Genomic DNA, 84,885 nt, shown 5'->3' on the forward strand with positions numbered 1-84,885 from the left:
AATGTAGATGAAAGAGAAACAAAGATGAACCGTTGGAATGTCGAATTCAATCACAAGCAAACTCCTGATTATTTTCAAAGCTTCGGATTAGGATTTTACGAATATTTCCAGCTTTCTGAAGATATTGGAGCAGAACCTTTGCCAATTTTAAGCTGTGGAATGGCTTGTCAATATAACACAGGAGAATTAGCTTCTATGGATGAATTGGATCCATACATTCAAGACGCTTTAGATTTGATCGAATTTGCTAATGGTGCTGTTACGACAACTTGGGGAAAAATCCGCTCGGCTATGGGACATCCTAAACCATTTAATTTAAAATATATTGGAGTTGGAAACGAACAGTGGGGAGCAGACTATATTGAAAGATACAAGGTTTTTGAAAAAGCAATCAAAGCAAAATATCCAAATATCATCATAGTTTCTGGAAGTGGGCCTTCGCCAAAAGGAGAACATTTTGATTATGCTATGGCTGAACTTAAAAAGTTGAATGCAGAATTGGTTGACGAACATTATTATGAAAGTCCGAAATGGTTTAGAGAAAATGCCGGTCGTTACGATAATTATGATAGAAAAGGGCCAAAAATATTTGCTGGAGAATATGCGGCGCAAAGTGTTTCAGGAGCGAATCCTAATAATAGAAACAATTGGGAATGTGCATTTTCTGAAGCCGCTTTTATGACAGGATTAGAAAGAAATGCAGAAGTAGTTCAATTATCGTCTTACGCTCCTTTAATGGCTCATGAAGATGCTTGGCAATGGACACCAGATATGATTTGGTTTAATAATTTAGAATCTTACGGTTCAGCTAATTATTATGTACAGCAATTATTTTCAACCAACAAAGGAACAGATTTGTTGAAGATTACAAAAGATGGAAAAGCGTTAATTGGTCAAAATGATTTATATGCGTCAGCTGTAAAAGATGTTAACAGCAAAGAGATTATTGTGAAATTGGTTAATACAGCTTCAGAAAGTCAAGAAATTAGCATAGATTTAAAAGGAGCAAAATTAGGTTCAAAAGGTTCGATTATAAGATTGTCAAGTCCAAATACGCAAGACGAAAATACTTTTGCTGAACCGAAAAAAATTACTCCAAAACAAAGCGAATATAAAATCACAAAAGGAAATCAGCAATTGAGTCTTCCTGCGTATTCTGTTACTGTTTTGAAATTGAAAATCAATTAATTGTGAATTATTAATTAAGATACCATGCTCCATCATTTTTCAAAAAAGTTTTTTCTATTTATATCTGTAATTACTGGGTTTTTGGGATATGCACAGGATTTAAAACTGCAATACAATCAACCAGCTGTGGAATGGACAGAAGCGCTGCCAATTGGAAATGGTACTTTGGGCGCAATGGTTTTTGGAAGAGTAGATTCAGAATTAATTCAGCTGAATGAAGCTACTTTATGGAGTGGAGGACCAGTGCAGAAAAACATAAATCCAGAAGCTTTTAAGAACCTTGCTTTAATTAGAGAAGCGCTTAGAAATGAAGATTTCGAGAAGGCGAATGTTTTAACTAAAAACATGCAGGGAGCTTATAGCGAAAGTTTTATGCCTTTGGGAGATCTTATTTTAAATCAGAATTTTAATGGACAAAAAACAGATTCTTATAACAGGAGTCTTGATATTGAAACAGGATTAGCAGTTACAAATTTTAAAATTGACGGCGTAAATTATAAAAGAGAAATCTTTGCTTCGGCACCTGCAAAATGTGTTGTAATAAAGCTTTCGGCAGATCAATTAAAAAAACTTTCTATTACAATTGATGCTTCAAGCCTTTTAAGAAATCAAAAATCAATACAAAATCAATCGTTGATTTTAAAAGGAAAAGCGCCTTCGCATTCAGATCCAAATTATATTGATTACAATAAAGAGCCAGTTGTTTATGAAGATGTATCAGGTTGTCGAGGAATGCGTTTTGAATTGATTATAAAACCAGTTGTAAAAGATGGCGAAATAACTTCTGAAGGAAATAAATTAGTGATTAAAAACGCTAGTGAAATTTTACTTTTTGTTTCGGCTGCAACAAGTTTCAACGGTTTTGATAAATGTCCAGACAGTGAAGGAAAAGACGAACATCAATTTGCAGAAACGCCAATAAAAAAATCTTCTGCAAAAAAATATGATGCTTTATTAAAAGAACATATTGCTGATTTTCAAAAATTCTTTAATAGAGTTTCTTTAAAATTAAATGAAAAAGAAAATAATAAATCTAATCTGCCAACAGATGTAAGATTGGAACAATATTCAAAAGGAGAAAAAGATGGTGGATTGGAAGCTTTATTTTTTCAGTTTGGACGTTATTTATTGATTTCTTCTTCACGTACAAACAATACTCCTGCCAACTTGCAAGGAATTTGGAATAATAAACTTCGAGCGCCTTGGAGCAGTAATTACACCACAAATATTAATTTACAGATGAACTATTGGCCAGTAGAATCTGGGAATTTGTCTGAATTGTTTTTTCCGCTTGACGAATTCATTAAAAATGTTTCAATAACTGGAGCAGAAACTGCCAAAAGTTATTATCATGCTAATGGTTGGGTTTTGCATCATAACTCTGATATCTGGGCGATGACGAATCCTGTTGGAGATTTTGGAAAAGGAGACCCGATGTGGGCAAACTGGTATATGGGCGCCAATTGGTTAAGCAGACATTTATGGGAACATTATCAATATACGGGCGATGTGGCGTATCTTAAAAAAGTATATCCAATTATAAAAGGAGCAGCAGAATTTAGTTTAGACTGGCTTCAAAAAAATAAAGATGGTTATTTGGTAACAATGCCTTCGACTTCGCCAGAAAATATATTTTATTATGATGGCAAAAAACAAGGAACTGTAACCACAGCTTCTACAATGGATATCGGAATCATAAAAGATTTGTTCGAAAATACAGTCGAAGCTTCAAAGGTTTTAAATATCGATTCAGAATTCAGACAAAAAGTAAGCAAAGCAGGAAGTGAATTACTGCCTTTTCAAATTGGAAGCAAAGGACAATTGTTAGAATGGTATAAAGATTTTGAAGAAGAAGATCCGCATCACAGACATACTTCTCATTTGTATGCTTTGCATCCTGCCAATTTAATTTCGCCGCTAAATACACCAGAGTTGGCTTCGGCGGCAAAGAAAACATTAGAATTGCGCGGTGATGACGGAACTGGCTGGAGTTTGGCTTGGAAAGTAAATATGTGGGCAAGACTTTTAGACGGAAATCATGCTTATACCTTATTTAAAAATCAATTGAGATTGACAAAAGATAATGATCCTAAATATAGCAGACACGGAGGTTGTTATCCGAATTTGTTTGATGCGCATCCACCTTTCCAGATTGATGGAAATTTTGCAGGAACAGCAGGAGTTATAGAAATGCTATTGCAAAGCCAGAACAAAGAAATTCATTTGCTTCCAGCTTTACCAGACGCTTGGACTGACGGCGAAATAAAAGGTATTAAAGCTAAAGGTAATTTTACTGTAGATATAAAATGGAATAATGGTAAAATGAGTCAAGCAAAAATTTTGTCTAATAATGGAAGTACTTGCGTAATAAGATCTGCAGAACCTTTTATTATTGAAAAACTGAATATAAAAAGCGAGAAATCGTCTATTGGTTACACAGCGACATTTAATACCAAAAAAGGAACGAATTACAATATTCGACCTTTATAAAACAGCATTTATTTTAAATTTTTGGCCACTCTCTTTTTTGAGAGTGGTTTTTATTTTATGAGTTTAAAGAAAAATCTCCCAGTTTTATCAATTAGAAACTGATAGATAATCAAAAATTAAATACACATCTTTTAAAACGAATATCTTAAGATAAACTGACCTTTTAATCTTGTAGCTAATCGATCTAGAATACAAGGTGAAGTTTTATTCTTTTTATGAGCCTTCAGTGTAAGGTTCATTCCATAAAGAATTAGGTTTTAGGTAGACTTTGTTTTCTTGAAAATCTAAAATGGTATTAAATCTTTTTAAAACTTCATTGCCAAGAATATGAGTTTTAAATCGAGATGGATTGTCTTTCGTTAGTAATTGTACAGGAACATCATTAAGGCATAAATTTCCTAAATAAAGTTTTTCATTTCTTACCGTTATAACTGGAATTTCTTCTCCTTTTCCGTTCTTTAAAATTACTTTTTTAATAACAGGTAAACTTTCTTTCGGGTATTGCTGTTCCTGCACTATCTGCTGATCAAGCATTACAGTGCGCTGATAGCCATTATCAAAAAGGAAACGCCCTTTATAAACCGTGTTTTTTATTTGAAGCTGTCCTTGAACGCAAAACAAAGTATGTGTAAATTCCATATCAAGTTTTGCATAATCTTTGTTTCGTTTTGGCAGTTTAGAATGAACTATAAAAAGCTTTTTATCATAATCGATTTCTACAATTTTGCCATCAAATATATTCCAGCCAAATCGTCCCACAGTTCCTTGTCCCGATAACTCTACAGGATAAATTTCCTGATCTTTCCAAATTTGATTTCCAAGTTGAAAGCTATGTCCTTTTAAATCATTTAATTTTAGCTGGTTTAGCATATCATTCGTTAAAAGAAAATCAGTTGTTCCTGAATCAAATTTTAAATCCAGGGTTTCTTTGTCGTCTAATTTAACCTTAAAAATGATGTTGTTATACTCTGAAAGTACAAAAGGAATTGTATCGTGTATTTCAGGTTTGAGTTTTGAAAAATTTTTTAAAGGCGGACATTCAACGCGAGTATAACAGCTGTCGGTATTATTTAAAAGAACTGTAAAATCAAACTTTTTTCCAGGTTTTAATTTTATAATGATAGAATCTTCATTAGTATAAAAAGCAACAGTTTTCTCTTTCGAGCTTTTATTTGTTACATATAAATCGGGTTTTGCTTTTGGATCTAAATGCCATTTTGTTTTTTCTTCATTATCTTCTTTTATATAGCAGATTTTTGAAGAAGCTTTGATTTCAGTTTTTTTTGTTTGAGCCTGACAAACCGTTACAGCAGCAAACATAAAAATAAGAGGTATCTTCATTATTTATAATTTCGATTTTTTGGATTAAAGCTGTGGCGGAAGCAAATTGTCTAAATCTGAAAGTTTATAGAATTTAAGATCATTCAGTTTCATGTATTTACATATAAATTCTAAAGTTTCAATTTTCACCTGATAATTTTCAGTGATTTCTTTCACAGGTTTATGACCGCAAAGAAGTAGAATTTTATTATTCTTTTTAGCGTAATCTAATAATTCAAGCAAATACGGAATACTGAAATGAATGTGGCTATTGTCAATATCAAATGCAAATACGATTTTAGAATTATTAAAATAGCTGTCTTGCTTTTCTGGGATTTCACCTCCAAATGCTCTTCCTCTAATAATTTTAAACAAAGGCGATAATGCTTGGTCTAGTGAATCTGATCTTTCGCCATAAGGATAAGCAAACGAAGTAACGTTGAAAGACTTTTTTTTCATAGAAATAATCATCGGATCGATTTCCTGTTTTAGATATTCTTTGACGCTATGCTTTTGAGTGAACTTAACAGCATTGTAATGATGATAACCATGTCCCGCAATCTCATGTCCGTATTTTTGCATTTCGAGCAGTTTTTTAATTTCAGGAGCTCCGATCGAATCTATTCTGCAAACATTAAAAGTCGCTTTCCAAGAATATTTTCGCAAAACTTGATCAGCTTCCGACCATTCATCGACATAAGCATCATCAAAAGATAAAATAACACCAGCTTTGTAGGCAGGTTTTGTGACTGGTTTTGGTTTTTTATTTTCGCAAGAAAATAAGGTTAAGAAAAGTAAAAGCAATACCGTTTTTGTAAAAAGTATTTTCATAGATTTTTGCTTTCTAGTGAATATGAATTTAACATATAATAATCAAATATAAAGAATATTCTGAATAACAGCTTCTGTAATAAGTATTTGATAAATGGAAGATTAATTAGTTTTTTATAATAACCCTCTTTTCAAATCGCCCATGATGACTAATTGAAATATCTTGAAGCATATTCGAAGAAATTTTCAAATACGGAATACCGTTTTCATCTTTTACAATTTCTTTATTTTCAACTTCAATTATGTTATTAATATTTTCAAAATCGGTTACAGCAATTGTATGAATGCTTTCTAACGACAAAATAGTTTTAGTGTGATAAATATTTTTATTGCAAACTACTTTTCCAGATGAATTATTTATATCTAAAAAGTCTATAAAACAAACGAGTTTTTTCGGACTGAATTCGCGAATTTTGTTTTGGCGATTATAGATTTTATACGCAGCCTCTTTCATGCTCCACAAAAGCCAAACCATTACTTCTGGGGCATTATAATTTCTTATAAGTTGTTGTTCATCAACTGTGAAAAGCTTTTCGACAAAACCTTTCCGTTTCCAATTGCTTTCTTTTCGTGACTGTGCGAGATCTATAACATCATTGCCAATCATTTTGCGGCGAGTTTGGTTTCGATGATTTCTAAAGCAGTTTTAACATCAAGCATTCGCTCCATATCGGCATTGTCAATTACAATGTCGAATTCTTCTTCAATATCAAGTACGATATCCACCAAATTAGCCGAGTTTATATTTAGATCTTTTATGAAATCAGTTTCTTCAGTTAAATTGTCATAAGCTTCTGTATTGGTTGCAAAAGGCTTTATAATTACTTTTAATCTTTCGGTAAGTTCTTGTCTGTCCATTTTAATTTTCGAATTTTTTAAATATTACGCACGCGTTTACATCGCCAAAACCAAAACTGGCTTTTGCAATTATTTTGGGGTTAGTTTTAATAGTTTCTAAAAGCACTTTTGAGGGGGCAATTAGTGAAGCAATTTCAGGATGAAGATCAGAGCAGTTTTTATTTCCGAATAAAAAACCTTCATGAAGCTGTAATATTGTGGCAACACATTCAATACTTCCAGAAGCACTCAAACAATGTCCAGTTAAGCTTTTCAGCGAATTAATATATGGAAAATCAGAACCGCTTCGTTCCAAGGCTTTTGTCCAGTTTTCAATTTCCAAACTATCTTTTGTAGTAGCTGTTAAATGCCCGTTTATGGCATCAATTTCATTTGAATTTATTCCAGCATTTTCTACTGCACTTTTAATGCATCTTTGAACGGCTATACTGTTTGGAGCGGTCATACTTCCGCCGTCGCGCTGTCCGCCAGAATTGACATTTCCGCCTAATATTTCGGCATAAATAGTAGCATTGCGTTCTAAAGCGCTTTCCAAATCTTCAATAACAAAAGCACCAGCACCGCTTCCTGGAACAAATCCTGCAGCAGAAGCACTCATTGGTCTGGAACCTTCTTCGGGATTGTCATTATACTTAGAAGAACAGACACGAAGTGCGTCAAATCCTCCCCAAATATATGGACCGCTGTCAGAAGTGCTTCCCGCTAATATTCTTTTTGCTTGTCCAGATTGTATTCGGTCGTAAGCCATTAATATGGATTCAGTTCCCGTAGTACACGCAGATGAATTGGTTGTTACCTGATTTCCCAATCCAATTTTACCGCCAAGATAAGCACTAACGCCACTATTCATGGTTTGGGCGACAACGGTGCTTCCTAATCTTCGGACTTGCAGTTCATCAATTTTATAAATGCTTTCGCGAAATTTATCAATTCCAGAAGTTCCAGCTCCAAAGATTGCACCGCTATCCCAATCTGGATTTTCATTTATTGGCAATCCTGCGTTGTTCCAAGCTTCCATACCCGCAATAACGCCGTATAAAATCCCTGTGCTGTTAAATCCGCGAAGTTCGAGTTCTGTAAAATATTGCGCTTTCAACTCTTCTGATATTTGAGGCTGACCCACAATCTGACAAGAAAACTGCAATTCTTCCAGTTGAGAATCATGACGAATACCAGAAATACCATTTTGCAGCGCATCAGTAAACGCAGAAATTCCAACACCATTTGGCGCTGCAACTCCAAGCCCCGTTATAACGACTCGTTTTTTCATAATCTTTTTGTTATCATTCCTGCTAAAACACCACGGCAGACTTCTTGTCCAGCTTCGTTTTTCATTACGGCATTACATTTTAATTTTCCAAAACGAAAGAACAATTTCTCCGAAGTTACCGTTACTTTTTCATTTGGATAAACGGGTTTCAAAAATTCCATTTCAGCTGAAGTAAATGCAATCACGGTATTTTCTCCCAATTCATTTCCTAATAGAAATATTCCTAAGCAAACCATTCCAATCTGCGCCATTGTTTCTGTTAAAATAACGCCTGGAGTAACAGGATTGTCTTTGAAATGGCCTTTGTAAAAGTCAAGATTTTCTTTGAAGGTATACGTTCCAGTTACGCCATTTTCATCCGCGTGAAGCAATTCATCTACAAACAAAAAAGGTTCGCTGTAGGGTAGCTGTTTTATAATATCTGTTAATTCCATAAGCTTTCAAATTACCATTGCAATAAAACTCTTTGTGCCGAAAATCCCGGACCAAAACTCAGCATTAAACCTTTTTCTCCTTTTTTCGGATTTCGGTTCATAATGTTTTCTAAAACATATAAAACCGTTGCGCTCGACATGTTGCCGTATTGTTTGAGAATTTCTTTAGTGTCGTCAATATTTTTTTCTAATCCGCCAAAAAGAGATTCAACAGTTGTCACGATTTTTTTTCCGCCGGGATGAAAAATCATGTGGTCAATATCTTTAATTTCCAAATTATTCTGCTTTAAAAAAGGATGAATGATGTCGCCAAAATGAGAAGCAATTGTGTCTGGGACTTCAATATCGAGAACCATTTGCAGTCCGCCATTGGTTAATTTGAAGCCCATCATATGTTCTGCATCATAAAAATGATACATCTGTTCATCGAGAATTTCAGGACCAGTATCTTCTTCTTTTGAAGACAATAAACAACAGGCCGCTCCATCTCCAAAAATAGCAGCGCTTACAATATTTGGCATTGAGAAATCATCGAGCTGAAAAGTCGCAGTTGGCGATTCTACAGCTATGACCGCAGCACGTTTTCCAGGATTAGATTTTAGAAAATTCTTGGCATAAATAATCCCCGAAATTCCTGCTGCACAGCCCATTTCGGTTACAGGAAGACGAACAATATCTTGTCTTAATTTCATTTTATTAATCAGATAAGCGTCAAGCGAAGGAATCATAATTCCCGTGCAGCTTACTGTAATAATATAATCTAAACTTTCTGGATGCCATTCTGTTTTTTCTAATGCTTTTTCGAGAACTTGATGCCCTAAAACAATCATTTCACGACTATAAATATCATTTTTTTCTTCGAATGAAGTAGCGGTAAAAACTTCCGAAGGCTCCATAATAGAATACCGTTTATCTACAGAAGCACCTTCAAATATTTTCTTTACTTTTTTGATAAATCGTTCTTCCTGACCTTCAAGCCACACGTCTATAAACGGAAGTATTTCTTCGGTCGTTCGAGAATATTGCGGAAGCTGTTTAACAGCCGTGATTATCTTTACACTCATATTTTAGTAATTATCCACTGGTAGCGAAAAGCCCATTTCCAGTTTATGGAATAGTTTTTTAGATTTAATTTTTTGGAGAAATGTTCCAATTCGTTTTTTTTGAATCCCTTTAAAATAGAAATCAAACCATCGTTGCGCGACATTTTATTGAGATTGAAAACAACACTTATAAGCTCAAATAATCTATAAGCAATTTTGCTTCTATGAAGATCATTTACGACAATTCCAATCGAAGCATTTTTGTTTAAAATATCCATTACTTCAGCAATTTGACTTGTCGTAAAATGATGCAGCGTCAACGTGCACAAAACAATATCATATTTTATTCGATTGAAATCTTCGCTAAAAATATCCATACAGAGATATTCAATATTTGGAAAATCTTTTGAAAGTTTCTTAGCATAATCAATTGTAAAAGCGTTGGCATCGATACCAATTAATTTGAATTCGAGATTTTGTTTTTTTCCATATTTGGCAAGCATTCGCAACATATCGCCATTTCCGCATCCAATATCGGCAATGGTAATTATTTGGGAAGAATCAGTCTTTTTTAAAAGCTCTCTTATGCCGTGAAGCGTCAGTTTATTTCCGCCAAGCAATTGATTTATTGAAGCAATTTGATCTAACGCGCCAATAAGCTCTTCGCTTTGAAGCGAAAAATCATCCATTATTTCTATTTCTTCTGTTCTATATTTGGTGTTTACGCTCATTTATTCAATTGTTATTGGACGTCCGTGTGTTTGTTTTATAATGAAAGAAAGTAGAGTAGGAATTGATGCTGCAACGGTCGTCATTATATGAGTCAGATTTTTATGTGTCAGCGCTTTGGCTAAAATTCTACCAAAGAATAATCTTCTGCTAAAATGCTTTTTCCATTCTTTACTATATTTTTTTTCGAATTCATTTCTAGATTCTATTTTTCCATAGTAAAAATCAAGAACTAGTTCAGAAGCTATTTTAGCGCTATGAATTGCCATTGCCATTCCGTTGCCGCACATTGGATGAATTAATCCTGCGGTATCTCCAATCATTAAAATGTGATTTTCTACAGGTTCTTTTTTATCGAATGAAATCTGACTGATCGTTAAAGGTTTTTCGAATAGGGAAGTGCTGTTTTCAAAAATAGATTTCAATTTTTTATTTTTATAAAGTACCGATTTTTGGTAGTCTTCAATGTTTTTGTATTTTTTAAAAGTTTCAAAATCGGCTAAATAGCATATGTTTATAACGTCGTTTTCGACTTTTGAAACGCCACAATAACCGCCTTGAAAATTGTACAAAGCAACAAGACTTTCGTCAAAATTTCCTTTATAATGTGCTTTTACTGCTAACCACGGTGATTTTTTAGAAATAAAATCTCTTGACAAAACTTGATCTATATTCGATCTTTTGCCGTAAGCGCCCAAAACTATTTTCGCAGAAAAAATTTCTTCAGAAGTAGTTACCGTGAAAATGTCATTTTCAAAGGAAATATTGATGACATTTTCTGTTATAATGGTACAGCCATTTTCAATTGCTTTTTCAAACAAAAAATTATCCAGTTCATAACGGCTAATTCCGAAACCGCCTAATGGAAGTTTTGTTTTTGCTGTTTTTCCGTTTTGCGCTGTAAATTCAAAGTTTGAAATACTTGTTGGGTGAAGTTCCCTAACGTCTAAATCCAACCAAAATAAATAAGGCAGGATTTCATTGGAGATGTATTCTCCGCAAACTTTATGTTTTGGAAATGTATTTTTTTCGATAAGAATTACCTTCAATCCTTTTTTGGATAAGTGTAAAGCACTTGCTAGACCAGCAAGACCGCCTCCAATAATAAGTACATCGGGATTTGTTCTCATACAACCAATTTAATCATAAAAACTTAAATGTTCTTACTTAATTCTATAATAAATTAACAAAATTTCAACTTTTATTTTAAAAGATTAAAATGCGTTTTTATTAGAAAAAAATGATTTAAAAGATAATTTTTACTTTTGCCATAAATAGCACATTAAATAAATGACAATACAAGATTTATTAGGAACTTATTCTATTTCTGGAAGCAATCAGGACGAAAGTAATGAGATAACATACCAAGGTGTTTTGAAGCTGACTTTAGATCAAAACAACCGCATAAAGGCAGATTGGATTATCAATTCGCATAAACAAAAAGGAACTGGTTTCTTTAAAGATAATATTTTGGTAATTAATTTTAGTTACAAAGGCGAAGACAATAAAACCTATAAAGGAGTTGCGGTTTATAGATGCATTACTAAAGATGTTTTAGACGGATTTTGGTCTGAAAAACACGGAGATCCATTGTATTTAGGAAGTGAACATTGTTTGAGAATGGAAACTACAGAACGATTAAATTAGAATCTTTTTACTGGAAATATTTTTTTTAAACACATAGAAACTTAGATTTTTGTTTGTGAATAAAAGAAATTAGAAAGAAACTAGTTTCTAACACATAGAGCTATGTGAATGTATACAAGTGAAACGCCTTTTTTAAGTTTCCAATAAACTATGGTTCTATGTGTTAAAATAAAAAACAAAAACTGCGTAAAGCTCAAAGCATTTGCGCAGTTTTTTTATATAAACTATTTAAAACTTATTGATTAAGCTGGGTTTGCTACAGTTTTATATTTTCTGTTGTAAAGAATAATAAAACCAACCCATATTACTAATAAAACTGCAATTAAAGTAAGTTCTGTTTCATGCAAACCATTACGGAAGAAATTGTTTAGCGAATGTACGCCCGCAACTGCTAATAATGATCCTGTAGAAGTATATACTTTTCCGATTCCCCAAGTTCCAAAGAAAATGATTCCGAAGAAAATCATATTGCTAGGAGTTGTTTCGAAGTTCAAATGCCATGCAAACCAAAGTACCGCAATAATCAAGATTGAAGTAAATTTAGGAAGCGATTTCAGTTGTTCTTGTAAAAATCCACGCCATCCAATTTCTTCTAAAAGTCCGTAAACTAAAACTGTAAACATGAGTAAAATTGGGAATTTACCGATTGTAAAGTAATAAACACCTGCAATTAAAACAGCTGGAAGAATCCAATAAACTGCAAATGGAACAATTGCATTTTTGTAGATTCCCTTTAACGACATTGGATTGTGAAGAGAGAATATTTTTATTGCAGCCAAAGCTCCTAAAGCTGGTCCGACACCGCGAAGCAAAATTACTAAATACGGATTTTCTATTCCAGATAATAAATTAGTTTTAGTAGCTGCATATCTGCAGATTACAGCAATTACGTAATAAACTATAATAGCGCCAAAGTTGATTTTATTTTTCATCGTTTTAAATTTGTTTGGTTTAGTGAAGCAAACTTAGCGAGTGAAAATGAAAATAAAATTGACTTTGGGTAAGAAATCATTTTTCCATAACTCTTTTTCGAATTCGGCTTAAACTTTCAGCTGTTAATCCCAAATAAGAAGCGATGATTTTTAGGGGTGTTCTTTGAAAAATTTCTGGACGACCTTCTATCAGTTTTAAATAACGTTCTTGTGGTGAAAGTGTCAACAGGTTAATTTGCTCTTGCTGTTTTCGCACATAAAGTATTTCAGAAATGGCTTTTCCAATTCGTAAGCCTGTTTCAGATCTTTGGTACAATTCATTTAAATCTTGAAGTGAAATGGACCAAAGCGTTAAATCTTCTAAAGCTTCTGTTTTAATAACAGATGGCTGCTGATTTAGAAAAGACATATAATCGCTTATAAAACTCTTTTCGTAAAGAAGATTGATGCAAATATCTCTCTTTCCATCCCAAACAAATAATCCAGCCGATCCTTTAATGATAATATTGAGATATTTTTCGACACCATGATAATCTTTTATGATTTCAGATTTGTCAAATTCACGGACTTTAATCTTCTCCGAAAATCCTGTCCAGATATTCATATCGGCAGTAAAATAATTTTCGAAAATTCTCTTTACATCTTCTGGAGAAGGACTTTGTGGCATTTTATTAAATTATGAATTTGGAATGCCAATATAGGTTTTATCTTTCAAAATAAAAACAGCTTTGTTGTCCTGTTATTTATATTTTTTTGTGAAGAGTTAGGACAACTTTGTCAAAATTTTGAACTTTGACAAAGTTTAAATTTTATTTTCTGCTATTAATAATACCCAAAGAAAAACTGTAAATGTTATTGTGATAAAAAAATCAAATCTATCAAGTGTTTCAAAAGAGTTAAAAATGAATTTAACGCCAATGATGCCAGTACACATTAGCACAAGTCGAAATAATCTCTTGGCAATCAAATGTAAAGCAGCTTTTCTGTTATTGACATTTTGCTCTTTTGTTGAATCGTTCATTTCACAACTAAGTTTATTAAGCCAAAATACAAAAGTAAATGCAGATTTTTGAAATTATTTCAAACAAGGCAATTGTAAAACATTCGCATTCAGCGGTTGTTCAACTTTTCTCTCAAGTTTTTCGCTATTCACAGTGATATAAATTTCCATAGAACCCGTTCCAACTTTCAATCCGAGAATATGACCGCCGTAAGCATCAAATTTATCATTGGTTGCAACTCCGTGCATGTGTATAGATGGTTTGTCGCCGCTCCAAGCGATCGATCCTGTAATGCTTCCCATTTCTACTTTATTGAAAGTTTTAGGATGGAATTTCTTTTCGTTAAAATCATAAAATCCAAAAGTGGCATCTTGCGCAAAACCAATTCCAGTAAAATTTGCTGACGGAATATTTTGCTCTTTGGCTAATTTTTCAATTAGTTCCAAAACATTATCGCCTTCGCGAAGAACCATTAGGTAACCTTGAGGAGTTTTGGTATAACGGCATTTTTCAGTATCTTTTTGTTGGGCATTAGCAAAATTAAGAGACATTAAAAGCATTAATGCCATACCGATTTTAAGGGGTTGCATATTCATATAGTATTTAAATTAGAGAATTGGGTTGTAATTCATTATCATATTTTTCAGGATCAGAAGCCGCGTATTCGTTTTCAGGTTCTGGAATAACGTGAATTTTAGAATCGCTTATCGAAATTACGGCAGAACAGACATAGATTCCGACTTTTCCTTCGTTATATTTAAAATCTAATAAAGTTAGTTTTACAATGTCATTAATCGAAAGTTCATAATAATTTCCGTAGCGGATAATTTTAAAATTAATCTGTTTTTCTTCACTAATTTCAAATTGATTGGTTTGGATATTTTCAAAAATAAAATTGTTTTTGACATCTTTTTCATTAAATCCCCACGCTCTGAATTGCACGAAACCATTCATAAAATCAATTGAAATATAGTATCCCGTTCCTTCTTTATCACATTCAATTACAAAACCTGTTTTTCCCATTCCTTCCACCGCAAGCGTTCCTTCCCAAACAAAATCGTTTGATGGTTTTTCGAAGCCATAAATTTCATAACCGCTTCGGCATCCAAAACGCCATTTGTTTTCATTTTCCAAAACAAATTCGGCTGTTGGATTTCCCAAAATAGGCAAAGGAAGAGGGAGGTCTTTTTGAAGTATGGTTTTTTGATACAGTTTTTCCCAATAGTAATAGCTTTTCAGTAAAAGTCTTCCGCTTTTATCTACGTCTAATTCTTTGGGAGGTGGAATTACACGATGTGTATTGACATTTCCGTCGGCAAAGTAGAAATTGTAAACTAGATAGTGTTTCCCTTCTTTTACAACTCTTGCAGCATAATTTCCTTGAGGCATTAAAACATTATTATGAAAAGCACAATATTCGCCTCTAAATTCTGGTGCAGACCAATAGCGAACTTTAATATCTTCTCTAATTGACCCTAAAAGATAATGCGTTCCTTTAATTTCAAATACGCACGGACATTCGACATCATCATACACATACGGAATATGAAGCGGTTTTTGCAGTACATAACCTTCTTTTTCTCTTTTTGCAACACCAATGCAGCCTCTTCGGTAGGTTGGTCCAGAAGCACTTCTAGCGCATATTAACAAATAATCTTCTCCTTTGTATTGGTATTTAAATGGGTCACGAAAGCTTATCCATTGTCGCGGATTGTTATTTTTGCCTTCATAATGTGGAGCTTCACTTTTAAACGGAAGTCCGTAGAGATTTTCCTTTTTCCAAGTAAGCAAATCTGTAGAAATTGCTCTTCCTACTTTTTGTTCGATTCCCTTATCTTGACGTTTGAGACCCGTATAATACATTTCATAACCTTCTCCATCCGATTTTTTACTGACATGCATTGTCCATAACATATCGTCGTCCCATTCTCCCGGATCGCCAACAAATATTGCGTTTTTTACTCGTTTCCACGAAAGACCGTCTTTTGAAATCGCATGTGCAATATAATCGTGATTAGGAATAATTAAATGAAATAAATGATGAACTCCTTTTTCATCTATAAATACATCAACATCTCCAATTTCCCAATTGCTAAATCCTGAACCTGAATACATTTTATTATTTATTTTAAACTGTTAGTATATTTTTAATTTTTTAAACACATAGAAACATAGCTTTTGTTTGAGCAAAAAAAGGCGTTTCACTTAGTTAAAGTAAACAGAGATCTTTAAACGTTAAACTTTGTCAAAGTTCAAAACTTTGACAAAGTTGATCTCAAAGCAGACATAAAGCTATGTTTTAGAAACTAGTTTCTTTAAATCACCTTTTCCAAGAAAGAAAAATCTATGTTTATATGTGGTTAAATAATTCATCTTCAATGAATTAATTATTTTATGACTTTATAATGTTTTAAACCTTCCAAAATTCCCTCTGAAGCTGAATTTTTAGCAACATAAATACTTTTAGATGTTTCATAATCGGCAAGTTCTGCGCTTCGATTTCCAACAATAATTCCTTTTACAGGTCCTCTAAACATATCAACATCATTTCCAGAATCTCCCGCAGCAATCACATTCGCTAACGTAATAGACCATTTTCGGCATAAAAACTTAATCGCATTTCCTTTTGAAGCTCTTTTGGGAATAAAATCTAAAAACTGCCCGTGACTTGGAATAATATTAACTTTGTACCATCCTGCTCCTAAAACAGCAATTAATTCATCATGATCGTATTGTTCTTTTTCATAGTAATAAGAGATTTTAAAAGGGTTTTGCGCTTCTTCTTCCTGCAATTTAATCCATTTTATACCTTTCAGTTTATTGACAATATCTTCTCTTTTCCATCTACCAGAGAGAAATTTGGCCCAACCTTTATCCAAAATATAATCTTTTCCGTTGGTGTAATAGATTTCAGTTCCAACAGAACAAATAATGAAGTCGGGTAGAGGAAATTCTTCTTCGTCAATTACTTTTTTTACTAGTGCTAAATTTCGCCCAGAAGCCATTGCAAAAGCCATTTTATCGGTACGATTGGTTAAATGTGCTTTTAATTCTTTCAAACCTGGATTCGCTAGTTTTGGTTCAATTAGAGTTCCGTCTATATCTGAAACTAATAAGTGATCAATTTTTCTTTTTAATCGGCTGACGTTGATATTAGGGTAATGCTGTTTTTTGATTCCAGTTGAAGAAACCGATAAATTTTCATTGATTAAATCGACGTAATGGTTAACGTGGCTAACCCAACTGTAATACTTCTGAATATTAATCGCGCCATTATTGGAATAATATTTCCATTGATTTTCATCAGTTAAAATATTGCGGAGCGCTTTTTTAATCTGAGTTTCTTCTTGCGGATTTACCAATTCTCCGTTCTGACAAACAGGAATAATTTCTGAAGGTCCGCCGTTTTTTGTCACCACAACAGGAAGCCCAGAACTAGCCGATTCGATAACGGTCAAGCCGAAGTTTTCATGCAAAGCTAAATTCACAAAAACGCCTCTTTTTTCAGCTGCATAACGATAGATAATCGAAACTTCATTTTCGACATCATGCTTCTTTGGAATTGCCATTTTTCCGTACAAATCGTATTTATCCATCAAAAGAAGTAAATCGGTTAAAACGTTCTTTTCAGATTCGGGCATTTTAGCGATGTCTTTTCGAATACCAGCAAAAATGACCAGATTGGCCATGCTTTGCAGTTCTTTGTCTTTTCCGTAAACTTCAATTAAAGTGTTCAAGTTTTTATGACGGTCAGGTCTTGAAAGTGCCAGAATAATAGGCTTGTGCGGATTAGTTAAAAATTTAGAAATACTTTCGGCAACCCAATATTTTCGTTGTGTTTCTTCCATATGTTTATCCGAATCATTTTCCTGATAATAATAAGGAACAAATTTTCTAGTGTCAATTCCAGGAGAAATGGCGTGGTATTTTCCTAATTCGAAGTTTTTGTATGCTTTGTAAGTTTCAATTTCCTGTTCGGTAGAAGTAACGATAAATTCTGCTAGTTCTAAGGTTTTTTCTTCAGCAGAAATTCTGGCTTTAAACTTGAACTTTTTTTCAAGTTCTTCTTCCGTTTCTCCGCTTTCGATTAATTTCTTTTTTTTGTAAAATCCTAAAGAATGTCCTGTGTGAGCAAAAGGAATATTTAAAACTGCTGATAATTCGGCTGCAGCGTAACCTGCGTCAGCATAATGGGAGTGAATCCAATCTGGGAAGATGTTGTGCTGTTTGATGTGTTGCATCGCGCCATTCACAAAAGTATCTAGACCTTCCCAAAGCTGTTCTTTTGATCGGTACTTTTTTCCCAGAAACGGAATTCGCCTTATATCCAATTTATCATTGATAATTTCTACAGGCACTGCATATTCTGGCGAAAGAGCGGGATCATCTATTAATCTTGTAAAAATATGTACGTGTTCTACATCTTCATGTTGCGATAAAAATTCTGCTAATTCGTATATATATTTGGTCTGACCTCCGTTGTCGGCATCTCGACCTATTTCGAGACCAGAACCTTTCAAAAGTCCGTGTATATTGATAAGTGAAATTCGTAGTTTTTTCATCATTTCTTCCTTAATTATTTTAAAAATGCAATTTACAGCGCTTGTATTGATTAGGAAGAAATAATTACATTTTAAATTTACATATTTCCCATGTTTAAGAGGAAAATAGAATGTTTTATCTATAAAAAAAGCCTGATTTTAAATATCAGGCTTTTTCTTCTTTTTAATTTTTATTAATTAAATTCTCAATATCAAATATTGAAATTTCAGGATTTCCTCCTGCCGATCCAGCAACCAAAGCTCCCGTTGCACATGCAAAATTTAAAGATGCTTGCGGTTCTTTTCCGCTTAAAAGAGAAGTAATTAAAGCACCTAAAAAGGAATCTCCAGCACCTACCGTATCTTCAACTTTTACCGTATAACCTTCATTTTCATAAAGATGCTTATCCCATAAAAGCAAAGCTCCATCTTTTCCTCTCGTAACACAAATTGCTGTGGCATTGGTTAAAGAACAGATAAAGTTCATATTTTCTTCTAAAGTATTGTAAGGAGAATCTAAAGCAGCACTGATTTCCATTAGTTCATCATCATTAAATTTGATAAAATTAGCCGATTGCATTAAGTGCTGTAAAAGTTCGTAATCATAATGTGGTTTTCGAAGATTAACATCAAAAACTTTATAAGTGTGTGTCTTGAGCAATTCGTCCAAAGCTTCTCTAGAAACATTATCTCTACAGACCAAGCTTCCATAAATTAAAACATCTGAGTGTACGACTAATTCTCTTGCTTCTTCGTTTAGAATAATTTTATCCCAAGCAGAAGGATAAAGAATTTCATAAGTTGCAGATTTACTTTCGTCTAATGTTACGTTTACTAAACCCGTTGGGAAATCATTAGATTTTAAAATGGTATTTGTTTCTAAACCCAGTTTATTGACTTCATTTATAATTGCTTCTCCATCTGCATCATTTCCTACACAGCTAATCATATTAGAATCAACGCCAAGGGCTTTCATACGAAGTGCTACATTTAAGGGCGCTCCGCCAATTTTTTTTTGATTATCAAAAATATCCCAAAGTACTTCTCCGAAAGCTACAGCTTTTAGTTTTTTGTCGTTACTCATTTTAATTTTCTCTTATTTTTAAAATATTAAATCGGATGATTAGAGTTTCATCAGATTCCATAAAAATAAAAAAGAATAACGGTTTTTGCAACCTGTTTTATTTTCTAAAAATGTTGATTTACTTATAAATAACTGAAAACTAGTAAGAAAAATGTTTGAAAAATATATTTTAGATTTCTTTAAAGTAGGTTTTTTTAATCAAACAGTAAATGCGTTTTTAGCTTTATTCTCTACTGATTTTTATAGAAATCGTTTTTCGGAATTTACTTTTAATTATTTTTTAAGAAAGTTTTAATCTTTTGCTAAGAAGTCAGATCTCGTTTATATATTTGTATCCAGTCTAAATAAAGATAAATCGCAAATTTTATATGAAAACAATTTTTAAAACACTTAAAGACAATATTTTATGTCAAGTGTTTACTGCCTTTTTGATTCTTTTCTTCTGTTCAGGAACGGCTTTTTCTCAGTCAACTTTAGGTTCAATTTCTGGTAAAGCTTTGGTTAAAGACGGAAATTATTTACAAGGCGCAACCGTTAAAATTTCAGAATTAAATAAAAATACTACTACGGATTCTGATGGTACTTATCAATTAAAAAATATCCCTTTCGGAACTTATTTGGTTGAAATAAAATTAAATGGTTACGAATCTTCTCCAGCTTCAGTTATCGTTGATCAGAACAATACAGAAGTTATTCTTGATTTTGAAATGACTTATACTTCACAAAAATTAGAAGAAGTAATTGTAAGTTCTGGAGGAAACCGATTTGCAAGAAAAGAAAGTGAAGAGGTTTCTAAAATGAAACTGAAAAACATGGAAAATCCACAGGTTTACACTATTGTAAGCAAGGAATTAATGAAAGAGCAAGTAATTACAGATTATAACAGCGCTTTTAAAAATGTTCCAGGAGCAGGTATTGCAGAAGTAAGAAATCAGGGAAGAACAACTAATATTTCTAGAGGATTTGCAACGCCACAGTTAGTAAGAAATGGAGTTGGAAGTTTTACGTATAACTCAATAGATCCGTCTAACTTAGAGCGTATTGAAGTCATAAAAGGACCATCGGCAACTTTGTTTGGAAGCACAATTTCTTCTTTTGGAGGATTGTTTAACCGAGTTACCAAAAAGCCTTTTAATTTTTTTAAAGGAGAAATATCTTATTCTGCAGGTGATTGGGATTTGAATCGTTTTACGGCTGATATTAACACGCCTCTTAACGAAGATAAAACGGCTCTTTTTAGAATTAACACAGCTTTACATAGCGAAAGAAGTTTTCAGGATGCAGGTTTCAACAAAAGCTTTTTCATCGCGCCAAGTTTTTCTTATGAAGTAAACGAAAGATTGACTTTGTTGATTGATGCAGAATTCAGCGCCTCAAAAGGAACATCTCCAACAAGATTAGCGCCTTATACAAAAGCAGATGCTACGGCTCATAGCATTGAAGAATTAGGAATTCCGTACAATCTTTCTTTTGCCAATAATACAGTAAATTACACAGGGCAACAGTACAATATTTTTGCACAGTTGAAATATAAAATTTCAGACGAATGGACTTCTCAGACAATCGTTTCGCGTACAAGATCATCATCTGAAGGATATGTTGTGGCTTTGACTATGTTGAGCAACGAAACTCTTAGACAGCAAGTTACGAATCAAGATTATCCTTATTATGGTACTGATATTCAGCAGAATTTCAACGGCGATTTTAAAATAGGAAAATTGCGTAATAGAGTAGTGGCAGGTTTAGATTTTTACAGCCTTCGCGCGACGCGTAATGATGCAACAGTAAATATGCCAGCGCTTAATTTTAAAAAACCTGGCGATGCTTATAACAATTTTACAATCAATAAAATAGAGCCTTTATTTGAAACAGCAACCTATACAAATATGGTATCAAATAACGAAAGAACTTATAGTGCTTATGTTTCAGATGTATTGAATGTTACCGACAAATTATTGGTAATGGCAGGTGTTAGAGCCGATCGCTACATTAATAAAGGAGTGTATTATCCAAGCCGTGATTCTATTGCTGGAAATTACAATCAGACTGCATTTTCTCCTAGATTTGGTGCTGTTTACCAAGTGATTAAAGACAAAGTTTCTGTCTTCGGAAATTACATGAACGGATTTAATAATGTTGGCGGATCTGATTTTAATGGAAATACTTTTAAGCCAAATCAAGCGAATCAATTAGAAGGTGGAGTTAAATTTGATTTTAATAAAATCAGTGCGACTTTTAGTTATTATGACATAAAAGTTACAAATGTGACGCGCGACGATCCAGATCACGCAAATTTCCAAATTCAAGATGGTACGCAATTGAGTAAAGGTTTTGAAGCAGAATTTATCGCCAATCCTATTAAAGGTTTGAATATTGTGGCTGGTTATACGTACAATGACAGTGAATATACAAAAGCAAATCCAAGTATTAACGGCTTAAGACCTACTACTGCGGGTTCGCCTACAACTGCCAATTTGTGGGCAAGTTATCGCTTGACAGAAGGAGCTGCATCTGGTCTTGGATTTGGTTTTGGTGGAATTTACGGAAGTGAATATTATCAAACCAATACAACTACTTTTAAATTTACTATTCCGTCTTATACCGTTTTGGATGCTTCGGTATTTTATGACAGACCTAAATTTAGATTAGGTTTAAAAGTAGATAATCTTACTAATGAAAAATATTGGTCATATCGTTTAGCAGCTCAAAACCCAACGAGAGTTACAGGAAATATTACCTTTAAATTCTAAGGATTTCAATTCGTCATTTCAAATGATATTATCTACATTTGGACTTTATTGCAAATTATGACCAAAGGTTTTAAAAATACCATTAGACAAATACATTTGTGGCTCGGTTTAGCATCGGGCCTCATTGTTTTTATAGTGAGCATCACTGGATTTCTTTATGTTTTTGAAGAAGAAATTCGTGATTTTTCACTGAAAGAATATCTTCATGTTCCCGTTCAAGAAAAACCATTTATAGGTTTAAAAACTATAATTGAAAATTATGAACATCTGGAACCTAAACAGAAAATTACAGCTTTAAAAATTGATAAAGCAGAACCTAATGCTGCTGTTCAAATTTCGACCAAAAAGAAAAAGACATATTATTTCAATCCGTACGATGGGACTTTAATAAATCAGCAAGGTTCAGACTGGCTAAATACTGTACTAGAAATACATCGTACTTTATTATTAGGGAAGTTTGGCGAATTCATTCAAGGCTGGTCGGTTGTGATTTTCATCATTATGCTGATTACGGGACTGATTTTATGGTTTCCAAGCCAAACGCGTTTAATCAAACAATCTCTAAAAATAAAATGGAGTGGTTCTTTTAAAAGAATCAATTTTGATTTGCATCAAGTCCTCGGATTTTACGCTTCTATTTTTTTGCTTTTAATTGCTTTTTCAGGAACTTATTTTAAATATGAAACGGTAAAAAAAGGAGTCAGTTTAGTTACAGGAGTTAAATTAAGAAAAGGAAATGAAATAATTTCTAACGAAAAAATAGATTCGACAACAATTCCTGTTCGTTATAATAATATTTACGAAAGTGCTAATGCAAAATATCCAGGAGCAACTTCAGTTTCATTTTCGATAAGAAAAACGGGAGAATTGCGATTAAGAATGACTTATCCAAATGATTGGGCAAGAAATCAAAATACTATTTTTTTTGATGGAAAAACAGGGCAGATGCTTCGAACAAAATTATACAAAGACAATAATGCTGCAGATGTTTACGAAGCTAGTAATCACGATTTGCATACGGGAGTTTTCTTTGGACTTACAGGAAAAATAATTTGGAGTTTGGTTAGTTTGACCGGAGCTTCTTTGCCAATAACTGGATTTATTATTTGGTGGAAGAAAGGGAAGAAGTCTAAGAAGAAAAAGATTAAGGCATAGATTATTTCTATTCAAATAAAAAAGCGCAAAATCAGATACATTTTGCGCTTTTTTTATTTGAAATAATTTGTTTCCTTTTTTACGAAAAACCTAAATTATTTAACCATGTGCTTCAACTGAAACATCGTTCCATTTTTCCCAGCTTTCCAATCTCTGATCGTAGCTTTGTTTAACGAATGGAAATGCCACTTTTCCAAGCAATAATCGCAAAGGTGGATTTTCGTTTTCTACTAATTTTACCACTATTGGAGCAGTCGCCTCAACTTTTCCAAAAATGTTTTCTCTTTCAGCAAGAGCTTTTTTGATTTCGTCATAATAAGGTAAACTTTCGCTTGTGATTCCTGTATGCCAAATATTAGAGGCGTATCCGTTTGGTTCTAATAAAGTAACGTTGATCCCGAATTGTTTTACTTCAGAAGCTAAAGTTTCGCTTAAACCTTCAATAGCAAATTTAGAAGCGCTGTAAAGCCCCATTGCTGTTGGTAAAGTAGCCAATCCTAATATAGAAGAGACCTGAATAATATGACCGCTTTTTTGTTCTCTCATAATTGGAAGAACGGCTTGCGTTAGCCACAATGTTCCAAAGAAATTAGTCTCAAATTGTTCTCTCGCTTCTTGTTCGCTGGCTTCTTCAACTGCACCTGTAAGCGCATAACCCGCATTGTTGATCAAAACATCGATTGTTCCAAAATGTTTTTTTACTTTCTGAATCACTTCAAGAGATTCTTCACGATTATTAACATCCAATTTTAAAGGTAAAATTGCGCTTCCGTACTTTTCTTTTAAATCGTTTAATGTTTCTAGATTTCTAGCTGTTGCGGCTACATTATATCCTTTTGCTAAAAATGCTTCTGTCCAAGCTCTTCCAAAACCTTTTGAAGCTCCTGTAATTAAAATTGTTTTTGACATGGTATTTGTTTTTTAGAATTAATATTTAAATATGACTGATCGGTCATTTTTATAGTAAAAAAAATTATATCTTTTTTTCGGATATATTTTTTTTAAGTGTTTCTACTATTGTTTTCATGTTATTATTGTTTCCAGACATTCTTGACATTAAATGTCCTCCTTCTAACATAGCAAAAAGTACAGTTGAGAATTCTGCTGCATTCCAGTTTGGATCAAATTCATTATCAGCTATTCCTTTTTCTATAATAGAAGTTAAAAGCATTTGTCCGCGTTTGATAGCGACGTTTACTTTTTCTTTTACAATCGGATTGGTGTCATCTGCTTCCGTTCCGAAATTCAATAAAGGACAGCCACCAATAAGTGGCGGATTTATCGGATTACTGAAAAAGTCGATGTACGCAAAAAGTTGTTCTGTAGCACTTTTTCCTTGAGAAAGTTCTGCTTGAAGTTTACTGCTTAATATTTTCATATTGTGATCTACAGCGGCACAAGCCAAAACATCTTTATTTTCAAAATGAACGTACATGCTTCCTTTAGACAATTTGGTTGCTTCCATAATATCGCTCATAGAAGTAGCTGCAATTCCTTTTGTATTAAAAATAGGAGCGGCTTTTTCTATAATAAATTGTCTGGTTTCTTCGCCTTTTGTCATGATGTATTGTATTATAACGATACAAATATATGACCGATTGGTCATATATGCAAATTTTCTTTGACTTTTTTATTTTAGAATAGAGAAGCGTTTCAAAATATGTAATAGAAATATGTAATAAATAAGTTGATTCAAATACCACCATAACGAAGCGTTGATCCCAAAATCAGCATCGTAACTCCTGTTAAAGTAACAGTTAAAATAATTATAGCTATTTTTTTGATATTATTTTCATTGAGATTTGGAATAATATAAAATTGAGCACAAACCGCACAGATAAAAGTACAAAAAAGCAAAATCAATTTTAATGACACAACTTTTTCAAATCCACTCTTAAAATGAAACCAGGTTTCTATGGTTACACCAAAATCATACGCCATCCAGATTCCCGTTACAATTAGTAAAACAAGAGAAGACATTCCGAGCGTTTCGAATTTCTTTTCAAAGTTAAGAATAATCTTAGGGTCTTTTTTCTTTAATGCTGTCGGCAAATAACAAATAGCTAAAAGTAAATGACCTCCAACCCAAATTGTTGCCGCTAAAAGATGAATTATTAGTATAAAATGATGCAAGGTCATGATGTATTTATTTTCAAGTTTTTTACTCTCTAAAAACAACTTTTATTTTTGAAGTTGATAAGTTTTTCAGTCTTATTTCTTTGTTAGAATTGTTTAGTTTTGAAAGTGTTGGAACATTATTCATAAAATGCTGTATATAATAATTTCCTTCAAAATTCTTACTTTCCAAATATTCAATCATCTTTACAAAATCATCTTCTGAAATTAATGAAGAATGAAATGTCGTGCGAACTTCAAACGGAATATTCGACCTAATTAAAAGCAAAAGACTTTCTTCAAATTCAGAAAATAAGCCTGATTGCGTTAGTTTTTTAAAGGTATGAGGAAGACTTTTATAATCTAACGCAACATAATCAATCAATTGATTATGAATCAGGCTATTCAATATTTTTGGATTGGAACCGTTGGTGTCAATTTTTACCGCAAATCCCATTGTTTTGATTTCTTTTATAAAATCAATGATATTTTTGTGTAAAGTGCATTCGCCACCGCTTAATACTACACCGTCTAATAATCCTTTTCGGGTTTTAAGAAAAGAAAGAACTTCATTAAAATCTATTTTTCCTTTTCCTAAAACAATATCTGGATTATAGCAGTATGAACACCGCATGTTACAGCCCGCAAACCACACTATGCAGGCCGTTTTATGCGGATAATCTAATAAAGTAAAAGGCGTGAGGCTAAATATTCCTTTAGTAGATAATGGTTTCTTCGAAATGTGTACGCTGTTGGTGTTCACCTTTTTTTCCAATATTAAAACTTTCTACAGGTCTGTGATAACCCATTACACGTGTGTAAACCAGGCATTTACTTCTTTCTTTTTTATTCTCTGCTAGAATTTTATGCGTTTTTGTTTTCATAAGCCAAGTGTTTTTGATTGTTTTTATTGAGTAAAATTTCGTCGCATTTTGGACAGTATTCATGTTCTCCGTTAAGATAACCATGAATAGGACAGATGCTAAAAATTGGTGTTACGGTTATGTAAGGCAGTTTGAAATTGGTTAAAACTTTCTTTACGAAATTTTTACAAGCTTCTGGACTGCTAATTTTTTCTCTCATATAAAGATGTAAAACTGTACCGCCAGTATATTTGCATTGCAGTTCGTCCTGAAGCAATAAGGCTTCAAAAGGATCGTCGGTATGATCGACTGGAATTTGTGAACTATTTGTATAATAAATATTCTCATTTTGTCCCGCTTGCAAAATCTCTGGAAAACGCTTTTTGTCTTCTTTAGCAAAACGATAAGTTGTTCCTTCGGCTGGCGTTGCTTCTAGATTGTAAAGATTTCCAGTTTCTTCCTGAAATTCCTTCATTCGCAATCGAATATAATCTAGAATTTCTGTTGCAAAATGAATTCCAGAACTGCAGGTTATATTTTGCTTTCCTTCAGAGAAATTGATCACCATTTCGTTCATTCCATTCACGCCAATTGTTGAAAAGTGATTTCTGAAATGCTTCAAATAACGTTGCGTGTACGGGTAAAGTCCGCGGTCGTACATGGTTTGGATAAAGGTTCTTTTTTTCTCTAAAGTGGATTTTGCAATTTTCAGTAATTCATCTAAATGAGCAAACAAATTAATGATATTTCCTCTGTGCAAATAACCCAAGCGCGCCATATTGATCGTAACAACGCCAATACTTCCCGTCATTTCGGCACTTCCAAAAAGACCATTTCCTCGTTTTAATAATTCTCTTAAATCGAGTTGTAAACGACAACACATACTTCGAACGGCATTTGGCTTGTAAGCTTCAGGGTTTTCGATGCGATTTCCTTTTTCATCCAAAATATATTGGCTTCCAATAAAATTCTGAAAATAAGAAGAACCAATTTTAGCGGTGTTTTCAAATAACAAATCGACATTTTCTCCATTCCAGTCAAAATCTTCCGTAATATTCACAGTCGGAATTGGGAATGTAAAAGGCTGTCCGTTGGCATCGCCTTCGGTCATAATGGTGTAATATGCTTTATTAATGAGATTCATTTCTTTTTGAAAATCAGCATATTTTAAATCTATTAGTTTGGATGCGCCTCTTTTTTTAGCTTCCAAAATCAGATCTTCATTATCGACATTCAAAAACAAATGAAGATTATTTCGAGTAGGAATCTGTTCTTTTAAATCTTCTGGTACATTCCAATCAAGAGTAATATTCGTAAAAGGCGATTGTCCCCAGCGTGCGGGTACGTTTAGATTGTAAACAAAACTTCTAATTCCTTTTAAAACTTCTTCATAAGAAAGCTGATCTTTAAAAACATAAGGAGCCAAATAAGTATCAAAAGAACTGAAAGCTTGAGCGCCTGCCCATTCGCTTTGCAGAATTCCTAAGAAATTAGCCATTTGCCCTAATGCTTCTCTAAAATGAGAAGGAGGTCTGCTCTCGACACGGCCGCGCACGCCGTTAAAACCTTCATTTAACAGTACACGCAAGCTCCAACCAGCGCAGTATCCAGTAAGACAATCCAAATCATGGATGTGTATGTCGCCATTCCTATGAGCAGAACCTTCTTCTTTATTATATATTTTATCGAGCCAATAATTGGCAATTACTTTTCCTGCGGTATTGCTAACCAATCCGGCGTTTGAATACGAAATATTTGCATTAGCATTAATTCGCCAATCTGATTGGTTAATGTATTCTTCAATAGTTTGTGTACTATCTATATAAGTGGTGTCATCGTTTAAACCATTAATATGTTCTCGCTGTAATTTTCTCGTATGGCGATAAATTATAAACGAACGCATGGTCTGGAAATATCCGTTTTCAAAAAGCACTCTTTCAATCATGTCCTGAATTTCTTCTACAGGCCAAGAATATTTTACCTCCAAACCAGAAAGAACAATTTTAAAAATCTTTTTATCTAAAGGTTTATTGACGCTCTGAAAAGCTTTTTGAATGGCATCCTGAATTTTATAAGCCTCAAAAGGCTTATAATCTCCGTTGCGTTTGATCACATATTTCTCCATGGTTTTGTTTTTAATTAAGACACTTTTTCAAATGTTTTTTCGAGCTCAATAGCTTTTGGAAATAAAATGTTGTTTTCCAAATGAATATGCTTTTTTAAATCTTTATCAAATTCTTCAAGCATAAGAAAAGCTACTTTATAAGTGTTGCATGAATCAATAGGGGGCGTATAATTATTTGTTAAAGCAGCAATTCTTTTAAAGCGCTGTCCTTCTGTAATATGGTCATCTTTTAAAGTTAGAATTGGAGCTTCAATAGATAAAAAAGGCGGTGTTTCCAGTTCTGTACCTTTACTGTGTGCGACTTTCATTTTTTTGATAAAAGGAAAAACAACCAACTCTTCTCTTTTCATATGAGCCGTGAGATCCAAATACGTTTTTGAAAAAATAGTATGAATTTCATGAAGCTCAGGATGAATCGCACCGTGAACACCGCATATTTTATTTAAGTACTCCAAAATAACAGGAGATCTTTCTTCTACATATCTATGATGGGTTTTGGTTATATAATCTGCAATCATGTCTGGAGGCCAGCTTTTATAATCAAAAGACTGATTGACAGAACTGCCTCTTGCTTTTTCAATATGTTCAATAAGAACACTTTCTTCGATATCTCTTTTTTTGCAGACTTCTTCAATAGTTCGATGTCCTTTGCAGCAAAAGTCGATATGGAATTTTGTAAAAATGGCTGCTGTTTTGAAATCATCTGCTACGATTTCACCAATGGTTGTTTTACTTGTCAGTTTCATAATGCTTAGGGGTATAGATTAATTTTGGTTTCAGCATATTTTTTGGTCCGCCGCAGCTTTGCATTGTTTTACAATCAATAAAGAAGCAGCAATCATGTTTGAAAATTCGATAAAAGGAATCTTGATTTCGTGAGTCTCTGTAAGTGAAACACCATAATTATAAAGCTCTTTTATTTTTTCAAAAGCCAATTCGGTATTGCGTTCTTCGCTTGTGTAAAATGTGGTAACCAGTTTTTGTAATTCTTTTTTAAGTATTTCGAAAGCAAGGTAATCATCGACTTGATGTGCCTTTGGAAACTTTGGAATCAATATTTTGGATGAAAAAATAAATTCGGCAATTGTTCTGTCTACATTTTCTGAAGCTTGATGAGCAAAGACTAGCGCTTCTAGAAGCGAGTTCGAAGCCAAACGATTTTTTCCATGAAGTCCTGTTCTTGCGCATTCGCCAATGGCGTAAAGATTTTTAATTGAAGTAACACCATTTTGATCCACTTTAATTCCTCCACATTGATAATGAGCCGCAGGAACAACAGGTATTAAATCTTTTTCAGGGTAAATTCCTAATTCATTGCAATGCGTTGTGATGACTGGAAATTGATTTGCAAAAGCTTTTGGATCTAAATGTCTGCAGTCTAAATAAACATGATTTTTTCCGCTCAATTGAAGTTCTTTACTGATAGCACTTGAAACCATATCTCGTGTTGCCAATTCGCCTCTGATGTCATATTTAAACAGAAATCTTTTTCCTTCTTCGTTTATAATATGAGCGCCAAAACCTCTTACAGCTTCAGAAATCAAGAACAACGGATTTTCTTTTCCTGAATATAAGGCAGTTGGGTGAAATTGAATATATTGCATATCAACAATTTCAGCCCCAGCTCGTGCCGCCATTGAAAGTCCGTCGCCTGTTGCGATTTTCGGATTTGTGGTATTTTCAAAAAGTTGACCACATCCGCCTGTGCTTAAAACTATGGTTCGCGTTCTAAGATATTTTATTCGGTTATGTTTTTTTTCATAATAGAAAACTCCGGTACAAATAGTTTTTGCTTTTTTTGTTTCGGTATTTATATCAATGACCATATGATTTTCCAAAAGTTCAACGTTGGGCATTTTTTTGATCATTTTGAGCAGTTTGTGCTCTATTTCCTGTCCGGAGCTATCTTTATGATGTAATATTCTATGTTGTGAATGTCCGCCTTCTAGACCTAAGTTCCATTGTCCTTTTTCATTTTTATCAAAAGAAGTTCCAATTTCGATTAATTCTTGAAGCCTTTCAGGAGCTTGTTTAATAACCATATTAACGACGTCTTTATCGCACAACCCCCCTCCAGAACGAAGCGTATCATGTATGTGTTTATTAAAGCTGTCTTTTATAAGGTCTGTAACCACAGCAATACCACCTTGAGCGAGCTGTGTATTGGTATTTTTGGCTGTTTCTTTCGTCATTATAACAATAGATAAGTCGGGGCGTTTTTTTGCCGTTTTCATGGCAAATGATAATCCCGAAATACCCGAACCAATGATTAATATATCTGTAGTATCCATGTTATTTTGATTTAAGCGTTATTATGTTTTTATGATAATTCAAGCATTCTTTCAATAGGTTTCAGTGCTTTTATTCTAAGCTCTTCTGAAATTTTCATTTCGGGGCTTTCATTTTTAAGACACGAGTACAATTTTTCCAAAGTATTCATTTTCATGAAAGCACATTCACTGCAGGCACATGTATTGTCTTCTGTGGAAGGAGCCGGAATCAGCGCTTTATCGGGTACTGCTTTTGCAAGCTCATGCAGGATACCGGCTTCTGTAGCCACAATGAAAACGGCAGCAGGATCCGTTTTAATGAAATTAATAATTCCCGAAGTTGAGCCAATGTAATGTGCTGCTTTTAAAATATGGTCTTCAGATTCGGGGTGTGCTGCAATTTTTGCAGTCGGATTTTTGTTATATATTTCAATTAGTTTGTCTAATGAAAAGGCTTCATGCACTACACAAGAGCCTTTCCATAAGACGAGTTCACGTTTGGTTTCCTTTTGAATATAACTACCTAAATTTTCATCTGGAGCAAATATGATTTTTTGTTCTTTTGGTATTGAACCGATTATTTTTTTGGCATTCGCCGAAGTGCAAACCAAATCGCTCATGGCTTTTATTTCAGCAGAACAATTAATGTATGTTACTACAACATGATCGGGATATTGTTCTTTAAACAATTTAAAATCCTTCGGATTGCAACCGTCTGCTAGTGAACAGCCAGCTTCCCAATCGGGCAATAAAACTTTTTTATTTGGGTTTAAAATTTTTGCAGTTTCGGCCATAAAGTGAACTCCAGCAAAAACAATAATATCGGCAATTGTGTTTTGAGCTTTTTTAGATAATTCAAGACTGTCTCCAATAAAATCTGCTATGTTCTGAATGTCTTCATCTTGATAATAATGAGCCAAAATCACGGCATTTTTTTCTTCTTTTAATCGGATGATTTCCTGTATTAAAAAGTTCTTATCCATTTTACAGTTCTTAATTTTTCGACTTAACTATAAAGAAAAAGCCGTTTGGTATTAGTTAAAAGCTTGTTTTTAAAATGCATTTAAGCATATAATTTTAATAGGGTAAATGTATTATCAACATTTCTTTCAAAGTATGATTCTAATCATACTGTTTTATTTTTATTTGTGTATGTTAAGCGATACAAATTGATTTTTGATGAAAAAGAAATGAATACAGATAGAAAATTCTAAAAAAACATATTTTAGAAATATGATCGTAATCATATTTTATATGTAGTAAGTTTCGGAAATTTGATATTAGTTTTAAAGATAAAAGCGCTACCAAAAAGTGCGCTAAAATAAAACGTATGAAAACAGATATTAGAAATAGAGATGATATTGTCATCTTGGTAAATGCTTTTTATCAGAAAGTAAAAAATGATTCTACTATAGGATATTTATTTACAGAGGTGGCGTTGGTTAATTGGGAAAAGCATCTTCCTATTATGTATGATTTCTGGGATAATATTCTTTTTCATACTGGAAATTTTGAAGGTAATCCGATGGTAAAACATCGAATGTTAGACCAAAAAAGCACTTTGAATGAAATTCATTTTAGACATTGGACCAAACTTTGGAAAAAAACAGTAGACGATTTGTTTGAAGGAGAAAAAGCAAATGAAGTAAAGGTGAGAGCCGAAAATATTTCAAAATTAATGATGAATAAAGTAGTTGTCTAATACAAAACGGGAACCTAAAAAGTTCTCGTTTTTATTTCTAAAAAACATTAAAATCTTAATTAATAATTTTCTTTTAACCAAAACAAAGAAATAGAAATCTTGTTTAAGGAAATATGATTTCGATTATAATTTGGCAAATTAGTAAAACAGTTTATGATTTATAATTTCAATTTTTTTATTCTTATTCATCATTGATATGGTCCGAATAACCGTTTCAACTCGTAAACCTGTAAAGTCTGCAATTTCTCTTCTTGTATATGGAATTTTCATTTTTTTTGAAGCTTCAATATTATGCTGTTTTTTTAAATTATCTAAAAAATATTGAATTCTATACTCAGGTTTATGATTGATTATATTTTTTGAAAAAACAATTTTATTGTAAATTTTCCAAGCAAATAATTTTAATACTTTGGCTTGTATTTCTGGATTTTCTTCAAGAAAAGAAAAGAAATTATTTTTTGATAATTTTAGGATGATACAATCGGTTTGTGCAATGGCTGAGGCAGGGTAGGGCTGATTTATAAAAAGTGGTGGCTCGCCAAAACTATTTCCTTCATTAAAAATACCAATTGTCAAATCTTTACCATCTTCGTTGGTGTAACTCATTTTTACAGTTCCTTCTAAAATTTGGTAATACGAAACTGGCGAATCATTTTCATAAAAAATGATCGAGTTTTTAGGAACTTTTCTTGCTACAGCTCCCCAGGTATAAAGCAAATCAGTATCAATATGCATTCTTATTCTAATAATACATTATTAAAGGTTTGATTTTTAGTAAGTGGTATTAATTATTTGAACAAAGAAAAGTATTATACGAGAAAGAAAATATGATAATTGTTAGCTTTTGAAATTGTGTTTAAAAAGAAAAGCATGAAAAAAAACTTCTTTTCATGCTTTTAAAATTATAGAATTTAAGATTTATTTTGCGTCAATTAGTGTAAGTGAAACTCTTCTGTTAAGTGGTCTGTTTTCAACTGGAGTATTTGGAACTAAAGGTTCTTTTTCTCCTTTTGAGAACAAGTGCATACGGTTAGACTCTATTCCTTTATTTTGTAAATAATCAGAAACAGCCTGTGCTCTCTGCATTCCAATTTTAAGATTAAGTGCTTCTGTTCCAAGATCACATGTATATCCTGTAATATTAAGATCTGTATCTTTATTCGACTTTAGGATTTCAGCAATCTTATCCAGTCTTTGCGCCAGTTCAGGAGTTACTTTTGTATTTCCAATTTCTTGAAAGGCAAGTGGCTGTTTTTCTATATAACTTCTTTCCTCGATAGTTAGCTCTTTTTTAGCTGGTGCGGCCTCAACAGATTTTTGCTCTACGGGAGCTGTCTGCTCAACTGGAGCTGTCTGTGTCTGAGCTGGCGGTTCTGCTTTTGCCTGTACAGGTTCTAGTTTGTCTTTATTGAATGAGAAACCTAATTTTAGCTGAATTCCCGCAGAAAAGTAACGGCTTTCCTGAACTATTTTTTTATTTCCAGCTGTACCGTTTGCCTGAATATTATCAATTCCGTTTGGACTGTATGCCACGATATTTGTATTAGGAGTTTCTTTTGCCAGATCAGTCAGTCCATAATCGAGATATATGCCCGTGTAAAGCTGTGTTTTTTCTTTTAATTTGAAAGTAAGACCCGTTTCAGCACTTAATAGAAAAGCAGGATCTAGGCTTACGGTTGTTTTATCTTGCCAATTGGTGACTTTGCCAAACCCGTGAGAAGGCAGATCGTCAACTAGAAGGTTTACATCAGGATAATAGCCGCTTAATTGCAGTTCAGATGCTGAAGCTTTTACAGTCTGTTTTCCTGGGAACATAATTTTTCCTCCAAATCCAAAATACAGCTGTGTCTCAGCGGCAATTGATGTTCTGTACTGCATCATAAGCGGAATTGCAGCAGAAATAAAATGCTGGTCTTCCTTATAATTAGTAGGAGTCACCTGATACTCAAATGCAGATGTTTGATCATCAACTTCGTAAGATGAGAATGTAGTTCCATTATTCAATTCAAAGCTATTTTGATTGTACATTACATCAACCCCTGTAGAAATTCCCCAGTGATTGCTGAAGAAATAGGTGTACCCAACAGCTATTCCTCCGCCAAATTTCAGTTTTCCGTCTCCTATGTTGCTGTCATAAAGGATTCCAGACGGACCGCCGTTAATCTTAAAATTAATTTCCTGCGCTTTTATCGTGACGCTAAACAGCAGCAGTATCGTTATAGTGATTTTAATTTTCATTGCTTGTAAATTTAAATTGAACCCCATTTTTTATTTAACCAATAAGTTGATTGTTTTTATCTGACCATTAGCCAGTTTAAGAACAACAATATAAAGGGCTGCCTGTGTTGGAGCGGTAATCTGATTTGTGGCTGTTACATTTGAAACAGTCTGCACTAATTTTCCTGTAATGTCAAAAATAGTTACCTCAGCTCCATTTAGCTGGGATTCGCTGAAATCACACTCTAAAGTAAATGTAGCTCCAGGTTTAACTGGGTTTGGATAGATTTTGATTTTCTTGGTGAAAACTGTTCCCGTTGTCTCAATTGGACACGATTTGATTGAATTTCCATTTTTGTCTTTTGCAATTACGTGGTAAGTTCCATTTAATGGCTGAAGTTCGCTATAGTATTGGCGGGTTGCACCAGAAATGGTAACTCCGTTTTTGTACCATTGCCAAGCTACATAGCTGTTTGATCTATTATCAAAGAATAAAACATTAGCCCATTGCTGCACTACAAGTCCAGACTGGCTTATTTCTATCGTTTTAATAACTGATTCAGCAGCATTATGATTTTGGTCACCATTCTGTACAGCAGTAATGGTTGTGCTTCCAGATCCAGTTACATTTAAGGTTGTTCCTGAAATTGTTGCTATTGCTGGATTTGCAACAGTATAAGAAACTGGCAATCCGCTGTCTGTAGTTGCGTTTAAGGTTAAAGAATTAGAATCTGAACAGCCAAATTCTAAGGTTTGATTCCAAGTAATCGTTTGGTCGGCCTTAGTAATTTCAAATTCAGCACCTGAAAAAACAATGATATAATCTGTACCAGCGTTAATTGTTCCCAGTTTAATATTGTATGTTCCAACATTTTCGCCAGCATCTCTAGAAAGCAGTCCCGTAATTATTGATGGAGCGTCCCCGTTTGCAAGGCCTAAATATTTATAGTCAAAGACAGGGTCAGTAGTTCCATATACTTTAGTTTGTCCTGCGTCTGCAGTTATAGTAAGAGTGTATTTTTGTGTAGTGAAACTAACTTCGTTTCCGTAATTAATAAAACCATTACTATTTACAGCATAAGTTCTAACATAATATGTTCTGTTTCCTCTAAGCCCAGTTAGAGAACTTGTAAATGTTTCTAACGCACTCGTAACATTTATTTTAGTATCGGCTGTAGTAGGATTTTCATGCAAAGCATATACAAAACCAGCTTCTGTTAAACACTCTCCTGTATCTGTATTTATTCCGTCTGAAGATACAGAACCGGATAAAGATGCGCCAGTTGCTGTTATTCCAGATACTGCTGAAGTATTCAAATTAACAGGATTAGCAGGTTCAGTTATTACAACATCTATAGTAGCTGCACAAGAGTTGGCATCTGTAACGATTACGCTATAAGTTCCAGGAGAAAGACCCGTTGCAATGGCAGATGTTCCTCCAGATGGAGACCATAAGAATGTGTAAGAGTCAGAACCACCGCTAGGATATACTATAGCTGATCCGTTATTTCCTCCATGACATGAAACTTGTGTAACGGCCGTAACAAGAGTTAATGCATCAGGTTCTGTAATTGTAATGGTATTAACAGTAGAACATAAGTTTGAATCTGTTACGGTTACTGTGTAAGTTCCAGCAGAAAGATTAGTTGCTGTTGCAGCAGTTCCTCCAGAAGGAGACCATAGATAAGTATAAGTTCCAGTTCCTCCAGTAGCAGTTACTGAAGCTGCAGCGTCACTACCGCCATGACAAGATACATTTGTCTGTGTATATGTTGCTGAAAGAACATCAGGTTCTGTAATTTGTACAGTTTCTGTTGTGAAACATCCATTTGCATCGGTAACTGTAACAGTATAATTTCCAGGAACAAGACCAGATGCGGTTGCATCAGTTCCTCCAGAAGGCGCCCATAAGTAAGTATAAGCTCCAGTTCCTCCTGTTGTAGTTACGGTTGCAGATCCGTTAGAGCCTCCATTGCATGAAACATCTGTAACAGTTGTAGTTAATGTTAAAGAATCAGGTTCTGTAATTGTGATAGTTTTATCAATAGAACATGAGTTTGAATCTGTAATACTAACTGTATATGTTCCAGCAGAAAGACCAGTTGCTGCTGCAGCAGTTCCTCCAGATGGAGCCCAAGAGTATGTATAAGTGCCAGTTCCTCCAGTAGCAGTTACTAAAGCTGTACCGTCATTGCCGCCATGACAAGATACATTTGTTTGCGAATCTGCAACTGAAAGAGGAGCAGGTTCTGTTATTTGAATAGTTTCTGTTATAAAACATCCATTAGCATCGGTAACTGTAACAGTATAAGTATCTGGACTTAATCCAGTAGCAGTAGCAGCAGTTCCTCCAGAAGGTGCCCATAAGTAAGTATAAGTACCAGTTCCTCCAGAAGCAGTTACTGTAGCTGTACCATTATTTGCCTGATCGCATAAAACATCTGTTTTTGTTGTTGAAGCAGTAAGTGCAGTCGGTTCGTCTATAGTAACTGTTTCAGTTATCAGACATGAGTTAGCATCTGTTACAGTAACAGTATATGTCCCAGCAATAAGACCGGATGCAGTAGCATCAGTTCCTCCAGAAGGAGCCCATAAATATGTATATACTCCAGTTCCTCCTGTTGTAGTTACCGTTGCAGAACCGTTAGAACCTCCGTTACATGAAACATCCGTTTTAGATATTGAAGTAGTAAGCGCAGTAGGTTCATTTATTATAACATTTGCATTAGCTGAACAAGAATTAGTATCTGTAACTGTTACAGTGTAATTTCCAGCAGAAAGACCTGTTGCAGTTGCAGCAGTTCCTCCATATGGAGCCCAAGAATATGTATAAGCTCCAGTTCCGCCAGTTGCATTTACAGTTGCAGATCCGTTAGCGCCTGTGTTGCATGAAACATCTGTTGAAGTTGTAGTTAATGCTAAAGCATCAGGTTCAGTAATTGTAATTGTATTAACAACAGAGCAAGAGTTAGCATCTGTAATGGTTACTGTGTAAGTTCCAGCTGTAAGGCCAGTTGCTGTAGCTGCAGTACCTCCAAAAGGCGCCCATAAATAAGTATAAGTTCCAGTTCCTCCAGAAACAGCTACTGAAGCTGTACCGTCATTACCGCCATTACAAGACACATTAATTTGTGAATCTACCGCTGAAAGAACAGTTGGTTCAGTAATTTGAACCGTTTCTGTAATGAAACATCCATTAGAATCGGTAACTGTAACAGTATAAGTATTTGGACTTAATCCGGTTGCAATTGCCGCTGTTCCGCCAGATGGGGCCCAAGAATAAGTATAAGCTCCTGTTCCTCCATTTGCAGTTACTGTAGCTGTACCATTATTTGCTTGATTACATAAAACATCTGTTTTTGCAATTGAAGCGGTAAGTATAGCTGGTTCATCTATGGTTACCGATTCTGTTGTCTGACATAAATTAGCATCTGTTATAGTGACAATATAAGTTCCAGCCAAAAGACCAGATGCTGTTGCACCAGTTCCTCCAGAAGGCGCCCATGAATAGGTATATGCACCAGTTCCTCCTGTAACGCTTACTGTTGCAGATCCGTTTGAACCTCCATTACAAGAAACATCAGTTTTAGTTATTGATGGTGTAATTGTAGCAGGCTCTGTAATTGTATAATTTTCTGTTTTTACACATCCGTTAGCATCAGATACCGTTACAACATAATTTCCAGCAGAAAGGCCAGATGCTGTTGCAGCAGTTCCTCCAGAAGGTGCCCATGAATAAGTGTAAGCACCTGTTCCTCCAGTTACATTGACAGACAATGATCCATTAGAACCACTAAAGCAGCTAACATCTGTTTGTCCAGTTTTTGTAATTACAATTGCTGGTGGCTGATTGATTGTAAAGTTTTTTACAATAGAACATCCATTACTAGCTGTAATAGTTACTGAGTAGTTTCCTGCCGCAAGATTAGTAGCAGTATCAGCGCTTCCTCCAGAAGGTGACCAAATATAAGTGAATGGCCCAGCTGCTCCAGATGGAATTACAGAGGCAGATCCTGTATTTTCACCATTGCATAGTAAATCTGTTTGTGCAGTAGCCGCTACTAAAGTATTGGTTGTACCTATGGTAAAAACTTTAGAAATAGAACATCCATTAGCATCTGTAATAACACAGGTATAATTTCCTGCAGCTATATTGTTAATAGATGATGTTGTTTCATTTCCTGGAGTCCATAGGTAGCTATAGCCTCCAGCACCTCCAATAGGAAAAACAGTAGCATTTCCACCAGTTGAACAGGTTGCATTTGTATAAGCAGTACTAGCAGCTAATGCCGAAGGTTGATCTATGAAAAAAGTTTCAGTAACGCTGCATCCGTTATTATCTGTAATTAAACAGCTATAGTTTCCAGAAGCTAATCCAGTAGCAGTTGCTGCAGTTCCTCCAGAAGGAGACCATAAATAAGTGTAACCAGGAGTTCCTCCACTAACAGTAACAGTAGCACTTCCTGTAGCGCTGCCATTACAAAGAGCATCCATTTTTGATTTTGTTGCGCTTAAAATTGTTGGCTCTCCAATGGTAAAAGTTCTAGTTGTTTGACATGCATTTGCATCTGTTACCGTTACGGTATAAGTTCCTGCTGCAAGACCTGATGCTGTTGCACCAGTACCTCCAGAAGGTGCCCAAGAATATGTATAACCAGGAGTTCCTCCCGTTGGAGCAACTGTTGCAGTTCCATTACTGCCTCCATTGCAGGAAACATCTGTTTGGCTTCCTCCAGTTAATGCGCTTAAAGGTCCTGTCGGTTGTCCGATAATATAGTTTCTAGTTGTTTGGCATCCATTGGCATCGGTTACGGTTACAGTATAATTGCCCGCTGCAAGACCTGATGCGGTAGCAGTTGTTTGTACAGGATTTGTATTCCAAGAATACGTATAACCAGGAGTTCCTCCCGTTGGCGCAACTGTTGCAGTTCCATTAGCGCCTCCATAGCAGGACACATCGGTCTGACCTCCACCGGCTACCACACTTAATACTGATGCAGGCTGTGCAATAACAAAGGTTCTAAATGCTTGGCATCCATTAGCATCGGTTACGGTTACAGTGTAAGTACCTGCTGCAAGACCTGTTGCTATTGCTGCAGTTCCTCCAGAAGGTGCCCATGAATAGGTATATGCTCCAGTTCCTCCAGTTGGGGTAACCATTGCAGTACCGTTGTTGCCTCCTCTGCAAGCTACGTCTGTTTTGCTTGCTCCAGTTAATAGGCTTATAGCTGAGGCTGGCTGTCCAATAGTATAGCTTCTTGTTGCTTGGCATCCATTAGCATCGGTTACTGTTACAGTATAAGTGCCGGCTATAAGGCCTGTTGCTGTTGCTGCAGTTCCTCCAGTAGGTGCCCAAGAATAGGTATAACCTGGGGTTCCTCCTGTTGGGGCAACCGTTGCAGTACCGTTAGCGCCACCATTACATGACACGTCTGTTTGACCTCCTCCAGTTAATGCGCTTAAAGCTGTGGCTGGCTGACCAACAATGATATTGCTTATAGTAAAACTGCAATTGTTGGCATCTCTTATTGTAACAGAGTATGTTCCTGCGATAAGTCCTGTTCTATCTTGAGTTGTTGGTCCGTCACTCCAGCTGTAAGTATAGCCTGGAGTACCTCCAGATGGTGTAAGATCAAGAGAACCATTAGATCCGCCATTGCAGGAAGCGTTGCTGACGTTTACATTTCCTCCAAGGGCAGTATTAGGCTGATTAAGAGTATAGCTAAAAGGTCTTGAACAGTTATTAGAATCCGTAATTGTTACGTTGTATGTTCCTGCAGCAAGTCCTGTTCTGTTTTGTGTAGTTATTCCGTCATTCCATAAATAACTGTAACCTCCAACGCCGCCACTTGGAGCAAGAACAATACTTCCTGTATTTCCTCCAAAACAAGCAATATGAGTTAAAGTTGCTACTGTAGAAATCAAAGGAGGTTGAGTAACTAAGATACCATTAATAGTTTTAGTACAACTATTAGCATCTGTAATTGTAACAGAGTATGAGCCAACTGGAATTCCTGTTCTATCTTCAGTTGTAATACCGTCATTCCATAAGAAAGTATATGGTCCAGTTCCTCCTGAAGGTGTAAGATCTATAGCTCCAGTGCTTCCGCCGTTACAGGCTACAGTGGTTACATTTGTTGTTCCGTTAAGTACTGCGGCAGGCTGACCTACGACAATATTACTTATTGTTGTACTACAATTATTAGAATCTGTAATAGTAACAGAATAAGTACCAGCCGCAAGTGTTACTCTATCTTGAGTTGTTACTCCGCCACCCCAATTATACGTGTAAGTTCCGCTGCCTCCCGTAGGGGTAAGATCTATATAACCATTATTTCCTCCATTGCAGGATACATTTGAAATGGTAGTTGATCCAGATATAGCGGAGTTCTGAGCTATTGTAAAGTTTTTAGATATCGAAGTTCCTTCACTATCAGTTATTAAAACAGAATAATTAGTTGGAGCTAAATTTATTGCTGTTGCTGCTGAAGTCCCATTAGACCATAAAAAAGTATATGGAGCTTTTCCTCCTGAGGGAATTACTGTTGCCGTTCCGTTATTAGTGCCGTTACAAGCAACTGTTTGCGATTGTGTAGCTGATAGGGCAGCATTGGTTACAAACGAGACAGTATTTCCGTATCCAGTTCCTGCTGAATTTGTTGCGTACGCTCTATAATATATTGTTGTTCCTGATGGAAGCGAATTTACAGGAATGGTAAAAGCACCAGGTCCCGCAGTTCCAGCTACTTGTGTTACACCTGCGCCATTGATTACTGGATTTGTTGTTAATGACCAGACAATTCCTCTATTGAGTACTGTATCACCACCATCAGTGTTTGAACCACCTAATGTAGCTGTAACTGCACCAAAATTTGTTACAGGAGTATTTGTTGTTACTGTTGGAGTAGTAACTGCATTTGCAAATGTAAAATTATCAATAGCAAAATAGTCGTAATTACTGCTTAATTGAATTTCTAATTGATCAATAATTTGGTTAGTATTATTCGAACCGCCTTCAGTGGCAAAATTAACTAATGTAAAACCGTTTCCAGGTAAACCAAATCCTGTATCTGCACCAGTGGTGTTTCTAACTACAGTAAACACAGTGCTTCCTGCCAGTTTTCCTCTAAAGGTTATACTGCCGGGACCTCCGCCATTAGTTACACCAGGATCGACTTCAGCATTTCCTGATACATAAAACCAAAAACTACTCACTTTAAAGGAACCAGATGCTGCAGTAATAACACCAGTTTGCCCCATTGCGCCAGGAAGTAATGGATCGGAGACCTGAATAAAACTTGAACTAGCATTATAACCAAGGCCAGGAAATGAAAACACTTTAAAATCAAAAGGAGAAGTTAGATTAAAAGTTTTACCATTAGATGTAAAATTTGCAACATCGGCAGTGGCGCTTTCAAAAGTTTCGGTAAAAGTTTGCGCGTTTATATGCTGTATAGCAAAAAAAAGCAGCGTTATTAGTAGGTAGAGTTTTTTCATAATTTTCTGATATTTAATTATCTATTTGGTATTGTAACATTATCTTTTTGACTTATATTTCAGACTTAAAAAAGCATTAATAAGTTTTTTAATATGTATAAACAAGAACTCACGATCATTGTTAAATCTATCATAGACTCAAATACTGTTAGCGAGCAGTTGGAATCTGCTCAACAACTTTCCTGTTTTTATAAAAATATTATTAGCTGTACTCATTCAGATGACAATGAAACACTCGTAAGTGGAGGTGTTGCTTTATCGAGCTCAGGCGCAGCAGACTGCGTTGATGATTACCTCCGAACAGTTTCTTTTATAAAAGGCATTCATAAGGCCTTAACAAGACTTTTTATTAATTCACCAGAAAAGAATATTAATATACTCTATGCAGGCTGTGGACCATATGCAACATTAATTCTTCCTTTATTGCCATTATTCGATAAAGGAAGGATTAGCGTTGTTTTAATTGATATTAATAGTTCATCATTAGAATCAGTTCAAAATCTTGTATCTACAATTGGTCTTGAAGATTATAATCTTCAAATGATAGAAACCAATGCAATTACTTATAAAATACCAGATGATTTTAAAGTAGATATCGCGATTTCTGAGACTATGCATTATGCTCTTACAAGAGAACCTCAAGTTGCCATAAGCAGGAATATAATTAAACAACTTCCTTGTGAAGCGATATTTATTCCGCAAGAAATTAGAATTAATTTAGCTTATACTTTTTTTGATTTTGAGCCAAGCCTTAGAGTAGACGTAAACGAAGTAAAGGGCTACAAAAAAATGCAGCCCTATCCTCATAAGGTATTTGTAGATAGATTATTTACAATAAACAAAGAACATTTTGACAGAGAAAATAATGATTCTAGAATAGAAAGTACTTTTTATACTCTGCCAGATATTTTTGAAAATTACCCTGATGTTTGTCTTTTTACCGAAATCAAAATTTTTGAAGACATAGAATTACAGACAGCTGAATCTTATATTACAAATCCTTATTGTCTAGTGTCTATGTACGGTATTAAAGATTATTCAGAGATTAAATTAGTATATGATTTTAGTGAAACACCTAAATGGTCCTATCAATTAAAATAATGCTACTACATTTTCATTAATTTCTTGGAGGGAAAAGTCCTTCAACACAAATAATGTAATTGATTGTTAAATAGGGTTGCATGTTATTTACAGGAACATTGCCGCCCGTTGGAGCAGTAATAACGTTACTATTTAAATTTACACTTGGTGTTGATGTTGCAAAGCCTAATGTTGGTGAAAAAGTTCTTGAAACAAGCTGTCCTGGAGTAGCAATTGAAGCGCCATCAACAGGTGTAGAATCTGTAGCTTGTGCGCTGCTTACAGAAATTTTACTTGGCCCAGTATGTACGTGCGCAGGTAAATTATTTACTAAAAGCGTATTAGTTGAACTACCAGCTGTTTCACCAAGTGTATATATTTGACCTCCTCTACTAGTTCCTTGCCCTATTGCGACTGTACCTTGCAAATTTGGTAAGGCAAAGTTAGTAGTGCCATTTCCACCGTAGATAGTGCCTATAATTGCAAATAAAGCTTGGTTTTGTACAATAGGAATTAATTGTCCTGCACAAAACATGTAACCTCTAGGAGCAAAATTTCCCGCAAAAATTTTAATTACTCCAATGTATTCATCTTGCATAGTTTTAAGATTTAATAGTTAATGTTAGTTTTTTAGTTTTAAATAATTTGACAGATTTTTTTTCATGCATGATTGATCTGACCGTATTTTACTACAAAGCTAAATTACTGTATATAAATTGCTTAAGTGCAGGGGTTTTTACGGGTTTTCGTAAAAAGTTGATTTTTGTAACATTTTTAATACAATATACAAAAAAAATAATTGATTTATGTCAGAGAATATTTTAGAATTATTCTCTATGTAAAATGATGTTCTTGTCAATATTTAACAAATAAAAAAGGCGGTAATCACTTACCGCCTTCGTCTTTTTTTTAATCTTTTTAACTTGAAAAATTCAAGCCTTTATTTTTGAAACTAACATACAGTTCCTGTCGTGCTGAACTTATCGTTTCTTCTGTGCGATATATACTGCACCAGAATTTAATAAGAAGTTTATACTTTCCATCAGAAATTGAACTGTAATAAATCTGAGATGGTTTTTCGTTGTTCACTAGCGGAAGACTTGCTAGAGTTTCATTTACTATTGTATTAATTTCTTCAGGAATTGTTTCTCCATTAATTTCAAAAGTAACTTCAACTAACTTGAAATTATCTGTATACGTCCAGTTGGTAATATTTTGAGACAATAAATTACCATTCGGAATAATGATTTCGGCACCATTTGGAGCATTAATTTTAGTAGTTCTAAGTCCCATCGATTTAATACGGCCAGATTCTGAACTAATTTCAACAACATCGCCAACTTGAATTGGTTTATCAAAAATTAAGATAATACCCGATACAAAATTGTTTACAATGTTCTGAAGTCCAAGTCCAACACCGACACCTAAAGCACCTAAAAGAATACTTAATTTATCCAATGGCATTCCAGAAGCCGCAACTGCAAGCAGATAACCACTTATTAAAACAACTAAACGTGTAATAAGTAATTTTGAATGTTGTCTTTTATTGATGTTTTCTTCATTTTCATCATCAATTTCTCCAAAGAAATAAGCAACATATTTTTGTAATAAATGCGCAGCCCAGATAATAATAAAGAACAAGACAATATTTCCAAGTGTAAACGTAATGCTTCCAATAGTATTTGGATGGCTTAATAGCTTCGTTAAAGAACCTCGAAGCGACTCCCAAATATTCAAATTAGATGCAATTACAATTAGCCACATGTAACTAATTACAATGATAAAAGGCTTTTTAAGATTGTCTGATAAACTCTCGTAATCAAACATTTTTTCAATTCCTCTTTTTACTCTAGTAGTATAAATTTGAAGTAAAATAATCTCCAAAATAATCTTCAAAAGAACACTTAAAGCAACAATTTGAGTAAGAGAAATAAAAGCTGTAAGACTAAGCATATTAGAAAGCGAAACTCTACCAAATAAATTGTAAAGAATAGACAAACCATTCAATCCTATAAAAATGATACTAGCCCATTTAAAAAAGCCTTTTATATAAAGTTCTTCTTTAAGTGTTTTGATCTGAACCAAGCCATAGCGAATTCCTAATATATTAATAGCAACAAAAGCAATTCTCTGTAATAATCCGATTGTGATAAATAAATCCAAAAAGCAAAGTGCAAAGAACAGTCCTAAAAGGAAAAGCCAGTTTCGCATAGCAACTCCAGACCATTGGTTTTTGAAAAGGAAAATTAAAACGCCAAGCAAGAAAAGCTGAATTAATTCTAAAAATAGAGCAGGAGCATACAAATTTGTAACTACAGCAATATTTAGCGCAATTACTAAAACTGGCAATAAAACGCCTCTGTTTAAATATTTGAAGTTTAAAAGCGAAAGATTTTCAGCATAACCGTTTGCCTTAATATATTTCATATTTCGGGAAATATACCAAAATAAAATTCCCATGAAGAAACACAGCGTAATTAGTCCGCCTGCTTTGTAACCAAGATAATATGCAGCAACATTTTCTTCAATGATAATTTTTGCTCCAATGTTGTGCGTTACTCTTTTCTTTGAGATAGAATCATTAATTTGCCATAAAGAAGGATATTCTTTTTTGAAAATACTAATTCCAGATTTCTCCAATTTACTTTCAACAGCAACTAAAGCATTCGAAACCGAAATTTTTCGTTGTACGGTAAGTCTCTTTTTATTGTTTAAAGTAGTCTGATTTTTAGTCATCAAACTATCTGTGGCAACATATCTTTTTCTTAGATTTCCAAACTCTTTCTTAAACTGCTTACGACGAATAGTATCTTTTATTAGAGTAATTAAAGTTTTGTCTTTACGCAGATCTATAACACGTTTTTTGATGTTTTCAAGGTTTAGATTTCGAGCATTAATTGCTTTATTCTGTTCTTCTAATTCTTGTTGGATTTCCTGAAGTACAATGCGGTACATCTGTTGGTTTCGCACATTCGGATTTGCGCCTTTTAAACTAGCTAAAATTAAGTCTAGTTTACTTTCTGTACGTTTCATTTCGCCAAAAAGATGATGAGTGTCACCTGCAAAATCAATGTCGTTGTAAGCAGATTCTAATACTTCTCCGGCTTTTTCTATTGCCATTAAGTAATCACTATCTGTCGCTGTAGTGTCGTTGAATAGTCTTCCGCGGCTTTCTTTTTTTACTGTTTTTTGCTCTTGGGCATAATTAAACTGAGAGAAAAAAAGAAATAGGACTAAAGGGATAAAATAAAAAGTTCTTTTTTGAAAAATCATAATGTAAATGGCTTATTTAGGGAGACCAAATTTAATTTTTTTTAAAGAACTTTCGGTTAAGAAAAATGAAATTTAAAAATCTTAAATCCTTTCATTTTGTGATTTATCTAAGATCTCTAAAAGCAATCTCTTTTTTAATTTCTTTTAATGAATTAGAGTTGATGATTATAATTGGAGTTAAGGAAAATGGAAGTACTATTAAAGGTGTGAAATCCTTTTTAAGGAATAAAATGCTAATAATTAATAGTAGTAAAATAGTTAAGACGATTAAAAAAGTGATCAAGACTTTAATAGTTTTCTCGATTTTAATTAATTCTTCATTGGTCATTTCGCTTGGTTTCTTTACTTTCATTTTATATTTTTACTTAAGAATTCTCACAAATTTTAATCAAAAAACGCTTTAAAACAATAAGTCAGATTTTTTTGACTACCTAAAAAATATGGAAGAAGCAGAAACTTGTCCAGCGCAAAGACTTTTAAAAATGCTTTCAGGAAAATGGAAAGCTGAAATTTTCCGTTTGGCTTTAGAAACACCTTTACGATTTAATAGTTTACTAAGACAAATTCAAGGTTCAAACAAACAATCTTTAGCAACAGCGTTGAAAGAATTGGAAGAAGAAGGTCTTTTAGAAAAGGTAACGATCAAGTTGAAGCCTCTTCATATCGAATATAATTTGACGGAAAAAGGAAAAGCTTTAATTCCTGTTTTCCAACAATTGGAAGGATTATCATAAGTAAGTCAAATTTCTGAAGTGCAATATTTTGATAATTTATTATTAAAGATCTGTCATTTATATTGGAATAAATAAAAAGACTATCCTATATTTCTAAATTGTTAAAAGAAACTTTTCAGAAGTTTAAAATGATGAAGATTTATAGAATTTAAGTTAAATTTGCGTCGTGCGAAAAACAATTGTTTACATATTTATTCTTCTTATCGCTTCAAACAGCAGTTTTGTGCAGCAGTTCTATAAACTGCCAATTCTGATTGAACATTTTCAAGAGCATCAAAAACTGCAAGGTGTAAGCTTTATAGATTTTTTGTCAATGCATTATTGGGGAGAGGACTTAAAAGATAATGATGGAGACCGCGATATGCAGTTGCCGTTTAAAACTATCAGCAGCAGTTCTCCGCAATTTGTTTTTATCTTAGATGATAAAGAATTACTTCCGTTTGTTTTTGATCCGGAATTACCACAATTAAATATTCCAACTTATAGATCTGATCTTTTTTCAGATCCAAATTTACTTTCTCTATTTAGACCTCCAATTGCATAATTAGTTTTTAAATTTTTATTGAAGTGGCTGAGACATATTGTTTTCAGTTGCTCATTTATTATTTTTTAATTAATACATTATGCTTAATAAAGTAATTCAGTTCTCAGTTAAGAACAAACTGGCAATTGGAATCTTTACACTGCTGTGGATTATCTACGGTGTGTATGAGGTTACCCAATTACCAATTGATGCCGTGCCAGACATCACTAATAATCAGGTGCAAATTATCACAACAGCTCCTTCGCTTGGCGCTGAAGATGTAGAAAGGTTAATCACTTTTCCGATAGAACAAGCAATTAGTAATATTCCTAATTTAAAGGAAAGTAGAAGTATTTCACGCTTCGGACTTTCGCTTGTAAGTGTTGTTTTTGAAGACGATGCTGATGTGTATTGGGCGAGACAGCAAATTGCAGAAAGATTGCAGCAGGTAGAAATTGACAGAAATGCCAATTCGCCCGAAATGGCGCCTGTAACAACTGGTTTAGGAGAAATCTATCAATATGTTTTAAAACCAAAACCAGGTTACGAAGAAAAATATTCCTTAGAAGATTTACGAACAATTCAGGATTGGACTATTAGAAGACAGCTTTTGGGAACGCAAGGAATTGCCGATGTTTCTACGTTTGGAGGAAAATTAAAGCAGTATGAAATTGCTGTAAATCCAGCTCGATTAAAAGCTCAAAATTTAACCATAAGTGAAGTTTTTACAGCTTTAAACAGCAGTAATGAAAACACTGGAGGGGCTTATATTGAGAAAGGCCCAACGGTTTCTTACATTAGAAGTACTGGCTTAGCTAAAAGCATTAAAGACATTGAAAACATTGTGGTTAAAAGTACACAAGGTGGACTTCCAATTCTAGTAAAAGATGTTGCTGATGTTAAGATTTCTTCTGCGATTCGTTACGGTGCTTTAACAACAGATGAATATGGAGAATCGGTTGGCGGAATCGTGATGATGTTGAAAGGTGAAAATGCCAATAATGTTATTGTTAATGTAAAAGACAAAATTGTTCAAATCGAGAAAATTCTTCCTGAAGGTTTAAAAATTGAACCTTTCTTGGACAGAACTAAAATGGTAGACAATGCCATTGGAACTGTCGAAAAAAACTTGATTGAAGGTGCACTAATTGTAGTTCTTATTCTGGTTTTATTTTTAGGAAATCTTAGAGCAGGATTTATTGTTGCTTCGGTAATTCCTTTAGCCATGCTTTTTGCCATTATTATGATGAATACTTTTGGCGTTAGCGGAAACTTAATGAGTCTTGGAGCTTTAGATTTCGGATTAATTGTAGATGGAGCTGTAATTATTGTTGAAGCTATTCTGCATCATCTTCACAGTTCTAAAAAATATAAAGCAGTAAATGATATTTCACAAGAAGAAATGGATAAAGAGGTTACAGGATCGGCAGCGCGTATGATGAATGCTGCAGTGTTTGGACAAATCATCATTCTGATTGTGTACTTACCAATTCTTTCTTTACAAGGTATTGAGGGCAAAATGTTCAAACCAATGGCACAGACTGTTGCATTTGCCATTTTAGGAGCTTTTATTTTGTCATTGACTTATGTGCCAATGATTAGCGCTTTATTCTTAAGTAAAAAAATCAGCCATAAAAAGAACCTTTCTGATCGTGTAATGGCTAAATTGGAAAATGCGTACGAAGGCTGGCTGACGAAAGCTTTAGACATCAGAAAATCGATTGTTATTGCAGCATTTGTACTTTTCGGAATCGCTGTTGTTTTGTTCGGAAGAATGGGAGGAGAGTTTATTCCGCAATTAGAAGAAGGAGATTTTGCTGTTGAAACCCGATTATTGTTAGGAACAAATCTTTCTACGACGACCAAAACTATTGAGAAAATTTCGGCCGAATTAAAGAAAGAATATCCAGAAGTTCAGCAAGTTGTTTCGAGAATTGGAAGCGCCGAAATTCCAACTGACCCAATGCCAATTGAAGGTGGAGATATGATTATTGTTTTAAAAGACAAATCAGAATGGACGAGTGCTTCTTCATTTCCTGAATTGGCTGATAAAATGACAAAAACCGTTAAACGAATTGCGCCTGGTGTTACTACAGGATTTCAGTTTCCTGTTCAAATGCGTTTTAACGAGTTAATGACGGGAGCGAAACAAGATTTGGTTTGTAAAATTTACGGAGAAGACCTTCAGAAGCTCTCAGAATATGCTGAAAAATTGGGAGAAATAAGTAAAAAGGTTGAAGGTGCGGCCGATTTGTACGTAGAAAAAGTAACTGGAATGCCACAAATCGTAATTGATTACAATTGGGCGGAAATGGCGAAATACGGTTTACGTGTGGCTGATGTAAATGCAACTATTAATGCTGCTTTTGCAGGTGCTCTTGCTGGAAGTATTTACGAAGGTGAAAAACGTTTTGATATGGTCGTTCGCGTTGAAGACAACGGCAGAAAAGGAATTGAAGACGTTCGAAACCTCTTAATCGCGACGCCATCGGGAATGCAGATTCCGCTTTATCAAGTAGCAAGTGTAGAAGAAGTAGAAGGTCCAAATCAGATTCAGAGAGAAAATGCTAAACGCAGAATCATTGTCGGATTTAATGTTCGCGGTAGAGACGTTCAATCAATTGTTGAAGAATTGCAGAAAAAAGTGAATCAGCAAATCAAATTTGATCCAGGTTATTACATTACTTATGGAGGAGCTTTTGAAAACCTTCAGCAAGCAAAAGCAAGATTGGGAGTTGCTGTTCCAGCAGCTTTATTAATGATTTTTGCTTTGTTGTATTTTGCTTTTAGATCGTTTAAAGAAGGAATTATCATTTTTACAGCAATTCCGTTATCAGCAATTGGAGGAGTATTTGCGCTTGTAATGCGCGATATGCCTTTTAGTATTTCTGCTGGAGTTGGATTTATCGCACTTTTTGGTGTTGCAGTTTTAAACGGAATTGTTTTAATATCGGAGTTCAATCGAATTCAGAAACAAGGAGAAATCACAGATCCTTTCCAGATTATTTTATTTGGAACAAAAAACAGATTGCGTCCTGTATTAATGACGGCGGCTGTGGCTTCGTTGGGTTTTCTTCCGATGGCTTTAAGTAATGGTGCAGGTGCGGAGGTACAACGCCCTTTGGCAACGGTTGTTATTGGCGGATTGGTAACGGCAACTTTACTAACGCTTTTCGTGCTTCCAGCAATTTATTTAATGACCTATCACGCAAAAGGATTTTCTAAAAAAAGAAAAAAACACATGAATAATCTAACCATTTTATTAAGCTTTCTTTTTATTGGTAATATGGCAAAAGCGCAAGAACTGCCAATTTCGCTTGACGAATCTATTTCAATTGCAATTCAGAATAATAGAACTATTAAATCGGCTAAATTAAACGAACAGTCTAAAAGTCATTTGCAAAAAACTGGATATAATCTTCCGCAGGCGCAAATCGATGCCGATTATGGACAGTTTAATAGCGCTCAGAATGATACGCGCTTTGGAATCAGCCAGACTTTTGCTTTCCCAACTGTTTATAGCAATCAGAAGAAAGCTTTAAAAGCTGATTTTAATAAAGCTAAAGCCGAAGTGCAATTGACTTCACAAGAAATAAAAACTCGTGTTAGAAATATTTACTACGATTATTTATGGCTGAACAGCAAGAGAGAACTTCTAGTTTATGCTGATTCAATCTACAGAATTATGGAGAAAAAATCAGATTTAAGATTTAAAGCTGGAGAAGCAAATGTTTTAGAAAAAAGTGCTTCTCAATCTGCGAGACAATTCTACAGCAATCAATTGGTAATGGTAAACCGAGATATTGAAATCGCTTTGAATTCGTTTAACGCTATTCTTCAAGACAAGGCGAAACACGCTCCCAAAAAGATGAATTTAAAAGCAGTTTTAAATCGTTCGTCTATCGAAAATTTGAAAACAGAAAATCTTCCGGCAGTACAACGTTCGCAATTTGAATCAGAATCGGCTAAGTACAGATGGAAAACGGAAGGGGCAAAATTACTTCCTGAAATTATTTTAGGATATAACAATTTGAGCATTATAGGAACTCAAACTAACGCTTCAGGTCAGGATGTTTATTATGGTAGTGGGCAAAGATTTAATTATGTAAATGCGGGACTTTCAATTCCGATATTTTTCACGAGTCAGTCAGAACGAAAAAGAGCTGCAAAAGCAGAATACGAAAGCTTTGTTGAACTTTCTGAAGCAGTTAAAATCGAGGTAAAAACGAACATTGAAAATGCTGATCGAGAATTGAAAAAATACCAAGAAAGTCTACAGTATTATGAAACTGACGGATTAAAAAACGCTCAAACGATTATCGAAGCTTCAAGCAGTCAACTACAAAATGGAGATATCGATTATTTGCAATGGGTTTTAGTAGTCAATCAGGCTATTACAATTAAAAGTGAATATTTAGACGCGCTTAATGCTTACAATAAAGCAATTGTGACACTACAGAATCTTAATAATATTTAAAATGAAAAAATATATTGCAGCGTTCATAAGCGCTATATTTCTAATTTCTTGCGGAAATAAGAAGAACGAGGAAACTAAAAATGCTGAAACGAAAAGCATTGGTATCATTAAATTAAGCCCTGAACAAGTTAAAAATGCTGGTTTAGAAAGCGGTAATCCGACTGTCAAAAATGTAAAAGAGATTTTACAGCTTCAAGGTACAGTAACAGTTCCACCAAAAAGTGTAATCAGTATTAGCATTCCATTAGGCGGTTATGTCAAAAGTACGAGTCTTATTGCGGGAATGAATGTTCAGAAAGGTCAGGTTTTAGCTGCTTTAGAAGATATGCAGTTTATCGAATTACAGCAAAATTATTTGATGGCGAAAGAGAAATTCGATTTGGCTCAAAATGAACATAGAAGACAAAAAGAATTGAATTTGAACAAAGCGGCAAGTGATAAAGTTTTGGAGCAAATTACGACTGAAATGAGAACAGAGCGTATTATGATGTCCTCTTTAGAACAAAAACTTAATTTATTAGGAATTAATGCTAAAACGCTGAATGTTGGAAATATTAGTAAAACCATAAAAGTTGTTTCTCCAATAAATGGTTTAGTTTCTAAAGTAAATGTCAACATCGGAAAATATGTAAATCCGACTGATATGCTTTTCGAATTAATTGACAAAAGAGACATTGTTTTGACCTTGAACGCATTTGAAAAAGATGTTGCTTCTCTTTCGGTAGGACAGAATGTAATGGTTTATGCAAATGCTTCTGATACTAAGAAATATGGAGCAAAAATTGCCTTTATCAATCAAAGTTTAAATGGAGATCGTGCGGCTGAAATTGTCTGTAAAATGAATACATACAATCCAGCTCTTTTACCAGGATTATTTGTGAACGCAGAAGTTGAAATTGAAAATCAAAAAGCGTTGACGGTTCCAGAAAATGCCGTTGTACGTTGGGAAGGCAAATTTTATGTATTTACAGAACTTGGCGATAACCAGTTTCAAATGGTAGAAGTGAAGTCTGGAGTTAAAAACGAAGGATATAATCAGATTATTTCTGATGCTATTTCTAATTCTTCAAAAGTGGTTATAAAAAATGCTTATACTTTATTGATGTCTGCCATGAATAATGATGACCAATAATGTTTAATTTCTGATTACAATTTAGAGTAAACATGAAAACCCAGTAAATTTAGTTTTATTGGGTTTTGTTTTTTCTGTTGAATAATTAAATGATATTATAGCTTTAAGTATTTTGCCCTATTGAATTGTAAACAAATAGAATATGATGCTTTAATTGTTTTTATTTATGAGAATTATTTCATCTCCAGCAATAGCAAAAACAGTATGTCCTGGTTCTGGTTTCATAATAAATTTTCCTGTGAATTCTCCAAAAGCAGGCATTATAATTTGATCGCTTTTTTTGAAAAAACATTTAAGTTTTAAACTTTGAAGCCCTAATCCGCGCAAGATTATTCCGGGATGGATATGCCCTGAAAAGTTAAAGAAATCTTCTTTTTCTGTGGGATGATGTGTAAAAAGAAAATGATCAATTTCTAGCGAGTCAATTACAAGAATTCCGATTTCGTAATAATGTTTTTGGTCTATTATATCATGATTTCCTGCAACCAAATAAGTTTCTTGATTATGATTGGAAATCCATTCTTCAAATAAATCCCATTCTGCATTTTTTGAACTATGAAATAAATCTCCTAAAAAAATGATTTTTTCGGGTTCAAAATATTCTAAAACATCAGTGATATTTTTAAAATTTTCTGAAATTGCATTTTGCGGAATTGCGATTCCGTGTTTTCTAAAATGCGTTACTTTTCCTAAATGAACATCAGAAATAATAATGATTTTTTTAGATTCCCAAAAAACTGCTCCGCTTGGATGGAGTATAAAGGTTTCGTCTTTTATTTGAATTTTCATAAGTGGTTATTTCATATAAGAAGCGGTCATTTTTTGGATTCTTTCAGTCAAAGTTTCGCTTGACAATTTTTCTCGTAATCGATCTGTAATAATAGGGAAACTAAAAGGAGTTGGCTTTAAACATTGTTTCCAAACAATTTTCTGATTTGCAATTCTTTCTAAAGCAAAAATTAAACGTCCTTCTTCCAATTGATGCTCAAATGTTTCGCGATACGCTTGATGTAGTAATAAGTTATCAGGTTCAAAATCCCTGAAAACTTCAAATAGTAATTGCGAGCCGCTCTGTAAATGTTTGGTCTTAAACATTTTTCCTGGAAAACCAGTGAAGACTAATCCCGAAATTACCGCAATATCTCTAAATTTTCTTCGAGCCATTTCGGTCGAATTTAAACTTTTCTGTAAATCATGATGTACATATTCGGTTGAAAATAAATTATTGTCTAAAACTGCTTCAATATCAATTTCCTGATCTGAAAGCAATTCAAAACCATAATCATTATAAGCCAAGGAAAATGTAATCGATTGTAATAAACTAATTCTGAATGCCAACAAACTAGCTAAAGCTTCGTGTACAAAACGTCCTTCAAACGGATAAAAAATAGCATGAAACCCTTCTCGTGTTTTAAAAGTTTCGATTAAAAACTCATCTGAACTTGGCACAATAGATTCTTTTCGCTGTCTCTTGAATAAAGGCTGTAAAGCTTTTAATTCTGGCGACAGATTGTCGGTATTGGCGCGATATAATTCTTTTCGAAGCAATTCACTCATTTGAGAAGACAAAGCTAAACGTCCGCCCATCCAGCTCGCAATTTTAGATTCTTTCTTCGGACTCGCTTTTTTAACCAAAACCTGCATGTTTCTGATTTTGAATAATTCCAGTTTTTTTCCAGCAAAAATAAAAGTGTCACCTGGTTTTAGTTTTGAAATAAACCATTCTTCAATAGTTCCAATATAACCGCCGCTCATATATTTTACATTCATAACGGCATCTCCCACAATAGTTCCAATCTGCATTCTGTGATGCATGGCAATCATTCTGCTGTTTATTTTGTAACAACCGTTTTCATCGATTTCTACTTTTTTAAATTCGTCATAAGCATGAAGACTTTGGCTTCCTTGTGTAATAAAATTCAAAATCCAATTCCAGTTTTCAGTTGTAATAGTTTGATAACTAAAAGTTTCTTGAATTTCTTTGAAAATTTCATTTGGATAAAATCCATCAGATACAGCTAAAGTGTTGAGATATTGAACCAAAACATCCCAGCTATTTAAATAAGGAACGCGATCTTCTATAACACTGTTTTCAACCGCTTCTTTAAGTGCAGAAGCTTCGATTAATTCAATGGCATGAGTGGCAAGAAAATAAATAACGCTTTCTTTTCCCGGCTGATGTCCGCTTCGTCCTGCGCGTTGCATAAAACGTGCGACACCTTTTGGACCGCCAACCTGAATAATCGACTCGACAGGAGCAAAGTCAACTCCTAAATCTAAACTAGAAGTACAGACTACAACTTTTAATTCCTCATTCCGAATGGCATTTTCTACCCAAAGTCTCGTTTCTCTGTCAATGCTTCCATGATGCATGGCCATTTCGCCAGCAAATTCAGGATATTTTTCTAATAATCTTTGATACCAGATTTCGCAAGCCGAACGAACATTGGTAAAAATTAAAGTCGTTTTACTGGCTTTTATAATTTTTGCAGCTTCATCAATCAGATGTAATCCCATGTGTCCGCGCCACGGATAAGTGTCCATTTTTTCAGGAATAATCGAAACGATTTTTATTTTCTTATGAATTACAGCTTTAATTAAAACAGAGTTCTGATAAGCTTCAGAATCAACTCCTAGTAAAACTTCCTGTGCTTGTTGAAGATTACCAATTGTGGCTGAAATTCCCCAAATGCGTAAGTTTTTACTAATCGTTTTTAATCGAGATAAAGCCAATTCTATTTGAACGCCACGTTTTGTTCCAAGTAATTCGTGCCATTCATCAATAACAATCGCGTTGCAGTTTTTAAATGTATTAGCGTAACCTTTTGATGCTAAAAGCAATTGTAAACTTTCGGGAGTTGTAATTAAAAGGTCAGGCATTTTGTCTTTTTGTTTGGCTCTTTCTGCTGCCGAAGTATCTCCAGAACGAATTCCGACCGTCATTGGAATATCTAAATCAGTTAAAACTCGTTCTGCAGCTTGTTTTATTTCTACTGATAAAGAACGCAACGGTGTAATCCAAATCGCTTTTAAGCCAGAATTATGTTTAGTTTTATAATTCTGATTTTCTTTAATGTAATTTAAAATAATAGGAAGCCAAAGCGCATACGTTTTTCCGCTTCCGGTTGGAGCATTTAATAAACCATTTTTTCCCTGCAAAAAAGCAGTCCAAGTTTGAGTCTGAAATGGAAAAGGTTTCCATCCCTGACTTTCAAACCATTCACTGGCGATCTTAAATAACTGCTCTCTATTCATTTATGAAATCATATTTTTTAAATCTTCTATCGAATTGGCATCTTCTATTTTTTTGTCATGACGCCATCTTAAAATACGCGGAAAACGGGTTGCAACACCGCTTTTATGTCTTTTGGAAAGTGCAATTCCTTCAAATCCAATTTCGAATACCAGTTTTGGCGTAACGCTTCTTACGGGTCCAAATCGTTCTAAAGTATTTTTTTTGATGAAATCATCGACCATTCTAAATTCTGCATCGGTTAAGCCTGAGTATGCTTTCGCGAAAGTGACGAGTTCACGTTCGTTGTTTTCGTTTTCCTGCCAAAGGGCAAAAGTATAATCGGTAAACAGATTGGATCGTCTTCCGTGACCGCGCATAGCGTAGGTCAGGACGGCATCTATGGTTAAAGGTTCGATTTTCCATTTCCACCAATCGCCTTTTTTTCTTCCTACTAAATAAGGTGAATCTTTTCGTTTCAGCATTAAACCTTCGCTTTTCATCTCGCGCGATTTTAATCTTTCATTTATAACATCTTCCCAAGTAGAAAAAGTAAATCTTTCTGAAAGTTGTAATGGAATTTCTTTTCCAATTAAAGTCGTAAATAATTCTTCTAATAAAGTACGGCGTTTTTCGTAAGGAAGATTTCGGATATCATTTCCTTGCCATTCCAATAAATCGTAAGCTTTGATAATTACTGGAGTTTTCTTTAAAACTGATGCAGAAACATTTTTTCGTCCAATTCGCGTTTGTAAATCATTGAAAGTTCCGATTTCATTTTCTACGAAAGGAAGAATCTCTCCGTCAATTACAGTTCCGTTTGGAATATTCCCGATGAAAGATTGAAATTCAGGATATTTATCGGTTACTAATTCTTCGCCACGACTCCAAACATAAATTTCATTATCACGAATTATGGTTTGAGAACGAATTCCGTCCCATTTATGTTCTGCACTCCAGTCTTCAGGATTTCCAAGATTTTCAAGTTCTCCTTCAATTGGATAAGCCAAATAAAAAGGATAAGGCTTTGATAAATAATCACTGCTTCTTTCATCCAAAATCAATTCTTGAAACGTAATTGTATTCGGGTTCCAATCGCCCATTAGTTTATAAGCGAGTGTATCTTCATCAATATTTTCGGCTTTAGAAAGTGCGCGTGTCATTAACTTCTGACTTAAACCAATTCTGAAACTGCCTGTTATTAATTTAGTGAAAACGAATCTTTCGTAATAATTTAAATTAAGCCAATTGGTTTGCAGGTATTCTTTTTTCTCGAAATCTGTTTTCTTTTTTAAAGCAATGATTTCTTGTAGAAATTCAGTCAAACTTTTATCGGAATGTTCTTTTGTGGTCGGAATAACCAACGCAATTGTTTCTGCCAAATCGCCCACAATATGATAACTTTCTTCAAACAGCCAAAGCGGAATATTTGCCAATTCGTTTGCCCATAAACGTAATAAAGTGGTATTTACAGGTCGGGGAGGGCGACGGTGCGAAAGTATGGCAATTGTCCAGACTTTATCTTCATCGCTTGCTTTCAGAAAATAATTAGTCAACGCATCAACTTTTACCGATGTTTTATTAGAACTATCTAAGGTTTTTATAAGCTCGGCAAAGTTTTTCATGCTTTTTTTAAGTTAAGGGTTAAGGGTTAAGGGTTAAGGGTTAAGGGTTAAGGGTTAAGGGTTAAGGGTTAAGGGTTAAGGGGAGGAGTTAGATATCGAACAGCATTTTACTTTTAACTTATAACTTTTTTACTTCATTTAAAGTATCGCATAACATTTAACTCTTAACTTCTAACTTCCCTAACTTTCATCAGTATCATTGGTTTCTCCTTCGTATTGAGTGTGTGCGGTTCTGGCGTCATAACCTAATTCTCGGAGATATTTAGAGAATATGTCAGAATATCCGTGTGTGCAGATTATTTTTTCGGCTCCTGTTGCCTTTATGCTTTCTAATAAACCCATCCAATCGCAATGATCGCTTATTACAAATCCGCGATCGACAGCTCGTCTTCGTCTTGCGCCGCGAAAAGCCATCCAGCCGCTTGCTGTTCCAGTGACAAAAGGAGTCATTTTTCTAATCCATGTACTTCCGTGTGCGCTTGGGGGTGCTATTACAATACTGCCTAATAAATCTTCTTTTTTGGTTTCAGAAGTTAATCTAATCGTTGGCGGAAGATCAATCATCGGTCGGACAATATTGGTCATGTTTTCTATTGCTCCGTGCGTGTAAATTTTTCCAATATTAGGATCAAGATATTTTAGTAATCGTTGTGCTTTTCCTAAAGAATAACCAAAAAGTACAGAAGTTTTTCCTTCTGCACGATTTTCTGCCCACCAATTATTAATTTCAGTCATTACATTAGGCTGCGGTTCCCATTTAAAGGCAGGAAGTCCAAAAGTGCATTCGGTTATAAAAGAATGGCATTTTACGACTTCGTAAGGAACAGAAATCCCATCGTTTTCTGTTTTATAATCGCCTGTAAAAACCCAGATTTCACCTTTGTATTCAACCCTTATTTGGGCAGAACCAATAATGTGTCCTGCAGGATGAAAAGAAAATTTTACTCCGTTTATCGTAAAAGTTTCATTCCAATTTTTTCCTGAAACATTAATTTCCCCCAAGCGATGTTTTATAATGGGAATATTCGAATAATGTGTGATGTAATTTTGATGTCCCCAACGCGCGTGATCAGAGTGTCCGTGCGTAATAATGGCATTTTTTACAGGGCGCCATGGATCTAAATAAACATCAGCCTGCTGGCAGTAAATCCCTTTATCGTTAAATTGTAATAATGGCTGAGTCATTTTTAATTAGATAATTAGAAAATTTGGCAATTAGAAAATTGTTCTATGCGCTTGCTGCGATGATTAGATAAGCTATAAGAGATATACTTAATACAAATAGCATCATTGTAATAAAGGTAAGCATTGCTGTTGAATATTGATACTTTCCCTTTTTCAACAGTTTGATTGTGTGAATGTAACGCAGATAAGACAGCAAAATAGTCAATGCTCCAGCAATCAATAACCCAATACCTAGATAGATGGTGAAATTACTGTTAGGGGGAACAGTTTCTCCTAAATGTTTAGTCGGGACTTGTTTTAAAAATAAAGAAAATTTTACGGCCACAAATCCGAAAACCATTATGCCAATTCCCGTGCGAAGCCATGCTAATAAAGTTCTTTCATTAGACAAGTATTCATTCATAATTTCCTGATCATTCTTTGGCGACATAGCTGTTATAGAGTTTTTTAATATTCAGAATTTTTGTAAGGAGGACAGTTATATTTATCGTCTTCGTTATCTAAATTATAACTATTGTAAGGATTTGTATCGTCATAAGAAGAATAGGGCGTATTATCTTCAGCTAAGTTTAGTCCGCTTTCAATAATTTCATAACAATCATCAGAAGAATGATCACAGTGATTTTTATAGTTAACATCTTCATTTTGTCCCGAAGTAAATTCTTGATCCATCGCTTCATTTTCATGAGCGGTATCAATGTGATCGGGTTTACTGCATTTAAAATCATTCAAATTTGCAGTTTGGCTGTTGACATTTTTTTTCATGGCTGCTATTTTAAATTAGTAAAGTTTTCTAAATTTTGATATATACAAAATTGAAGATAAGCTACTTAAATAAATTATAGGATTTTCTTTTAATCTTACAAGATTTGTTTCTTGATTTTTCTTATCTAATTCTCATTTTATAAAATTGAAATATAATTCTGTAAAATAAGCACTTACGTAATTTGCAACTTTGTATATATTAATAATTTAAAAAATTATAACATTATGGAAACTTCAAGAAAAGATTCGAAATCTGGAATGAAAGATTCTGGAAAAACTCAAAAATCAACTTCTGGTTCTAGAGGAAAAAGCACTACAACAAAATCGAATGATTCAAAAGGTAGAGCTGGTCATTAATTTTTTAGTTTATTAAAAGGACTAAATAATAAAAGCGTGCTGTCTAACTTTAAACAGCACGCTTTTACGTTTTATAAGATTAAAGTTTTATTTTAAAACTTCCTGAATTGTTTTTACAAATGTTTCGACAGGCTGAGCACCCGAAACAGCATATTTTCTATCGAAGACAAAGAAAGGAACGCCTTGTACGCCAATTTCACCTGCTTCTTTAATATCTGACTCAACTTCTTTTACGAATAAAGTATCGCTTTCTAATACTTCTCTGATTTCTTTTTCATCTAAACCAGCTTGAATTCCTAATTTGATTAAAGTAAGACCGTTATTTAAATCTTCTCCGTCAGTAAAATAAGCTTTAAAGAAAATCTCTTCCATTCTGTCGCCCATATTTTTGGTTTTTGCCAATTGAATAATTCTGTGAGCGTTTAAAGAATTTGAGATAACAGCCTTATCGAAGTTATAATCTAAACCAACACTTTTAGCGCGTTCTGCAACACCTTTATGCATTTCTTTAGATTGTTCGATCGACATGCCTTTTCTTTCAGCTAAGAACGTATAAACGTCCATATCTGGCTGAGATGTGATTGTTGGATCCAGTTGAAAGCTTTTCCATTCAATTTCAAATTCATCATTAGGAAATACCGCAAGTGCAGTTTCCAGTTGTCTTTTTCCGATATAACAAAACGGACACATGATGTCCGACCAAATTTCTATTTTCATATTTACAAAAATACGGAAAAATTTGTTTCAGGTTTCAAGTTCCAGATTGATATGCTTTGTGTATAATTTTTACCGCAAAGTTCACAAAGTTTTCTTTTCTCTAAAGTCATTATAAAGAGTATAAGAACACAAAGCTTTGCGTTCTTAGCATTCTAAAACAATCTTAAGCAAAAATCTTAGCGCACTTTGCGGTAAAATTATACGCACAGTATATCAACTTGAAACCTAAAACCTGAAACAAGAATAATCCTAAATAAAAAACCGCAACTCTTTATGGGAATTGCGGTTTCTAGGTATAAAAAATGGTTGGTTAATAGCGATATCTTTTTTTTTACAATGATATATCTTTTATTTAAAACTAAAAAATATCCCTGTAACAGAAAGAAACTTTAATGTTAACTATTTAACATTACAGGCATTACCAACATAGTAACTGTTTCTCCCTCTTCTAAACCATCAACAGGAGTTAAAATTCCAGCTCTGTTTGGCAATGACATTTCAAGCATGATCATGTCAGATTGTAGGTTTGTCAGCATCTCTGTTAAGAAACGAGAGTTGAAACCAATTTGTAAATCATCTCCTTGATAATCACAAGTCAATCTTTCTTCTGCTTTGTTTGAGTAATCGATGTCTTCTGCAGAAACGTTTAATTCAGCTCCAGCAATTTTCAAACGAATTTGGTGTGTAGTTTTGTTAGAGAAAATCGCAACACGACGAACAGAACTTAAAAATAAAGAACGGTCGATCATTAATTTGTTTGGATTTTCTTTTGGAATTACCGCTTCGTAGTTCGGATATTTCCCGTCGATTAAACGACACATTAAGATATAATTGTCAAATGAGAAAGTAGCATTTGAATCGTTGTATTCAATTTTTACTTCAGCATCAGAGCTTCCTAAAATACTTTTTAAAATGTTTAAAGGTTTTTTAGGCATAATGAAATCTGCAACTTGAGATGCTTTAACATCTGTACGCGCATATTTTACTAATTTATGAGCATCTGTAGCTACAAAAATTAATCCTTCTGGTGAAAACTGGAAGAATACTCCAGACATTACCGGACGTAAATCATCGTTTCCAGCTGCAAAAATAGTTTTACTTACTGCAGTTGCCAAAACTTCTGCAGGAACAAGTGTTACAGATGGATCTTCAAGACTTACCGCTTTAGGAAATTCTTCTCCTGCAGCATAAGCCAATGCATATTTTCCAGAATTAGAGCTAATTTCTACGGTGTTATTATCTTCAACTGTGAAAGTTAACGGCTGCTCTGGGAAAGTTTTTAAAATTTCAAGCAAAAGTTTAGCAGGAACTGCTACGCTTCCTTTGCTTGTAGAATCGATCGATAATGTAGCCGACATAGTCGTTTCAAGATCTGAAGCCGAAACGGTCAACTCATTATTGTTTAGTTCAAACAAAAAGTTGTCTAAAATTGGCAACGTATTGTTGCTATTGATTACACTACCTAAAACTTGTAATTGTTTTAATAAGTACGAACTCGATACTATAAATTTCATCTGCTTTATTTTATTTTTTGATAAGCTTTTTATCTAATTTGGGGCTAAATATACGGATTACAAATATATCTTAAACTATCCAAAGTATTACATTTTTTTATTAACATCTATTTGCTGTATTTTCTTTTTCTGATGAAAGTAAATACAAGTCCGAATATCAATAAAATTAGAATTGGAACTCCGATAGTTATAAATTGAGTCAAAGTATAGCTTTGATAAACTTTCTCTTTGTCTAATAACGGCAACTCAACATCTTTGCTTCTAATGTTAATAAGTCCTGTGTCATCAAGAAGGTAATTGATACAATTCATGATGAAGTCTTTGTTGTCATATAATTGGCCAGTTCTTTGGTCGTAACCTAATTCAACTGGTATTCCATTTTTGTCCAGTTGATTTTTAGCTAAATCTCCATCAGCAACAACAATCATTTTGTTTGCTTTTCCTTGTGCTGTAAAAGAATTGGCTTTGAAAGGTAAAACTCTATTTTCGAAAGCGGAATGGAAAGAACCTTCTAGTAAAACAGCAAGCGGTTTATTTCCTTTGTTAATATAATCCTGCGGACTTGTTTTTTCAGTTACCATATTCAAGTTGACTTCAACAGGCGAACCAATTGTTTTAGAATATTGAGAGGATTGCAATAAAACCGTTTTCTTGATTCCGTTTTTCAAAGTATCAATCGGATTTGCAAAATCAAATTTAATTCCACCCAAATTTTTAACGATTGGATGCTGGCTTGTCGGATAAACCTGTGGTGCAAATTTCCATATAAAATCTTGATATTGTGTTGCGCTTCCTTGTTCGCCAGTAGCCAGTTTTATTGGACTTCCTTGTTCGTCTTTAATCAAATCAGGATTAATTCTAAATCCATATTTGAAAAACATATCGTTTAGGTTTAAGTCTCTCGGATATGCCAAAGTCGCGCCCATATCATTGTACAAACTGTCCATGTCGGCAGCAACTTGATCAATTAACCAAAGTGTTTTACCGCCATTCATAATAAACTGATCCAGAACTTCTTTTTCTTCGTCAGAGAATTTTTCTGTTGGTTTTGAAATAATGGCTAAATCATATTTCTTAAGCTCGTTTAAAGTTCCATTCGGATTTTTAGCAACTGAATCTAATGTAAAAGGTCCAATTAAATAGCTTTCATGAATCTGCTTCAGCATGCCAGCAATATATCTTTCTTTCAATTCGCCATTTCCTTTAATAATTGCAACTTTTTTCTGTTTGGTTTTCGTTACTTTATTAATAGCATCTGCAATAGAATATTCTAAATGCTGAATTGATCCAATTACTTTTTGTGTAGTCGAAGCGCCCATTATATTTTTCAATAATGGAATATTCACTTCTTTATTATTGTAAACAGCAATCGCCCAAGGAAAAACCATCGCTTGAGATTGTTTTCCTTTATCGTCAACAGTAATATTTATAGGAGTTAATCCTTTTTGGAAAAGTGATTTTGTTAATTCATCGCTTTCATCTTCATTTGCCAATGGGTCAACAAATTCGAAAACAATATTTTTATTATAAGCTTGAAACTCCTCTAATAATTGTTTGGTTTCTTGCTGCAAACGTCTAAAATCTGCTGGAAGATCTCCTTCCATGTAAATCTTAATAGAAAGCGGATTTTCAACTTGTTTTAGAATTCCTAATGAAGTTGGAGAAAGGGTATAGCGTTTATCTTTTGTTAAATCAAAACGATGAAAAAAGATTGTTCCAAGTACATTTAAAACAACTAAAATAAAAATAGTGATGCCTAATGTCTTTAAATTATGTTTTGTAGATGATTTCATTAGGCTTTAAAAGATTTTAATTGGTAAACAGTAAAAGACAAGAAAGCGATTGCAATGCTCAAAAAGTAAATAATGTCGCGAGTATCAATTACGCCACGGCTCATGCTTTTAAAGTGATTTTGCATTCCTAAAGCTGAAATTAATCCGTTTGAACCTGGAATTAGAGAACTTAAACCTTCAAAACCAAAATAAAAGAAAAAGCATAAAAAAACGGCAATAATAAAAGCCACAATCTGATTTTCTGAAAGGGTAGAAGTGAAGATTCCGATTGCTGAATAAGAAGCAATTAAAAACAATAATCCGAAATAAGAACCAATTGTGCTTCCCATATCAAGGTTTCCTTCTGGCGAACCTAAATCTGAAATTACTTTTACATAAATCAAGGTTGGAATAATGGCTAAAATAATTAGCAAAAACGAACCGAAGAATTTACCATTTACGATTTCCCAAATGGATAACGGTTTAGTTAATAATAACTCTAAAGTTCCTTGCTTTTTTTCATCTGAGAAGCTTCTCATGGTTACGGCTGGAATCAAGAAAATTAAAATCCAAGGCGCTAATGTGAAAAACGGAGTTAAATCGGCGTAACCTGTATTTAATATATTATAATCCCCTTCGAAAACCCATAAAAAGAGTCCGTTGCTGATTAAGAATATCGCAATGACCAAATAGCCAATTGGAGAGCCAAAAAAGGATTTTATTTCTCTTAAAATGATTGATTTCATGTATAAGGTTTATTCGTTTTGTTTGTTTAATCGTTGATTTGTTCTGGCCACACTGCAAACTGCGACTGTGACTGAAAACTAATTTAAGCTCACCAATTTATCAACGCTCCAAGCTTCTGGTTTTGCGTTGAATAATTTTTTTGTAAAATTCCAAACGGTATTAAAAAGTTCAGAATTTCTGTATTTTTCCAAATCTTCTTCAGTTTCCCAATAACTATAAGTGAAAAAGATACATTTATCATTTTTGTCCTGATACAATTCTAAAAAACGATTTCCTTCTGCATTTCGTATTTTCTCTTTCACAGATTCAAAATTCTCTAGAAAATCAGGAATTTTTTCCTCGTGAAAACTCATTTTTACTATTCGGACAAACATGTTATTATTTTAGAATTTAGATTGTTGATTTTAGATTTTTGGAATTGTCTAAAGTCTTACAAGTGCGCAAAAATACCAAATTTGATTGTTGTTTTTCTAAAAATTGCACTTGTTCTATAAAAAATAGTTTGCATTTGATTGATTGGATTTTATTATGGCTTTTAATTTGAATTTTTCCTGATTTCTTTCATTCATTATAGTAATGATTTTATCATTAAAAAACTCTTTTAAGAAGCCCCAGCTACTCGCATTAACTGCGCCGTTTCCATTTTTATTTAGATCTGGAAGAATGTCAAGATTGCTAATGAATTCTAAATTGTCACGAAATTTCATAAAATCTTTTCTCCAGATGATAAGACTATATGTTCCCAGAAGGCATGGTTTGATTTCAGGATGACATTCCCACATATTTTTTAAATCTTCCTCAGAATAGTTATAACGATTGGTTTTAGTCATATTTCCCACTCCAAAAAAGTTGAGACTTTTAATCTTTTCTATAGTTGGCTTTTGTATATCATTATAATCTAGAAGACAAAAAGTATAATTATGAGGACTTATCGTTTTATTTGTATTTGTGCAAAGAATAATGTTGTAATAGTTATTTGCATTTACGAATGTTAAAAGATCACCTTGATTTACATCTTTGATTTTCGTCATGAGATTTCTTATTGAAGTGAAATGATTTTATTTTAAAAACTAAGAAAACTTAATCGTAATGACATCACGGTAATTCAATCCTAACAAACTATTTGCAGAACCCACTTTAGAAGGATTACTTCTAAAAATAGCAATTTCAAGGAATCCAGCTTCATTAAAAATAGCCAGTTTTTCTCCTTCGTAGGTTTTAATAGGATATTTGTCTGAAGTTGCAATTGCCGAATAATTTGGCAGAATTGTCTTGATGCTTTTTGGTTTCATCACGATTTCATAAGGACGTCCGCGTGAAATTTCTAAGAATTGTTTTTTAGAAATATTTGTAACCACATTTCCAAAATGATCAATATAAATGATATTGCCTTTTATAGAATTTCCGTCATCGGCCACAAGAGCTTGTAATTCTGTAGCTTCTTTAATAGATGAAATCTCTTTTCCAATAACATTCAGTAAACCACCTTTTGATAAATGCGAAGCAACTTGAATGAAAATATCCAAATCTGTCGATTCTATCGGAAAACGATCATGAATATTAATAGCAACAATTTTCTGCGGAACGATTTTCTGCGTAAGCATACTCAAGATTCCATTATCAGCACAAATAAAATAGTGATCGTTCCATTGCATAGCAATATGCTGGTTCTCTTTATTGCGCTCAATATCGACACCTATAAGATGCACCGTTCCTTTTGGAAAACTTAAATAAGAAGCACCAATAATGTAACTTGCCTCGGCAGTATTAAAGGGATCAATGTCGTGAGAAATGTCAATGATTTGAACCTCTGGATTTTCAGAAAGTATTTTACCCTTCAGCGACCCCACAAAGTGATCTTTTAAGCCGTAGTCTGTAGTAAGGGTAATTATTGACATATTTTTGTTTATAACTATTGATAGTATTTAAATCTAATTTTCATTAAATTTGAGAAATGCAAAGCTAATAATAGTAAACACAAATTGAAAGAAAGAAAAGACAAATTGTGTTTTGAAAAGTATTTGCCTGTTACAATATTCAGAAACACCGATTTAAGTTTATTTTGTAAAACTGAAACTGCGACTGAGTACTGCAACTATAAAAAAGACCCGACAACCACTAAAATATTAAAAGGAATTTTTAATTTAAAACTACTTCATTTGAACGAAAGAATAATCGAGCTAGTAGATATTGCTCCAAAAGAGTTTTGGGGCGCACAGGATAGCCATTTAGAAATCATTAAAAAGTATTACCCAAAGCTTAAAATCGTAGCACGAGGGACAACTTTAAAAGCATTTGGCGAAAAAGAAGTTTTAGACGAATTCGAAAAGAGATTTCAAAGATTAATGCTTCATTTTACGCGTTATAATAATATTGATGACAATGTAATTGAACGTGTAATAATGAGTGATGGTCAAGAAGAAAAAAGATCTTACGATCATGATAAAATCTTAGTTCATGGTGTTGGCGGTAAGATTATCAAAGCAATGACGCCAAATCAGCAATTGCTGGTTGATACGATTAAGAAAAACGATATGGTCTTTGCTATTGGTCCTGCTGGAACCGGAAAAACATATACCGGTGTTGCTATGGCGGTTAAAATGCTAAAAGATAAAGAAGTAAAAAGGATCATTCTAACGCGTCCAGCGGTTGAAGCTGGAGAAAATCTCGGGTTTCTTCCAGGGGACATGAAAGAAAAACTGGATCCTTATATGCAACCATTGTACGATGCGCTGCGAGATATGCTTCCGAATGAAAAACTCGAAGATTACATTTTAAAAGGAATTATTCAGATTGCGCCACTTGCTTTCATGCGTGGACGTACGCTTGATAATGCTTTCGTAATCCTTGATGAAGCACAAAACACTACGCACTCACAAATGAAAATGTTTTTGACTCGTATGGGAAAAAACGCAAAATTTATGATTACAGGTGATCCTGGACAGGTCGATTTACCAAGAAGAACTATTTCTGGTCTTAAAGAGGCAATTTTGGTTTTGAAAGATATAGAAGGTATCGGAATTATTTATCTGGATGATAAAGATATCGTGCGTCACAGATTGGTTAAAAAGGTAATCGATGCTTACAAACAAATCGAAAATCACGATTAATAATAATTTTAGTTAAATGTTAAATGTAAATCGTAAATTGTATTTTAGCATTTATTAGTATTCGTTTTGCACGTTTTATATAAAGGTGCAAAACGAATATTTTTTATTAATATAGTAAAGAATCAAAGAAAAGATATTTAATGGAATCAAAAATTGCTGGAAAACTGAAACCTTTAAACTATGATCCTGATTATTTCGAAAGTGAACCTTTTGCAATACCATACTTTAGTAACCAACAGTTGAAAATAGGATTTGTTGAAGCTATGTATGCAGAATATTTAATTAAAGCTGATCGAGTATTAGAAAACTTTTTAAAATTGGATACATCGGAGAGATTTAAAAATTCGAAAATGGTCTACGATTATTATGATCAAACTTTATTGTATGGGTATACTGAGGATCTTAGAATTAATACTATTGAGGATATTTGGCAATTTGTTTACCCATCTGAAATAATTATTGTTTCCAATGAAGAAGGAAATTATTTTTTATATGTTTCTTGTGAATGCGAATGGGAAATAGAACATGGTTTGCAGTTAGTTTTTAAGGAAGGTTTGTCTTTGATTAGAGTAAGTGGTCAAGATGGAGCTTATGATGATTAAAAGCGATGAAACTGATGTCAAGAATTTAAGGGAATAGTTAAATAAATAATAAACTTAGCTCATTTTTAGTGTTCAAAGCTTGTAATCTTTGTCTTAACGAGCTTAAAAGCTTAAATTTGCAATCATCATATTTGATAATTATGACAAAACTTAAAAATATAAAAGTTGTAGTAAGTGATCTTGACGGAACTTTACTCAACCCACAACACAGAATTTCAGATTATACTAAATCAATTTTTCAAGAACTTCACAATCAAGGTTATTTGATTGTTGTAGCTACAGGACGTCATCATCTTGATGCAATGGGAATTATAGAGAAACTGCAAATTCCTGTTTATTTAGTGAGTTCTAATGGAGCTAGAATTCATTCGCCAAATAAAGAAGAACTTTTTTCATTCAACTTAGACAGTAATGTGGTTAAAGCTGCGTTAGATGTAGAAATCGATCCTGAAATTACAGTAGTCTTATTTAAAGAAAATGTATGGCAAACCAATAAATGGAATGAAAGACTTAATGCTTTTCAAGAAGAATTAAAATATCATCCAGAATTAGTAGATTATAAGAAACTCGATGATTTTGCGGCAATAAAGATTTTCTTTTCTTGTCCAGATCATGAGAAATTAGTGAAGTTGAAAGATGAAATTTTAGCCAATTCTTCAGAACATCTGCATCATGCATTTAGTTTGCCAACTTGTTTAGAGTTTATGGACAAATCTATTGACAAAGCAGTTTCGATAGAAAAAGTCTTAGAAAAAGAAGGTTTTACTTTGAAAGAAGCAGTTTCTTTTGGAGATGGATTTAATGATGTTCAAATGCTTTCTGTTTCTGGAAAAGGATTAATTATGGGAAATGCACCAGCTTCATTGAAAAATGAACTACCAGATCTAGAAGTAATTCAAACCAATGCAGAAGATGGAGTGGCAAGATATATTGCATCTAAAATTTTAGATAAAGAATTTGCAACAACTTAATTTAGAATGTTTTATATTCAGCTTGTCGCTGAATAACAAATAATAGTTATTTTTATAAGAGCTAATTCACAGAGAGTTAGCTCTTATTTTTTTAACCTTAAATTATTTAACCATGAAAAGATTTTTACTTCAAGCCGAACGTAATTGTGTGTCGGGAGCTTTGGTTCTATTGCCACTTTTAGTTTTTTTCGTTTTATTGGAAAAAGTATGGAAGTTCTTTCAGAATTACGGAGAAAAGTTTGCACATTTTCTTCGCTTAGATCTAGTATTAGGAAAGTATGCGACCGATATTGTAGGCGGAATTATTTTGTTGGTTTTAATTTATCTAAGTGGTTTTTTAATGCGTTTAGCACTTTTAAGACGATTTACCAATTGGGTAGATGAGAAACTGATGATTTTTTTGCCTGGTTATGAAAAGAATAAAAAAGAAGCAGAAGAAAAATTGTTGAAAAGAAATAAGGAGCCAAAGCCCATAACAGATTTGCCAATTCTATTTAAAAATGGAGATTTCTGGCAGCCGGCACATTTAATTGAAGAAGATGAAACTGGAAATGCTGTAATTTTCATACCTACCGCACCTGCCCATAATGAAGGGCAAATTTTAATTGTAAAGTCAGGAGATTTTAAAAAATTGACAGAAACAACACTTTCTAGTTTAGACGAGTCAATAAAATCTTTTGGTAAAGGAATTTTAAGCTATAAATAATTCGCATAAAATTGAAGCAATATTTTCTTTGTTTGCTCTGCCAAATAGTTTTAAATTTGCCTTCATAAAAAAACAACACAACTAAGATAATGAGCAATACAATCACAACTACAGATTTTAATTTCCCGAATCAGAAATCAGTTTACCGCGGAAAAGTTAGAGAAGTTTATAATATTAATGATGAACTTTTAGTAATGGTGGCAACAGATAGACTTTCGGCTTTTGATGTAGTTTTGCCAAAAGGAATTCCGTATAAAGGACAAATCTTAAATCAGATTGCAACAAAATTTATGGAATTGACGCAAGATATCGTTCCAAACTGGCTGATTGCGACTCCAGATCCAAACGTTGCTGTTGGACATTTATGTGATCCTTTTAAAGTAGAAATGGTAATTCGTGGTTATCTTTCTGGGCACGCAGCGCGCGAATATGCTGCTGGAAGAAAACAAATCTGCGGTGTTACTATGGCAGAAGGTTTAAAGGAAAACGATAAATTTCCAGAACCAATTATTACGCCAACTACAAAAGCAGATAATGGTTCTCATGATGAAGATATTTCTCGTGAAGATATCTTAGCAAAAGGAATTGTTTCTGAAGAAGACTATCTAGTTTTAGAAAAATATACTCGCGCTTTATTTCAAAGAGGAACTGAAATCGCTGCAAAACGCGGATTGATTTTAGTGGATACCAAATATGAGTTCGGAAAAACAAAAGATGGTGTTATTGTTTTAATTGACGAAATACACACACCAGATTCTTCTCGTTATTTCTACGCTGACGGTTATGCTGAAAGACAAGAAAAAGGAGAGGAGCAAAAACAATTGTCTAAAGAGTTTGTTCGTCGTTGGTTAATCGAAAATGGTTTTCAAGGCAAAGATGGACAGCAAATTCCAAATATGACAGATGAATATATTGAGTCAGTTTCTGAAAGATATATCGAATTGTATGAAAATATTTTAGGAGAGAAATTTGTAAAAGCTGATATTGACAATATTGATCAACGTATTGAGAAAAATGTATTAGATTACCTTTCTTCAAAATAATAATTTTGGGTTTAAACTAACTATTTAAACCATGAAATTTATAACGAAAAAAAATGCCCTGTTATTTGTATGTTTTACAGCAGGGCATTTTCTTTATGCGCAAATTGATAAAAATGCGACAAAAGAAACCAAATACTTATATCAGAATCTTAAAACTATTTCCAAAAAGCATATTCTTTTTGGACATCAGCATGCATTGGAGTACGGACACGGATGGAGCAATGAGCCTAATCGCTCAGATGTAAAATTGGTTACGGGTTCGCATCCAGCTGTTGTCGGGATTGATTTTAGTGATTTTTCAGGACGCTCTAAAGACCAAATTGAGAAAACAAAAGAAGTTTTAAGACAGAATGTGATTGATACTTATGAAAGAGGTGGAATTACAACTGTTTCATGGCATTTTAATAATCCAGTTTCTGATGGAGGATTTTATTGGAAAGAGGGAGTTTCAGCAGCTTCAATATCTATGATAAAACCTGGTGGTTCTCATCATGAAGAATACAAGGAAATTTTAAAAACCATTGCCGATTTTGCACATTCTGTAAAAGCGAAAGATGGAAAACTTTCTCCAATGATTTTCAGACCTTTTCATGAATTTGATGGAGAATGGTTTTGGTGGGGAAAAGCACATACTTCTCGAGAAGATTTCATAGCGGTTTGGCAGTTTACGGTTTCTTATTTAAAAGACACTTTAGGGGTTCATAATTTTATTTATGCATTTTCTCCAGATAATCGATTCAATTCAGAAGAAGAATATTTAGAACGTTATCCAGGAGATGAATTCGTAGATATGCTAGGGATGGACGATTACGGAGATTTTGGAAGAGATGGAAAATATGATCTAGATGCCGGCTTAAAAAAACTTAAAATATTTTCTGATTTGGCTATCAAAAAGAAAAAACTAGCTGCATTTACAGAAACGGGATTAGAATCAATTCCAAATGAAAATTGGTGGACAGAAGTTCTGCTTAAAACGCTGAAATCTGAAAATTTAGAATTGGCTTATGTTTTAGTATGGCGAAATGATACTACAAGTCCAACGCATTATTATGCACCTTTTCCTAGACAAGCAAGCGAAAAAGACTTTATAAAATTCTATGATGATCCTTTTACTTTGTTTGAAAAAGATTTAAAAAATATTTACAGCAAAAATTTCAAAATATAGTTTGTTATAAACTAATTAGAAAGCGCAATTTGGTAAATCAAATTGCGCTTTTTTATTTTTTTTATTAATCCATGCAACCTAAATAACTTTTAAGTCGTCTAAATAGAAAATCATCATCATCAATCATTTAACAAACAATCATCATGAAAAAAACTGTAATTATTTTAGGAGCACTTTTAATTTTTTCAAGTGAATTAGCAGCGTCAAGCAGTAATTTAAAAATTAAAAATCAAGTTGAGTTTTCAATTTATGGAAAATCGCCATTCCATCTCGCGATTAGTAAAGGCGATTTTGAAGCTGTGAAAAAATTTGTATTATACGGAACGGATATCAATAAAAAGGTTAATAATATGACGCCTTTAATGGTTGCGGCGCGATTTAATCAATTTGAAATTATAAATTTTTTGCTTCTTCATAAAGCAAATCCATCAATAGAAAACTCTCATGGTTTTACGGCTTTAGATTATGCAGAGTATGCAAAATCTACTGAATCAATTGCTATTTTGAAGAAAATAAAAGAAGGATCGAAGAAAGAATAAATAAAAAAGAAAGCGCAATTCATATTTTGAATTGCGCTTTCTTTTTTATCATTTTAAGATGTTATTCCATTTTATCTTTTAGATTTTCCAAGCCTTTCTGTAGATCATTTCCAATCATTTGATCCATTTTAAGCATCGGAAGCATGATATTTGTTGGATAAGGGATTACACCGCTGATTCCCCATTTTACTTTTGTCTGATTTTGGGAAAGAGGTTCGGTAGACATAAATCCTACAGCAGTATCTTCCATTGGTTTTTTAAAACGAAGTGCAAAGTCTAGACGTCGCCCTTCTGTTATTTTTGTAATTTCTTGTTCGCCAACACCAACTTCTTTGACATTGCTTTCCCATGAAGAAATAGAACCAACATTTCCGTCAATTCCTTTGTAATTTACTTTCATTTTCGGATCCATATTGGCCCAAACACTAAATTCATTTTGGTTTTTAAGAGATCTAACATATTTAAAAATACTATCTGCGGGCTTGTTGATTGTAATTTCTCTTTCGACGGCATATTCCTTTGGCATAAAATAAGCAACTATTAAAACAATCGAAATAAGTAAAATTAGAATGACGAGAATTCTTTTAATAAATATCATAGCTTTAGTTTTAAGGTTATTATTTTGAGATAATTTATTCGAAAAGAAGAGTATTTACCAGTAAAATAGATAGTTCGATACTTTTTTGAATATGTAATTGTATAGTAAATTTAAAAAAAAATGCTCCTGGTTTGAAGTTGATATTAGATTTTTTAAATAAATGGAGTAAAAAATATCAGATTTATTGTAACGTTTTTTCTTTTTAGTAGTCTATTATAGTAAAATCAATGATTTGATAATGTTAAGGTCTTTCAATTTCCGTTTTATTAAGTAACTGTTAAGAATTAGTTAAAACATGGTACTTTGTAATACATAATACAATAAAATAAATTACTTTTACATCATCAAATTAAAATCATCATCAATCATTTAACAAACATCAATCATTATGAAAAAATCAGTTATTTATTTAGGACTAGCCTTGATAACATTTGGTAATGTAGCAATGGCTTCAAATGAAGTTTCAACTGTAAAAAATCAAGTTGAGCTTACAACTTATGTAGGAACTCCTTTAAATGTTGCTATTAGTAAAGGAGATCTTGAAACCGTTAAAAAATTTATTGAATACGGTTCAGATGTAAACCAAATGTCTGAAGACTTTACTCCTTTAATGATCGCAGCACTTTACAATAAACATGAAATCATTAAAGTTTTATTGGCAAATGGAGCAAATCCAAAAATAAAAAATGAAAAAGGTTATACTGCATTGAAATATGCAGAAGGATCAAACGCTTTAGAAGCAATTGCGCTTTTGAAAGATTTGAAATAACAGTTTAAAAAGTTTTGAGTTAGTAAAATGACCTTTCTGAGCAAAAGGTCATTTTTTTTGCTTTATAACGAAAGAACTTAAAATAAAAAAAGCACCATTACTAGAATGATGCCTTTCCTTTTTTAAATCCCAACAAATTGATTTAAAACTAAAAAATATAAATTATTATTCAATTGGCTCATGTTTTTTTCTATTGAAAACCCAGAATAATATCGGGAACACAAGTAATGTTAAAACAGTCGCAGTCATTAAACCTCCAATAATTACTATAGCAAGTGGTTTTTGTGATTCTGAACCAATTCCTGTAGAAATTGCTGCAGGCATTAATCCGATCGATGCCATTAATGCAGTCATTACTACGGCTCTTGTTCTTGCTTTTACTCCCATAAATATGGATTCTTCGAGCGTAAACTTCGCCTTCAAATTATGATGAAATTCGGATATTAGAATAACTCCGTTTTGAATACAAATTCCCAAAAGAGCAATAAAACCAACTCCAGCAGAAATTCCAAAATTCATTCCTGTAAGGTGCAGTGCGATAATTCCACCAATAATAGCAAACGGAACATTGGCTAAAACAAGAAGAGAATCTTTAAAGTTTCCAAATAAAATAAATAAAAGAACAAAAATTCCAATTAAACTGATTGGTACAACCTGAGCTAGACGCGCACTTGCACGAACTTGATTTTCAAATTCTCCTGTCCAACCTGTTGTGTATCCTGTAGGAAGCTTCAATTTATTTACTTTTGCTTGCGCTTCTGCAATTGTACTTCCTAAATCACGATCTCGAACAGAGAATTTTACTCCGATAAAACGTTTTGTATTATCTCTGTAAATGAACGCTGGACCAGTAATTGTTTTAATGTCGCAGATTTCTTTTAAAGGAATTTTTACACCACTAATTGTTGGTACTTTAATTTCTTCTAAATCTTTTTCATCTTTTCTGTATTCTTTAGAAAAACGAACTCGAACATCAAATTTCTTTTCATCTTCATATTTTTCAGTTGCTGTTTTTCCTCCAACAGCCAATTCTAAAACTGCTTGAGCATCGCTTAATGTTACGCCGTAAGCGGCCATTTTTTCACGATCTAATATTACGCTAATTTCTGGCTGACCTACATTTCGTAGAATTCCCGCATCTTTTATACCTGGAATATCTTTAATTTGAGCTAAAACTTCATTGGCAAGTTGATCCAATTTATTCAAATCATCTCCGTAAATTTTCACCGCATTCGAAGCTTTAAAACCAGCAACAGATTCTGCAACGTTATCAATTACGGGTTGCGAATAATTATATGTAATTCCTTGATGAACTTTCAGTTTATTATCCATTTCATTGATTAATTCATCCATCGAAATCTTACGTTTCCATTCTGCTTTTGGCAATAAATCAACCTGAAGCTGGATGAATCCAAAACCGTTTGGATCTGTTCCATCGTTACTACGACCAGTTTGAGACAACACTTTTTTCACTTCAGGAAAAGTTTCTAAGTCTTTTCTAATCATTGCTGCCGTCTTAACACTTTCGGGAAGCGAAGTACTCATTGGTAATTCTGCCGTTACCCATAAAGCTCCTTCATTTAATTGCGGTAAAAATTCTGTTCCTAAGAAACCAGCAGAAAAGAAAACCGCAGCCAATAATCCTGTAGAAGCAATTAAAGTTTGAATTTTATGTTTAAAGGTCCAAGCAAATCCTTTAGAAACAATTCGATCCCAGAAATTCACAAACGGATTATGTTTCTCTTTTACATTTTCATTTAATAAAATATGGGAAAGAACCGGAACCAAAGTTAAAGTAAAAATTAATGCTCCAAGTAAGGCAAAACCTAATGTAAAGGCTAGGGGAGAGAACATTTTTCCTTCTACTTTCTGGAATGAGAAAATTGGAAGTAAAGCTGTTATAATTATCAATTTTGAGAAAAAGATGGCTTTACCCATTTCTGTTCCTGTTTTCTTGATCAAGCTTCCTTTGGCAATTTTATTAAATTTTTCCATTCCCAATTGATGCGCTCGATGATCTAAGACGACAAATAATCCTTCGACCATTACGACGGCACCATCAATGATAATTCCGAAATCGACTGCACCTAAACTTAATAAGTTGGCGCTCATTCCCATCATTTTCAAACATAAAAAGGCAAATAGTAAAGAAAGCGGAATTACAATCGAAACTGTAAAAGTGGTTCTCCAATCGGCCATAAAAAGAAATACGACAACAGTAACCAAGATAATACCTTCAAATAAATTGTGCATTACGGTTTCGGTTGTGAAATTCATCAAATTATCACGGTCGTAAAAAGTCTCTATTTTAATGTCTTTTGGAAGAACATTTTCGTTTAAGTCTTGAATTTTCGCTTTAATTAAAGCCAAAGTTTCCTGCGGATTTTCTCCTTTTCGCATCACAACAATTCCTTCTACAGCATCGTCGTTATCTCCTAAACCAGTTTGTCCAACTCTTGGCATTGAACTTTCGTAAACTTCTGCTAGATTTTTAACCAAAATCGGATTTCCTCCAGCATCGTCTACAATAATATTTCCAATGTCTTCTTTAGACTTTAATAAACCTACACCACGAACAACAAAAGCTTGTCCGTTTTTCTCAATAACATCACCACCTACATTTAAGTTTCCTGCATTTACCGCGTTATAAACTTGTAACGGTGTAATATTATATTTTGCCAATTTTATAGGGTCAACTCCAACTTCGTAAGTTTTAGTTTGTCCTCCAAAAACGTTTAAATCTGCAACACCAGGAAGAGAACGCAATTGTTTATCAATCACCCAGTTTTGGTATGTCAATAATTCTCTACTATCTCTGCTTTTACTTTTTACAATATATCTGAAAATTTCACCAGTTGGTCCGTAAGGTGGCTGAACGTCTGGTTCAACATCATCAGGAAGCGAAACGTTTTTAAGAAGATTGTTTACCTGAAAACGGGCAAAAGTATCATCTACGCCATCATCAAAAATGATTTTTATAACCGATAAACCAAACATAGTAATGCTTCTAACGCTGGTTTTTTTCTGAACAGAGTTCATCGAGATTTCAATTGGAGACGTTACAAAACGTTCTACTTCTTCGGCACTTTTCCCGTTCCACTGTGTGATAATGATAATCTGAGTATTGGTAACATCTGGAAAAGCGTCAATAGGCATATTTTTGAAAGAAATAAATCCCGCAACAGCCAATAATCCAACCCAAAAGAAGGTAAATGCTTTATTCTTTAGAGAAAAAGCAATGATATTTTTTATGAATTTGTTCATGTCTTAATTATTTAAAGCACCATAAATAAACAGCTGATTGTTTGTGATTACTTTCTCGTTTTCTTTTAATCCGCTAGAGATATAAGTTGTGTCTCCAACAACTCTATACACTTCAACCTGTCTGGTTTCGATATTGTTGCGATCTTTAAAAACGACAACAAAGTTTTTACTTTTATCAAACACAATCGCTTTACTTGGTACGGCTATCATATTTTGATTTTCATTAAAAGACAATTTAATATTGGCATTCATATCTGGTTTAAGCAGATAATCAGGATTGTTCAATTTGATTCTTGCCTGCATTGCTTTTGTTTCAGGATCAATCACATTGTAAATTTTATCTACTTTTCCATTAAAAGTTTTGTCAGGATAACTTAAAGTTGTCACGGCAGCGGCAGTTCCAAGTTTTACTTTATTAATATCAATTTCATTAATATTTGCCATTGCCCAAACTTCACTGATTTCTGCAATGTCAAAAATGTTTTCAGAACGGTCATTTCTTAAAAGCATATCTTGATTAATGCTTTTTTGAATAATAAAGCCACTAATTGGCGCTGTTACTTCGTAGATTGAACCCGCTTTAATATTGTAGATTTTGTATGTTTCCTGAATTTTACTCAATTGAGATTGTGCTTTATTAACCTCAGATTTTGCTTGAAGAACATCACTTTCAGAATTTAATTTTCCGTCGAATAATTCTTGAGCGACTTTCAAATTGTTTTTAGCAACCAATAAATCACTTTTAGCATCAATTGATTGTTTTTCAAAATCAGCAACATCGGTACTTTTTATCGTTGCTAGAACTTGTCCTTTTTTAACGTAATCGCCAAGTTCGACATTTACTTTCATAACATTTCCGCCAACTAACGGATAAACGTCGATCATTTTATTGTTATCAGCAGTAATTTTTCCGTAAAAACTTAACTCATTTTTTAGCGGTTGCATTTCTGCGTTTGCTGTTGTGGTAGTTTTTAGCATATCGTTACTTAAAACAAAAGAAGTATTTGTTTCAGGATTTTCAACTTCTTTTTTGCAGCTTGTCAGAGATAGGCTTACAATTGCGATTCCTAAGAATAATATATGTTTCATTTCTATAATTTTTTTAAAATAAATCTTTGTTGATCGTACTGTTTAATTCTTCGCCAGCTATTACGACTTTTTTCTTCAATTCGTTTAGCTGAATTATCGCTTGATTGTAGCTTTCCATAAAATCGGTAAATTCTAGAAGACTCACATTTCGTTTTTGAAAGTTCGTCAGCATTCCGTTGTAAACGGCTTCAAAATCAGAATTTACAGTAGGTTTAATAACAGAATAATTTTGTCTAGATTCATCCCATTTAGTCCATGCAGAAGTAATTTCTGTTTGCAGTTGTAATTCGAAATTTTGTTTTTCAATTTTTGACTGCTCAAGAATCGTTTGCGCATATTTGATATTTCCTTTGTTTTTGTTCCAAAGTGGTAACGGAATTCCAACGCTTACATTTGCTTCACGATTAAAAGCACCGCTTCGCTGATCATAATTTGCTCCAAACGTGATATCGGGAACAGAAAGCGATTTTTGCCATCTTACATTCAATTCGTTAGCATCAATTTCTTTTTGTTTGGCTAAATAATCTGGACGATTTGCTATTGCTTGTTCTTCAAAACCTTTTAGATCAAAATCAATAACTTTTAAATATTTATCAGAGTCATCTTTACTAACTTGAGGAATTACATTTTCAGTTTCATTCATTAAAAGTTTCAAGTTAGCCTGCTCTTCAATATTATCGTTTATTACTTCTAGACGTTCGTTTTTAAAATTAAGATACAATGACTGTAGACGAACAACATCTTTAAGCGGAATATTTCCTTTTTGAGCCTGAATAGAATACGAATTAATTAGGTTTTCAATGTGAGCCAGCTGCTTGTCTGTGTTTTCAAGATTTTTGGAGTTGTAATAAACAGTGAAAAAACTTTTTCGCAATTGAAATTTTAGAGTTCGTAGTAAATCATTAAACTGAAGTTCTGCTAATTTTTCGTTTGCTTGCGCTAGTTTTACTTCGTTTCGTTTTTTTCCGCCAAGATAAATAAGCTGCTCGATCGCAAAGACTTTCTGACCTTCTTTACCTATATCGAAAAACTTATCTCGTTCTGGATTATAGGCATTTAATTCTGCCGAAATCGTAGGATTATCCCAAATACGAGCTTGAATGGTTAGGGCTTTTGAGGCATCAATATTATATTGAGATGCCAGTAAAAATAAATTCTTTTTTAAAAATTGAGTTTCACAGTCTTGAAGAGTAACTGTTTTTTGAGCTATTGCGGCTTGATTGAGAAGTGCAAATAACAGCAGTGCGAATAACTTTTTCATTGTATCATTTTTAATTTGTACAAATATGCTATCAACAGGCTTTAAGAGACCTTAAAATCTACCTTAAAAATAGCTTAAAAAAGTTTACAAATTGAAAAATAACTGAAATAAATTCGTGTTAATATTTGGTATTGAGTAAATTATGTTTGCTTTGTGCAAGGTCAATATTCTTTGAACAATTCTTAAACCAAGCCCAAAACCTGAAGTTCCTTTAGCATTTTGTCCACGCATAAAAGGTTGAAAAAGATTTTTTTGTTCCTCTTCGCTTAATGTATTTCCAGTATTCGAAACCGATACAATTAAATGATAATGATCAGTGCTTATTTTAACTTTTGCCTGTTTATTGTCAGAATAAATACAAGCATTTTTTAGAACATTTGTTAAAGCGATTTCTAGAAGATTTTTATTTCCTTGTATTTCCAAAGCAGTATCAAGATCATCACTTTCTTCAATTTCAAAAAGAATAACAAAATCTGGAAAAGCTTTATTTATCTTTTCAATTGATGAAAATAAGATTTCGTCAATTCGTTGGGTTTCGTGAGTTTCGGTTCTTTTATTGTCAATTTTAGAAAGAATAAGAAGAGAATGAATCAATTCGCTTAAATGATTCACATCGCTCAATATTCCGTTTAAGAAAGATTTGTTTTTTGGTTGAATATCAGGATCTGCCACAGCATTTTCAATTTGCGAAGTCATTCGCGAAAGCGGAGTTCTCAATTCGTGAGAGGCATGAGCAGTAAATTCCTTTTGTTTTTGATACGAAATTTCAATTCGATCCATCATAAAATTGAATTCATCTGCAATCAGATCAATTTCATTTTTACTGCTTTTAGATTCGATTCGGGTATCAAGATTATTTTCGTTTATGTTTTTTATTTTTTGATGAAAATCATTTAACGGATTCATCAATTTTCTAACCGTAAATGAAGTAATAACCCAACATACGCAAGTAAAAAAAATGTAAGATATAATTAAGGTGTAACGTAAAAAAAGCAATTTCTTTTTTCCGTAATCATCTGTAGCCGATATTAAGGCATAAAAATCTTTATCATTAGTGTCGTAAAAAACGCCATAGACTTCGTAATCGCCTTGCTGTTTAAAAAACGTTTTGTTTTTCTTTAAATATTTTAAATCATCAACAGACCAATTAATTTTGGCATCATCAATACTGCTGTAAATAAGTTTGTAATTAGAATCAAAAACTAAAGTCTTCTCATCATACAATTTATTAATAGAATTTTGATCAATGATTTTTAAAAGCTGATTGTCAACTTGTTTTACGTTGACCAACAATTTAATATTAGATAAAGCTTTGATTTCTAAACGATCACGAAATTCTTCTTTTCGATAATTAGAATATAAAATAAATATCACAGTAGATGCTAAACCAAAAAGGATGGTAAAAAGCAAACTAACTAAAAGTGATATTCGATTTTTTAATGTCATTCCTGATCGCTTAAATAATATCCATATCCCACTTTGGTACGAATAAGTTTCGTTTCATGATCTTTATCGATCTTTTTTCTCAAAAAGTTAATATAAACCTCAATAGTATTCTGATTGGTTTCTATATGATAATCCCAAAGTTTTTCGGCAATAAATTGTTTAGATAACACTTTTCCTTTAGCATGCGCAAGAATAAGAATCAGTTTAAATTCTTTTGGAGTCAGTTTAATTTCTTCGCCAGATCTATAAACTTTCATTTCCTCTTCAAAAATCTCTAAATCTTTAATGGTTATTTTATTTTCAATTTGCTGTGGCACTTCTTTTCTTCTCAAAAGCGATTGTACTCGAGCGTATAATTCATCAAAGTGAAATGGTTTTACTAAATAATCATCGGCGCCGCTGTCAAAAGAAGATAATTTATCTTCAATTTCGCTAAAAGCAGTAAGCATAATAATGGGCGTTTTTTTATCGATTTCGCGAATGCCTTTGCAAACTTCAATACCGTTTATTCCAGGAACATTTATATCAAGAATGATTAAATCGTATTCATATGGAAAATACTTTTTGAGTAAAAAAGTGCCATCATAATAAGGAGTACACTCAAATTCTTTAGAAGAAAAGAATGCTGAGATTTCTTTAGATAAAGTAAAATCGTCTTCGAGTAGTAATATTTTCATGTTAGTTTTTATTTGTAAATCTGGTCGAATAAAATTAAGACCAGATTTACATTAAAGATATGTCTTATTTGAAATAAGAAAAAGTCTCGTTGTTTTCAATTTTCAGCAGAGATTCGTAAATAAGCTGAATCACATTTTCTACATCATCTCTATGAACCATTTCTACAGTTGTATGCATGTAACGAAGAGGAAGAGAAATTAATGCAGATGGTACACCGCCGTTACTGTATGCAAAAGCATCTGTATCTGTACCTGTAGCACGAGATGTAGCGTGTCTTTGAAAAGGAATTTTATTATCTTCTGCGGTATTTACAATCAAATCACGTAATTTATTTTGAATAGCTGGCGAATAACCAATAACAGGTCCTTTACCCATTTTTAAGTCGCCTTCTACTTTTTTATCAATCATTGGCGTAGTGGTATCGTGACAAACATCTGTAACAATAGCAACATTTGGCTTAATTCTATGCGCAATCATTTCAGCTCCGCGAAGACCAATCTCTTCCTGAACAGAATTTACAATGTACAAACCAAAAGGAAGTTCTTTATTGTTTTCTTTTAATAAACGAGCAACTTCAGCAATCATAAAACCGCCCATTCTATTATCAATTGCACGGCAAACAAATTTATTCTCGTTCAAAATCATAAATTCATCCGGATAAGTAATCACACATCCAACATGAACGCCTAAAGCTTCAACTTGCTCTTTATTCTCGCAACCCAAATCAATAAAGATATTACTCAATTTTGGAATTTCTTCTTTATCTCTTAATCGAGTGTGAATGGCTGGCCATCCGAAAACACCTTTTACAATTCCGTTTTTAGTATGAATGTTAACTCTTTTCGAAGGAGCAATTTGATGATCAGATCCTCCATTTCGAATAACATATATTAAACCGTCTTCAGTAATATAATTTACGTACCATGAAATTTCGTCGGCGTGACCTTCAATGACAACTTTATAAGGAGCATCAGGATTGATTACACCAACGGCTGTTCCGTAAGTATCCGTGATAAAAGTGTCAACATAAGGTTTTAAATAATTCATCCAAAGTTTTTGCCCTTCACTTTCGTAACCAGTAGGAGAAGCGTTATTTAGGTAGCTTTCTAAGAATGCTATAGAAGTATCTTTCAAGATAGAATTTGTACTCATAAAAATATTTTTCTGCTAAAATATAAATTTGGTATTAGAGTTGTGTATAAATATATAATTTTACATTTAAATTATGATTCCATGAGATTAACCACCTTTGTTTTATTTGTACTGTTTGTTTCCTTTTCTTCTAAAGCTCAAGTCACTCCAAAAGAGAATGAACAAATGGGATACATGTTAACTGAAAAAGATTCTATTTTAGGGGATACTATTCAGCTACCTGAAATAATCATTTCAAAAGGGCAGAAGATGAGCCCAGAAGAAATGAAACAATTTCAAATTCTTCAGAATAGAGTTTATAAAGTATATCCATACGCAAAATTGGCTGCTGAGAGATTAACAGCTCTGAATAACGGAATGGCACGTTTAAAAACAAGTCGTGAAAAAAAGAAGTATTTTAAAATCGTTGAAGATTATTTAAATAATGAATTTGAAGAAAGACTTAAAAAGCTATCCAGAAAACAAGGGCAGATATTAGTTAAGTTAATTCATCGCCAAACAGGAATCACAACTTACGAACTAATAAAAACATTAAAAAGCGGATTCAAAGCCTTTGTTTCAAATACAACTGCCAATTTGTTTGATATTAGTTTGAAAGAAGAATACAAACCATACGATGTAAATGAAGACTATTTAATAGAAACAATTTTAGTTAGAGCATTTGAATCTGGCCGACTCATAAATCAAAAACCAGCAAATCCTGTAAATTATGATAATTTATCAGAGAAATGGCAACAAAGAGCAAAAGATTTAAGCAAGAAATAATTCTACATATATTATAGTATAACCCGACATGTTTTAAAAACATGTCGGGTTTATTTTTTGTATACATATATATAAGTATGATTTGCGTATAATGTTTTTTCAGGAGCTTAATCCCGCTATCCGCTGCAATCTTTTTATGGCGAACCCCGCCATAAAAAGGATTTCCGCTCCTATCGGGGCTAGGGCGTCGGTTGCTAGAGGAAGCTTTTAGGCTGAAAGGCGCCGTTAAAATGCTAGAGAATCATATAAAAAGACGCGGAAAAGCTAAAAACTCCGCAAAATTAAGAAAGCAAAACCGTTGTAAAACAAGAAAACCGCAGTTGAACAGAGAAAAAACTCACAAACATTCAAGAAAGCTCAAAATGTAAACCGTCTGTTATCAGAAGGTTAAGAAATAATCTGAAAAAAGAATGGAAATAGTTTGGAAAAAAGCTTGGATAACCGGAAAAAGGCACTACTTTTGCACCCGCAACAGCGAAAAACGCTCTTAGACATTCCGGCAGCTTTATCAAATTTGAGAAAAGAAATTTTC

The 84,885-nt window shown here is 33.5% G+C and carries 72 protein-coding genes (1 of these 72 cut by a window edge); 21 read left to right on the forward strand and 51 right to left on the reverse strand.

The window, feature by feature from the left end; genetic code table 11:
* On the forward strand, window positions 1-1,188 hold the 3' portion of the coding sequence (locus OD917_RS21590; protein ID WP_263525452.1) for an alpha-L-arabinofuranosidase C-terminal domain-containing protein. It extends 792 nt beyond the left edge of the window; only the last 1,188 of its 1,980 coding nucleotides appear in the window; its start codon lies beyond the left edge, outside the window; it ends in the stop codon at window positions 1,186-1,188.
* Window positions 1,189-1,212: 24 nt separating this feature from the next.
* Window positions 1,213-3,678 (forward strand): glycoside hydrolase family 95 protein, encoded by a 2,466-nt coding sequence (locus tag OD917_RS21595; RefSeq protein ID WP_263525453.1) that lies wholly within the window; start codon window positions 1,213-1,215, stop codon window positions 3,676-3,678.
* Window positions 3,679-3,891: 213 nt separating this feature from the next.
* On the opposite strand, the gene OD917_RS21600 is transcribed toward OD917_RS21595, so the two are convergent.
* The 9 genes from OD917_RS21600 to OD917_RS21640 form a co-directional block, all read right to left on the reverse strand.
* The gene (locus tag OD917_RS21600; RefSeq protein ID WP_263525454.1) at window positions 3,892-5,019 is read right to left on the reverse strand and encodes a hypothetical protein; all 1,128 of its coding nucleotides are present in this window, start codon (window positions 5,017-5,019) and stop codon (window positions 3,892-3,894) included.
* Between the two features lie 24 nt (window positions 5,020-5,043).
* The gene (locus tag OD917_RS21605; RefSeq protein WP_263525455.1) at window positions 5,044-5,829 is read right to left on the reverse strand and encodes a polysaccharide deacetylase family protein; all 786 of its coding nucleotides are present in this window, start codon (window positions 5,827-5,829) and stop codon (window positions 5,044-5,046) included.
* Between the two features lie 106 nt (window positions 5,830-5,935).
* On the reverse strand, window positions 5,936-6,436 hold the full coding sequence (locus tag OD917_RS21610) for a 4'-phosphopantetheinyl transferase superfamily protein (RefSeq protein ID WP_263525456.1): 501 nt from the start codon (window positions 6,434-6,436) through the stop codon (window positions 5,936-5,938).
* The gene (locus tag OD917_RS21615) at window positions 6,433-6,687 is read right to left on the reverse strand and encodes a phosphopantetheine-binding protein (protein WP_250837596.1); all 255 of its coding nucleotides are present in this window, start codon (window positions 6,685-6,687) and stop codon (window positions 6,433-6,435) included. Before OD917_RS21615 ends, OD917_RS21610 begins: the two co-directional genes overlap by 4 nt.
* Before the next feature lies 1 nt (window position 6,688).
* Window positions 6,689-7,957, reverse strand: a complete 1,269-nt coding sequence (locus tag OD917_RS21620; protein ID WP_263525457.1) for a beta-ketoacyl-[acyl-carrier-protein] synthase family protein — start codon at window positions 7,955-7,957, stop codon at window positions 6,689-6,691.
* Complete coding sequence (locus tag OD917_RS21625) at window positions 7,954-8,391, reverse strand: 3-hydroxyacyl-ACP dehydratase FabZ family protein (RefSeq protein ID WP_263525458.1); 438 nt, start codon at window positions 8,389-8,391, stop codon at window positions 7,954-7,956. Before OD917_RS21625 ends, OD917_RS21620 begins: the two co-directional genes overlap by 4 nt.
* Window positions 8,392-8,402: 11 nt before the next feature.
* Entirely contained in the window at window positions 8,403-9,455 is a 1,053-nt protein-coding gene (locus tag OD917_RS21630) for a type III polyketide synthase (RefSeq protein WP_263525459.1), read from the reverse strand.
* A complete protein-coding gene (locus OD917_RS21635) occupies window positions 9,452-10,165 on the reverse strand; it encodes a methyltransferase domain-containing protein (RefSeq protein WP_263525460.1) in 714 nt (237 codons plus the stop codon). The genes OD917_RS21630 and OD917_RS21635 overlap by 4 nt, the downstream gene beginning before the upstream one ends.
* Entirely contained in the window at window positions 10,166-11,293 is a 1,128-nt protein-coding gene (locus OD917_RS21640) for an NAD(P)/FAD-dependent oxidoreductase (protein ID WP_263525461.1), read from the reverse strand. It abuts the gene before it with no gap.
* Between the two features lie 160 nt (window positions 11,294-11,453).
* Here OD917_RS21640 and OD917_RS21645 point away from each other — a divergent pair, with 160 nt between their 5' ends.
* Complete coding sequence (locus tag OD917_RS21645) at window positions 11,454-11,810, forward strand: hypothetical protein (protein WP_263525462.1); 357 nt, start codon at window positions 11,454-11,456, stop codon at window positions 11,808-11,810.
* A gap of 242 nt (window positions 11,811-12,052) precedes the next feature.
* On the opposite strand, the gene OD917_RS21650 is transcribed toward OD917_RS21645, so the two are convergent.
* From OD917_RS21650 to OD917_RS21680, 7 genes are all read right to left on the reverse strand, one after another.
* Window positions 12,053-12,742 (reverse strand): CPBP family intramembrane glutamic endopeptidase, encoded by a 690-nt coding sequence (locus OD917_RS21650; protein WP_263525463.1) that lies wholly within the window; start codon window positions 12,740-12,742, stop codon window positions 12,053-12,055.
* A gap of 76 nt (window positions 12,743-12,818) precedes the next feature.
* Window positions 12,819-13,409 (reverse strand): Crp/Fnr family transcriptional regulator, encoded by a 591-nt coding sequence (locus OD917_RS21655; protein ID WP_263525464.1) that lies wholly within the window; start codon window positions 13,407-13,409, stop codon window positions 12,819-12,821.
* 135 nt (window positions 13,410-13,544) lie between these two features.
* The gene (locus OD917_RS21660) at window positions 13,545-13,763 is read right to left on the reverse strand and encodes a hypothetical protein (RefSeq protein WP_263525465.1); all 219 of its coding nucleotides are present in this window, start codon (window positions 13,761-13,763) and stop codon (window positions 13,545-13,547) included.
* Between the two features lie 54 nt (window positions 13,764-13,817).
* Complete coding sequence (locus tag OD917_RS21665) at window positions 13,818-14,333, reverse strand: PPC domain-containing DNA-binding protein (protein ID WP_263525466.1); 516 nt, start codon at window positions 14,331-14,333, stop codon at window positions 13,818-13,820.
* A 13-nt stretch (window positions 14,334-14,346) separates the two neighbouring features.
* The gene (locus OD917_RS21670) at window positions 14,347-15,858 is read right to left on the reverse strand and encodes a glycosyl hydrolase family 32 (RefSeq protein WP_263525467.1); all 1,512 of its coding nucleotides are present in this window, start codon (window positions 15,856-15,858) and stop codon (window positions 14,347-14,349) included.
* Between the two features lie 272 nt (window positions 15,859-16,130).
* A complete protein-coding gene (locus tag OD917_RS21675) occupies window positions 16,131-18,308 on the reverse strand; it encodes an HAD-IIB family hydrolase (protein ID WP_263525468.1) in 2,178 nt (725 codons plus the stop codon).
* A 160-nt stretch (window positions 18,309-18,468) separates the two neighbouring features.
* A complete protein-coding gene (locus OD917_RS21680) occupies window positions 18,469-19,368 on the reverse strand; it encodes a carbohydrate kinase family protein (RefSeq protein WP_263525469.1) in 900 nt (299 codons plus the stop codon).
* Between the two features lie 368 nt (window positions 19,369-19,736).
* Between OD917_RS21680 and OD917_RS21685 the strand changes: the two genes are divergently transcribed.
* Window positions 19,737-22,118 carry a TonB-dependent receptor gene (locus OD917_RS21685; protein ID WP_263525470.1) on the forward strand — a complete coding sequence of 794 codons (2,382 nt, stop codon included), beginning with the start codon at window positions 19,737-19,739 and terminating at the stop codon, window positions 22,116-22,118.
* 57 nt (window positions 22,119-22,175) lie between these two features.
* Entirely contained in the window at window positions 22,176-23,273 is a 1,098-nt protein-coding gene (locus OD917_RS21690; protein WP_263525471.1) for a PepSY-associated TM helix domain-containing protein, read from the forward strand.
* Between the two features lie 99 nt (window positions 23,274-23,372).
* Here the strand turns inward: OD917_RS21690 and OD917_RS21695 are convergent, their stop codons facing one another.
* The 9 genes from OD917_RS21695 to nadA form a co-directional block, all read right to left on the reverse strand.
* On the reverse strand, window positions 23,373-24,182 hold the full coding sequence (locus OD917_RS21695) for an SDR family NAD(P)-dependent oxidoreductase (protein ID WP_263525472.1): 810 nt from the start codon (window positions 24,180-24,182) through the stop codon (window positions 23,373-23,375).
* 64 nt (window positions 24,183-24,246) lie between these two features.
* Complete coding sequence (locus OD917_RS21700; RefSeq protein ID WP_263525473.1) at window positions 24,247-24,834, reverse strand: TetR/AcrR family transcriptional regulator; 588 nt, start codon at window positions 24,832-24,834, stop codon at window positions 24,247-24,249.
* A 131-nt stretch (window positions 24,835-24,965) separates the two neighbouring features.
* Entirely contained in the window at window positions 24,966-25,412 is a 447-nt protein-coding gene (locus OD917_RS21705) for a copper resistance protein CopD (protein ID WP_263525474.1), read from the reverse strand.
* A gap of 22 nt (window positions 25,413-25,434) precedes the next feature.
* Window positions 25,435-26,151, reverse strand: coding sequence for an anaerobic ribonucleoside-triphosphate reductase activating protein (locus OD917_RS21710; protein WP_263525475.1), 717 nt, complete (start codon window positions 26,149-26,151; stop codon window positions 25,435-25,437).
* Window positions 26,105-26,272 (reverse strand): anaerobic ribonucleoside-triphosphate reductase, encoded by a 168-nt coding sequence (gene nrdD / locus OD917_RS21715; protein ID WP_263525476.1) that lies wholly within the window; start codon window positions 26,270-26,272, stop codon window positions 26,105-26,107. The genes OD917_RS21710 and nrdD overlap by 47 nt, the downstream gene beginning before the upstream one ends.
* A complete protein-coding gene (locus tag OD917_RS21720; RefSeq protein WP_263525477.1) occupies window positions 26,253-28,376 on the reverse strand; it encodes a ribonucleoside triphosphate reductase in 2,124 nt (707 codons plus the stop codon). Before OD917_RS21720 ends, nrdD begins: the two co-directional genes overlap by 20 nt.
* Before the next feature lie 14 nt (window positions 28,377-28,390).
* Window positions 28,391-29,122, reverse strand: a complete 732-nt coding sequence (gene ric, locus OD917_RS21725) for an iron-sulfur cluster repair di-iron protein (RefSeq protein WP_263525478.1) — start codon at window positions 29,120-29,122, stop codon at window positions 28,391-28,393.
* Between the two features lie 30 nt (window positions 29,123-29,152).
* Window positions 29,153-30,667 carry an L-aspartate oxidase gene (nadB, locus tag OD917_RS21730; RefSeq protein ID WP_263525479.1) on the reverse strand — a complete coding sequence of 505 codons (1,515 nt, stop codon included), beginning with the start codon at window positions 30,665-30,667 and terminating at the stop codon, window positions 29,153-29,155.
* Between the two features lie 29 nt (window positions 30,668-30,696).
* Window positions 30,697-31,629, reverse strand: coding sequence for a quinolinate synthase NadA (gene nadA / locus OD917_RS21735; protein WP_263525480.1), 933 nt, complete (start codon window positions 31,627-31,629; stop codon window positions 30,697-30,699).
* A gap of 347 nt (window positions 31,630-31,976) precedes the next feature.
* Here nadA and OD917_RS21740 point away from each other — a divergent pair, with 347 nt between their 5' ends.
* A complete protein-coding gene (locus tag OD917_RS21740; RefSeq protein ID WP_263525481.1) occupies window positions 31,977-32,348 on the forward strand; it encodes a group III truncated hemoglobin in 372 nt (123 codons plus the stop codon).
* A gap of 138 nt (window positions 32,349-32,486) precedes the next feature.
* Here the strand turns inward: OD917_RS21740 and OD917_RS21745 are convergent, their stop codons facing one another.
* From OD917_RS21745 to OD917_RS21755, 3 genes are all read right to left on the reverse strand, one after another.
* Window positions 32,487-33,083, reverse strand: a complete 597-nt coding sequence (locus OD917_RS21745) for a Crp/Fnr family transcriptional regulator (protein WP_263525482.1) — start codon at window positions 33,081-33,083, stop codon at window positions 32,487-32,489.
* Window positions 33,084-33,266: 183 nt separating this feature from the next.
* Window positions 33,267-34,586, reverse strand: a complete 1,320-nt coding sequence (locus tag OD917_RS21750; protein WP_263525483.1) for an OmpA family protein — start codon at window positions 34,584-34,586, stop codon at window positions 33,267-33,269.
* A 30-nt stretch (window positions 34,587-34,616) separates the two neighbouring features.
* Window positions 34,617-42,062 carry an MBG domain-containing protein gene (locus OD917_RS21755; protein WP_263525484.1) on the reverse strand — a complete coding sequence of 2,482 codons (7,446 nt, stop codon included), beginning with the start codon at window positions 42,060-42,062 and terminating at the stop codon, window positions 34,617-34,619.
* A 93-nt stretch (window positions 42,063-42,155) separates the two neighbouring features.
* Between OD917_RS21755 and OD917_RS21760 the strand changes: the two genes are divergently transcribed.
* Window positions 42,156-43,163: a hypothetical protein gene (locus OD917_RS21760; protein WP_263525485.1), complete on the forward strand. Its 1,008-nt coding sequence runs from the start codon at window positions 42,156-42,158 to the stop codon at window positions 43,161-43,163.
* A 16-nt stretch (window positions 43,164-43,179) separates the two neighbouring features.
* Here the strand turns inward: OD917_RS21760 and OD917_RS21765 are convergent, their stop codons facing one another.
* From OD917_RS21765 to OD917_RS21775, 3 genes are all read right to left on the reverse strand, one after another.
* On the reverse strand, window positions 43,180-43,740 hold the full coding sequence (locus OD917_RS21765; RefSeq protein ID WP_263525486.1) for a phage tail protein: 561 nt from the start codon (window positions 43,738-43,740) through the stop codon (window positions 43,180-43,182).
* Between the two features lie 320 nt (window positions 43,741-44,060).
* A complete protein-coding gene (locus tag OD917_RS21770; protein WP_263525487.1) occupies window positions 44,061-46,415 on the reverse strand; it encodes a mechanosensitive ion channel family protein in 2,355 nt (784 codons plus the stop codon).
* Between the two features lie 103 nt (window positions 46,416-46,518).
* On the reverse strand, window positions 46,519-46,767 hold the full coding sequence (locus OD917_RS21775) for a redox-active disulfide protein 2 (RefSeq protein WP_263525488.1): 249 nt from the start codon (window positions 46,765-46,767) through the stop codon (window positions 46,519-46,521).
* Between the two features lie 88 nt (window positions 46,768-46,855).
* On the opposite strand from OD917_RS21775, the gene OD917_RS21780 reads away from it, so the two are divergent.
* From OD917_RS21780 to OD917_RS21795, 4 genes are all read left to right on the forward strand, one after another.
* Window positions 46,856-47,149, forward strand: coding sequence for a winged helix-turn-helix transcriptional regulator (locus OD917_RS21780; protein WP_263525489.1), 294 nt, complete (start codon window positions 46,856-46,858; stop codon window positions 47,147-47,149).
* Window positions 47,150-47,315: 166 nt separating this feature from the next.
* Window positions 47,316-47,693 (forward strand): hypothetical protein, encoded by a 378-nt coding sequence (locus OD917_RS21785; RefSeq protein WP_263525490.1) that lies wholly within the window; start codon window positions 47,316-47,318, stop codon window positions 47,691-47,693.
* A gap of 79 nt (window positions 47,694-47,772) precedes the next feature.
* The gene (locus tag OD917_RS21790) at window positions 47,773-52,149 is read left to right on the forward strand and encodes a CusA/CzcA family heavy metal efflux RND transporter (RefSeq protein WP_263525491.1); all 4,377 of its coding nucleotides are present in this window, start codon (window positions 47,773-47,775) and stop codon (window positions 52,147-52,149) included.
* A gap of 1 nt (window position 52,150) precedes the next feature.
* A complete protein-coding gene (locus OD917_RS21795) occupies window positions 52,151-53,281 on the forward strand; it encodes an efflux RND transporter periplasmic adaptor subunit (protein WP_263525492.1) in 1,131 nt (376 codons plus the stop codon).
* Window positions 53,282-53,431: 150 nt separating this feature from the next.
* Here OD917_RS21795 and pdeM read toward each other — a convergent pair whose 3' ends face one another.
* The 6 genes from pdeM to OD917_RS21825 form a co-directional block, all read right to left on the reverse strand.
* The gene (gene pdeM, locus OD917_RS21800; protein ID WP_263525493.1) at window positions 53,432-54,070 is read right to left on the reverse strand and encodes a ligase-associated DNA damage response endonuclease PdeM; all 639 of its coding nucleotides are present in this window, start codon (window positions 54,068-54,070) and stop codon (window positions 53,432-53,434) included.
* Between the two features lie 6 nt (window positions 54,071-54,076).
* Complete coding sequence (locus OD917_RS21805; RefSeq protein WP_263525494.1) at window positions 54,077-56,536, reverse strand: ligase-associated DNA damage response DEXH box helicase; 2,460 nt, start codon at window positions 56,534-56,536, stop codon at window positions 54,077-54,079.
* Window positions 56,537-58,138, reverse strand: a complete 1,602-nt coding sequence (locus OD917_RS21810) for an ATP-dependent DNA ligase (protein ID WP_263525495.1) — start codon at window positions 58,136-58,138, stop codon at window positions 56,537-56,539.
* Window positions 58,139-58,318: 180 nt separating this feature from the next.
* Complete coding sequence (locus OD917_RS21815; RefSeq protein WP_263525496.1) at window positions 58,319-59,323, reverse strand: ligase-associated DNA damage response exonuclease; 1,005 nt, start codon at window positions 59,321-59,323, stop codon at window positions 58,319-58,321.
* Window positions 59,324-59,366: 43 nt separating this feature from the next.
* Entirely contained in the window at window positions 59,367-59,753 is a 387-nt protein-coding gene (locus OD917_RS21820) for a YidH family protein (protein WP_263525497.1), read from the reverse strand.
* A 17-nt stretch (window positions 59,754-59,770) separates the two neighbouring features.
* Entirely contained in the window at window positions 59,771-60,088 is a 318-nt protein-coding gene (locus OD917_RS21825; protein ID WP_263525498.1) for a hypothetical protein, read from the reverse strand.
* A 225-nt stretch (window positions 60,089-60,313) separates the two neighbouring features.
* Between OD917_RS21825 and OD917_RS21830 the strand changes: the two genes are divergently transcribed.
* Entirely contained in the window at window positions 60,314-60,445 is a 132-nt protein-coding gene (locus tag OD917_RS21830) for a hypothetical protein (RefSeq protein ID WP_262510489.1), read from the forward strand.
* A gap of 87 nt (window positions 60,446-60,532) precedes the next feature.
* Here OD917_RS21830 and OD917_RS21835 read toward each other — a convergent pair whose 3' ends face one another.
* The 7 genes from OD917_RS21835 to OD917_RS21865 form a co-directional block, all read right to left on the reverse strand.
* Window positions 60,533-61,162, reverse strand: a complete 630-nt coding sequence (locus OD917_RS21835) for a DsbA family protein (protein WP_263525499.1) — start codon at window positions 61,160-61,162, stop codon at window positions 60,533-60,535.
* A gap of 395 nt (window positions 61,163-61,557) precedes the next feature.
* Window positions 61,558-62,676, reverse strand: coding sequence for a DNA polymerase III subunit beta (gene dnaN, locus OD917_RS21840; protein ID WP_111283020.1), 1,119 nt, complete (start codon window positions 62,674-62,676; stop codon window positions 61,558-61,560).
* 107 nt (window positions 62,677-62,783) lie between these two features.
* On the reverse strand, window positions 62,784-64,469 hold the full coding sequence (gldG, locus tag OD917_RS21845; RefSeq protein WP_263525500.1) for a gliding motility-associated ABC transporter substrate-binding protein GldG: 1,686 nt from the start codon (window positions 64,467-64,469) through the stop codon (window positions 62,784-62,786).
* Window positions 64,469-65,194 (reverse strand): gliding motility-associated ABC transporter permease subunit GldF, encoded by a 726-nt coding sequence (gene gldF / locus OD917_RS21850; protein WP_111283016.1) that lies wholly within the window; start codon window positions 65,192-65,194, stop codon window positions 64,469-64,471. Before gldF ends, gldG begins: the two co-directional genes overlap by 1 nt.
* Window positions 65,195-65,272: 78 nt before the next feature.
* Window positions 65,273-65,569 (reverse strand): putative quinol monooxygenase, encoded by a 297-nt coding sequence (locus OD917_RS21855; protein ID WP_263525501.1) that lies wholly within the window; start codon window positions 65,567-65,569, stop codon window positions 65,273-65,275.
* A 114-nt stretch (window positions 65,570-65,683) separates the two neighbouring features.
* Window positions 65,684-66,226: a hypothetical protein gene (locus OD917_RS21860; RefSeq protein ID WP_263525502.1), complete on the reverse strand. Its 543-nt coding sequence runs from the start codon at window positions 66,224-66,226 to the stop codon at window positions 65,684-65,686.
* Window positions 66,227-66,265: 39 nt separating this feature from the next.
* Entirely contained in the window at window positions 66,266-67,093 is an 828-nt protein-coding gene (locus OD917_RS21865; protein WP_111283010.1) for an S-adenosyl-l-methionine hydroxide adenosyltransferase family protein, read from the reverse strand.
* A gap of 261 nt (window positions 67,094-67,354) precedes the next feature.
* Between OD917_RS21865 and OD917_RS21870 the strand changes: the two genes are divergently transcribed.
* From OD917_RS21870 to OD917_RS21900, 7 genes are all read left to right on the forward strand, one after another.
* Window positions 67,355-68,305, forward strand: coding sequence for a PhoH family protein (locus tag OD917_RS21870; protein WP_111283008.1), 951 nt, complete (start codon window positions 67,355-67,357; stop codon window positions 68,303-68,305).
* 140 nt (window positions 68,306-68,445) lie between these two features.
* Window positions 68,446-68,907, forward strand: a complete 462-nt coding sequence (locus tag OD917_RS21875; RefSeq protein ID WP_263525503.1) for a DUF6985 domain-containing protein — start codon at window positions 68,446-68,448, stop codon at window positions 68,905-68,907.
* Between the two features lie 140 nt (window positions 68,908-69,047).
* Window positions 69,048-69,878, forward strand: a complete 831-nt coding sequence (locus tag OD917_RS21880; RefSeq protein ID WP_263525504.1) for a Cof-type HAD-IIB family hydrolase — start codon at window positions 69,048-69,050, stop codon at window positions 69,876-69,878.
* 112 nt (window positions 69,879-69,990) lie between these two features.
* The gene (locus tag OD917_RS21885) at window positions 69,991-70,584 is read left to right on the forward strand and encodes a hypothetical protein (RefSeq protein ID WP_263525505.1); all 594 of its coding nucleotides are present in this window, start codon (window positions 69,991-69,993) and stop codon (window positions 70,582-70,584) included.
* 89 nt (window positions 70,585-70,673) lie between these two features.
* Entirely contained in the window at window positions 70,674-71,627 is a 954-nt protein-coding gene (locus tag OD917_RS21890) for a phosphoribosylaminoimidazolesuccinocarboxamide synthase (RefSeq protein ID WP_198858113.1), read from the forward strand.
* A 31-nt stretch (window positions 71,628-71,658) separates the two neighbouring features.
* Window positions 71,659-72,792, forward strand: coding sequence for a glycoside hydrolase family 26 protein (locus OD917_RS21895; protein ID WP_263525506.1), 1,134 nt, complete (start codon window positions 71,659-71,661; stop codon window positions 72,790-72,792).
* Window positions 72,793-72,935: 143 nt separating this feature from the next.
* The gene (locus OD917_RS21900) at window positions 72,936-73,331 is read left to right on the forward strand and encodes an ankyrin repeat domain-containing protein (RefSeq protein ID WP_263525507.1); all 396 of its coding nucleotides are present in this window, start codon (window positions 72,936-72,938) and stop codon (window positions 73,329-73,331) included.
* Window positions 73,332-73,392: 61 nt separating this feature from the next.
* Here the strand turns inward: OD917_RS21900 and OD917_RS21905 are convergent, their stop codons facing one another.
* A complete protein-coding gene (locus OD917_RS21905) occupies window positions 73,393-73,929 on the reverse strand; it encodes an SRPBCC family protein (RefSeq protein WP_263525508.1) in 537 nt (178 codons plus the stop codon).
* A 388-nt stretch (window positions 73,930-74,317) separates the two neighbouring features.
* Here OD917_RS21905 and OD917_RS21910 point away from each other — a divergent pair, with 388 nt between their 5' ends.
* Entirely contained in the window at window positions 74,318-74,698 is a 381-nt protein-coding gene (locus tag OD917_RS21910) for an ankyrin repeat domain-containing protein (RefSeq protein ID WP_263525509.1), read from the forward strand.
* Window positions 74,699-74,863: 165 nt separating this feature from the next.
* Here the strand turns inward: OD917_RS21910 and OD917_RS21915 are convergent, their stop codons facing one another.
* The 6 genes from OD917_RS21915 to OD917_RS21940 all read right to left on the reverse strand — a co-directional run bounded on the left by OD917_RS21915 (window position 74,864) and on the right by OD917_RS21940 (window position 83,588).
* On the reverse strand, window positions 74,864-77,962 hold the full coding sequence (locus OD917_RS21915; protein WP_263525510.1) for an efflux RND transporter permease subunit: 3,099 nt from the start codon (window positions 77,960-77,962) through the stop codon (window positions 74,864-74,866).
* Between the two features lie 3 nt (window positions 77,963-77,965).
* Window positions 77,966-79,051, reverse strand: coding sequence for an efflux RND transporter periplasmic adaptor subunit (locus tag OD917_RS21920; RefSeq protein WP_263525511.1), 1,086 nt, complete (start codon window positions 79,049-79,051; stop codon window positions 77,966-77,968).
* A 13-nt stretch (window positions 79,052-79,064) separates the two neighbouring features.
* A complete protein-coding gene (locus OD917_RS21925) occupies window positions 79,065-80,312 on the reverse strand; it encodes a TolC family protein (RefSeq protein WP_263525512.1) in 1,248 nt (415 codons plus the stop codon).
* An 84-nt stretch (window positions 80,313-80,396) separates the two neighbouring features.
* Window positions 80,397-81,758: a sensor histidine kinase gene (locus OD917_RS21930; protein ID WP_263525513.1), complete on the reverse strand. Its 1,362-nt coding sequence runs from the start codon at window positions 81,756-81,758 to the stop codon at window positions 80,397-80,399.
* Entirely contained in the window at window positions 81,755-82,435 is a 681-nt protein-coding gene (locus OD917_RS21935; RefSeq protein WP_263525514.1) for a response regulator transcription factor, read from the reverse strand. Before OD917_RS21935 ends, OD917_RS21930 begins: the two co-directional genes overlap by 4 nt.
* A gap of 64 nt (window positions 82,436-82,499) precedes the next feature.
* Window positions 82,500-83,588, reverse strand: a complete 1,089-nt coding sequence (locus OD917_RS21940) for a M42 family metallopeptidase (protein ID WP_263525515.1) — start codon at window positions 83,586-83,588, stop codon at window positions 82,500-82,502.
* 81 nt (window positions 83,589-83,669) lie between these two features.
* On the opposite strand from OD917_RS21940, the gene OD917_RS21945 reads away from it, so the two are divergent.
* Window positions 83,670-84,353, forward strand: coding sequence for a DUF4294 domain-containing protein (locus OD917_RS21945; RefSeq protein WP_263525516.1), 684 nt, complete (start codon window positions 83,670-83,672; stop codon window positions 84,351-84,353).
* Window positions 84,354-84,885: the final 532 nt, after the last annotated feature.

Source organism: Flavobacterium sp. SH_e (assembly GCF_025717045.1).
In the GTDB taxonomy this organism is placed as follows: domain Bacteria; phylum Bacteroidota; class Bacteroidia; order Flavobacteriales; family Flavobacteriaceae; genus Flavobacterium.

Excerpts from the sequence above, each read along its gene's own strand:
- OD917_RS21595 (WP_263525453.1), top strand. The coding sequence starts at position 1,213 with ATGCTCCATCATTTTTCAAAAAAGTTTTTTCTATTTATATCTGTAATT.
- OD917_RS21600 (WP_263525454.1), bottom strand. The coding sequence starts at position 5,019 with ATGAAGATACCTCTTATTTTTATGTTTGCTGCTGTAACGGTTTGTCAG.
- OD917_RS21605 (WP_263525455.1), bottom strand. The coding sequence starts at position 5,829 with ATGAAAATACTTTTTACAAAAACGGTATTGCTTTTACTTTTCTTAACC.
- OD917_RS21610 (WP_263525456.1), bottom strand. The coding sequence starts at position 6,436 with ATGATTGGCAATGATGTTATAGATCTCGCACAGTCACGAAAAGAAAGC.
- OD917_RS21615 (WP_250837596.1), bottom strand. The coding sequence starts at position 6,687 with ATGGACAGACAAGAACTTACCGAAAGATTAAAAGTAATTATAAAGCCT.
- OD917_RS21620 (WP_263525457.1), bottom strand. The coding sequence starts at position 7,957 with ATGAAAAAACGAGTCGTTATAACGGGGCTTGGAGTTGCAGCGCCAAAT.
- OD917_RS21625 (WP_263525458.1), bottom strand. The coding sequence starts at position 8,391 with ATGGAATTAACAGATATTATAAAACAGCTACCCTACAGCGAACCTTTT.
- OD917_RS21630 (WP_263525459.1), bottom strand. The coding sequence starts at position 9,455 with ATGAGTGTAAAGATAATCACGGCTGTTAAACAGCTTCCGCAATATTCT.
- OD917_RS21635 (WP_263525460.1), bottom strand. The coding sequence starts at position 10,165 with ATGAGCGTAAACACCAAATATAGAACAGAAGAAATAGAAATAATGGAT.
- OD917_RS21640 (WP_263525461.1), bottom strand. The coding sequence starts at position 11,293 with ATGAGAACAAATCCCGATGTACTTATTATTGGAGGCGGTCTTGCTGGT.
- OD917_RS21645 (WP_263525462.1), top strand. The coding sequence starts at position 11,454 with ATGACAATACAAGATTTATTAGGAACTTATTCTATTTCTGGAAGCAAT.
- OD917_RS21650 (WP_263525463.1), bottom strand. The coding sequence starts at position 12,742 with ATGAAAAATAAAATCAACTTTGGCGCTATTATAGTTTATTACGTAATT.
- OD917_RS21655 (WP_263525464.1), bottom strand. The coding sequence starts at position 13,409 with ATGCCACAAAGTCCTTCTCCAGAAGATGTAAAGAGAATTTTCGAAAAT.
- OD917_RS21660 (WP_263525465.1), bottom strand. The coding sequence starts at position 13,763 with ATGAACGATTCAACAAAAGAGCAAAATGTCAATAACAGAAAAGCTGCT.
- OD917_RS21665 (WP_263525466.1), bottom strand. The coding sequence starts at position 14,333 with ATGCAACCCCTTAAAATCGGTATGGCATTAATGCTTTTAATGTCTCTT.
- OD917_RS21670 (WP_263525467.1), bottom strand. The coding sequence starts at position 15,858 with ATGTATTCAGGTTCAGGATTTAGCAATTGGGAAATTGGAGATGTTGAT.
- OD917_RS21675 (WP_263525468.1), bottom strand. The coding sequence starts at position 18,308 with ATGATGAAAAAACTACGAATTTCACTTATCAATATACACGGACTTTTG.
- OD917_RS21680 (WP_263525469.1), bottom strand. The coding sequence starts at position 19,368 with ATGAGTAACGACAAAAAACTAAAAGCTGTAGCTTTCGGAGAAGTACTT.
- OD917_RS21685 (WP_263525470.1), top strand. The coding sequence starts at position 19,737 with ATGAAAACAATTTTTAAAACACTTAAAGACAATATTTTATGTCAAGTG.
- OD917_RS21690 (WP_263525471.1), top strand. The coding sequence starts at position 22,176 with ATGACCAAAGGTTTTAAAAATACCATTAGACAAATACATTTGTGGCTC.
- OD917_RS21695 (WP_263525472.1), bottom strand. The coding sequence starts at position 24,182 with ATGTCAAAAACAATTTTAATTACAGGAGCTTCAAAAGGTTTTGGAAGA.
- OD917_RS21700 (WP_263525473.1), bottom strand. The coding sequence starts at position 24,834 with ATGACAAAAGGCGAAGAAACCAGACAATTTATTATAGAAAAAGCCGCT.
- OD917_RS21705 (WP_263525474.1), bottom strand. The coding sequence starts at position 25,412 with ATGACCTTGCATCATTTTATACTAATAATTCATCTTTTAGCGGCAACA.
- nrdD (WP_263525476.1), bottom strand. The coding sequence starts at position 26,272 with ATGAAAACAAAAACGCATAAAATTCTAGCAGAGAATAAAAAAGAAAGA.
- OD917_RS21720 (WP_263525477.1), bottom strand. The coding sequence starts at position 28,376 with ATGGAGAAATATGTGATCAAACGCAACGGAGATTATAAGCCTTTTGAG.
- ric (WP_263525478.1), bottom strand. The coding sequence starts at position 29,122 with ATGAAACTGACAAGTAAAACAACCATTGGTGAAATCGTAGCAGATGAT.
- nadB (WP_263525479.1), bottom strand. The coding sequence starts at position 30,667 with ATGGATACTACAGATATATTAATCATTGGTTCGGGTATTTCGGGATTA.
- nadA (WP_263525480.1), bottom strand. The coding sequence starts at position 31,629 with ATGGATAAGAACTTTTTAATACAGGAAATCATCCGATTAAAAGAAGAA.
- OD917_RS21740 (WP_263525481.1), top strand. The coding sequence starts at position 31,977 with ATGAAAACAGATATTAGAAATAGAGATGATATTGTCATCTTGGTAAAT.
- OD917_RS21745 (WP_263525482.1), bottom strand. The coding sequence starts at position 33,083 with ATGCATATTGATACTGATTTGCTTTATACCTGGGGAGCTGTAGCAAGA.
- OD917_RS21750 (WP_263525483.1), bottom strand. The coding sequence starts at position 34,586 with ATGAAAATTAAAATCACTATAACGATACTGCTGCTGTTTAGCGTCACG.
- OD917_RS21755 (WP_263525484.1), bottom strand. The coding sequence starts at position 42,062 with ATGAAAAAACTCTACCTACTAATAACGCTGCTTTTTTTTGCTATACAG.
- OD917_RS21760 (WP_263525485.1), top strand. The coding sequence starts at position 42,156 with ATGTATAAACAAGAACTCACGATCATTGTTAAATCTATCATAGACTCA.
- OD917_RS21765 (WP_263525486.1), bottom strand. The coding sequence starts at position 43,740 with ATGCAAGATGAATACATTGGAGTAATTAAAATTTTTGCGGGAAATTTT.
- OD917_RS21770 (WP_263525487.1), bottom strand. The coding sequence starts at position 46,415 with ATGATTTTTCAAAAAAGAACTTTTTATTTTATCCCTTTAGTCCTATTT.
- OD917_RS21775 (WP_263525488.1), bottom strand. The coding sequence starts at position 46,767 with ATGAAAGTAAAGAAACCAAGCGAAATGACCAATGAAGAATTAATTAAA.
- OD917_RS21780 (WP_263525489.1), top strand. The coding sequence starts at position 46,856 with ATGGAAGAAGCAGAAACTTGTCCAGCGCAAAGACTTTTAAAAATGCTT.
- OD917_RS21790 (WP_263525491.1), top strand. The coding sequence starts at position 47,773 with ATGCTTAATAAAGTAATTCAGTTCTCAGTTAAGAACAAACTGGCAATT.
- OD917_RS21795 (WP_263525492.1), top strand. The coding sequence starts at position 52,151 with ATGAAAAAATATATTGCAGCGTTCATAAGCGCTATATTTCTAATTTCT.
- pdeM (WP_263525493.1), bottom strand. The coding sequence starts at position 54,070 with ATGAAAATTCAAATAAAAGACGAAACCTTTATACTCCATCCAAGCGGA.
- OD917_RS21805 (WP_263525494.1), bottom strand. The coding sequence starts at position 56,536 with ATGAATAGAGAGCAGTTATTTAAGATCGCCAGTGAATGGTTTGAAAGT.
- OD917_RS21810 (WP_263525495.1), bottom strand. The coding sequence starts at position 58,138 with ATGAAAAACTTTGCCGAGCTTATAAAAACCTTAGATAGTTCTAATAAA.
- OD917_RS21815 (WP_263525496.1), bottom strand. The coding sequence starts at position 59,323 with ATGACTCAGCCATTATTACAATTTAACGATAAAGGGATTTACTGCCAG.
- OD917_RS21820 (WP_263525497.1), bottom strand. The coding sequence starts at position 59,753 with ATGTCGCCAAAGAATGATCAGGAAATTATGAATGAATACTTGTCTAAT.
- OD917_RS21825 (WP_263525498.1), bottom strand. The coding sequence starts at position 60,088 with ATGAAAAAAAATGTCAACAGCCAAACTGCAAATTTGAATGATTTTAAA.
- OD917_RS21830 (WP_262510489.1), top strand. The coding sequence starts at position 60,314 with ATGGAAACTTCAAGAAAAGATTCGAAATCTGGAATGAAAGATTCTGGA.
- OD917_RS21835 (WP_263525499.1), bottom strand. The coding sequence starts at position 61,162 with ATGAAAATAGAAATTTGGTCGGACATCATGTGTCCGTTTTGTTATATC.
- dnaN (WP_111283020.1), bottom strand. The coding sequence starts at position 62,676 with ATGAAATTTATAGTATCGAGTTCGTACTTATTAAAACAATTACAAGTT.
- gldG (WP_263525500.1), bottom strand. The coding sequence starts at position 64,469 with ATGAAATCATCTACAAAACATAATTTAAAGACATTAGGCATCACTATT.
- gldF (WP_111283016.1), bottom strand. The coding sequence starts at position 65,194 with ATGAAATCAATCATTTTAAGAGAAATAAAATCCTTTTTTGGCTCTCCA.
- OD917_RS21855 (WP_263525501.1), bottom strand. The coding sequence starts at position 65,569 with ATGTTTGTCCGAATAGTAAAAATGAGTTTTCACGAGGAAAAAATTCCT.
- OD917_RS21860 (WP_263525502.1), bottom strand. The coding sequence starts at position 66,226 with ATGACGAAAATCAAAGATGTAAATCAAGGTGATCTTTTAACATTCGTA.
- OD917_RS21865 (WP_111283010.1), bottom strand. The coding sequence starts at position 67,093 with ATGTCAATAATTACCCTTACTACAGACTACGGCTTAAAAGATCACTTT.
- OD917_RS21875 (WP_263525503.1), top strand. The coding sequence starts at position 68,446 with ATGGAATCAAAAATTGCTGGAAAACTGAAACCTTTAAACTATGATCCT.
- OD917_RS21880 (WP_263525504.1), top strand. The coding sequence starts at position 69,048 with ATGACAAAACTTAAAAATATAAAAGTTGTAGTAAGTGATCTTGACGGA.
- OD917_RS21885 (WP_263525505.1), top strand. The coding sequence starts at position 69,991 with ATGAAAAGATTTTTACTTCAAGCCGAACGTAATTGTGTGTCGGGAGCT.
- OD917_RS21890 (WP_198858113.1), top strand. The coding sequence starts at position 70,674 with ATGAGCAATACAATCACAACTACAGATTTTAATTTCCCGAATCAGAAA.
- OD917_RS21895 (WP_263525506.1), top strand. The coding sequence starts at position 71,659 with ATGAAATTTATAACGAAAAAAAATGCCCTGTTATTTGTATGTTTTACA.
- OD917_RS21900 (WP_263525507.1), top strand. The coding sequence starts at position 72,936 with ATGAAAAAAACTGTAATTATTTTAGGAGCACTTTTAATTTTTTCAAGT.
- OD917_RS21905 (WP_263525508.1), bottom strand. The coding sequence starts at position 73,929 with ATGATATTTATTAAAAGAATTCTCGTCATTCTAATTTTACTTATTTCG.
- OD917_RS21910 (WP_263525509.1), top strand. The coding sequence starts at position 74,318 with ATGAAAAAATCAGTTATTTATTTAGGACTAGCCTTGATAACATTTGGT.
- OD917_RS21915 (WP_263525510.1), bottom strand. The coding sequence starts at position 77,962 with ATGAACAAATTCATAAAAAATATCATTGCTTTTTCTCTAAAGAATAAA.
- OD917_RS21920 (WP_263525511.1), bottom strand. The coding sequence starts at position 79,051 with ATGAAACATATATTATTCTTAGGAATCGCAATTGTAAGCCTATCTCTG.
- OD917_RS21925 (WP_263525512.1), bottom strand. The coding sequence starts at position 80,312 with ATGAAAAAGTTATTCGCACTGCTGTTATTTGCACTTCTCAATCAAGCC.
- OD917_RS21930 (WP_263525513.1), bottom strand. The coding sequence starts at position 81,758 with ATGACATTAAAAAATCGAATATCACTTTTAGTTAGTTTGCTTTTTACC.
- OD917_RS21935 (WP_263525514.1), bottom strand. The coding sequence starts at position 82,435 with ATGAAAATATTACTACTCGAAGACGATTTTACTTTATCTAAAGAAATC.
- OD917_RS21940 (WP_263525515.1), bottom strand. The coding sequence starts at position 83,588 with ATGAGTACAAATTCTATCTTGAAAGATACTTCTATAGCATTCTTAGAA.
- OD917_RS21945 (WP_263525516.1), top strand. The coding sequence starts at position 83,670 with ATGAGATTAACCACCTTTGTTTTATTTGTACTGTTTGTTTCCTTTTCT.